The 115,343-nt window shown below is 72.8% G+C and carries 93 protein-coding genes, 4 pseudogenes and 1 riboswitch (1 of these 98 cut by a window edge); of the genes and pseudogenes, 34 read left to right on the top strand and 63 right to left on the bottom strand.

Annotated elements, in window-relative coordinates; translation table 11 throughout:
- Positions 1-633, bottom strand: partial view of a nitrate- and nitrite sensing domain-containing protein gene (locus AB6L24_RS13445; RefSeq protein WP_405655298.1) — the start only. The gene continues 2,499 nt to the left of window position 1, outside the view; only the first 633 of its 3,132 coding nucleotides appear in the window; it begins with the start codon at positions 631-633; the stop codon falls past the left edge of the window.
- A gap of 834 nt (positions 634-1,467) precedes the next feature.
- On the opposite strand from AB6L24_RS13445, the gene AB6L24_RS13440 reads away from it, so the two are divergent.
- Positions 1,468-2,025: a hypothetical protein gene (locus AB6L24_RS13440; RefSeq protein WP_405657150.1), complete on the top strand. Its 558-nt coding sequence runs from the start codon at positions 1,468-1,470 to the stop codon at positions 2,023-2,025.
- Positions 2,026-2,103: 78 nt separating this feature from the next.
- On the opposite strand, the gene AB6L24_RS13435 is transcribed toward AB6L24_RS13440, so the two are convergent.
- Positions 2,104-3,504, bottom strand: a complete 1,401-nt coding sequence (locus AB6L24_RS13435; protein ID WP_405655296.1) for an NAD(P)/FAD-dependent oxidoreductase — start codon at positions 3,502-3,504, stop codon at positions 2,104-2,106.
- Between the two features lie 149 nt (positions 3,505-3,653).
- Positions 3,654-3,950: pseudogene (locus tag AB6L24_RS13430) on the bottom strand (bifunctional 3-phenylpropionate/cinnamic acid dioxygenase ferredoxin subunit); the annotation flags it as partial.
- Positions 3,951-4,298: 348 nt separating this feature from the next.
- Here AB6L24_RS13430 and AB6L24_RS13425 point away from each other — a divergent pair.
- The 5 genes from AB6L24_RS13425 to AB6L24_RS13405 all read left to right on the top strand — a co-directional run bounded on the left by AB6L24_RS13425 (position 4,299) and on the right by AB6L24_RS13405 (position 11,554).
- A complete protein-coding gene (locus tag AB6L24_RS13425) occupies positions 4,299-5,042 on the top strand; it encodes an IclR family transcriptional regulator (RefSeq protein WP_030360381.1) in 744 nt (247 codons plus the stop codon).
- Positions 5,043-5,530: 488 nt separating this feature from the next.
- Positions 5,531-6,616 (top strand): S-(hydroxymethyl)mycothiol dehydrogenase, encoded by a 1,086-nt coding sequence (locus AB6L24_RS13420; protein ID WP_405655294.1) that lies wholly within the window; start codon positions 5,531-5,533, stop codon positions 6,614-6,616.
- A 122-nt stretch (positions 6,617-6,738) separates the two neighbouring features.
- Positions 6,739-9,168: an FAD-dependent oxidoreductase gene (locus tag AB6L24_RS13415; protein WP_405657148.1), complete on the top strand. Its 2,430-nt coding sequence runs from the start codon at positions 6,739-6,741 to the stop codon at positions 9,166-9,168.
- Positions 9,169-9,173: 5 nt separating this feature from the next.
- Positions 9,174-10,361 carry an N-methyl-L-tryptophan oxidase gene (gene solA / locus AB6L24_RS13410; protein WP_405655292.1) on the top strand — a complete coding sequence of 396 codons (1,188 nt, stop codon included), beginning with the start codon at positions 9,174-9,176 and terminating at the stop codon, positions 10,359-10,361.
- Between the two features lie 74 nt (positions 10,362-10,435).
- Positions 10,436-11,554: an aromatic ring-hydroxylating dioxygenase subunit alpha gene (locus AB6L24_RS13405; protein ID WP_405655291.1), complete on the top strand. Its 1,119-nt coding sequence runs from the start codon at positions 10,436-10,438 to the stop codon at positions 11,552-11,554.
- On the opposite strand, the gene AB6L24_RS13400 is transcribed toward AB6L24_RS13405, so the two are convergent.
- The 4 genes from AB6L24_RS13400 to AB6L24_RS13385 form a co-directional block, all read right to left on the bottom strand.
- Positions 11,532-16,328: a hypothetical protein gene (locus AB6L24_RS13400; RefSeq protein ID WP_405655290.1), complete on the bottom strand. Its 4,797-nt coding sequence runs from the start codon at positions 16,326-16,328 to the stop codon at positions 11,532-11,534. The genes AB6L24_RS13405 and AB6L24_RS13400 overlap by 23 nt on opposite strands.
- A gap of 100 nt (positions 16,329-16,428) precedes the next feature.
- The gene (locus AB6L24_RS13395) at positions 16,429-17,325 is read right to left on the bottom strand and encodes a hypothetical protein (protein WP_405655288.1); all 897 of its coding nucleotides are present in this window, start codon (positions 17,323-17,325) and stop codon (positions 16,429-16,431) included.
- Between the two features lie 139 nt (positions 17,326-17,464).
- Positions 17,465-18,991 (bottom strand): hypothetical protein, encoded by a 1,527-nt coding sequence (locus AB6L24_RS13390; RefSeq protein WP_030360388.1) that lies wholly within the window; start codon positions 18,989-18,991, stop codon positions 17,465-17,467.
- Positions 18,992-19,082: 91 nt separating this feature from the next.
- Positions 19,083-19,787: a GntR family transcriptional regulator gene (locus AB6L24_RS13385; RefSeq protein ID WP_030360389.1), complete on the bottom strand. Its 705-nt coding sequence runs from the start codon at positions 19,785-19,787 to the stop codon at positions 19,083-19,085.
- Positions 19,788-19,998: 211 nt separating this feature from the next.
- Here AB6L24_RS13385 and AB6L24_RS13380 point away from each other — a divergent pair, with 211 nt between their 5' ends.
- The 5 genes and pseudogenes from AB6L24_RS13380 to AB6L24_RS13360 form a co-directional block, all read left to right on the top strand.
- Positions 19,999-21,300 (top strand): MFS transporter, encoded by a 1,302-nt coding sequence (locus AB6L24_RS13380; RefSeq protein WP_405655286.1) that lies wholly within the window; start codon positions 19,999-20,001, stop codon positions 21,298-21,300.
- Positions 21,297-22,079 (top strand): putative hydro-lyase, encoded by a 783-nt coding sequence (locus AB6L24_RS13375; protein WP_405655284.1) that lies wholly within the window; start codon positions 21,297-21,299, stop codon positions 22,077-22,079. Before AB6L24_RS13380 ends, AB6L24_RS13375 begins: the two co-directional genes overlap by 4 nt.
- Positions 22,080-22,192: 113 nt before the next feature.
- A complete protein-coding gene (locus AB6L24_RS13370) occupies positions 22,193-22,957 on the top strand; it encodes a LamB/YcsF family protein (RefSeq protein WP_405655283.1) in 765 nt (254 codons plus the stop codon).
- Positions 22,958-23,088: 131 nt separating this feature from the next.
- Positions 23,089-23,721, top strand: a complete 633-nt coding sequence (locus tag AB6L24_RS13365; protein WP_405655282.1) for an allophanate hydrolase subunit 1 — start codon at positions 23,089-23,091, stop codon at positions 23,719-23,721.
- A pseudogene (locus AB6L24_RS13360) lies at positions 23,718-24,575 on the top strand (biotin-dependent carboxyltransferase family protein); the annotation flags it as partial. The gene AB6L24_RS13365 and the pseudogene AB6L24_RS13360, both read left to right, overlap by 4 nt.
- Positions 24,576-24,867: 292 nt before the next feature.
- Here AB6L24_RS13360 and AB6L24_RS13355 read toward each other — a convergent pair.
- From AB6L24_RS13355 to AB6L24_RS13335, 5 genes and pseudogenes are all read right to left on the bottom strand, one after another.
- Positions 24,868-25,725 carry an SGNH/GDSL hydrolase family protein gene (locus tag AB6L24_RS13355; RefSeq protein WP_405655280.1) on the bottom strand — a complete coding sequence of 286 codons (858 nt, stop codon included), beginning with the start codon at positions 25,723-25,725 and terminating at the stop codon, positions 24,868-24,870.
- 578 nt (positions 25,726-26,303) lie between these two features.
- Positions 26,304-27,452 (bottom strand): annotated as a pseudogene (locus AB6L24_RS13350) (glycosyltransferase); the annotation flags it as partial.
- A gap of 14 nt (positions 27,453-27,466) precedes the next feature.
- On the bottom strand, positions 27,467-28,597 hold the full coding sequence (locus tag AB6L24_RS13345) for a glycosyltransferase family 4 protein (protein WP_405655279.1): 1,131 nt from the start codon (positions 28,595-28,597) through the stop codon (positions 27,467-27,469).
- Between the two features lie 548 nt (positions 28,598-29,145).
- A complete protein-coding gene (locus tag AB6L24_RS13340) occupies positions 29,146-30,564 on the bottom strand; it encodes a hypothetical protein (RefSeq protein WP_030360397.1) in 1,419 nt (472 codons plus the stop codon).
- A 299-nt stretch (positions 30,565-30,863) separates the two neighbouring features.
- Complete coding sequence (locus AB6L24_RS13335) at positions 30,864-31,283, bottom strand: ankyrin repeat domain-containing protein (RefSeq protein ID WP_405655276.1); 420 nt, start codon at positions 31,281-31,283, stop codon at positions 30,864-30,866.
- A gap of 372 nt (positions 31,284-31,655) precedes the next feature.
- On the opposite strand from AB6L24_RS13335, the gene AB6L24_RS13330 reads away from it, so the two are divergent.
- Both AB6L24_RS13330 and AB6L24_RS13325 read left to right on the top strand, forming a co-directional pair.
- Entirely contained in the window at positions 31,656-31,850 is a 195-nt protein-coding gene (locus tag AB6L24_RS13330; protein ID WP_030360399.1) for a hypothetical protein, read from the top strand.
- 46 nt (positions 31,851-31,896) lie between these two features.
- Complete coding sequence (locus AB6L24_RS13325; RefSeq protein ID WP_405655275.1) at positions 31,897-33,468, top strand: hypothetical protein; 1,572 nt, start codon at positions 31,897-31,899, stop codon at positions 33,466-33,468.
- Between the two features lie 31 nt (positions 33,469-33,499).
- Here AB6L24_RS13325 and AB6L24_RS13320 read toward each other — a convergent pair whose 3' ends face one another.
- Positions 33,500-35,005, bottom strand: a complete 1,506-nt coding sequence (locus AB6L24_RS13320) for a PLP-dependent aminotransferase family protein (RefSeq protein ID WP_405655273.1) — start codon at positions 35,003-35,005, stop codon at positions 33,500-33,502.
- 98 nt (positions 35,006-35,103) lie between these two features.
- Between AB6L24_RS13320 and AB6L24_RS13315 the strand changes: the two genes are divergently transcribed.
- The 3 genes from AB6L24_RS13315 (at position 35,104) to AB6L24_RS13305 (ending at position 37,430) form a co-directional block, all read left to right on the top strand.
- Complete coding sequence (locus tag AB6L24_RS13315) at positions 35,104-35,793, top strand: YitT family protein (protein WP_405655272.1); 690 nt, start codon at positions 35,104-35,106, stop codon at positions 35,791-35,793.
- Positions 35,790-36,557: a glycerophosphodiester phosphodiesterase gene (locus AB6L24_RS13310; RefSeq protein ID WP_405655271.1), complete on the top strand. Its 768-nt coding sequence runs from the start codon at positions 35,790-35,792 to the stop codon at positions 36,555-36,557. The genes AB6L24_RS13315 and AB6L24_RS13310 overlap by 4 nt, the downstream gene beginning before the upstream one ends.
- 498 nt (positions 36,558-37,055) lie before the next feature.
- Positions 37,056-37,430 carry an RNA polymerase-binding protein RbpA gene (locus AB6L24_RS13305; RefSeq protein ID WP_030360404.1) on the top strand — a complete coding sequence of 125 codons (375 nt, stop codon included), beginning with the start codon at positions 37,056-37,058 and terminating at the stop codon, positions 37,428-37,430.
- Between the two features lie 310 nt (positions 37,431-37,740).
- On the opposite strand, the gene fxsA is transcribed toward AB6L24_RS13305, so the two are convergent.
- From fxsA to AB6L24_RS13285, 4 genes are all read right to left on the bottom strand, one after another.
- Positions 37,741-38,340, bottom strand: a complete 600-nt coding sequence (gene fxsA / locus AB6L24_RS13300; protein WP_405655270.1) for an FxsA family membrane protein — start codon at positions 38,338-38,340, stop codon at positions 37,741-37,743.
- 100 nt (positions 38,341-38,440) lie between these two features.
- Complete coding sequence (locus tag AB6L24_RS13295; protein ID WP_385722501.1) at positions 38,441-39,235, bottom strand: polyprenol monophosphomannose synthase; 795 nt, start codon at positions 39,233-39,235, stop codon at positions 38,441-38,443.
- 590 nt (positions 39,236-39,825) lie between these two features.
- Positions 39,826-41,460, bottom strand: a complete 1,635-nt coding sequence (locus AB6L24_RS13290; RefSeq protein WP_405655268.1) for an amidohydrolase — start codon at positions 41,458-41,460, stop codon at positions 39,826-39,828.
- 124 nt (positions 41,461-41,584) lie between these two features.
- Positions 41,585-42,025 carry an Lrp/AsnC family transcriptional regulator gene (locus tag AB6L24_RS13285; protein WP_030360408.1) on the bottom strand — a complete coding sequence of 147 codons (441 nt, stop codon included), beginning with the start codon at positions 42,023-42,025 and terminating at the stop codon, positions 41,585-41,587.
- 321 nt (positions 42,026-42,346) lie between these two features.
- On the opposite strand from AB6L24_RS13285, the gene AB6L24_RS13280 reads away from it, so the two are divergent.
- Positions 42,347-42,802, top strand: coding sequence for a hypothetical protein (locus tag AB6L24_RS13280; protein ID WP_030360409.1), 456 nt, complete (start codon positions 42,347-42,349; stop codon positions 42,800-42,802).
- Positions 42,803-42,869: 67 nt separating this feature from the next.
- Here the strand turns inward: AB6L24_RS13280 and AB6L24_RS13275 are convergent, their stop codons facing one another.
- The gene (locus tag AB6L24_RS13275) at positions 42,870-43,970 is read right to left on the bottom strand and encodes a phosphotransferase family protein (RefSeq protein WP_405655267.1); all 1,101 of its coding nucleotides are present in this window, start codon (positions 43,968-43,970) and stop codon (positions 42,870-42,872) included.
- Between the two features lie 25 nt (positions 43,971-43,995).
- Positions 43,996-45,123 (bottom strand): hypothetical protein, encoded by a 1,128-nt coding sequence (locus AB6L24_RS13270; protein ID WP_405655265.1) that lies wholly within the window; start codon positions 45,121-45,123, stop codon positions 43,996-43,998.
- A gap of 261 nt (positions 45,124-45,384) precedes the next feature.
- On the opposite strand from AB6L24_RS13270, the gene AB6L24_RS13265 reads away from it, so the two are divergent.
- Positions 45,385-46,017 carry a hypothetical protein gene (locus tag AB6L24_RS13265; RefSeq protein WP_405655264.1) on the top strand — a complete coding sequence of 211 codons (633 nt, stop codon included), beginning with the start codon at positions 45,385-45,387 and terminating at the stop codon, positions 46,015-46,017.
- Here the strand turns inward: AB6L24_RS13265 and AB6L24_RS13260 are convergent.
- A complete protein-coding gene (locus AB6L24_RS13260; RefSeq protein WP_405655262.1) occupies positions 45,980-47,152 on the bottom strand; it encodes an acyl-CoA dehydrogenase family protein in 1,173 nt (390 codons plus the stop codon). The genes AB6L24_RS13265 and AB6L24_RS13260 overlap by 38 nt on opposite strands.
- A 456-nt stretch (positions 47,153-47,608) precedes the next feature.
- Between AB6L24_RS13260 and AB6L24_RS13255 the strand changes: the two genes are divergently transcribed.
- The gene (locus tag AB6L24_RS13255; RefSeq protein WP_405655261.1) at positions 47,609-48,859 is read left to right on the top strand and encodes a glycoside hydrolase family 18 protein; all 1,251 of its coding nucleotides are present in this window, start codon (positions 47,609-47,611) and stop codon (positions 48,857-48,859) included.
- 54 nt (positions 48,860-48,913) lie between these two features.
- Here the strand turns inward: AB6L24_RS13255 and AB6L24_RS13250 are convergent, their stop codons facing one another.
- The gene (locus tag AB6L24_RS13250) at positions 48,914-49,582 is read right to left on the bottom strand and encodes a TetR/AcrR family transcriptional regulator (protein WP_405655260.1); all 669 of its coding nucleotides are present in this window, start codon (positions 49,580-49,582) and stop codon (positions 48,914-48,916) included.
- Between the two features lie 138 nt (positions 49,583-49,720).
- Between AB6L24_RS13250 and AB6L24_RS13245 the strand changes: the two genes are divergently transcribed.
- The 3 genes from AB6L24_RS13245 to AB6L24_RS13235 are packed head-to-tail and all read left to right on the top strand — an operon-like array spanning position 49,721 to position 52,311.
- Positions 49,721-50,335 carry a DUF6230 family protein gene (locus AB6L24_RS13245; RefSeq protein WP_380860775.1) on the top strand — a complete coding sequence of 205 codons (615 nt, stop codon included), beginning with the start codon at positions 49,721-49,723 and terminating at the stop codon, positions 50,333-50,335.
- A complete protein-coding gene (locus AB6L24_RS13240) occupies positions 50,326-51,288 on the top strand; it encodes a DUF6114 domain-containing protein (RefSeq protein WP_405655259.1) in 963 nt (320 codons plus the stop codon). Before AB6L24_RS13245 ends, AB6L24_RS13240 begins: the two co-directional genes overlap by 10 nt.
- Before the next feature lie 42 nt (positions 51,289-51,330).
- Positions 51,331-52,311: a hypothetical protein gene (locus tag AB6L24_RS13235; protein ID WP_405655257.1), complete on the top strand. Its 981-nt coding sequence runs from the start codon at positions 51,331-51,333 to the stop codon at positions 52,309-52,311.
- Here AB6L24_RS13235 and AB6L24_RS13230 read toward each other — a convergent pair.
- Positions 52,289-52,432 (bottom strand): SCO1431 family membrane protein, encoded by a 144-nt coding sequence (locus tag AB6L24_RS13230; protein ID WP_380860784.1) that lies wholly within the window; start codon positions 52,430-52,432, stop codon positions 52,289-52,291. The genes AB6L24_RS13235 and AB6L24_RS13230 overlap by 23 nt on opposite strands.
- Before the next feature lie 206 nt (positions 52,433-52,638).
- Between AB6L24_RS13230 and AB6L24_RS13225 the strand changes: the two genes are divergently transcribed.
- Positions 52,639-54,126, top strand: a complete 1,488-nt coding sequence (locus AB6L24_RS13225) for a M1 family metallopeptidase (RefSeq protein WP_405655254.1) — start codon at positions 52,639-52,641, stop codon at positions 54,124-54,126.
- Between the two features lie 64 nt (positions 54,127-54,190).
- Here the strand turns inward: AB6L24_RS13225 and AB6L24_RS13220 are convergent, their stop codons facing one another.
- A complete protein-coding gene (locus AB6L24_RS13220; protein WP_405655253.1) occupies positions 54,191-55,588 on the bottom strand; it encodes a peptidase C39 family protein in 1,398 nt (465 codons plus the stop codon).
- Between the two features lie 231 nt (positions 55,589-55,819).
- Here AB6L24_RS13220 and AB6L24_RS13215 point away from each other — a divergent pair, with 231 nt between their 5' ends.
- Positions 55,820-56,506 (top strand): uridine kinase, encoded by a 687-nt coding sequence (locus AB6L24_RS13215; protein ID WP_405655251.1) that lies wholly within the window; start codon positions 55,820-55,822, stop codon positions 56,504-56,506.
- Positions 56,507-56,957: 451 nt separating this feature from the next.
- Positions 56,958-58,829, top strand: coding sequence for an AAA family ATPase (locus AB6L24_RS13210; protein ID WP_405655250.1), 1,872 nt, complete (start codon positions 56,958-56,960; stop codon positions 58,827-58,829).
- A gap of 93 nt (positions 58,830-58,922) precedes the next feature.
- Here the strand turns inward: AB6L24_RS13210 and AB6L24_RS13205 are convergent, their stop codons facing one another.
- The 10 genes from AB6L24_RS13205 to ribD form a co-directional block, all read right to left on the bottom strand.
- Positions 58,923-60,017: a hemolysin family protein gene (locus AB6L24_RS13205; RefSeq protein WP_405655248.1), complete on the bottom strand. Its 1,095-nt coding sequence runs from the start codon at positions 60,015-60,017 to the stop codon at positions 58,923-58,925.
- Positions 60,014-61,408: a hemolysin family protein gene (locus tag AB6L24_RS13200; protein WP_405655246.1), complete on the bottom strand. Its 1,395-nt coding sequence runs from the start codon at positions 61,406-61,408 to the stop codon at positions 60,014-60,016. Before AB6L24_RS13200 ends, AB6L24_RS13205 begins: the two co-directional genes overlap by 4 nt.
- A gap of 266 nt (positions 61,409-61,674) precedes the next feature.
- Complete coding sequence (locus tag AB6L24_RS13195) at positions 61,675-62,145, bottom strand: PH domain-containing protein (RefSeq protein WP_405655244.1); 471 nt, start codon at positions 62,143-62,145, stop codon at positions 61,675-61,677.
- Between the two features lie 23 nt (positions 62,146-62,168).
- Positions 62,169-63,017 (bottom strand): ATP phosphoribosyltransferase, encoded by an 849-nt coding sequence (hisG, locus tag AB6L24_RS13190; protein ID WP_030360426.1) that lies wholly within the window; start codon positions 63,015-63,017, stop codon positions 62,169-62,171.
- A gap of 114 nt (positions 63,018-63,131) precedes the next feature.
- Entirely contained in the window at positions 63,132-63,404 is a 273-nt protein-coding gene (locus AB6L24_RS13185; protein WP_030360427.1) for a phosphoribosyl-ATP diphosphatase, read from the bottom strand.
- Between the two features lie 13 nt (positions 63,405-63,417).
- The gene (gene ribH, locus AB6L24_RS13180; protein ID WP_405655243.1) at positions 63,418-63,924 is read right to left on the bottom strand and encodes a 6,7-dimethyl-8-ribityllumazine synthase; all 507 of its coding nucleotides are present in this window, start codon (positions 63,922-63,924) and stop codon (positions 63,418-63,420) included.
- A gap of 46 nt (positions 63,925-63,970) precedes the next feature.
- The gene (locus AB6L24_RS13175; RefSeq protein WP_405655242.1) at positions 63,971-65,302 is read right to left on the bottom strand and encodes a bifunctional 3,4-dihydroxy-2-butanone-4-phosphate synthase/GTP cyclohydrolase II; all 1,332 of its coding nucleotides are present in this window, start codon (positions 65,300-65,302) and stop codon (positions 63,971-63,973) included.
- Positions 65,299-65,961, bottom strand: coding sequence for a nicotinamide riboside transporter PnuC (locus AB6L24_RS13170; protein ID WP_405655241.1), 663 nt, complete (start codon positions 65,959-65,961; stop codon positions 65,299-65,301). The genes AB6L24_RS13175 and AB6L24_RS13170 overlap by 4 nt, the downstream gene beginning before the upstream one ends.
- Positions 65,958-66,605: a riboflavin synthase gene (locus AB6L24_RS13165; RefSeq protein ID WP_405655239.1), complete on the bottom strand. Its 648-nt coding sequence runs from the start codon at positions 66,603-66,605 to the stop codon at positions 65,958-65,960. Before AB6L24_RS13165 ends, AB6L24_RS13170 begins: the two co-directional genes overlap by 4 nt.
- Entirely contained in the window at positions 66,606-67,913 is a 1,308-nt protein-coding gene (gene ribD / locus AB6L24_RS13160) for a bifunctional diaminohydroxyphosphoribosylaminopyrimidine deaminase/5-amino-6-(5-phosphoribosylamino)uracil reductase RibD (protein WP_405655238.1), read from the bottom strand.
- Positions 67,914-68,090: 177 nt separating this feature from the next.
- A riboswitch (FMN riboswitch) is annotated at positions 68,091-68,221 on the bottom strand.
- A 291-nt stretch (positions 68,222-68,512) separates the two neighbouring features.
- On the opposite strand from ribD, the gene AB6L24_RS13155 reads away from it, so the two are divergent.
- Positions 68,513-70,834 (top strand): chitinase C-terminal domain-containing protein, encoded by a 2,322-nt coding sequence (locus AB6L24_RS13155; protein ID WP_405655237.1) that lies wholly within the window; start codon positions 68,513-68,515, stop codon positions 70,832-70,834.
- 191 nt (positions 70,835-71,025) lie between these two features.
- Here the strand turns inward: AB6L24_RS13155 and AB6L24_RS13150 are convergent, their stop codons facing one another.
- Positions 71,026-72,192 (bottom strand): ROK family transcriptional regulator, encoded by a 1,167-nt coding sequence (locus tag AB6L24_RS13150; RefSeq protein WP_405655235.1) that lies wholly within the window; start codon positions 72,190-72,192, stop codon positions 71,026-71,028.
- A gap of 161 nt (positions 72,193-72,353) precedes the next feature.
- Here AB6L24_RS13150 and AB6L24_RS13145 point away from each other — a divergent pair, with 161 nt between their 5' ends.
- The gene (locus tag AB6L24_RS13145; protein WP_405655234.1) at positions 72,354-73,586 is read left to right on the top strand and encodes an MFS transporter; all 1,233 of its coding nucleotides are present in this window, start codon (positions 72,354-72,356) and stop codon (positions 73,584-73,586) included.
- Positions 73,587-73,710: 124 nt separating this feature from the next.
- Here AB6L24_RS13145 and AB6L24_RS13140 read toward each other — a convergent pair whose 3' ends face one another.
- Positions 73,711-75,027, bottom strand: a complete 1,317-nt coding sequence (locus AB6L24_RS13140) for an alginate lyase family protein (protein WP_405655232.1) — start codon at positions 75,025-75,027, stop codon at positions 73,711-73,713.
- Between the two features lie 204 nt (positions 75,028-75,231).
- On the opposite strand from AB6L24_RS13140, the gene AB6L24_RS13135 reads away from it, so the two are divergent.
- The 3 genes from AB6L24_RS13135 to AB6L24_RS13125 all read left to right on the top strand — a co-directional run bounded on the left by AB6L24_RS13135 (position 75,232) and on the right by AB6L24_RS13125 (position 78,468).
- Positions 75,232-76,647: a uracil-xanthine permease family protein gene (locus tag AB6L24_RS13135; RefSeq protein WP_380860853.1), complete on the top strand. Its 1,416-nt coding sequence runs from the start codon at positions 75,232-75,234 to the stop codon at positions 76,645-76,647.
- 51 nt (positions 76,648-76,698) lie between these two features.
- The gene (locus AB6L24_RS13130; RefSeq protein WP_405655230.1) at positions 76,699-77,436 is read left to right on the top strand and encodes a DUF5995 family protein; all 738 of its coding nucleotides are present in this window, start codon (positions 76,699-76,701) and stop codon (positions 77,434-77,436) included.
- Positions 77,437-77,562: 126 nt separating this feature from the next.
- Entirely contained in the window at positions 77,563-78,468 is a 906-nt protein-coding gene (locus tag AB6L24_RS13125; RefSeq protein WP_405657146.1) for an LLM class F420-dependent oxidoreductase, read from the top strand.
- Positions 78,469-78,475: 7 nt separating this feature from the next.
- Here AB6L24_RS13125 and AB6L24_RS13120 read toward each other — a convergent pair whose 3' ends face one another.
- Positions 78,476-80,170 carry a flavin monoamine oxidase family protein gene (locus AB6L24_RS13120; RefSeq protein WP_405655228.1) on the bottom strand — a complete coding sequence of 565 codons (1,695 nt, stop codon included), beginning with the start codon at positions 80,168-80,170 and terminating at the stop codon, positions 78,476-78,478.
- Between the two features lie 78 nt (positions 80,171-80,248).
- Positions 80,249-81,043 (bottom strand): carbon-nitrogen hydrolase family protein, encoded by a 795-nt coding sequence (locus tag AB6L24_RS13115; RefSeq protein ID WP_380860859.1) that lies wholly within the window; start codon positions 81,041-81,043, stop codon positions 80,249-80,251.
- Between the two features lie 337 nt (positions 81,044-81,380).
- Here AB6L24_RS13115 and AB6L24_RS13110 point away from each other — a divergent pair, with 337 nt between their 5' ends.
- Positions 81,381-81,995 (top strand): Repetin, encoded by a 615-nt coding sequence (locus AB6L24_RS13110; protein ID WP_405655226.1) that lies wholly within the window; start codon positions 81,381-81,383, stop codon positions 81,993-81,995.
- Between the two features lie 145 nt (positions 81,996-82,140).
- Here AB6L24_RS13110 and AB6L24_RS13105 read toward each other — a convergent pair whose 3' ends face one another.
- The 7 genes from AB6L24_RS13105 to rpe form a co-directional block, all read right to left on the bottom strand.
- Positions 82,141-82,596 (bottom strand): Lrp/AsnC family transcriptional regulator, encoded by a 456-nt coding sequence (locus AB6L24_RS13105; protein WP_030360443.1) that lies wholly within the window; start codon positions 82,594-82,596, stop codon positions 82,141-82,143.
- A 39-nt stretch (positions 82,597-82,635) separates the two neighbouring features.
- Complete coding sequence (locus tag AB6L24_RS13100) at positions 82,636-84,129, bottom strand: amino acid permease (RefSeq protein ID WP_405655224.1); 1,494 nt, start codon at positions 84,127-84,129, stop codon at positions 82,636-82,638.
- Between the two features lie 345 nt (positions 84,130-84,474).
- Positions 84,475-85,917 (bottom strand): GuaB1 family IMP dehydrogenase-related protein, encoded by a 1,443-nt coding sequence (locus tag AB6L24_RS13095; RefSeq protein WP_405655222.1) that lies wholly within the window; start codon positions 85,915-85,917, stop codon positions 84,475-84,477.
- 203 nt (positions 85,918-86,120) lie between these two features.
- On the bottom strand, positions 86,121-86,543 hold the full coding sequence (locus tag AB6L24_RS13090) for a barstar family protein (protein ID WP_405655220.1): 423 nt from the start codon (positions 86,541-86,543) through the stop codon (positions 86,121-86,123).
- A 120-nt stretch (positions 86,544-86,663) separates the two neighbouring features.
- Positions 86,664-87,116, bottom strand: coding sequence for a ribonuclease domain-containing protein (locus AB6L24_RS13085; protein ID WP_405655218.1), 453 nt, complete (start codon positions 87,114-87,116; stop codon positions 86,664-86,666).
- Between the two features lie 176 nt (positions 87,117-87,292).
- On the bottom strand, positions 87,293-88,345 hold the full coding sequence (locus tag AB6L24_RS13080) for a sugar-binding transcriptional regulator (RefSeq protein WP_030360453.1): 1,053 nt from the start codon (positions 88,343-88,345) through the stop codon (positions 87,293-87,295).
- Between the two features lie 133 nt (positions 88,346-88,478).
- Complete coding sequence (gene rpe, locus AB6L24_RS13075) at positions 88,479-89,165, bottom strand: ribulose-phosphate 3-epimerase (RefSeq protein ID WP_405655217.1); 687 nt, start codon at positions 89,163-89,165, stop codon at positions 88,479-88,481.
- Between the two features lie 163 nt (positions 89,166-89,328).
- On the opposite strand from rpe, the gene AB6L24_RS13070 reads away from it, so the two are divergent.
- On the top strand, positions 89,329-91,470 hold the full coding sequence (locus AB6L24_RS13070) for an MMPL family transporter (RefSeq protein WP_405655215.1): 2,142 nt from the start codon (positions 89,329-89,331) through the stop codon (positions 91,468-91,470).
- Positions 91,471-91,510: 40 nt separating this feature from the next.
- On the opposite strand, the pseudogene AB6L24_RS13065 reads toward AB6L24_RS13070, so the two are convergent.
- The 3 genes and pseudogenes from AB6L24_RS13065 to AB6L24_RS13055 all read right to left on the bottom strand — a co-directional run bounded on the left by AB6L24_RS13065 (position 91,511) and on the right by AB6L24_RS13055 (position 93,715).
- Positions 91,511-92,685 (bottom strand): annotated as a pseudogene (locus AB6L24_RS13065) (RNA polymerase sigma factor).
- Positions 92,686-92,693: 8 nt separating this feature from the next.
- A complete protein-coding gene (locus AB6L24_RS13060; RefSeq protein WP_030360457.1) occupies positions 92,694-93,101 on the bottom strand; it encodes a YciI family protein in 408 nt (135 codons plus the stop codon).
- Between the two features lie 119 nt (positions 93,102-93,220).
- The gene (locus AB6L24_RS13055; RefSeq protein WP_405655214.1) at positions 93,221-93,715 is read right to left on the bottom strand and encodes a hypothetical protein; all 495 of its coding nucleotides are present in this window, start codon (positions 93,713-93,715) and stop codon (positions 93,221-93,223) included.
- A 152-nt stretch (positions 93,716-93,867) separates the two neighbouring features.
- Here AB6L24_RS13055 and AB6L24_RS13050 point away from each other — a divergent pair, with 152 nt between their 5' ends.
- On the top strand, positions 93,868-94,473 hold the full coding sequence (locus tag AB6L24_RS13050; protein WP_405655211.1) for a TetR/AcrR family transcriptional regulator: 606 nt from the start codon (positions 93,868-93,870) through the stop codon (positions 94,471-94,473).
- An 18-nt stretch (positions 94,474-94,491) separates the two neighbouring features.
- On the opposite strand, the gene AB6L24_RS13045 is transcribed toward AB6L24_RS13050, so the two are convergent.
- Both AB6L24_RS13045 and fmt read right to left on the bottom strand, forming a co-directional pair.
- Complete coding sequence (locus tag AB6L24_RS13045) at positions 94,492-95,994, bottom strand: RsmB/NOP family class I SAM-dependent RNA methyltransferase (RefSeq protein WP_405655208.1); 1,503 nt, start codon at positions 95,992-95,994, stop codon at positions 94,492-94,494.
- 113 nt (positions 95,995-96,107) lie between these two features.
- Positions 96,108-97,040: a methionyl-tRNA formyltransferase gene (fmt, locus tag AB6L24_RS13040; RefSeq protein WP_030360461.1), complete on the bottom strand. Its 933-nt coding sequence runs from the start codon at positions 97,038-97,040 to the stop codon at positions 96,108-96,110.
- A 463-nt stretch (positions 97,041-97,503) separates the two neighbouring features.
- On the opposite strand from fmt, the gene AB6L24_RS13035 reads away from it, so the two are divergent.
- The gene (locus AB6L24_RS13035; protein WP_380853056.1) at positions 97,504-98,067 is read left to right on the top strand and encodes a hypothetical protein; all 564 of its coding nucleotides are present in this window, start codon (positions 97,504-97,506) and stop codon (positions 98,065-98,067) included.
- 126 nt (positions 98,068-98,193) lie between these two features.
- On the opposite strand, the gene AB6L24_RS13030 is transcribed toward AB6L24_RS13035, so the two are convergent.
- The 14 genes from AB6L24_RS13030 to pyrR all read right to left on the bottom strand — a co-directional run bounded on the left by AB6L24_RS13030 (position 98,194) and on the right by pyrR (position 115,161).
- Positions 98,194-100,344 carry a primosomal protein N' gene (locus AB6L24_RS13030; RefSeq protein WP_405655207.1) on the bottom strand — a complete coding sequence of 717 codons (2,151 nt, stop codon included), beginning with the start codon at positions 100,342-100,344 and terminating at the stop codon, positions 98,194-98,196.
- Positions 100,345-100,486: 142 nt separating this feature from the next.
- Entirely contained in the window at positions 100,487-101,695 is a 1,209-nt protein-coding gene (gene metK, locus AB6L24_RS13025; protein ID WP_030360464.1) for a methionine adenosyltransferase, read from the bottom strand.
- 272 nt (positions 101,696-101,967) lie between these two features.
- Positions 101,968-103,173 (bottom strand): bifunctional phosphopantothenoylcysteine decarboxylase/phosphopantothenate--cysteine ligase CoaBC, encoded by a 1,206-nt coding sequence (gene coaBC / locus AB6L24_RS13020; RefSeq protein WP_405657145.1) that lies wholly within the window; start codon positions 103,171-103,173, stop codon positions 101,968-101,970.
- A gap of 109 nt (positions 103,174-103,282) precedes the next feature.
- Entirely contained in the window at positions 103,283-103,555 is a 273-nt protein-coding gene (rpoZ, locus tag AB6L24_RS13015; RefSeq protein ID WP_030360466.1) for a DNA-directed RNA polymerase subunit omega, read from the bottom strand.
- A 42-nt stretch (positions 103,556-103,597) separates the two neighbouring features.
- Entirely contained in the window at positions 103,598-104,191 is a 594-nt protein-coding gene (gene gmk, locus AB6L24_RS13010) for a guanylate kinase (RefSeq protein ID WP_051810981.1), read from the bottom strand.
- Positions 104,192-104,253: 62 nt separating this feature from the next.
- A complete protein-coding gene (locus tag AB6L24_RS13005) occupies positions 104,254-104,577 on the bottom strand; it encodes an integration host factor (protein WP_016638838.1) in 324 nt (107 codons plus the stop codon).
- A gap of 417 nt (positions 104,578-104,994) precedes the next feature.
- Positions 104,995-105,840, bottom strand: a complete 846-nt coding sequence (gene pyrF, locus AB6L24_RS13000; protein ID WP_405655205.1) for an orotidine-5'-phosphate decarboxylase — start codon at positions 105,838-105,840, stop codon at positions 104,995-104,997.
- Complete coding sequence (locus tag AB6L24_RS12995; RefSeq protein WP_405655203.1) at positions 105,837-106,949, bottom strand: quinone-dependent dihydroorotate dehydrogenase; 1,113 nt, start codon at positions 106,947-106,949, stop codon at positions 105,837-105,839. Before AB6L24_RS12995 ends, pyrF begins: the two co-directional genes overlap by 4 nt.
- Before the next feature lie 122 nt (positions 106,950-107,071).
- Positions 107,072-110,389: a carbamoyl-phosphate synthase large subunit gene (gene carB / locus AB6L24_RS12990; protein ID WP_405655202.1), complete on the bottom strand. Its 3,318-nt coding sequence runs from the start codon at positions 110,387-110,389 to the stop codon at positions 107,072-107,074.
- A complete protein-coding gene (gene carA, locus AB6L24_RS12985; protein ID WP_405655201.1) occupies positions 110,382-111,524 on the bottom strand; it encodes a glutamine-hydrolyzing carbamoyl-phosphate synthase small subunit in 1,143 nt (380 codons plus the stop codon). Before carA ends, carB begins: the two co-directional genes overlap by 8 nt.
- Positions 111,521-112,147: a hypothetical protein gene (locus AB6L24_RS12980; RefSeq protein ID WP_405655200.1), complete on the bottom strand. Its 627-nt coding sequence runs from the start codon at positions 112,145-112,147 to the stop codon at positions 111,521-111,523. The genes carA and AB6L24_RS12980 overlap by 4 nt, the downstream gene beginning before the upstream one ends.
- Complete coding sequence (locus AB6L24_RS12975; RefSeq protein WP_380853038.1) at positions 112,144-113,430, bottom strand: dihydroorotase; 1,287 nt, start codon at positions 113,428-113,430, stop codon at positions 112,144-112,146. The genes AB6L24_RS12980 and AB6L24_RS12975 overlap by 4 nt, the downstream gene beginning before the upstream one ends.
- Positions 113,431-113,434: 4 nt before the next feature.
- The gene (locus AB6L24_RS12970) at positions 113,435-114,448 is read right to left on the bottom strand and encodes an aspartate carbamoyltransferase catalytic subunit (protein ID WP_380853036.1); all 1,014 of its coding nucleotides are present in this window, start codon (positions 114,446-114,448) and stop codon (positions 113,435-113,437) included.
- Between the two features lie 137 nt (positions 114,449-114,585).
- A complete protein-coding gene (pyrR, locus tag AB6L24_RS12965) occupies positions 114,586-115,161 on the bottom strand; it encodes a bifunctional pyr operon transcriptional regulator/uracil phosphoribosyltransferase PyrR (RefSeq protein WP_405655199.1) in 576 nt (191 codons plus the stop codon).
- Between the last annotated feature and the right edge of the window lie 182 nt (positions 115,162-115,343).

Here is a 115,343-nt window from a genome sequence, read left to right as displayed (position 1 = left end):
GACCTCGCCCTTGGTGACAGTGCCCGCGACCAGGGCGGATCCGATCAACGCGTCCTCACGGGACAGCAGTTCACGGACCTGGCCGACGCCGACGAGCGCCCGGCCCTCCGCGGTGACGCCCACGTCGTCGAGGGCGTTCAGCGTCATCAGGAAGCCGAAGCAGGGGTCGGTCAGGCGCGTGTACATCTTCAGCGCCTTGTCCCGGCTGATCGTGCCTTCCTCGACCGTGCGGCGCAGCGCGTCGAGTCCCTTGAAGGAGTCGAGGGCGACGCTCAGGCGCTCCTCCGACTGACCGTCGAGGACCTCACGGGCGTCGGAGTTTCGGGCCTTGGACTCGATCTTGGCGACGAGCTTGTCGGTGGCCCCTCGGCTGCGGCGCAGCGCGGCGAGCGCGTCCGACGCACGGGGGTCGGCCAGATAGACGAGGGTCTGGCGCCGCTCCTCCTGCACCACCTCGACGGTGTCCTGGAGCGGTCTTGCCAGGTCGTCGAGGATGTACGCCGTGTCGATGAGCTTGTTCGCCTCGCGCCCCGTGAGGAAGGTGGCAAAGCCCCAGATCGCCGTGAGGGACACGAGCGGCACGAGCAGCAATGCCACGATCTTCCGGCGGATTGACTTCCCGCGAAAGCGCATGGCCTCCCCCAGATCGGGCCCCTCACAGCCGCGCTTCGGCCGGGGGCACGCATGTGCGTCAACAAACGGCGCGAGCCTACTACTGAGACACGTGCAACTCGAAGGGACGTCCGGACGCTTTTCAGCCGTGACGCGAAAGGGGCATCCATAGTTGTCCGCCCATTGGGGGAGATTGTCTCCCGCATGTGCCACATGCCGGTCGAGCCCATCACCCGTACCACCAGGCCCAGTTGGCCTGAACTGTTCGCTGTGCGGAACCGATCGCGCCGAATGGGGATCTCTACATCCGGGGGGATCTGTCGTCGAAGGTGGGAATCTTCCGTGGCGCTCATTCGTCGATCAGTACGAGAGCGGGTGCACACGGGGGCTGGGTGGTGCGGGCGCCGGAAGGTGCGAGGGCGCGAGGGCCGGACAGAGGCGACGAGTACGGCGACACGTACGGGGACGGCGGACGGCTGCGCGGCCAGGCCCTGGCGGCATGGCGTAAAGCAGCGTAAAACGGGCAGCAAGCGGAGAGTCGGACATGAGAGCTCTCGATCGGCCGGCCGCGAGGCACGGGCAGGGCAGCGGCTGGGGCAGGACAGCGGGGGGAGTGACAAGTTGATGGGTACGACAGAGCGCCGGCGGGAGTCGGCGAGCGGGACGTCCGAGAAGTCCACGAGCACCGAAGCGGCGGACAAGGACAAGGAGTCGGCGGGGCGGCGGTCAGCCGGGACGGCTTCCGCCACACGGCTCGCGGAGAGAACGAGCGACGGCTCCCGGGACGGCCGGGCCGGAGCGGCCGAGGGGCGCGGGCAGTCGAAGGGTTCGGGGCGGCGCGCCGAGGCCAAGGCCCTGGAGCGGCGCGCCGAGCCGAGGAGCGCGGACCGGACTGCGGGGTCCGGGAGTTCGGACGGCCGCGAGTCCGGGGAGGGTCGTGACCCTGCGGACGGCCGTGACTCGGCGGAGGTGTGGGAGCGGCGGGGCCACTTCGAGGCGCTGGACGACGGTGAGTACGCAGAGCGGCGGCCGCTGTGGGTGGACGAGCCCGCGCGGCGGCCGCGACTGCCCGACCCCGTCCGCAAGGCGGCCGTGCGGGCCGTGCTCATCGTGTCGTTGACGCTCATCCAGGCGATGACGGCGTTCTTCTGCGCGATGGCCGAGTCCTGGCTGGCCTTCCCCATGGTCCTGAGCAGCGTGGCCAGCACGGTCGTGGCGACGTGGGGCGTGTGCGACGTCTGGGTGACCCGCCAGGTGTGGAACCAGCGCAACGGCGTGGTCTCCACGCCCAGCAGCACGGCACGCAGGCTCCGGCGCGAGCGGCGACGCGCCCGCCGCCAGGCACGCGTGGCCGGCCGCGCCAAGGAGGGCATACGGAGCCCGGGCGGACAGGGGCAGTTGTCGCACTCCTGAGCGCGGCGGGTCGGCGGGTCGGCGGGTCGGCGGGTCGGCGACAACGGTCGGGGCTGTTGGCGGTGGGTGGGGCCGGGGTCAGGCAGCTGTTGCCTGTCGGGCGCGCAGCTCTCGTCGCGTCCTCATGAACGGGCGGGCGCAGTCGACCGCGAGCGCGGCCGTCACCCGGCCCGCGTGTTCGTACAGCGCGAGGAAACCGCCGTCGTCCGGACCGCCCTCCGCGATCCGTACGGTGGCGTCGGCGGGGCGATGTCCGGCGAACTGGATGCGGGAGCCGTACTGGTCGGACCAGAAGTACGGCAGCGCGCTGACGGACTCCACGGTGCGGGCGGCGAGCAGGTTGCGGACGGCGACGCGGGGTTGTTCCGTCGCACTCGTCCAGTGTTCGGCGCGGACGCCGCCGACGCGGGCGACGTCTCCCACGGCGACCACCTGCGGGAGCGAGGTGACGCAGCCGTCGTCGCACAGGACGCCGTCGCCCACGGCGAGCGAAGTGCCGGAGAGCCAGCCGGTATTGGGGGTGGCACCGATGCCGACGACGACCACGTCGGCGGGGAGGACGCGGCCGTCGGACAGCTCGACCGCGGTGACGTGGCCGGAGGTGTCGGGCCGGGGGTTCCCCGGGACGGTGGCGCCGGGCGGGGCGGCGGGGGCCATGCGGTGCAGGCCCGCCACGCCCGTGCCGGTGAGCAGGCGGGCGCCGCCCTTTCGGTGCAGGTCGGCGCAGAACAGGGCCATTTCGGGGCCGAGTTGGGGAATCAGGGGCAGAGGGGCGGCCTCGACGACGGTGACGTCATGGCCGAGGGCGACGCACGACGACGCGGTCTCGGCGCCGATGAAGCCGCCGCCGATCACCACGACGCGGCGTGGGCCACGGGTCAGGTCGGCGCGCAGGGCGTGGGCGTCGGCGAGCGTACGCAGGGTGTGGACGCCCGCGGGCCGGGGGCCCGGCAGGCGGCGGGCCGACGCTCCGGTCGCGACGACCACGCCGTCGGTGACGACCGTGCGGCCGTCGTCGAGGAGGACGGCGCGGCCGTGCTGATCGAGGCCGGTCGCGTGCACGCCGAGCAGCCATTCGGCGGCCAGGTCCGCGATCTCCTCGGGGTCGGTGAGGGCGAGTTGGTCGGTTGGGGCGGATTCGTATGCTGCGGAGGGTGCGGGGGCGGGGCCGGTCATGAGGCCGGGCTTCGCGCCCGGGCCCGGGACGGGGCCGGTGGCGCCGTCCGTGGCGCTGGTCTCGGACGCGCCCGTGGCCGTGCCCGCGTCCGCGCCTGCGCCTGCGCCCGGGGCGCTGTACGTGGCCCTGGCTGCGGCTGTGCCCGCAGCCGTGAGGAATGACTTCGAGAGGGGTGGGCGGTCGTACGGCAGGTGGGGTTCGGCGCCGACGATCACGAGGCGACCGTCGAAGCCTTGGGCTCGCAGCTCGCGGGCCGCGTAGAGACCGGCGAGGGAGGCGCCCACGACGGTGATGGTGTTCATGCGGCGGACCCCTCACCGGTCGACGAGCCTCGCCCGGGGCCGGAGGCGGCGAGGGAGGCGGGGGCGGAGGCCGCGAGGGAGGAGGGCGCGGACAAGGAGGCGGCGGCCGTGAGGGGAGCGGAGGCCGGGACGGGGGTCTCGGTCGGGTCGGTCAGGTGGACATGGATGGTTCCGTCGACCACGCTCACGCGGTGGGTGCGCACCGCGCGGCGGGCCGGCAGACACGTCGGCTCTCCGGTCCGGAGATCGAATGAGGCGGCGTGCAGCGGGCATTCGACCAGACAGCCCTCCAGCCAGCCCTCGGAGAGGGAGGCGTCCTGGTGACTGCAGGTGTCGTCGACGGCGTACAGCGCGCCGTCGGCGTTGAACACCGCGACGGGGGGTGTGGTGTCGAGACGGACGGACTCGCCCGCAGGGAGGTCTTCAAGGCGGCAGACGGGAATCACGGGCCCTCCTCTGGATCTGTCGGCCCGGTGGGATCTGTCGGCACGGTCCGGGACCGTTCGGGCCAAGGACTCTTCGGTAGCATGAAGTTTCATATGGCGCACCAGAGAGCGCTATGCGCAACAGAATCCGGTGGGATGCCCATCGCGTCAAGGGGCTCCCTGGGACGCGGCTCCGAGAGGCCGCCGAGTGGTGAGAGTTGAGATATGACCCGCACGCGGAAACAGCCTGGCCAGAACGAGGAGCCGCACCAGGGAGCAGCCCAGGAGGAGCGCCGGGAAGGGCGCGAGGAAGAACCCGGGAAGCCCCGGGAGGCGCGTGAGCCACAGGCCAAGGCTCCCGCCGGTTCCGTGCAGTCCGTCGACCGCGCGGTGAGCGTCCTCGAGATCCTCGCCCGGCACGGCGAGGCCGGGGTCACGGAGATCGCCGACGAGCTGGGCGTGCACAAGTCGACGGCGTTCCGGCTGCTCGGCGTGCTGGAGAACCGCGGTCTCGTCGGGCAGGCGAAGGACCGCGGCAAGTACTTCCTCGGCGCGGGCGTCCTGCGCCTCGCCGGGGCGGCGGCCGTGCGGATGGACATCTCCCAGGAGGGCGGCCCGGTCTGCCGCGAGCTGGCCGACGAACTGGGCGAGACGGTCAACATCGCCGTCCTCGACGACGACGCCGCGGTCAACATCATGCAGGCCCGCGGGCCCGCGTCCGTGACCGCCCAGAACTGGCTCGGCCGACGCACCCCGCTGCACGCCACCTCCAGCGGAAAGGTCCTGCTCGCGCACCTGCCGACGACCCTGCGCGAGGGCCAGATCGCCCGCACGCTGCCCCGCATCACCGAGCACACGGTGACCGGGACGGTGGCGCTGCGCCGCGACCTGGAGGCCGTCGTCCAGCAGGGCTTCGCCATCGCCGTGGAGGAGCTCGAGGTCGGACTCGCCGCCGTGGCCGCGCCGGTGCGGGCGCACGACGGCAAGGTCATCGGGGCGCTGAGCGCGTCCGGGCCGGTGTACCGGCTGACGGAGGACCGGCTCACCGAGCTGGCCAAGCGCACGGTCGCGGCGGCGGTGGAGCTGTCGCGGCGGATGGGCTACGGGTTCTGACGGCCGCGGGGCAGGGGGCCGCGGAGGGGCGCGGCCCACCCCCGTCCGCCCCACGGTCCGCCACGCGCCCCGCCCGTCCTCCTTGTCGCCACGTCGCGGCGCGCGCCCGCCGGAGTCCGGACGCCACGCCCCCCCGCCCACACACCGCACCACCGCGCCGCACATCGCATCGCCGCACCACACACCGCACCGCTTGCCGCGCGCCACCCCGCCGCGCCGCACATCGCGCCGCAGCCCGCCACCCCGCCGCCCGGGCCCGCGCCACACCGCGCCCAGCCGGGCCGAGCCGGGCCGGGCCAGGCCAGCGCCCCCATCCCCGCAGGCCCGCCCACACCTCCGCCGGACCCGTTTCGCGACACGCATAGCGTTTTGCCGAGGGTTCACTCCGGCCCCTTGACGGCTCCTTGATGTCGCTCTCACGATGTCTCTCATAGCGCAACCGATCGTGGAGTACGCAACAAGACGACCCAAAGTCGAGGAGCCTGGCCGTGCCACACGAGGTCCGTGGCGTCGTCGCCGCGAAGAAGGGCGCACCCGTCGAGGTGCAGACGATCGTCGTGCCGGATCCCGGACCGGGAGAGGTACTTGTCTCCGTGCAGGCCTGCGGGGTCTGCCACACCGATCTGCACTACCGGGAAGGCGCGATCTCCGACGACTTCCCGTTCCTCCTCGGCCACGAGGCCGCCGGCACCGTCGAGGCGGTCGGCGCCGACGCCGGGGGCCTGGTGCCCGGCGACTACGTGGTCATCGCCTGGCGCGCCCCCTGCGGAACATGCCGCTCCTGCCTGCGCGGGCGTCCCTGGTACTGCTTCGACTCCCGCAACGCGGCACAGCCCATGACCCTGCTCGACGGCACTCCCCTCAGCGCCGCGCTGGGCATCGGCGCCTTCGCCGAGAAGACCCTCGTCGCCGCGGGTCAGGCCGTGAAGGTGGACCCTGCGGCTCGGCCGGAGGCGGCCGGACTGATCGGCTGCGGCGTGATGGCCGGGTACGGGGCCGCCGTGAACACGGGGAATGTGGGCCGCGGCGACACGGTCGCCGTCATCGGCTGCGGCGGCGTCGGCTGCGCCGCGATCGCCGGGGCCTCGCTCGCCGGAGCCCGGCGCGTGATCGCCGTCGACATCGACGACGCCAAGCTCGACGGGGCCACCCGCTTCGGCGCCACGCACACCGTCAACTCCCGGGGCACCGATCCCGTGGAGGCGGTGCGCGGGCTCACCGGCGGCTTCGGCGTCGACGTCGCCATCGACGCGGTCGGGATCCCCGAGACGTACAAACAGGCGTTCTCCATGCGCGACCATGCGGGCGTGCTCGTCCAGGTCGGCGTGCCCGACCCGGCGATGGCCGTCGAGCTGCCGCTGATCGACCTGTTCTCGCGGGGCGGCGCGCTCAAGTCCTCCTGGTACGGCGACTGTCTGCCCACGCGGGACTTCCCCCTGCTCGTCGACCAGTACCTCAGCCGCAGGCTCGACCTCGGCGCCTTCGTGACGGAGAAGATCGCCCTCGACGAGGTCGAGGAGGCGTTCGCCAGGATGCAGCGCGGCGAGGTGCTGCGATCGGTGGTGGTCCTGTGACCGGCGTACGACCCGCCCCGCACTCCCCCGGCGTGCACGACGCCCCGGACCCCAGCCGCACGCCAGGAACCGGCGGCGCCCAGGGACTCACCGGCACGCGCGCCCCCACCCCCAAAGTCGTCATCATCGGAGCCGGAATCGTCGGCTGCTCCCTCGCCGACGAGTTGACGGCCCGCGGCTGGACCGACGTCACCGTCCTCGAACAGGGGCCGCTGCCCGCCCCGGGCGGCTCCACCTCGCACGCGCCCGGGCTCGTCTTCCAGACCAGCCCGTCCAAGACGCTCAGCGAGTTCGCCGCCTACACCGTGCGGAAGTTCGGCGAGCTCACCGTGGACGGGCTCTCGTGCTTCAACCCGGTCGGCGGTCTGGAGCTGGCCACCACGCCGGAACGCTGGGCTGACCTGCACCGCAAGGCGGGCCTCGCCGCGTCCTGGGGCGTGCGCGCCGAGCTGGTCGACCCCGCGCGCTGCAAGGAGCTGTGGCCGCTGCTCGACACCGGCCAGGTCCTCGGTGGCCTGCACACACCCGACGACGGCCTGGCCCGCGCCGTGCTCGCCTGCCGGGCGCAACTCGACCGGTCGACCCGCCGAGGCGCCCGCTTCCTGGAGCGGCACACGGTCACCGGTGTCGAGCACGCGGAGGGCCGCGTCACCGCCGTCGTCACCGACCGCGGCACCTTCCCCGCCGACCACATCGTGTCGGCCGCGGGCTTCTGGGGGCCTGTGATCGGCCGGATGGCGGGCGTCGACGTACCGCTGCAGCCGCTCGCCCACCAGTACGCACGGACCCGCCCCCTGCCGGAGCTTGCGGGCCGCAACGACCCGCGGACGGAGGCGTCCCGGCCCATCCTCCGCTTCCAGGACCGCGACCTGTACTTCCGTGAGCACACGGACCGCGTCGGCATCGGCTCGTACGCCCATCGCCCGCTGCCCGTGGACCCGTTCGCCGTGCCCGCGTACGACGACGCGGTGGCCCGCGGCCTGGCGATGCCGTCCTCGTACCCCTTCACCGAGGAGGACTTCGCGCCCAGTTGGCAGGACTGCTGCGGGCTGCTGCCCGCGCTCAAGGAGTCGGCCGTCGAGGAGGGCTTCAACGGTGTCTTCTCCTTCACGCCGGACGGCATGCCGCTGCTCGGTGAGGCCCCGGCGCTGCGCGGCTTCTGGCTCGCCGAGGCCGTGTGGGTCACGCACTCCGCGGGCGTGGCGAAGGCCGTCGCCGAGTGGATGGTCGACGGCAGGCCCGCCGTCGACGTGCACGACTGCGACCTGACCCGCTTCGAGGACGCCCAGCGCTCCCCCGCCTACGTGGCCGAGCGCGGCGCGCGGCAGTTCGTCGAGGTGTACGACGTCATCCACCCGCACCAGCCGATGGACGAGCCTCGTCCCCTGCGCGTCAGCCCCTTCTACGCGCGCCAGCAGGAGCTGGGCGCCGTCTTCCTGGAGGACGGCGGCTGGGAGCGGCCGCACTGGTACGAGGCCAACGCCGCGCTCGCCGCCGACGTGGACGTGCCCGAGCGGGACGGCTGGTCCGGCCGGTACTGGTCGCCGCTCGCCGCCGCCGAGGCGCGCGCCACCCGCGAACGGGTCGCGCTGTACGACATGACGCCGCTGCGGCGCCTGGAGGTCACCGGTCCCGGGGCCCTCGGCTTCCTTCAGCGCATGACCACCAACAACCTTCGCAAAAAGCCTGGTTCGGTCACTTACACCCTCCTTCTCGACGAGGCGGGCGGCATCCGCTCCGACCTGACCGTGGCACGGCTCGCCCCCGGCCGCTTCCAGGTCGGCGCCAACTCCCCCGCCGATCTCACCTGGCTACAGTCGCACGCGCCCGCCGACGTGCACATCAGGGAGATCACCCAGGGGACGTGCTGCGTCGGTGTCTGGGGACCGCTGGCCCGCGCCCTCGTCCAGCCCCTGACCCGCGACGACTTCTCGCACGAGGCCTTCGGCTACTTCAAGGCCCGCGAGACCCACGTCGGCCATGTCCCGGTGACGGCCATGCGCCTGAGCTACGTGGGTGAGTTGGGCTGGGAGCTGTACACCAGCGCCGACCTCGGCCTGCGTCTGTGGGACACGCTGTGGGAGGCGGGGCGGGACCTGGGTGTCGTCGCCGCCGGGCGCAGCGCCTTCAACAGCCTGCGCCTGGAGAAGGGCTACCGCGCCTGGGGCCAGGACATGACCGCCGAGCACGACCCCTACGAAGCGGGCGTCGGCTTCGCCGTCCGCATGGACAAGGGCGACTTCGTGGGCCGCACGGCGCTGGAGCGGCGCGGCCCCCTCACCCGCAGGCTCACCCCGCTCCTCCTCGACGATCCGGCCGCCGTGGTCCTCGGCAAGGAGCCGGTGTACACGGCCCCGGGCGACGCGGCGCCCGCCGGCTACGTCACCAGCGCCGCCTACGGCTACACGCTGGGCCGCTGCGTCGCGTACGCCTGGCTGCCGCCCCTGGCGGCCGGGACGAGCACGCACATCGAGTACTTCGGCGAGAAGGTCTCCGCGACCGTCACCGACGAACCGCTCTTCGACCCCGAGATGACCCGGATCCGGAGGTGACCGTCGTGTCTCCCACCACCCCCACCTACGACGTGATCGTGATCGGCCTGGGCGGCATGGGCAGCGCCGCCGCCCACCATCTGTCCGCGCGCGGAGCCCGCGTCCTCGGCCTGGAGAAGTTCGGCCCCGTGCACCAGCGGGGCTCCAGCCACGGCGGCTCCCGGGTCACGCGCCAGTCGTACTTCGAGGACCCCGCGTACGTACCGCTGCTGCTGCGCGCGTACGAGCTCTACGACAAGCTCGAACAGGACACCGGCCGTGACATCGCCACCCTGTGCGGCGGCGTGATGGTCGGCAGCCCGGACGGGCGGGTGGTCTCCGGGGCGCGGCTCTCCGCCGAGACCTGGGGGCTTCCACACGAGATGCTGGACGCCCGCGAGATCCGCCGCCGCTTCCCGACGCTGACGCCGCGCGACGACGAAGTGGCGCTCTACGAAGAGCGCGCGGGCCTCGTCCGACCGGAGAACACGGTCGCCGCGCATCTGCAGCTCGCCACCCGCCAGGGCGCGGACCTGCACTTCGAGGAACCGGTGACCCGCTGGGAGCCGTACCGGGACGGCGTGCGCGTGCACACGGCCGACGACACGTACACCGCCGGGCAGTTGGTGATCTGTCCGGGCGCGTGGGCGCCGGGGCTGCTCGCGGACCTGGGGGTGCCGTTCACCATCGAGCGGCAGATCATGTACTGGTTCCAGCCGACGGGCGGTGTCGGCCCGTTCCTGCCGGAGCACCATCCGATCTACGTGTGGGAGGACCGGGCGGGCGACCAGGTCTACGGCTTCCCTTCGATCGACGGCCCCGACCTCGGGGTGAAGGTCGCGTTCTTCCGCAACGGCAGTGTGTGCACTCCGGAGACCATCGACCGCACGGTCCATCCGCACGAGGTCGCGGCGATGGCCGAGCACATCGCGCGGCACATACCGCTGCTCCCGGGGCGCCTGTTGAAGGCCTCCACCTGTATGTACACGACGACGCCCGACGAGCACTTCGTCATCACGCGCCATCCGGCGCACCCGGAGTCGGTGACGGTGGCGTGCGGCTTCTCCGGGCACGGCTTCAAGTTCGTGCCGGTGGTCGGCGAGATCGTCGCCGACCTGGCGCTCGACGGCACCACGGAACACCCCATCGAGCTGTTCGACCCCCGCCGGATCACCGGCCCGCTGGATCCGGCGCCCGCCACGGCACCGGTCTGACCGAAACCGCGCCCTCCGGGGCGCACGTCAGAGCGACCCGCGCCCGCCGCGGCGCCCGTCTGAGGAGTACGGACGTGACGACAGAGGTCTCCGCGAGCCTCATCGCGACGCTGCCCGGCCACTACTACACCGACCCCGATGTCTTCCGCCAGGAGCAGGAGCGCCTGTTCGAGGCCCTGTGGTGCTGCGCCGTGCGCTCCGCCGACCTCGACCGTCCCGGCGCGTACCGCACCGTCCAGGTCGGCCGGGAGAGCGTCCTGGTCACCCGCGCCCGCGACGGCGGCCTGCGCGCCTTCCTGAACGTGTGCCGCCACCGCGGCGCCCGCCTGTGCGCGGACGAGGCGGGCCAGGTCCGGCGCAGCCTCCAGTGCCCGTACCACGCCTGGACGTACGACCTGGAAGGACGGCTGATCGCGGCGCCGAACCTGACGCGGATGCCGGACGTCGACCGGTCCGCGTACGGCCTGGTCGAGGTCGCGCTGCGGGAGTGGCTCGGCTACGCCTGGGTGTGCCTGGCCGAGGTGCCGCCTTCCTTCGAGGACACGGTGATCGGCGAGGCCAGGGAACGCCTCGGCGACCCCGCGTCGATCGAGCGCTACCGCACGCAGGACCTGGCGCTCGGCCATCGCGTCCGCTACGAGGTGCGCGCCAACTGGAAGTTGATCGTCGAGAACTTCATGGAGTGCTACCACTGCGCGACCATCCACCCCGAGCTGACGGACGTCCTGCCGGAGTTCGCCGACGGCTTCGCGGCGCAGTACTACGTAGGCCACGGCGCCGCCTTCGGGGATGACGTCAGCGGCTTCACTGTGGACGGTTCGCCGGGCTTCGGGCGGCTGCCCGACGTCGCCGACGAGCAGGACCGCCGCTACTACGCCATCACCGTCAAGCCGGCCGTGTTCGTCAACCTCGTCCCGGACCACGTGATCCTGCACCGCATGTTCCCGCTGGCCGTGGACCGCACGGTCGTCGAGTGCGACTGGCTGTACGCGCCCGACGTCGTCGCCTCCGGAGCGGATCTGTCGAAGTCGGTCGAGCTGTTCCACCGGGTCAACGAGCAGGACTTCGCGGCGTGCGAGCGCACCCAGCCCGCGATGGGCTCACGCGCGTACCGCCACGGCGGTGTGCTGGTGCCGACCGAGCATCACATCGGGGTGTTCCACCACTGGCTCATCCAGCGGCTGGCTTCTTGAACATCCGTGTCGCCGTGATCTCCCCGTGCACCGTCTCCCCGGCCGGGGCCTGCTGCTCCTGCGGCAGCCCCGGCCGCAGGTGCTCCTCGACGCTGATGTACTTCAGGCCCGCGCGCAGGTCCGCGTCGTTGCGCAACCGGATGACGAGCGGGAACTCCGCGAGCGCCGTCGTGTCGAACAGACCGGTGGTGTAGAGCAGCTGGACGCCGAGGGCGTCCGACACGGCCCGCTGGAGCTCCAGGAGGTACGTGGCGTTGGCGCGGCCGATGGGGTTGTCGAGGAACAGCGTGCCCGCGTGCCGGTGCTTGTCGCGGCCCCGGTCGTTCGAGCGCAGGGCGGCCATCGTGCAGTAGAGGGCGATGGCGGCGGTCAGGAGCTGGCCTCCGGAGAACACGTCGCCCATCTGCCCCACCGGGACGCGCTCGGCGCGCAGGACGGCGTCCGGCTTGAGGATCTCCACCGCGATGCCGCGCGGTTCGAGGGCGGCCTGAACTCCCCTGAGCAGCAGGGACATGCCGTCCCTGCGCAGGTCGGAGTTCTTCTTCACGGCCGCGCGGGTGGCCTCGTCGATGACCTCGCCCAGGCGCTCGGTGAGCGTCGCCTGATCGGGCTCCTCGAAGCGGACCCGCAGGAACTCCTGGCCCGACCACTCCCCCAGGCCCTCGGGCAGCCGGGACAGGCGCTGGGCGGAGCGGAGCGTGGCGAGGGCCGACTCGACGAGGCCGCGCAGCCGGTCGACGATGCTGTCGCGGTTGCGCTCCAGCTGCTCCAGCTCGTCGGTGAGCACGCGCAGGCGGGGCGCGAAGGCGTCGGCCCACTTCTTGGCGTGCTCGGGCAGGGCGGAGGCGGGCAGTTCGCGGATCTGCTGCCGGGCGGGGGTGCGGACCTGCTCGTAGCGGGTGGAGTTGGCGTGCCGGACGAGGACGTCGCCGGCCTCGCGGACGGCCGACTCGGCGGCGGACAGGTCGGCGGCGCAGCCGCGCAGGGAGCGACGGGTCTCGGCGGCGGCCTGGCGGGCCTCCTCCAGGGTGCCGGGATGCGGCGCGGGCTGCTCGTCGTCCTCGGTGTCGTGGTGCTCGCGCAGCAGGTCGCGCAGGAGCGCCGCCGTCTCGTCGAACCCGCCGGCCGCGTCCTCGGTGGCGCGGTGCGTGTGCAGGAGCGCGGCGTGCGCCTCCTTGGCCTGGCTCAGGGCCTCCGTGTGGGTGGCCAGTTCGGTCGTGGCGGTGCGCAGCAGGGTCTGGGCCTGCTCGACGTCGGCCGGGACGAGCTCTTCGGGGAGGTCGGTGTGCGCCTCGCCGTCCTCGGGGGCGTGCCGCTCGGCCTCGCCGCGCAGGCGGCCGAGCTGTTCGCTGGCGGTGGCGGCGCGGGACTCGATGAGCTGGACCTGAGCCTCCGCGCGGGCGGCGGCGGCCTGCCGGGAGGGTCCGTCGGCGCCGTCGGTGCCTTCGAGGAGCTGGGCCGCGCGGGTGCGCACCTTGTTGCTGAGCCGGTCGAGCTCGGCGAGCGCGGCGCTCTCGTCGCTCTCCGCTCGGGCCTGTTCGGCGCGCAGGTCGGCGCCGACGCCGACCTTCTCGTACAGCTGCGAGGCCGCGCGGTAGGCCTCCCGGAGGGCGGGCAGGGAGGTCTTGGGTCCTTCCTGGTCCAGCGGTACGTCCTCGGGGGCGCCGGCGATCTCGGCGCGCTCGGCACGCAGGGCGCGCGCGGTGCGGCGGGCGTCGTCGGCCGTGCGCTGGGCGGCGCGGCGGTCCTCGTCGGCGGCGCGGGCGCGGTCCAGGCAGGACTGGGCTCGGGCCTCCGACTCGACGGCGTCGTCGGCCAGTTCGCGCAGCTTGGTCTGCCAGCCCGCGCGCTCGCGCAGGCGGAACGCGAGCCCGGCGAGCGCGTCGGCGGCGCGGCGGGCGCGCTGGGCGCCTTCCTGGCGCTCGTCGCGCACGCGGGCGGCGTCGGCCGCGATCTCGTCGGCCTCGGCGCGCGCGGTGCGGGCCTCGGCCAGCTCGGCCTCCGCCTCCTCGGCGAAGGCGCGCGCGTCCCGGGCGGCGGTGGCCAGCTCGGCGAGGCGGCCCGCGGGGCAGCCGGAGCGCCAGGAGGCGAGCCGCGCGGCCAGCTCCCGGTCCTTGGCGAGGCGCAGAGCGAGCGCCCGGATCTCCTCGTCGCGCCGGGTGGTGCGCGCCCGCAGGGCCTGCCGCTCCTCGTCGGCGGCGTGCTCGTCGTGCATGGCCGGGTTCGGCGGTACGAGGAAGACGGCGCCGGAGTCGTCGGCGGCGCTGTCGGCGTGCGGCACCGGGGCGAGCAGCGCGGCGGCGGTGCCGACGGCGACCGTGGAGCGCGGGAGCAGCGCGGCGCCGGTGAGCGCTTCGCGCGCGCGGGCGTGGGTGTCCGGGTCGGTGATGACGACGCCGTCGACCAGCTCGGGGCGTGCGGCGAGCACGCGCGCGTGGTCCGCCGGGTCGACGGCCTGGGCCAGATAACGCCATCCCGGGAGGGCCGGGATGCCGTGCTCCCCGAGGAACTCGACAGTGGCGAGGACGTCGGGCCCGGGCGGAAGGAGACCGCCGTCGCCGAGCGCGCCGAGGATGCGGGAGTCGTCGGCGGCGGCGGTCCGCAGCTCGAACAACTGCCGTTCGGCGGCGGCCACTCCGTCGTCGAGCAGGGTCTTCAGGTCGTCGGCGCCGCGGTCCAGCTCCGTGGCGGTGAGACCGGGGGCGACCGGGGCGAGGGCCTGTCCGGCTGCGGCCGGGGTGGCGGCGCCGGGCGCGGGGCCGTCGTGGGCGTCGCCCAGGGTGCGCGCGCCACCGCCCGGAGCGCCGTGCGCCCCCTCGGCACCGCGCAACCCCGGAGCGGCGGCCTCCACCCCGTCGTCGGCGCCCTCGCCCGCCCCGGCTCCGGCGTGCCGGGGCTGCGGCACCCCGTGCCCGATCCCGCCGGATGCGCTCGGCAGGCCCAGGAGTTCGGCGATGCGCTCGTCCTGCGCGAGGGAGTCGGCGGTGCGGCTCTCCGCGTCGTGCGCCTGCTCGGCGGCCGTCGCGGCGTCCTCCGCGCGGGCCGCCGTCAGCTCGGCTCGGGCCTCGGCGGCGGCGGCCTCCTTGGCCTGGTCGGCGGCCCGGCGTGCGGACTCGCGGGCCTCGTCCCAGGCGGCGACCGCCGTCTTCTCGGCGTCGCTCGCGGCGAGCGCCGCGCGGGCCGGGTCGGCGTCGGGGGTGCTGTCGTCGAGCCAGCCCGCGCGGACGGCCTCGGCGGTCTCCTGCTCGACCTCGGTGAGGCGCTGGCGCAGGTGCCCGGCCTCGCTGCGGGCGCGCTGCGCCTCGGTCGCGGCGGTGGTGGCGTCGCGGTGCGAGGCCTCGCCGGTCTCCTGGAGGGCGGCGGAGCGCTCCTCCTCCTCGTTGGCGTGCCACTCGGCGCCCTCGGCTGCGGTGTGCAGGGCGCGGACGAGGTCGGCGGCGGCCTTCGCGCGGGCGGCGAGCGCGGGGGCGGCGTCCCGCTCGGCCTCGCGGATGGCGACGGCCACGCGCGCGGAGCGGTCGGCGGCGGCACGGTGGCGCAGGACGGCCTCGGCGGCCTGCCAGGCGGAGTGCAGCGTGCGTGCGTCGGCCAGCTCGCGGCGCTGGGCGGCGGCGGCCTTCTCGGCGACGGTGAGGGCCAGGGAGGCGTGCCGGTAGGCGAGTTCGGCGGCGATGAGGGCGGAGCGGCCGCGGGCCTGCTCGGCGGCCGTGACGGTGTGGGCGGCGGCGGTGACCTGCTCGGCCAGTTCGGCGGCGCGGCCCCGCTCCTCGACGGCGCGGGCCGACAGGCGGCGGGCGAGGGTGCGGGTGCGGCGTTCGGCGCCCGCGTGCACGTCACGCGCGCGTGCCCGGGTGTCCGCGGCGTCGACGATGCGGCCGAGGAGGTCCACGGAGCCCGCGGTGAAGTCTCGCTCGGCGATCAGCTCGGCGCGCCGGCCCAGCTTGTTGCCGAAGCCGTGCACCAGGTCGGCGAGGCCGTCCGTGTCCCGGGTGTCGGTGACGGCGCGCAGCAGCAGGTCGGTGAAGTCGGAGTCCTTCTTGACGGCGAAGAGGCCGGCGGCCTCGCCCTCGTCGGCGTTCATCTCGCGCTGGTAGCGGAACAGTTCGGGGTCGAGGCCGAGGTCCCCGAGGTGTTCGTTCCAGCGGTCGTGGATCTCCTCCCAGTGCACTTCGAGGTGCGGGTAGGCCTTCGTGGCCTCCATGAGGGCGTCCCGGAAGCCCTTCATGGTGCGCCGCCGCCCCTGTGCGCCGGACGCGCCCTCGACGGACGGGCGCACGGCGGTGGCCTCGGCGACCGGCAGCGAGTCCAGGCTGAGCCCGGGACCGGGGCGGAAGGAGTACCAGGCCTCCGCGAACTTCCGCGGGTCGTTGGAGACCTGCCGTCCGCGCCACTCGCTGACCTTGCCGACGACGACGCACTCGCCGGTGAGCGTGTGCTGCCACTCCAGGGCGACGTGTCCGCAGTCGTCGGCCAGGAGGAACTTGCGCAGCACTCCGGAGCTGGCGCCGCCCAGCGTGTTCCGGTGGCCCGGCAGCATCACCGAGAAGATCAGCTTGAGCAGGACGGACTTGCCGCCGCCGTTCTCCAGGAAGAGCACTCCGGCGGGCGCCGGGCGGCGCGGCGGGCCGACGGGCTCCTCCTCGAAGAACTCCGCCTGCGCGGGCGCGGGGTCGGGCACCACGTCGCCGACGCCGCGCAGGTCCAGCACGGTGTCGGCGTAGCGCGCACCGGCGGGGCCGATGGAGTAGAGGCGGACCCGGGACAGCTCGTACATGGCGGCGGACTCTCGTCGTAAGTCGTGCGGGACGAAGAAACGGAACGTGGCGGAACGTCGGTGGACGCGGGCGGGGCGGCCGGCTGCCGTCCCGCGCGGGTCAGGAGTGGAACGGCAGGCCTGCGTCGGCCGCAAGATCCAGGTCGTCGGTGTCGTCGGGGGGCAGCAGCGTCGCGGAGCCGTCGGTGACGGGCACGACGCCGAGCTCGAGGAGTTCGGCCATGGCGGCGGTGCCCGCCATGTCGCGGACCTGGAGCTGATAGCGCGCGGTGGTGCGGTAGGTGCCGCCGGAGTCGTCGCCCGTGCGCTGGAGGAAGCCGGAGTCGGTGAGGAACGCGGCGGCCTTGCCCACGATGCCGGTGGTCGAACCGGCGAGCCTGCGCGCGTCCTTGGTGGCGCCCGTGGAACTGCGGCGCGCCCAGATCCGCCAGGCGGACTCGAGCCCCGGCGCGTCCGACGCCGGGTCGGTGTTCTCGCCCTGCTCCTCGGCGCGCTCCTCAAGGCGTCGGCAGGCCTGTCGTACGAAGGCGTCGACGCCGTTGACCGTGACGCGGCCGATGTACCCGTCGTCGGCCAGGTCCTCGGGGCGCGGAAAGGCCATGGCGGCGACGGCGAGGTGCGCGAGACCGTGCAGGAAGCGGTCGGTGGAGTCGGCGGCGGCACGGCGCGCGTAGTCGCCCATGCGGACGGCGAACACGGAGTCCTCGGCGGCGGTCACCGCCATCCCCGCGCGCGGGGACACCTCGAGGACGACGAGTCCGAGCCCGGCCGCGACGGCGTCGGCGAGGCGGGCGAAGGGCGGGTCCTCGCGGTACCTGCGGAGCAGTTCGCCGTACTCCTGGTCGCGGGCGGGCTGGAGCTTGGGCTGGAGTCCGAACGCGACGAGGCGGGCCGCGTCGGCGGCGTCGGCCGGGGTGACGGCGGCGCCCGCGGGCGCCGGGGCCGCGGCGGCGTCCGGCTCGCCCCACGCGGCGTGCTCTGCGGGGTGATCGGTCACGGCTGGGGCTCCTTGGTGCGGTCGGTCGGTCGTACGGGGTGCGGGGGCGTACTGGTGGCCACCTGAGCGTGCCGCGGGAGCGCGCCGATGGTCCCCGGAGAGTGCGGCCTGCGTCGTGCGGGCCGCGTGGTCGCCGTCATCAGGCCGCCTCCGTCCGGTCGGCCGCCATCCCCACCGCGTCCAGGAGCGCCGTGCCGACGATGAGGTCGGCGCCGCCGAACTCCGGGTCGTCGAGGTCGGTGCCGTCGTCCACGGCGAAGAGCAGCTGCTGCTCGCCCTGGCGGTAGGCCGTGCCGACGGGCGGGCTCGCGGCGTGGACGGCTAGGAGGGCGACCAGGTAGGGCAGTTCGGGGTCCTGGCGGCGGGCGTCGGCGAGCAGCCCGGAGAGCCTGCGGGGCGCGTCGTGCGGCAGCGCGAGCAGTTCCATGGCGCTCGCCAGCTGCTCCTCGCTGAAGCGGCTGTCGTCGGGCGTGGCGATGAGGTCGGGCTCGGGCATCTCCGCGCCCAGGTGCTCGCGCTCCTGCGGCGGCGTGAGCAGTATGTCGACGAGGTCGCCGACCCGCACCGACACCGGCGTGCGCAGGCCCGTCCCGCGCGCGAAGAAGGCGTCCGTCACGCGGATCGCCTGCTCGGCGGGGAGCGGCAGGATCGGGGCGACCAACTGGCCGTACAGGTCGAGTCCCGTGCGCGCGGTGGGGGTGGCGAAGGCCTGCCGGTCCTGCTCGGCGCGGAACAGGGGGCCCGCTTCGAGGAGGCGGGACTGGAGCTGGGTGTGGCGGCGGATGCAGTCCTTGACGATGTCGACGAGTTCGGCGGCGCGGCGCTTCTGCTCGGGGTCCTCGGACTCGTCACGTGCCTTGCGGATGTTCGTCAGGATCGCGTTCTCGTGGCGGTACCGGTCGGCCACGTGGTCCAGGGCCTCGGCGATCATGTCCGGCACGGACTGGAGCCAGTCCACCGCGCGGACGTTGCGCCGGGTCGCGTCGAGGGCCCTGCGGAGCGTTTCCGAGTACTGCACGGTGCGGTACCGCGCCTGTTCGGCGGCGAGCTGGGCGTCGGCGAGGCGGCCGCGGCTGATCAGGACCTCCAGCTTCACCTCGGCGGCGATCTGGGCGCTGGTGACGTCGGTGTCGAGGGCACCCACGAGGACGTTCACGGCCTCGTCGGTGGTGCGCAGACAGACACCGCCGCCGTAGCCGGGGACCTCCTCGATCAGCTTGAAGTCGTAGTCCCTGCGGACGTAGGTGCCGTCCGGGTCGAAGGTGCCGTACACCGCGCGGAAGCCGCGGTCGACGCTGCCCACGTTGATCAGGTTCTCCAGGACCCAGCGGGCGACGCGCTCGTGCTCGGCGGTGGGGCGGCGCGGGGCCTGGGCGGCGACGCGGGGCAGCAGCCGGGAGACGACCTGGTCGTGGTCGGCGCCCGTGTCGAAGTCCATGTTCAGCGTGACGAGGTCGATGGCGGACAGGGCCACCTCCGCCATCGCGTACACCGAATACTCCCCCGCGAGGTTCGCCTTGCGGGCGTCCAGGTCGTGCAGCGGGGCCGTGCACGCGAGCGCGCGCAGGCGCCGTGCCAGGCCCTCGTCGGCGGCCGGGCCCGGCGCGGGCCGCGGCCCCGCGCTGAGCTGGGACGGAACGGAGTCCGGTACGGCAGGCGAAGTCACGGTGCACAGACTAGGTCCTCGGTCTGACAACGGTCGAAACGACGCAGATGCCCCGCCGCCCCGGCCTGCCCCGCCTTGCCCCGAGGGAGGCTCAGCCCGCCCCGGCCCCGCCCGCCGCGACCCGCCGCGCGTACGTGTCGACGAGCCCCTGCAGCGAGTCGTCCAGGTAGATCCCGAGCAGCCGCTCGGCCTTCGGGCCGAGGCCGGACTGAAGTGCGTCCAGAATCTCCTGGTTGCGCACCAGATAGGGCTCGTGGAGGCGGCGCGGGTCGTCCACCACGTGGAAGGCGAGCCGCAGTTCGGCGAAGACGCTGCGCATCAGCTCGTCGGTGCGGGCGCTCCCGGCGAGCGCGACGAGCTCGCGGTGGAAGTGGATGTTGGCCGTGGAGACGCCCTTCCAGTCCCGGCGGCTCGCCGCCGCCCTGCCCTCGGCGACGGCTGCGGCGAGCGCGTCGACGGCGTACGGCGGGCGGCCGAGGCCGTGCACGACGGCGCACTCCACCAGGCGCCGGGTGCGGTAGATGTCCTCGACGTCCTCGACGGTCAGGACCCGCACGAAGACGCCGCGATTGAGTTCGTGGACGAGCAGCCGCTCGTGGGTGAGGAGCCGGAAGGCCTCGCGGAGGGTGTTGCGGGAGACGCCGAGCGCGCCGCCGATGCTGTCCTCCGACAGCCGGGTGCCGGGTGGGAAGTACCCCTCGGCGATGCGGCTCCGGAGGATGTCCGCGACCCGCTCCGCGGTGCTCGTGCGTCCCAGCAGCGCGCGGTCGTCGGCGAGACCGGTCAGTTCAGCCATGATCAGCCATCCCCTCAGCCATGCCCGGATTCAACCGCAGATACAAGAACGAGACAACATGGGTATTGAGGGATCGTTGAACAATCCTCTACGTTGTCCGGCAGGCGTCACCCCGCCCCCGTCCCCAGAGGGCACCGGCCACGCGCCGGTCAGCACACCCCCGCTCCTCAGAAGCACCCTCCAGCTCCGCCGACTCCTCTGTGAGGTGCCCATGAGCACGACTCCCCCGCCCTCCGCGACAGCGCTGGACGACCAGCCACGCGGGGCTCAACCACCCGACGACGACGGCGCGTTCGGCTGGCTGCGCGCGCTCGGCCCGCGCGGTCGCCGCGCCTTCGCCGGCGCCTTCGGCGGGTACGCGCTCGACTCCTACGACTACTTCACGCTGCCGCTCAGCATGGTCGCGCTCTCGGCCTACTTCGGCCTGAACAGCGGCCAGACCGGTCTGTTCACGACCGTCACGCTGGTCGTCTCCGCGGTGGGCGGCGCCGTCGCGGGCGTCGTCGCGGACCGCATCGGCCGGGTGAAGGCCCTGATGATCACCGTGATCACGTACGCGGTGTTCACCGTGGCCTGCGGCTTCGCGCCCAACTACGAGACCCTGCTGGTCTTCCGCGCCCTCCAGGGCCTCGGTTTCGGCGGCGAGTGGGCGGTCGGCGCGATCCTGGTCGCCGAGTACGCGACCGCCAAGAACCGCGGCCGTACGCTCGGCGCGATCCAGAGCTCCTGGGCCGTCGGCTGGGGGCTCGCCGCGATCGTCTACACGCTGGTCTTCCAGTTCATGGACGACGACATCGCCTGGCGTGTCATGTTCTTCACCGGGGCACTGCCCGCGCTGCTGGTGATCTACGTACGCCGGAACGTGCACGACGCCCCCGAGGCGGCGGCCCAGCGCGAACAGAGCACGGAGAAGGGCTCGTTCAAGGCGATCTTCAAGCCGGGCCTGCTGCGCATCACCCTGTTCGCGGTGCTGCTGTCCACGGGTGTCCAGGGCGGCTACTACACGCTCGCCACCTGGGTGCCCACGTATCTCAAGGAGGACCGCGGGCTCACGGTCGTCGGCACGGGCGGATACCTGACGTTCCTGATCTCCGGTGCCTTCATCGGCTATCTGACGGGCGGATACCTCACCGACAAGCTGGGCCGCAAGCGCAACATCACGCTGTTCGCGTTCCTGTCCGCGGCCAGCATCGCCGCCTACACGAACATCCCGGACGACGCCAACGGCCTTCTCCTGGTGCTCGGTTTCCCGCTGGGCTTCTGCATGTCGGCGATCTTCAGCGGCTTCGGCTCCTTCCTGAGCGAGCTGTACCCGGCCGCCGTGCGCGGCACGGGGCAGGGATTCACGTACAACACCGGCCGCGCGGTGGGCGCCGTGTTCCCCACGACCGTCGGCTTCCTCGCGGACAGCTGGGGCGTCGGCGGAGCGCTCATCTTCGGAGCGTTCGGTTACGCGCTCGCCGTGATCGCCCTGTTCGGGCTGCCCGAGACGCGCGGGAGGGAGCTGCTGTGAGCCCCGAGACCGTGAGCCCCGAAGAGGCACGCGCGGCGTTCCGCTCGGGCCACAGCGTGCCGACGACCGGCTGGGCGCCCGGACGCACCCAGGCGAACCTGGTGTCCGTCCCCGCCGACTGGGCGTACGACATGCTCCTGTTCTGCCAGCGGAACCCGAAGCCCTGCCCGGTGCTCGACGTGACGGACACGGGCTCCTGGACCACGCCACTGGCCCCAGGGGCCGATCTGCGCACGGATCTGCCGCGCTACCGCGTGTGGCAGGACGGCGAGCTGGTCGACGAGCCCACCGACGTGGTCGGGCACTGGCGCGGCGACCTGGTGTCGTTCCTCATCGGCTGCAGCTTCACCTTCGAGTGGTCGCTCGCGGCGGCCGGCGTGCCGCTGCGCCATGTCGCGCAGGGCCGCAACGTCGCCATGTACGTCACCGACCGCCAGTGCCGTGCCGCGGGGCGGCTGCGCGGCCCCCTGGTGGTGTCGATGCGCCCGGTGCCGCCCGGCGACCTGGCCACCGCGATCCAGGAGACCTCCGTGCTGCCCGCGGTGCACGGCGCGCCGGTCCACTGCGGCGACCCGGCGGGCCTCGGCATCGCGGACCTCGCCGAGCCCGACTTCGGCGACCCGGTGGACGCCGAGCCCGACGACATCCCGGTGTTCTGGGCGTGCGGGGTGACGCCCCAGGCAGCCGTGATGGCGTCGCGGCCGCCGTTCGCGATCACGCACGCGCCGGGCCGGATGTTCATCACCGACGCGCGCGACGAGCAGTACCGCGTCGCCTGACCGACGCACCCGCGCCCCGGGCACAGCCCCCGCGCGCGGGACACGGAACCCCACCGCGCGGGGGCCCGACCACCCCCGCGCGGAGCACACGAACTCACGGGAGCGATACGCACATGACCTGGGCCTCGATCGACCTCAACGCCGACCTGGGCGAGGGCTTCGGGCGGTGGCGGCTCACCGATGACGAGGAGCTGCTGTCCGTCGTCACCAGCGCCAATGTGGCCTGCGGCTTCCACGCGGGCGACGCGGCCACCATGCGGCGCGTGTGCGAGCGCGCGGCGGAGCGGGGGGTGCGGATCGGCGCCCAGGTGTCGTACCGCGACCTGGCGGGGTTCGGGCGGCGCGCGATGGACGTGCCGGCCGCCGAGCTCGCGGCCGAAGTGGCGTACCAGATCGGCGCCCTGGAGGTGTTCGCGCGCGCGGCGGGCGCCGGTGTGGCGTACGTGAAGCCGCACGGCGCGCTGTACAACCGCGCGGTGCACGACGTCGAGCAGGCGTCCGCCGTCGTGGACGGCGTGCTGCTCGCCGACGCCGCTCTGCCCGTCCTCGGCCTTCCCGGATCGCGTCTCCTGGAGGCGGCGGAGAAGGCCGGGCTCCCGGTCGTCACGGAGGCGTTCGCGGACCGGGCGTACACCGACGAGGGCACTCTGGTGCCGCGCGGCACCGACGGCGCCGTCGTCACGGAGGCGGACGCCGTCGTCGAACGGTCCCTCGGCATCGCCCGGTTCGGCACCGTCGTCTCGCACGGCGGGCGGCGCATCGACGTCCGGGCGCGCTCCCTGTGCCTGCACGGCGACACCCCCGGAGCGGTGGAGCTCGCGCGGCAGGTCAGGGCACGCCTCGAAACGGCGGGCGTGCGGGTGGAGGCGTTCGCATGAGCACCCGCCCGACGCCACCGCCACCGCCACCGACACCGACACCGACACCGACACCGACACCGACACCGACAGCATCACCGCCGCTGCCTGCGCCGACTCCGTGCTCGGCGCAGGCCGCGAACGTCCTGCCCATGAAGGTCCTGCCCATGGGCGAGCGCGCGCTGCTCGTCGAACTCGCCGACGGATCGGCCGCCGCGGCCCTGCACGCCGAGCTGCTGCGCCGCCGGGCGGCCGGAGACCTCGTCGTACGCGAGATCGTGCCCGCGGCCCGCACGGTGCTCCTGGACGGCCTCGACGGCCCTGACGGACCCGACACCCCGCTCCGGCTCGCCGTGCGCCTGCCCACCTGGGAGATCCCGCCGCCGGCCGCGCGCGCGGACGACGTCCTGGAGATCCCGGTGCGGTACGAAGGGCCGGACCTGGCGGACGTGGCGGCGCTGTGGGGCGTGCCGGTCGGGGACGTGGCGCGGATCCACTCGGCCGCCGAGTTCCGCGTCGCCTTCTGCGGGTTCGCGCCCGGTTTCGGCTATCTGACGGGCCTCGGCGGAGTGCCGGACGTGCCGCGCAGGGCGACGCCGCGGACGGCGGTGCCCGCGGGCTCCGTCGGCCTCGCCGGGCCGTACACGGGCGTCTACCCGCGCTCCTCGCCCGGCGGCTGGCAGCTGATCGGGGCGACGGACGCCGTGCTGTGGGACCACACGCGCGTACCGGCGGCGCTCCTGTCGCCGGGCGCGCGGGTCCGCTTCGTGCCGGAGGGCCGATGACCGACCGGGCCTTCGCGGTCGTACGGGCCGGGGCGCTCACCACGGTGCAGGACGAGGGCCGCCCCGGACACGCCCACCTCGGGGTGCCGCGCTCCGGCGCCCTCGACCGGCCCGCCGCCGCCCTGGTGAACCGTCTCGTCGGCAATCCGGCCAGCGCGGCCGTCCTGGAGACCACCCTCAATGGCTGTGCGCTGCGGCCCCGTTGCGACGTCACAGTCGCCGTGGGCGGTGCGCCCTGCCGGGTGACGGTCGACGGGCGCGCGGTGGCATGGGGCACGCCGGTGCGGGTGCCTGCCGGTGCTCTCCTTGAGGTGGGTCCCGCTGTCTCCGGAGTACGCGGTTACGTCGCCCTCGGTGGCGGCGTGGCCGTCGAGCCGGTCCTCGGCAGCCGCTCCACCGACCTGCTGTCCGGGCTCGGCCCGCCCCCGCTCACAGACGGCGCGGTGCTTCCGCTGGGTGCCGCACCCGTCGCCCCCGCGCGCGTGGACACCGTTCCGCAGCCCGGCCCGCCGTGCGAGCTGATCCTGCGGGTGACGCCGGGGCCTCGCACCGACTGGTTCACGGCCACGGCCCTACGGACGCTCACCACGCGCGCGTACCGCGTGTCCTCGGCGAGCAACCGCATCGGCCTGCGCACGGACGGGCCACCCCTGGAGCGCGCGGTGAGCGGCGAACTGCCCAGCGAGGGCATGGTCCTGGGCGCGATCCAGGTACCGCCCGACGGCAGACCCGTGGTGTTCCTCGCCGACCACCCGACGACGGGCGGCTACCCGGTCGTGGGCGTCGTCAGGGAGCGCGACCTCGCGGCAGCGGCACAGGCGGTGCCGGGGACGGTGGTGCGGTTCGTGGGGGTGGGGGCTGGTCTGGGGCGGGGGGTGGGTGAGGGGCGAGTGCGGCGCGGCGCCGGAGGCGGCGCGGCTCGGGCGCGGCGCGGCTCGGGCGCGGCACGGCTCGGGCGCGGCACGGCTCGGGCGCGGCGCGGGCCTGTGCGGCGCGGGCCCGTGCGGCGCGGGCGCAGTGCGGTCCGGATACGGCACGGAGGCACGTGCGGCACGGAGGCGCGTGCGGCACGGAGGCGCGTGCGGCACGGAGGCGCGTGCGGCACGGCCCGGATGCGGCGTGGGCGCAGTGCGGGTGCGGCGCGGGCTACGCCGCCTCCACCTGCCGCCCTGCGGTTCCGAGCCCCGCGAGTGCCGCCGCCGCGGCGTGCGCGTCCCGCACGTCGAGCCCGCCGCTCGTGCCCTGCACCTGGTGCCGTACCTCCTCCACGGCGAGGCCGAGCAGCTGCGGCAGCAGGTCGGTGCAGCGCCGGGCGACCCAGCCGGTGCCGGCCGTGGCCAGCCACAGCAGGCTCGCCGACGCGGCGGGCGGCGGCAGTTCGGGCTCGACGGCGGGGGCGGGGCCGGGTGCCAGGCCCGCCGCGGCGAGCAGTGCGTGGAAGCGGGCGGCGAACACCCGGTGCCCGCGCTCTGAGGGGTGCAGCCGGTCCGCGCTCCACAGGGTGCGGTCGGCGACCCACTCCTCGTCGGCGGCGTGCAGGTGGACGGCGCCGTGGCGTTCCGACAGGGCGTGCACGACGGCGTTGACCGCGCGCTGCCGCCGGGCCAGCGGGCGGCCGAGCGCGCCGGGCAGGCCCAGCATGGCGCCGGGGTCGGGCATGCAGGCGGTGAGCAGCACCGCGCCGTCCGCCGTGACGGCGCCGTAGACCTCGTCGAGGCGCGCGGCGACGGCACGGATGTCGAAGGTGCAGCGCAGGGTGTCGTTGACGCCGACGACGACGGACACGACGTCGGGCCGCAGGGCGACCGCCCGGGGCGTCTGGCGGGCGTGCACGTCGCAGGTCTGCGCGCCGCTGACGGCCAGGTTGTGGAATTCCACGGGCCGTTGGGGTGTCCCGAGGCCCTCGGCGAGCAGCGCCGCCCAGCCCCGCCACGCACCGTCCACGGGGTCCCCCACGCCCTGCGTGAGCGAGTCCCCGAGCGCCACGAACGTCACCGGCCTCATCCGGCACCGCTCCCGTCCGACGCGGCGCCGGGCCCCACGACGAGGCGCAGCGCGCGGACGCTTTCCCTGGCGGCTGCCGCGTCGCGGGCCGGTACCGCGTCCGGGACCGGTACAGCGTCCGGAACCGGTACCGCATCCCCGGCAGGCGCCGCGCCCCTGGCCAGTGCCCCATCGCTGGCAGGTGCTTCATCTCTGGCCAGTACCACGTCCCCGGCCAGTGCCCCGTCGCCGGCCGATGCCACGACCCCATCCGTGGCGGCCGCCACCCCCGCACCGCTCCGCCCGGAGTCGGAGCAAAGCCCCTGGCTGACCGCCGCACCCGGGCCATCCCCCACAGTGCCCCCGTCCACCACGGCCATCTCATTCCTCACAGTCGCCCCATCCCTGACGATCACCCCGTGTGTGGCAGCCACCCCACCCCCAACAGCCATCCCGTTCGTATCGGCCATCCCAACCCCAACAGCCGCCCGACTCCTCACAACTGCCCCACCCCCAACAGTCACCCCAAATCCCGCATCGACCGGGTCCACCGCACCCACCGCACCCACTCCGTGCACCCCATGCACCCCACCCACCCCATGCGCCGCCAAGAACGCCCCCACCGCCGCATCCCACCCGAAGCACTCCGCACGCGCGCGTGCCATCGCCCGGCGGATGTGCTCCGGGCGTTCGAGGACCGCCCGCACGGCGTGGGCGAACGTATGGGGCGTGTCGGCGGCGGCAGCCCCCGCGCCGCCCACGATCTCCGGCAGCGCGGACGAGGCGCTGGCCACGACCGGGGTGCCGCAGGCGAGGGCTTCGAGCGCGGCCAGGCCGAAGGTCTCGCAGGGGCCCGGGGCCAGGCACACGTCGGCCGCGGCCTGGAGGGCCCCGAGCACGGCGCGGTCCGCGACATGGCCGAGGAACGTCACCGGAAGCCGCCGCTCCCGTGCCCGCTGTTCGAGCCGGGAGCGCAGCGGACCGTCACCCGCGACGACGAGCACGGCCGGTACGCCACGCCCGCGCAGGGTCTCCAGGGTGTCGAGCGCCATGCCGGGGCGCTTCTCCACGGAGAGGCGGGAGCAGAGCACCAGGAGCACGTCGTCGTCCCCGCGCGCGTAGCGCTGCCGTGTCCGCCGGTCCCACAGCCCCGGGTGGCGGTCGGCCAGATCGACGCCCAGGGGGGCGCGTACGACGTTGCCCGCCCCGACGCGTACGAACTCGCGCTCCGCCCAGGCCGTGGTGCACACCACGCGCGCGTAGGCGTGCGCGGTACGGGTGTTGAGGGCGTCGGCCGCGCGGCGTGCCAGGCCCGGCGGCAGCCCCCAGGTGCGCATCACGGCGTCCGCCGCCTCGTGGGAGACCATCACGGCCGGGACGCGGGCGCGGCGCGCCCACTCGCCGGTCCAGCGCAGGGAGGTGCGGTCGGAGACCTCGAGGCGGTCGGGGGCGAGGCGCTCCAGGAGGCGGGTGAGGCGCCGCCGGTCGGCGATGACGCGGTAGCCGCCGGTGCCGGGCAGTTCGGGTCCGGGCACGGTGATGACGAGCCCCTGTTCCGTGCGGGCGGTGTCGGCGCGCTCCCCGGGGACGATCAGTACGGGGTCGTGGCCCGCGGCGAGGTAGCCGCGGCCCAGTTCGCGCAGGGCGGTGCGCAGTCCGCCCGACGAGGGCGTGACGAAGTTGGCGAGGCGCACGATGCGCAGTGGCCCGGCGGTGCGCGCGGCACGTGCCGTGGCGAGGGGGTCCATGCCCAGGGCCGCGCTCATGCCGCCACCGCCGTGCGCTCGGCGAGCACTTCTTCGTAGTGCGCGATGAGCTGGTCCCCGATGGCGTCCCAGGTCCGTCCCTGGACGGCGGCGCGCCCGGCGGCCCCGTACGCGGCCCGCAGCGCCGGGTCGGCGGCCATGACCCACACCGCGTCCCGCACGGCGGCGGCGTCACCGGGCGGGACGAGGATCCCGGTGCTCCCGGGGACCACCAGGTCGAGCGGTCCACCGACGGCGGGAGCGACGACGGGAACGCCGCTGGCCATGGCCTCCTGCACGGTCTGGCAGAAGGTCTCCAAGGGCCCGGTGTGCACGAAGACGTCCAAGGAGGCGAAGATCCGGGCGAGTTCGTCGCCGGTGCGGCGGCCGAGGAGCGCGGCCCCGGGCAGCGCCGTGCGCAGGGCGCCCGCACTCGGCCCGTCGCCCACGACGACGACCCGGACGCCGTCCAGGCCGCACACCTGCGCCAGGAGTTCGACGTGCTTCTCGGGGGCGAGCCGCCCTACGTAGCCGATGATCAGTTCGCCGTCGGGGGCGAGTGCGCGGCGCAGGGCGGGGTCGCGCAGCGTCGGCCTGAAGCGTTCGGTGTCCACGCCGCGCGGCCACATCCGCACCCGGGGCACGCCGTGCGCGACCAGGTCGGTGAGGGCCGCCGTGGAGGGCGCGAGGGTGCGGTCGGCGGCGGCGTGCACCGTGCGGATGCGTCGCCACGCGGTGGCCTCGCCCCGGCCCATGTACGTCCGCGCGTAGCCGCCGATGTCGGTCTGGTAGACGGCGACGGTGGGCAGGTGCTTGCGGGTCGCCGCGGCCATGCCGCGCGCGCCGAGCACGAACGGGCTGGCCAGGTGGACCAGGTCGGCTTGGTGCGCGCTCAGCGCCGCCGCCAGCCGTCGACTCGGCAACGCGACCCTGACCTGCGGATATCCGGGGAGTGGCAGGGAGGGTACGCGGACGACGGGGCACGGGGAGAGAGGGTCGGCGTCGGCGTCGGTCCCCGCCGCGGTTGCGGGGGCGACGACGAGGGGCTCGTGACCGCGCGCGACGAGTTGCCGGGCGGTCTGCAGGGCGCAGTGCGACACGCCGTTGATGTCGGGCGGGAAGGATTCGGTGACGATGACGACACGCATACCCGTGTTGTCGTCAGGCGGGGCGTGCCCACGTCAACGTGGATCTTTCCTGATGAGGAACGTCCCATGAGCGTTGCGCTCCACGGGATCCGGCCATTTCGCCGCAGGCGGGGCGTTACGCACCGGGCGGGGGCGGTCAGCTGGGCCTTCGGGGGCGGGGCGTGCCCGCGCGGGGAGGGTGCGGCACCGGCCGCGCCCCCGGGTCGTGCGGGGTCTCGGTCCCGGCTGCGCGGTGTAGCGGACGGCAAGCGTCCCGGGACTCTGCGCCGGGCAGAGGCCCGGCTCACGCCTCTGCGGGCGGCGGGGAAGGCTCACCCCGCGAGCGCCCGGCCTGCCGAGAGGCACATCCGGAGCCCGTCCGGAGCCCGTCCGGAGCCCGTCCGGGGCACATCCGGAGCCCGTCCGGAGCCCGTCCGGAGCACATCCGGAGCCCGTCCGGAGCCCGTCCGAGGCCTGCCCAGGGCCCACCCGGGGCCACCAGGAGCCCGTCGGAGACCCACCCCTCGCATCCAGCACCGCCGACAGACCTCCCAACCGCGCCCCAAGGCTCACACGGCAGGCGCGTCCGGCCCGATCCGGCTGCGTACCGCCGACTGCACGTCGTCCTCCTCGGCGGGATCCGCGGCGAGCCGGCGGAGGCGGTTGACCACGCGGGCGTCACCGGTCTCGGCGTGCCGTGCGGCGACTTCGCGGGTGGACTCCTCGCAGTCCCACAGGCACTCGACGGCGAAGCCCGCGGCGAAGGAGGGGTCGGTGGCGGCGAGCGCGCGGGCGGCGCGGCCCCTGAGGTGGGAGGAGGCTGTCTCGCGGTAGACGTGGCGCAGGACGGGCGCCGCGCAGCCGATGCCGAGGCGGCCCGCGCCGTCGACGAGCGGCCACAGGGTCGGCGCGTCCGGGCCTTCGCCGCGCACCGCCTCGCGCAGCGCGGCGAGCACCAGCTGGCTGTCCTGGGCGCCGCCTCTGCAGGCGAGCACGCGTCCGGCGGCCGCGCCGAGCGCGTCGGGGCGCCCGGCCCACTGCCGGGCCCGCTCGACGGCGGCGACGGAGCGCATCCGCTCGAACGTCTCGGCCGCGATGTCGGCGACGGCGCGCGACGGGCTCTGCGCTGCCTCCTCCAGGAGGTCGAGCACGCCGGGATCGTTGGCGTCGGCCAGGTAGCACAGGGCCGTGCCGCGTTCGGCGTCCGCGCCGTGGCGGGCGGCCTCGAGGATCTCGGCGCGGTCCTCGGGCCCGGCGACGGCGGTCAGACAGCGGGCGGCGGGCACATGCAGGGCGGCGCCGCGCTCAAGGCCTTCCTGGGCCCAGGCGAGCACGGCCCGCACGCTCCAGCCGGGGCGCGGCCCCGCGGGTGCGAGCTGGCGCTGCCAGCGGTCGAAGGAGCCGCGCTCGGCGGCGGCGCGCACGCGGCCGCCGATCTCGGGCCGCGGATCCTCCGCCCACAGCCGCCAGGGCCGGGGCTCGAAGGCGTCGCGCACGGCCTCGGTGAGGGCGGCCTCGCCCTCGGCGTCGGCGGGGAAGCGGGCCAGGACGGGAACGGCGAGGGCGCGCAGGCCCGCGTCGTCGTCGCGTAGGGCGAGCTCGTCCAGGGCCCAGGCCCAGTTCGCCCCGTACTCGGCGTAGCTGCGCAGCAGGCGCAGGGCGTCCAGCCTGTCGTACGAGGCGAGGTGGCCGAGGACGGACAGCGCGAGCCCGGTGCGTGAGTCGTCCGGGTCGAGCGTGTCGTCGGGGTCGAAGAGATGGCGCTGGATCGCGCCGAGCCCGCCGTTCAGATCGAGGTAGAGCCGCGCGTAGTACAGCGAGCGGTTCTCCACCTGCCAGTCGTGCCGCGGGTCGTGCAGCACACAGTGGTCGAGGGCGGAGAGCGCCTCGGACCGAGGGGCGGTGAGTGCGTGCAGGGTGCCGTCGCCGCGGCCCCGCTGCAGCAGGCCGAGCAGCGTACCGCTGGGCGCTATGACCGGTTCGAACATGGGAAACAGCCTCACATCAAGCGTCGACGCAACCGGGAATCCGCACTACCTGGCCGCGCGCCAACACGTCGGGCCGCCCCACGTCTCTTGCTTGCTGAAGACCATCTTCCTCTGCCTCTCGTCGGTGACCCGGAGGGTCCCGGACGCCATGTCCGGGGTCGGGCCGCTCACGGTCCGCGCGCTGCGGCAACACCTGCCCCGACGTCGCGTCCGTGAATCACGTCGTCATGATGACCCAGCGGTTCTGCCCGCCGCGACCACATTTCCGGCGCCCCCGTGCTGCCGGACCGCCTACCCGCTCAGGCGGCGCCGAACAGTGCGAGCAGTTCGGTCTTCTCGAACATGCGCGCGGTGTCGATCGCCGAGGGCGTGCCCGCGGCCGGATCGGCACCCCCGTCGAGCAGCGCCCGGATCACGTCGTCGGAGCCCTTGAAGACGGCGCCCGCGAGCGGCGTCTGCCCCTTGTCGTTGACGCGCCCCGGGTCCGCGCCGCGCTCGATCAGGGCACGCACGGTCGCCGCGTGGCCGTGGTAGGCGGCGAGCATGACGAGCGAGTCGCCGCTGTCGTTGGTGAGGTCCGCGGACACGCCCGCGTCGACGTACGCGGCGAGCGCGTCGGTGTCACCGGCCCGGGCGAGGTCGAAGATCCTGCCCGCGAGGGCAACGACTTCCGGGTCGGGAACGGCCGCGCTCCCCGTCTCGGGGACTTCATCGCTCACAGTGACGATCGCCTTTCGTGTTCCGCGCACACAGGGTCGAGACTTCCGCGCGCACAGGGCCGAAACGAATGCGCGGCCGGTCCGGATCGTTCCCGGTGTCCCAGCCGTGCAGCCGTACGAGTGAATCGACAGGGTACTGCCCGTCACGGCACATGACCGACCGCGCACACGGCAAAGATCACGTCGGGTGACGACCCCCACCCCGGCCCCCGCTTCGAAACCGCCTCCGACGTGCACAGTCGGCCCATCAGGCCGCCGCCGTTCGAGGTAAATATCGGAAATTTACCCCATTTGCACCCTTTATCGTATGGATACATGCTGTGAGCCTGGAAGAACTCATGGTGACTGTCCCCATCGACCAGGAGAAACCTCATGATCCTGTCCATCTCAGGCGTCGTGCTGCTCGGAGTCATCGTCTTCCTCTTCTTCCGCAAAGACGGGCTGAAGGCCTCGCACGCGCTGGTGTGCGCGCTCTTCGGCTTCTACCTCGCGGGCACCGCCATCGCCCCGAGCATCAAGGCCGGCGGCGCGAGCCTCGCGAGCCTGCTCGGCGGCATCAAGTTCTGACGGTTTCCGACGGTTCACCGCTCACCACCACCCCCAGGAGAACGACGTGGCTCGGCGCCCTCTCCCCCGCATCCTGAGCAACGGCACCGCCCAGATCGCCCGGGGCCGGGAGCACATCGCGCGCAGTCGCGAACTCGCCCGGTCGGCCGCCGACAGTGCCACCGACGTCCTCCACCCGCTGATCACGATCACACGCGGGCTGCGCCGCCTCGCCGGAGCCGGGCGGCGCAAGTGGTCCGAGACCCCCAAGGACCGCAGGGGCCCCCTGCTGTTCCTGGTGGCCTCCGTGGTCCTCGTCGTGGCGCTCATCCCCTACGGTCCGCTGCTCGCCGCCATCAGCCTGATGGCGGCCGCCGCCTGGACCGGCCGTGAGCGCACCGCGCCGGCCCCCTCCGGCCCGGACGACGCCCAGGTCCAGCGGTTGCAGTCGCTCTACGAAGCACTCGTGCCGTACTTCTCCGTCCCCGACGACCCGAGCCCGCTGTTCGCGCACGGCGGCGAGTGGGACAAGGCCTTCAGCGACTACGCGTTCGACGACGACGGCCGGGTCTCCCACCTGGTGCTGCGCTATCCCGCGTACTTCACCGACGGCGAGGCCGAATCCCGCGCGCGCATCGAGCAGTTGCTGCACGCCAAGTCGGGGCGCGGCCGGGAGTACCACTTCACGTGGGACGAGGAGGGCAACACCCTCACCGTGACCGTGCTGCCGCCGCTGCCCACCGACATCGCGGCCCAGCGCTTCGTCACCGCACCCGGCGAGACCGTGCTCGGCTTCACCGACCCCTCCGCCGTGCAGCGCACCCTGCCCGTGGCGGACGGCGACGAGCAGCGCGACGTACCGCCCGTCGTGTGGCGCACCGGCGGCCGGTCCACCGAACCCCATCTGCTGGTCCTCGGCCACCCCGGCAGCGGCACCACCACGCTCCTGCGCTCGGTGGCCCTGCAGGCGCTCCGGTACGGCGACGTCGTCATCATCGAGGGCAGCGGCACCGGCGACTTCGCGTGCCTGACGGGGCGCGACGGCGTCCTCGCCGTCGAGTGCGGGCTCGCCGGGGCGCTCGCCAGTCTGGAGTGGGCCGCGCACGAGACGGAGCGCCGGCTCATCGCCGCGAACCGCGCCCGGCAGGCGGGCCACCCCCCGCCGGACGACATCAAGCGGCCCCTGTGGATCCTCCTCGACCGCCCCAGCACCCTCGGTCACCTCGCCGCCGCCGACGGCCACCGCGATCCGCAGACGCTGCTCCAGGTGCCGCTGCGGCACGGGCGCGCCGCGGGCGTCACCGTCGTCGTGGCCGACCAGCTCGACAGCGCGGACGCCCTCACCGACGCCGTGTGCCAGCACACCCGCGCGCGCGTGGTGCTCGGTCCAGCCACCCCGGGACAGGTCGAGGAGGTCCTGGGCGCGCGGCCGCACACGACCCCCACGGCGGACATGCCCCCCGGGCGCGGCTACGCCCGCCTCGGCACCGGCCCCGTGCTCCGCCTCCAGGTCCCGGCGACCCCCGACCCGTACGACGACGCCACGAGCGACGCGCACCGGCGGGCCGTCCTCGACCTGCTCCCGGCCCGCACGACACCGGCGGACACGGCCCTCGCCCCGGCGGTCGCCGAGGGCTGAGCACGCCGGACGGAGGTGCCCTCACGGACCCTCACGCCACGAACGTGTGCGGCCCCTCCGCCCCGGAGCCCGCGCCCGACCCGGACTCCACCAGGCGGGCGGCCGCCGCGAGCCGCACCGCCGCCTCCTCGGCGACGGCACCGCCCACGGTGAACGGCAGGCGTACGTAGCCCTCGAAGGCGCCGTCCACACCGAAGCGGGGGCCCGACGGCACGCGCACGCCCACGCGTTCGCCGACCTCGGCGATGCGCGAGCCGGAGAGCCCGCCGGTGCGCACCCACAACGTGAGCCCGCCGCGCGGCACTTCGAACTCCCAGCCGGGCAACTCGCGGCGCACGGCGGCGACCAGGGCGTCGCGGTTGTCGCGCGCCTGCTCCCTGCGCACGTCCACGGCCTGCTGCCAGCCCCCGGTGCTGAGCAGCCAGTTGAGGGCCAACTGCTCCAGGACGGGGGTGCCGAGGTCGGCGTACGCGCGCGCGGCGACCAGGCTGCGGATCACGTCGGGCGCGGCGCGCACCCAGCCGATGCGCATGCCCGCCCAGAAGGCCTTGCTCGCCGAGCCGACGGTGATGACGGTGGAGCCCGCGGGGTCGAACCCGCAGACCGGGCGCGGCATGTCAAGACCCTCGTCAAGGCGCAGCTCACTCATGGTCTCGTCGACGACGAGGACGGTCCCGGCGTGCCGGGCGGCGTCGACCAGGCGGCGGCGCTGGTCCTCGTCGGCGAGCGCTCCGGTGGGGTTGTGGAAGTCGGCGACGACGTACGCGAGCCGGGGCGCCGCGTCGCGCAGGACCTGGCGCCAGCGGTCCATGTCCCAGCCGCCGAGTCCCTCGGCCATCGCCACGGGCACCAGGCGCGCGCCCGCCTCACGCATCAGCTGGAGGATGTTGGCGTAGCTGGGCGACTCCACGGCGATCCGCTCGCCGCGGCCCGCGAAGAGGTGACAGATCGCGTCGATGGCGCCCATGGCGCCGGTGGTGACCATGATCTGTTCCGGCATGGTCGGTATGCCGCGCGCGGTGTAGCGCTCGGCGAGCATGGCGCGCAGTGCGGGCAGTCCGGCCGGGTAGTCGCCGTGGGTGTGGGCGTAGGGCGGGAGCTCTTCCAGGGCGCCCTGGACGGAGCGGGTGAGCCAGGGCTCGGGCGCGGGCAGGGCCGCGCAGCCCAGGTCGATCATGGAGCCGAGCGCCTCGGGGGGCAGCGGTTCGAGGCCGCGCGCGGGCAGCGGGTTGCCGGCCGGGACGGCGGTCCAGCTGCCCGCTCCCCTGCGGGACTCCAGGAAGCCTTCGGTGCGCAGCGCTTCGTAGGCGGCGGCGACGGTGGTCCGGCTGACGGCGAGCGCGACGGCCAGCTCGCGCTCGGCGGGCAGACGGGCCGCCACGGGAACGCGTCCTTCGAGGACGAGGAGGCGGATACCGTCGGCGAGGGCGCGATAGGCGGGCGGGCGACGGGTGCCCGCGCTCGCGGGGCGCGCCTGCTGGGAGGTGAGGAGCCGGGCGAGCTGGGTCGAGCCCACCGCTGATGTCCACTGAGGCATGATCCCAGTCCACCTTCGTCGAATTGGCCATGGTTGGCGTCCGCCACCAAGCCACAGAGTGTCATGCGTCAGGCCACTACCACCATGGGGGGCTTCTCTTGTCCAGGGCGAAATCAGGTCGGCCCACTACGGGAACGCGCGCCGAGCGCCATCTCACGCGACGGCTGTTCCAGCTGTACGTCGGTCTGGCGCTGTACGGCGCCAGCTCCGCGCTCCTGGTGCGCTCGGGGCTCGGCCTGGAGCCGTGGAACGTGCTGCACCAGGGCATCGCCGAGCGCACGGGGATGTCGATCGGCGTCGTGTCGATCTTCGTGGGCGCCGCCGTGCTGCTCCTGTGGATCCCGCTGCGCCAGCGCCCGGGCCTCGGCACGGTGTCGAACGTCTTCGTCGTCGGCCTGGCGATGGACGGCACCCTGGCCCTGGTACCGGACGCGCACGCCCTGGGCATCCGCGTGCCGCTCCTGGTGGCGGGGATCGTGCTCAACGGCGTGGCGACGGGCCTCTACATAGCGGCCAGGTTCGGCCCCGGACCGCGCGACGGGCTGATGACGGGTCTCAACGAGCGCACCGGCCGCTCGATCCGCCAGATGCGCACCCTCGTGGAGGTGGCGGTCGTCGTCACCGGCTTCGTGCTCGGCGGCACCGTGGGCGTCGGCACGGTCCTCTACGCCCTGTGCATCGGCCCGCTCGCCCAGTTCTTCCTGCGTTTCTTCGCCGTCCCCGCGTCCACCACGGGCCGCGTCGTGGCCTCCGGAGAGCCATCGGAGCAGGCGATACTGCAGCGGTGACCCCGCGCGTACGCCACCCCTACCTCGACCACCCAGGACCGCTCGCGTTCGCCCACCGCGGCGGCGCGGCGGACGGACTGGAGAACACCGCGGCCGCCTTCCGCCGCGCCGTGGACGCCGGCTACCGCTATATCGAGACCGATGTGCACGCCACGTCGGACGGCAGGCTGGCCGCGTTCCACGACGCGACGCTCGACCGGGTCACGGACGCCTCGGGCCGGATCGCGGACCTCCCCTGGAGCGAGGTGAGCCACGCGCGCGTGGCGGGCAGCGAGCCGGTCCCCCTCTTCGAAGAGATGCTGGAGGCCTTCCCCGACGTCCGCTGGAACGTGGACGTCAAGGCGGAGCCCGCCCTCCTGCCGCTCCTGGAGCTGATCGAGCGCACCCGCACCTGGGACCGGGTGTGCGTCGGCTCGTTCTCGGAGGGCCGGGTCGCACGCGCCCAGCGCCTGGCGGGGCCGCGCCTCGCCACGTCGTTCGGCACGCGCGGCGTCCTCGGGCTTCGGCTGCGCTCCCTGGGGGTGCCGACGACACCGCGGGTGTCCGCGGTGTGCGCCCAGGTGCCGGAGGCGCAGTCGGGGGTCCGGGTGGTCGACCACCGCTTCGTCCGCACCGCCCACGCGCGCGGGCTCCAGGTCCATGTGTGGACGATCAACGACGCCGACCGCATGCACGCCCTGCTCGACCTGGGCGTCGACGGCATCATGACGGACCACATCGAGACGCTGCGCGACGTCCTCAAGGACCGGGGCACCTGGGTCTGACGGGCACCCCGAGGAAAAAGAAGGAAAAGCAGCCGAACGCTTCCGCGTACGACCACGACGACCGGCGCAGGCCACAGCCCAGGCCACCCCTCCGCGGGCCGACGTACCAGCTCACAGGGCCGCAGCCGGGCGCGATCCGGCCCCTGGCGGCGTTCCCCGCACGAGGCCGCGGGCCGCTCGCGCAGGTTCCGGTACGGCGCGCGAAGCACGACCCGACCCGTTTCGGACCCGGCCGGATTTAGCAACCAGCGGCGAAGGCCGGTAGTGTACGCGTTTGGCCTGCCAGGCGGACCGTTACTGCGCGCTGAGGATTCAGAAACGCTGGGTGACATCTGCTGCCAGATGTGACAAACCGGGCGCTGGTGGGTACAACAAGGGGCGGCATACGACGGCGACGCATGACCCTGAACGGGAATCTTTACCGCCGACCGGACGTTGACCGGATGACGACGACAGCGACACCTGTCCTGTGGGCGACAAGCCCGGGAGGCACGATTCATGAGTGAGCGAGCTCTTCGCGGCACGCGCCTCGTGGTGACCAGCTACGAGACCGACCGCGGCATCGACCTGGCCCCGCGCCAGGCCGTGGAGTACGCATGCCAGAACGGACATCGCTTTGAGATGCCGTTCTCGGTGGAGGCAGAGATCCCGCCCGAGTGGGAGTGCAAGGTCTGCGGGGCCCAGGCACTTCTCGTGGACGGCGACGGACCTGAGGAGAAGAAGGGCAAGCCCGCGCGTACGCACTGGGACATGCTCATGGAGCGCCGCACTCGAGAAGAGCTCGAGGAGGTACTTGAGGAGCGCCTGGCGGTTCTCAGGTCCGGTGCGATGAATATTGCGGTGCATCCGCGTGACAGCCGCAAGTCCGCGTAAGCGCGCGGACCGCGGAGCGGATTGACAACGAGGGCGGGCCCGCTGCTTCGGCAGCGGGCCCGCCCTCGTTTCTACGTGCGGGTGGGTCCTCGCGGTGCGCCCCAGTCCCGCCCCTTTCCCGAAACTGGGGCTCCGCCCCAGACCCCGCTCCTCAAACGCCGGAGGGGCTGAAATACAACAGCAGCACACTCTCTAGCCCGTCCGGCGATTGAGGACGAGGCGCGAAGCGCCGATCAGCGGGGTCCAGGGGGCGCAGCCCCCGGTTTCGGAGAAGGGGCGGGACTGGGGCGCCCCCGCGAGGCCGCAACCCTCACCTCGGCAGCTGCGGATCCTCCGGCCCCCGCGCCGACCCGGGCGGCGGCGACGCCGAGGGCCCGTCCTCGCGGATCACCTCACCCTGGACCACCTTCCCGCCAGGGTGCTGCATCCGAGCCTGCTGGAAGGCGTCCCCCAACCCCCCGGGCGCCGCGGCGGCGGCCGCACGGACCTTGCGCTCGAAGGCCCGCTCGGCACTCCGGCTGAGAACCTTCTGCAGCGGCGGCACGAGCAGCAGCAGCCCGACGGCGTCGGAGATCAGTCCGGGCAGGATGAGGAAGAGCCCACCGAGCATCGTGAGGGCACTGCCGCCCCCGGAGTCGGGCGCAGCCGCAACGCCCCGCTGCTGCTGTTGCACCGCCTCGCTGAGGTTCTTGAAGGCGCGCCGCCCGGCCCGCTTGATGACGAAGGAGCCGAGCACGAGCCCGCCCACGAGGAGCAGGAAGACGGTCAGGCCACTGGTGGCCCCGGCGACGACGGTCAGCAGCCAGATCTCCAGGACGAGCCAGGCGGCGAGTCCGAGCGGCAGGAACCTGAGGACGCGCGAGCGCCGGGGCCGGGCGGGCTGGGTGGGAGGCGGTGCGCCAGTCGTCATGCTCCCAGTGTGCCTGGGCGCGGCTCAGACCGGCATAAGGGGGTGATCAACAACGCGCGGATCAAGGAGTGCGGGATCAAGCGGAGCACGGAGTGCGGGATCAGGGAGAGGGTTTGCGGCCCAGGACCTTGCCGACCCGCTCCCCCACGCCCCACGCCGTGACCCGCCACAGCGCCTCGGCGACGATGTCACGGCTCATCTTGCTGTCGCCCAGCTCCCGCTCGACGAAGGTGATGGGCACCTCCACGACGTGGTAGCCGGCCTTGATGGCACGGCGGGCCAGGTCGACCTGGAAGCAGTAGCCCTGGGAGGCCACGTCGCCGAGGCCGAGGCCCTGGAGGGTCTCGCTGCGGAAGGCGCGGAAGCCGCCGGTGACGTCGCGGATCGGCACGTCGAGGAGCAGCCGCGAGTACGTGCTGCCGCCGCGGGAGAGGAACTCACGGGACCGGGGCCAGTTCACGACCCGCCCGCCGGGCACCCAGCGCGAGCCGAGCACGAGGTCGGCGCCCTTGAGGGCGGTGAGCAGGCGCGGCAGCTCCTCGGGCTGGTGGGAGCCGTCGGCGTCCATCTCGACGAGGACTCCGTAGCCGTGCTCCAGGCCCCAGGAGAAGCCCGCGAGGTAGGCGGCGCCGAGGCCTTCCTTGCCCTTGCGGTGCAGGACGTGGACCTGGTCGTCGTCGGCCGCGAGCTCGTCGGCGATCTTCCCGGTGCCGTCGGGGCTGTTGTCGTCGGCGACGAGGACGTGCGCCTGCGGCACGGCGGTGCGCACCCGGCCAACGATCGCCTGGATGTTCTCCGCCTCGTTGTAGGTCGGGATGATCACCAAGGCCTCGCCGAGCGGGCCGAACTGCCGCTCCGCGTCCGCTGCTTCGCTGATCCCGCCGCCGTTGCTCACTACTGCCCCTTCGTTCGTACGCAGGGAACCACCATAGTGGCCCGGGCCTGGGGTGTTGCGACGCCACGGACCCTGGGCCCGGCAGGGACACGGCGGGCGGGGCGCCATGTCCGGAGCGCGACTTTCGTCCCCCCGAGGATCACGCAGGAGCGATCCTGCGGATCGGGCCCGGCGCCCTTCGGGCCGGCCTGGGACCCGCTGGCTGCGGATCGACCGAGAGCCGTTGTCTACTGAGCGGCCGGGCCCTACCCGGGTCGCACCTCCCCCGAGCTCCTGGGAGCAGGAGGGACGACCCCCTTCCGGCGGATGCGTTCCCGCGCCTGAGCGTCGTGGGCGCTGGACCTGGCTCCCGGTGGCGGTGCGCCGGGGTGGCGCACCGCCATGATCCAGCGGCGGTCGACGGCTGTGTGCGGGTTCGCCGGTCGGACGTCCTGTGGTGGACGCGGCCGAAACTACCCGCCGACGGCCGCCGTCTGTCAATAGCCCTCTGACCTGCGTCTTCTACGCAGATCAGCAGGTCAGTGGCGAGGCGCCGCAGGTCGCGCGACGCGCCGTGTGGCCCCGTTCGGAGCCGCGCCGCACCGCTGACGTCACTCGTTGGGCCGTACGAACACCGACTGTCCGCCCACCACGGTCCGCAGACAGCGGGGCAGTTCGGCACCGGGGCCGAGGTCCGGAAGGCCGGGGGTGCCGGAGCGCGGGTCGGTGGACCAGCGGGCGACCCGGTCGTCGGGGGCCTGGACGACGAGTTCGCCGGTCTGCCACACGGCGTAGTCGGCGGGGGCGCCGGGCACCAGGACGCCCGCGTCGTCGCGGCCGATGGCCCGCCAGCCGCCGCGCGTGTGCGCCGTGAAGGCGGCGCGCACGGACACCCGGTGCTCGGGCGTGCGGTGGAAGGCGGCGGCCCGGACGGTGCCCCAGGGGTCCAGGGGGGTCACGGGGCTGTCGGAGCCGAAGGCGAGCGGGACACCGGCGCGCAGGAGGGCCGCGTACGGGTTGAGGGTCCGGGCGCGTTCGGCGCCGAGGCGCTGGACGTACATGCCGTCCTCGCCGCCCCACAGGGCGTCGAAGGCGGGCTGCACGGACGCGGTGAGGCCGAACTCGGCGAACGCGGCGACCGTCTCGGGGGTGAGCATCTCGACGTGCTCGACGCGGTGTCGCGCGGCCCGCACCCGGGCCAGGCCGACCTTCTCGGCGGCGGCGCGCATCCCGTCCACGACGGCGCCGACGGCGGCGTCCCCGATGGCGTGGAACCCGGCCTGGATCCCCGCCTCCGCGCAGGCCACCACGTGCGCGGCGACGTCGGTCGCGGTCAGGTAGGCGTTGCCGACGGCGGCCTCGTCGGCGTAGGGCTCGCACAGCCAAGCCGTGTGCGAGCCGAGCGCGCCGTCCACGAAGTGGTCACCCGCGGCACCGGCCGCGCCCAGCTCGCGCGCGCGGGCGACGCCTTCGGCGCCCTGCTCGGCCCAGTAGCCGACGACGCGGGGCCCGGCCTCCTGCTCGGCGAGGCGCAGCAGCGAGGTGAAGTCGTCCTCGCCGGAGATCACGGGGCCCGCGCACTCGTGCACCGAGCCGATGCCGAGCGAGGCCGCGCGGTGGAGCGCGGCGCGCTGGGCGTCGGCCCGCTGCCGGGGCGTCACGGCGGCGTGGGCGGCGGTGCGCACGGCGTGGTGGGCGTCGGCGGTCAGCGGCGCGTCGGAGTGGAACCCGGCGGCGTCGGCGACCCCGGGGACGAGGTCGAGGAGCGCGGTGCTTGCGACGGCGGAGTGCACGTCGATGCGGGACAGGTAGAGCGGGCGGCCGCCGGTGGCCTCGTCGAGTTCCGCGCGGGTGGGCGCACGGCCGCCGGGCCAGCGGGCGGCGTCCCAGCCGTGGCCGAGCAGCACACGGTCGTGCGGGTGCGCGGCGGCGTGTTCGCGTACGAGAACGAGCGCGTCGTCGAGGCTCCGGGTGCGGGACAGATCGAGTCCCGTGAGCGTGAGCCCGGTGGACGTCGTGTGCACATGGGCGTCGGTGAACGCCGGTGTGACCAGGTTGCCTTCGAGGTCGACGATCTCGTCGACACCGTCGGCGAAGCCGTCGGCGGCGCCCTCGGAGCCGACCCAGGCGATATGCCCGCGCTCGACGACCATCGCGGTCGCGAAGGGGTCGGCGGGGCTGTGGACTTCGCCGCCGCGCAGCAGAACGGTGCGATGCCCGGTTTCGGGGGTGATGGGCTCACTCATGCGGAACAGTCTCGCGCCTGCGCGCGGGGCTCCGGTTCGCGGGGTCGCCCAGGCGCTCCCGGCCCGCCCCGGGGCCGGGCCGCACAGGGGTGCGCCGGGGCGCCGACCAGGCCCGGGGCGCGGGTCAGACCTGGGGCGGCCGTGACTCGTAGGGCGTCGAGAGGACCACCGTCGTATGCGTGGAGACCCCGGCGAGCGTGCGCAGCCTCGCCAGCAGGTTCTCCAATTCGTGCGGGGTCGCCACGCGCACCTTGAGCAGGTAGTTCTCGGCGCCCGCGACGCTGTGGCAGGCCTCGATCTCGGGCACTCCGGCGAGCCGCTCGGCGATGTCGTCGGGGGCGCTGGGGTCGAACGGCTTCACCGCGATGAAGGCCGTGAGCGGCAGTCCGACCGCTTCGGGGTCCACTACGGCGGCGTACCCGCGGATCACTCCTCGCTGCTCCAGCCTGCGCACCCGCTGGTGCACCGCTGACGTGGACAGGCCCGTGGCCTTGCCCAGGTCGGTGTAGCTCATCCGCCCGTCCTTGACGAGCAGCTGCACGATTTGTCGGTCCAGCTCCTCCATGCGCCGAACCTACAGGCCTCTTGATCCTCACCGATACCTGAGGGACGCAAGGGATGAGGCAAAACGCGCGCCCCGGCCCCGGGAGGCCCCCGCCCGCCGGCTCGCAGGCGCCCCTCCCCGCCCCCGGAGGGCACGCGCCCCGCGCCGACGCCCCGGCGGCCACCCCGCGCGAAACGGCATCTCCATCTGGCATGTGACGAACACCACAGACATATGGCCGTGTCCGTCGGGCAGGAGCGATTACCCCCGGGACCGGACGGGAAGTGCTTGCTGTGGTCGAGGCCGCAGCGCCTTGTCGGCCCACCCGAGGGGGAGATTCCCATGCAGAACCTGAAGCGCCCCGGTCGTTCCACGCGCCGCAAGCAGCAGCCCGTCGAGCTCGAGCCCGCACCGGAGGGTGTCGAACAGACCGTCACCGACGACGGCACGGCGGACGAGCCGGACGCGTACGACACCTTCGAGATGTACCGGGTCATCTGCCCGGACTGCCGACAGCCCATCGCGCTCCTCGCGGACGAGGACGCCCTGCCCGAGCACGCGCTGTGTGCCACTCCGTGGAACCCGTTCGGGCTCACCGTGTGCGCGGGCACGGGCCGCGCCGCCTCCGAGGCCAGTGCCGCCGACGAGTCCCTGGAGGCCCAGGAGCAGGACACCGCCCTGCTCCTGACGCTGCCTCAGGGCCTGGACTGGCGCACCCAGCCGTTCTCGCACGTCGGCGGGCCCGGCTCGCGTCCGATCCGGGTGCCCCGCCAGGCCACCCGCCGCGCGGCCGCCTGAGCCCCCGGCCCGCGACGACCCCGTGCCGCCGGGCCGAGCCCCGGCGCACCGGCACGCACCACCGCCGTCACCAGTAGCTGCCCTGCACCATCGCCGCGAGGCTGGCGTGGTGCAGGATCAGCGTGTCCGGGTCGGCCGGCACCGTCGCCTCCCCGAAGTGCACCTGCCGGTAGGCGACGCGCAGCATGACGACGGCGTGCCGCAGCGCCGCGTACAGCGTGTAGAAGTCCATGTCGCGGGGCCGGTGCCCGGTGAGTTCGGCGTACCGCTCCTCGATCCGTTCGCGGCGCAGGAAGTCGGGCAGTCCGTGCTGCCCGAAGCTCACCGTGAGGTCCTGGAAGAACCGGTGCAGATAGACGGTCCAGCCGAGGTCGACCTCGCGGGGGGCCAGGCACGCCATCTCCCAGTCGAGCACGGCGGCGGGCTCGAAGCCGTCGTAGATGATGTTGCCGATGCGCGCGTCGCCCCAGTTGAGGACCGGCGCGCCCTCCTCGGTCGGCCAGAGTTCCGCCAGTTTCGCGAAAGCGCTTTCAATGAGTGCGGAGCGCGAGAGTCCGGTCACCACCCAGTCGTAGTAGGCGCGTTGTGAGGCGACATGGCGGCGCAGCGCGCTGCCCTGGCCGGGGAGCGCGAGGAACGCGGCGTCGGCGGCCGGGACTTGGTCGTGCAGCCGCGCGACGACGGAGACCGTGGCCTCCTCAAGCCGCGCGCGCTCCGCGTCGCTCGCCTCGTACAGCCAGTTCCCCTCGTACGTATAGGGCATGACGTCGGGCGGCACCCGCCCCGCGACCCGCTCCATGACGAAGAACGGGGCGCCGAGCGGCCCGGGGTCCTGCTCCAGCCACAGCACGCGCGGCACGGGCACGTCGGTGCGGTCGGCGACCAGACGCAGGGTGCGGTGCTGGCGCTCCATGTCGTACACGGGAAAGATCGTGTACGCGGCCGGGTCCGCCGCGAGGCGCAACGCGCACCGGGCGAGCGGCGGTCGGGGGTGCTCGATGTCGAAGAGGAGCGTCTCGCTGGACATGCCGTTCGACTCGGGCACCGCCACGTTGACGGCTTTCGCGCCCGGCAGATGGCCGCCGAGCCAGGCCGTGAGGCGCCGGGCCAGGTCGTCCGGGTCCCGGGTCGTGGTGCGAAGTCGGGGCCGGTCGGGTTCCGTTGCCATGTCCGTACTCCTCCCTCGGTGACGCTCAGGGCGCCATGGAGCCGAAGTCCGCGAAGCCGCTCGGGTCGTGGCGGCCGAACGTGCCGTGCTCGAAGATGCCGTGGCCGACGCGGCCGTCCAGGGTGAAGCGGGCCGCGTGGTCGATGACGCCGTACGCGGCCAGCGGGTGCGCGGCCGGGTCGGAGAGGTCGTAGGTGCGCCGGTCGACCCAGTCGCGGCCGCGCCAGGTGCCGTGCTGCCAGTCGTCGGCGGGCGGATACCCGGCGCCGACGGCGAGCGGCAGCGACATGAGCGTCTCGACGCCCAGCTCAAGGGGCTTGCGGGTCTCGGGGTCCATGAGGTGGACGACGGCGCGCTCGGGGTGGCGGGTGCCGGAGCGGTAGGTGATGTCGGCCTGGGGCCAGCCGAGTTGGCGGTCGGGGTGGCCGGGGCGGACGAGGGTGGCGTCGTTGAGGGTGCGGTAGCCGTCCGCGTCCTCCTGGGTGATGACCATCAGGAAGCGGTCGTCGAACCGCACCGGGCACCAGATCCAGTGGAAGCCCTCGGTCGGGAAGTCCTCGTCGAGACGGCCCGCTCCCTCGCCCGGGATGGGCCGCACCCCCCAGCTCCGGTCCCGGGTCGCCGTCCACTCCCCCGCCGTCACCGCGATCTCGTCCCCGCCCGCGCGGATCACCCCGGCAGCCCCGCCCGCCTGCACGAACCGACGGCCTTCGAGGGTGAGCCTGCCGCCCCGGCGCTGGATGTGGTGCGGCTCCCACAGCGCCGGGAAGTCGGCGCTCCACTCGATGTCGTACGCGAGCGAGTCCGCGTCGTCCGGGTCCGCCGCGCAGGTCAGGCGCAGCCTGCGCAGGGGCTCCTCGACGGTGATGCGCAGCGGCCCCACGGACAGGTTCGACCGGTCGTCGCCGAGCGCGTCGGAGGCGCGGACGGCGTGCAGGGTGTCGCCGGTGCGCAGGGTCGCGTAGGCGTCGATGACACCGGTGTTCGGGTAGACGCCGAGGCCGAGGATGAGCAGGGCGCGGCCGCTGTGGTCGAAGAGGTGGAAGATACAGCGGTCGTAGGCGTTCCGGTCACCGGTCGCCACGTGTTTCATCGACAGTGGCACCTGGTGGACGGGGTACTCGTCGAGCGGTACGGGGCGGTCGTCCGGCACGGTACATCTCCCTGGACGCCGGGGAGTTGACGTCGCCCGGTGTGCGGTGGACCCCGGCGTGGAGGTGACGGTACGTCAGTTGCCGTGCCGGGGCCAGACGCGTGCCGAGGTGAACGGAGTCGGGTCCCGGCGCCCGTCGGACCGCGTCCGCCCGGAGGCGCGGGCGCCGAGCGCCGTGCGCGCCGCGGCCGGACGGGGCATGAACGCACGCACGATTCGACCCGACGGTGACCTGCCCTCCGCGCCGACCGTTGGCCCGGCATGACCACCCCCACCCACGCTCCGGCCGGCCACCGCAGGCGCCCGCTCGCGACCGCGCCCGCCCCCGCCGCAGAATCGGTTCCTCACAGGCCCCAGTACACCCACTACCCCCAGCCGAATCCCTACGCGCAGCCGTCGCAGTACCCCCAGCAGCAGCCGTATCCCCAGCAGCCCCAGTACCCGCAGGCGACCCCGACGGCCCCGCCCCCGCCGCAGCCCGTCCCGCCGCAGGACCCGCCGATCTACCGCGCCCTGCTGCGGCACTGGGCCGAGCGCGGCCGGACGCTGCCGGGGCGGCACGACCCGGAGTGGGTGCGGCTCGCGGCGCCGACCGTGCGCAGCGGCCAGTTCGGCGGGCAGTACGGGGCGGAGCGGCCCTTCGGGGCGGACGGGGGGTTCGGCTCGGAGGGGGCGTTCGGCGCGGTCAGGGACACGCGGTTCGGCACGGACCGGGAGACGCGCTTCGGCACGGACCGGGACACGTCCTTCGGCCTGGACCGTGACACCCGGTTCGGCAGCGACCGGGACGCGCGGTTCGGCACGGACCCGGACACCCGGTTCGGCCCCGTCCCCGGCGCTCCCCCCGACCCGCGGCTCAGCGCGAGTCGGGACCCGCGAGATGGCGGGCGATGACCATGCGCTGGATCTGATTCGTGCCCTCGACGATCTGGAGCACCTTGGCCTCGCGCATGAAGCGCTCGACCGGGAAGTCGAGGGTGTATCCGTAGCCGCCGAGCACCTGGACGGCGTCCGTCGTGACCTTCATCGCGGTGTCCGTGCACAGCAGCTTGGCCATCGCCGCCTGCTTGGAGAACGGGCGGCCCGCGTCCCGCAGCCGGGCCGCCGCCAGGTACAGCGCCCGGCCCGCCTCGATCTGCGTCGCCATGTCCGCGAGCATGAAGCGCAGGCCCTGGAAGTCGGCGATGGGGCGGCCGAACTGCTTGCGCTCGGTCGCGTACGCCACCGCCTCGTCGAGCGCCGCCTGGGCCACGCCGATCGCGCACGCCGCGATGCCGAGCCGCCCCGAGTCGAGCGCAGAGAGCGCGATCGCGAAGCCCTGCCCCACGTCCCCGATGCGCCGGGCGTCGGACACCCGGACGCCGTCGAAGTGGAGCTGCGCCGTCGGCGAGCCCTTCATCCCCATCTTCTTCTCCGGCACCGCGGCCGTGAGGCCCTCGGCGTCGCCCGGCACCAGGAAGGCGGTCACGCCGTGCGCGCCCTCGCCGCCCGTGCGGGCCAGGACGGTGTAGAAGTCGGCGATGCCGCCGTGCGTGATCCACGCCTTGGTGCCGGTGATGACCCATGCGTCGCCGTCCCGCACGGCCTTGGTACGCAGGGAAGCGGCGTCGGAGCCCGAGGACGGCTCGGACAGGCAGTAGGCGCCGAGCAGGCCGCCGCCGAGCATGTCGGGCAGGTGCTCGGCCTGCTGCTCCTTGGTGCCGTACCCGGCGAGCCCGTGGCAGGCGAGGGAGTGGACGCTGACGCCGAGGCCGACGGTCAGGCGCGCGGCGGCGAGCTCTTCGAGGACCTGGAGATAGACCTCGTACGGCTGGTCGCCGCCGCCGAACTCGGAGTCGTAGGCGAGGCCGAGCAGGCCCGATTCGGAGAGCAGGGTGAAGAGTTCGCGCGGGAAGTGGCCGGCCTCCTCCTCGGCGGCCGCGTGCGGCGCGATCTCGCGCTGGACCAGTTCACGCACGAGCGCGAACAGATCCCGGGCCTCTTCGGTGGGCAGCTGACGCTCGACCGACTGTGCGGCTCCCTCGGGCATGGCGCTCTCCTCTCCCTGTCGGGCGCTGCGACGGACTCGCGCACGGGGTGTGGCGCCGCCGTCGGGGACACTGCCGAGTCGATGCTGCCCTTCCGGGTCTCGGAAGCGGCTGACCAGCGACTGTGGCGGGTTGAGTATGCCCGATCGGCGGCATGGCGTCACGGGTTCACGGGCCGTCCGGCCGATCTTCATCGGCCTGTGTCCGACACGGCCCTGCCGGGTGCCGCGGAGCGGGAATTGGTCCGAACCATTGACGCAATGGTCTAGTCCTCCTAGAGTCCAGCGGCACAAGACGTCTTCGCGTTCATGCCAATTCAACGCGCGACTACGGAGGGGGCGTTGCCGCGTCCCACACCCGGTCGTGCGCCTCCTGCCCGCAGGGGCGCGAAGGGTCCGCAGGTCAGTAGGTCAGCACCACCCCCACATGCTCCCCTCTCCCCCCACGAGGAGACAGCGATGCCACGACCGAACCGTCCCCGCGCCCGCTTCAAGGCGCTCCTGGCCACCGCTTGTTGCGCCGTGCTCGGCGCGGGTCTGCTCGCCGGCGCGGGCACCGCGGCCGCCGACCAGAACACGGGCGCCCCCGCCAAGACAGAGGCCAAGGCGGGCTCCCGCGTGGTCGGCTACTTCACCGAATGGGGCGTCTACGACCGGAACTACCACGTCAAGAACATCGACACCTCGGGCTCGGGCAGCAAGCTCACCCACATCAACTACGCCTTCGGCAACGTCCAGGGCGGCAAGTGCACGATGGGCGACAACTTCGCCGCCACCGAGAAGACGTACACCGCCGACCAGAGCGTCGACGGCGTCGCCGACACCTGGGACCAGCCCCTGCGCGGCAACTTCAACCAGCTGCGCGAGCTGAAGAAGAAGCACCCGAACATCAAGGTGCTCTGGTCCTTCGGCGGCTGGACCTGGTCGGGCGGCTTCACGCAGGCCGCGCAGAACCCGGCGGCGTTCGCCCAGTCCTGCTACGACCTGGTCGAGAACTCCAAGTGGGCGGATGTCTTCGACGGCATCGACATCGACTGGGAGTACCCCAACGCCTGCGGTCTGACCTGTGACACCAGCGGCCGCGCCGCCTACAAGAACCTGATGTCCGCGGTGCGGGCGAAGTTCGGCTCCAAGAACCTGGTGACGGCCGCCATCCCGGCCGACGCCTCCTCCGGCGGCAAGATCGACGCCGCGGACTACGCGGGCGCCGCCCAGTACGTCGACTGGTACAACCCGATGACGTACGACTTCTTCGGCGCCTGGGACGCCAAGGGACCGACGGCACCCCACTCGCCGCTCAGCTCCTACTCCGGCATCCCGAAGGCCGAGTACCACTCTCAGGCGACCATCGCCAAGCTCAAGGGCCTCGGCATCCCCTCGGACAAGCTGCTCCTCGGCATCGGCTTCTACGGCCGCGGCTGGACGGGCGTCACCCAGAAGGCGCCGGGCGGCACCGCGACCGGGCCCGCCCAGGGCAAGTACGAACAGGGCATCGACGACTACAAGATCCTCAAGACCAAGTGCCCGGCCAACGGCACGGTCGGCGGGACCGCGTACGCGCACTGCGGCAACAACTGGTGGAGCTACGACACCCCGGCCACCATCGCGGGGAAGATGAACTACAAGAACCAGCAGGGCCTGGGAGGCACGTTCTTCTGGGAGCTGAGCGGTGACACCACCAACGGTGAGCTGATCAAGGCCATCAACTAGCGGTCACCGCACGACAGTTTGAGGGTCGGGAGCCGGCGGGCTCCCGACCCTTCGTCATGCCGCGGGCGGGGCGGGGAACGCGGGCTCGAACTCCTCGATGACACTCAGCGTCTCGCGCAGCATGCGCACCAGGTAGTCGCGCACGGTGTCGCGCTCCAGCGCCTCGGGCGCCCCGATCCAGTCGAGCGTGACGCCCTCCACGCTGCACAGCCAGCCGAGCAGCGCCGTGCGCACCAGGGCCGGGATGTCGCGCCGTCCGTACGCCCCGTCGGCGATGGTGCCGATCATGGCCTCACGCACGCCGTCGCGTATGGCGTGCACCTCGGTGTCGAAGCCGACGCCGCCGCTGACGATGGTGCGGTAGGCCTCCTGGTGGTGCTCGGCGTAGCGCAGATAGCCGTCGATCGTGCGGTGCACCCGCTCCGTGGGCGGCAGTTCGGTGCCGCTGGCCGCGCGTTCGACCAGGTCGGCGACCGAGTCCTCGATGATCGCGAGGTAGTAGCCGCGCTTGGACTTGAAGTAGTAGTAGATCAGCCCCTTGGCGACGCCCGCCTGTCTCGCGATGTCGTCCATCGACAGCGCGTCGTAGGACGTGTCGGCGAACAACTTGCGGCCGATGACGATGAGTTCGGCGCGGCGCGCCACGGATCGGTCGGTGCCGCGCGCCTGCGGGCGGTCCGCGCCGCGGGAACGATCGGTACCGCGCTGTTGACTATTATTCAATTTCGGCCCTAGTCTCCAACTGCCTCGGGATCAGCCGCAGTATGGCAGACCCACGTCGCCTGCCCGGACGGGCGCGACCCGCGACGGCGCTCTGCCACGCACTCCCCTTACGCACCGGACGACGTACGGGAGGAACCAGTGAGCACGGCGAAGAGAGCATTACGCGAGGGCAGAACCAACTGGAAGAAGACGGCTGTCGTCGCACTGCCCGCGGTCCTCGCGGTCGGCGCGATGGCGTCCGTGATGGCCGAGGGCGCGCTCGCCGCGTCCTTCGCGGTCAGCGGCACCAGCTTCCAGGTCTCCTCGGGCAAGCTGACCAGCCAGGGCCTGGCGAGCTACGTCCAGGTCGACCGGGACATCGACGGCAAGGGCCACCCGGTGGCCCTGCTCGGCATCGGCGACGCCACGCTGTCCGACATCTGCCAGGCGGCCGAGGTCAAGACGCCCGTCGGCACGGTGGTGTTCAAGCTGACGGCGGGCGGCGACGCGGGCAACGTGACCGCGAGCAACCTGATCATCGACGGCGAGGACCTGGTGGGCGACGCCCGCTTCGGCACCGCGCAGATCGGCCGGGACGCCTCGACCCTCGACGAAGTCCCCGGCGTCAAGGGCGAGAAGGGCAAGTTCGGCCTCCAGGCCGGCGACATCGAGGTGGCCAAGGTGCGCTCCAACGCCTGGTCGGCCACCGGCGGGAACTTCCGCCTCAAGGGCATGAGGGTCGACGTCAGCCTCGGCGGCAAGAAGTGCTTCTGAGCGGGCCGGGAGCCCCGCGCGCCGGGGGCTGGCTCGATGCGCGCCTGCCGCTGCCGGAGCTGCGGCGCGGCCTGCGCAGATGGCGGCGCACCCGGCCCTTCTGGGGCGGGCTCCTGCTGATCCTGGGCGGGGCGGAGCTCCTCGTCGTGCCGCTGTCGCCGCTGACGGTCCTGGTGAGCCTCGGGCTCGGCGGGATCGCCGCGATCGGCATCGGGATCGCACTGATGGCCGCCGGGTTGTTCCTGTGGCTCCTGCCGCACGCCCATCACTACGTGTCCGTCAACGCCCTCATCCTGTCGGTGCTCTCGTTCGCGGCGACGAACCTCGGCGGGTTCCTGATCGGCATGCTGCTCGGCATCGCGGGCAGCGCGATGGGCTTCGGCTGGACGCCGGTCCCTGACGACGACCAGGAGCGGCCCCGCCGGCCGAAGGTGCGGGACGGGCAGGGCACGCGGACGCTGGCCGTCCTGCTTCCGGTGGTGCTCGCCGGGACGGTGCTGTGGGGCGCCGTCCCGGCGCGGGCGGCGCCCGGGGACGACGGGATCGTGGCGGCACGGACGCCGCCGACGATCACGACGACGCTGTTCGCCCCGCAGGGCTTCATCGTCGCGGGCGTCACCGACATCCCCACCGCCGACGGGCCCCTGAAGGTGATGGTGCTGCGCATGAAGGCGGCCTCGCTCACCGACTACCGCCTGACGACCCGGGACGGCAGCCGTGAACTCTCCCTCGGCGCCGACACCTTGGACCTCAGCGGGGCGGTCACGCTCTATCTGACCAAGTTCAAGGGCTGCATCGAGGGCATCCTCTGTCTGACCTTCACGCCCGACAAGCTCCCGGTGCCGCCGCTGGTCCCGCCGTTCGTCTTCATGACGGAGGTCAGCGCCGAGCAGGCCCTCGTCACCTCCGACTCGATCGTCGCGGGCGGCCTGAAGCTGGGGGCCCGGGCATGATCCGGGCAGCCCGGACCCCGTGATCCGGAAGGGAGCGCCGCCGTGATCCAGATCCAGGCCGCGCTGTTCTGGGCGTACGCGGTGGGCGCGACCTTCGCGCTCGCCGCGGGCCGCCAGCTCCAGGTGTGGGAGCGGATCAACGCGGGTGAGGGTCCGCGCACCCGCAGCCGCGCCGCCAACCCCTACCTCGCCCTGACGGTCCTGTTCGCGGCCGTCCTGATGGTCCCGACCGGCCTGTTCCTGCTCTGGCAGAACCCGTCCTGGGCCACCATGCACGTCGCCGGCGGCCACGAGGGCGTGTGGGCGGGCTTCGTCCTCTTCTACGCGGGCGGCGTCCCGGTCGCCGCCGTCCTCGGGTTCCTCGCCGCGCAGATGCTGGTCCTCGTGGGTGCGGGCTACTGGGCGTACCTGCAATGCGTGGGCGGCTATTTCCTGCTCTTCGGCACGCTCGTGCACGGCTGGGACGGCAGCGGCTACGAGCGCTTCCTCTCCCCCGGGGCGCGCGACTGGGCGGACTGGCCGCAGGACAGCGTCGTCAACAACGCCCTGGACTTCCTCACGTCCGGCACGTTCCTCGCGCTGCTCGTGTTCGGCGCGGCCGTCATCGGCACGATGCTGATGACGGAGATCGGCTGGCTCCTGGAGGGCTGGTCGCTGCCCGGCGCGGACGAGGACCGCAAGGTGCACCCCGTCCTCGCCGTCGCCATCGCGGGCGCCGGGGTCTACGGCCTGCCGTTCCTCGGCGCGGTGACCGCGAGCGTGCTGGTGCGGCTGCTCGGCGGCTGGCTGGGGCTGCCGCTGTTCGCGGTGCTCGCGGGGGTCGTGCTGCTGCCGGGGCGGTCGCCGGTGCGGCGGTTGTACGACCTGGTGGGGGTGCCGCACCGACACTGGCGGGCGGACCTGGACCTGGCCGCTCGGCCCGGCGAGGACGGCGGCACGGCCGATTCCGGCGCGAGGCCCGGCCCCGGCGGCCCGCCCGACCCCAGCGGTGAGACTCAGCTCACAGAAGGCCGACCTGGCTGACGAGCATCGCGAGCACGACGACGAGGGTCCAGCCCGCGAGGTGCTCCAGGACGTTCGGGCCGTCCTTGGGGCCACCCGTGCGGGCCTTGGTGCGGACTGCGGTGGCAGAGGTCGCGGTCATATGGCTTCTCGCTGACGTTTTCCGGCCGACGGCGGCCTCCCCCGGCCGCACTGGCAGTGGACATTCCCCCCACTGGCGTCTTCCACCTTGCCAGCCGTGCCCGGAATTGTGGGAGAGACGTTGGTCACCCGTCACCACAACTGCCGCGGATCGCCGTGCGTCTAAGTCGGCGTACGTCCGCGCAGCATCCGACCGAAAGGTTTCCGATGAGCTCGACCAGGACGCCCCGCCGCAGAAACACCGGAGCGCGACTCGCCCTCGCGGCAGCCGTGACGGCGGCGGCCGCCCTCACCGGACCGGTCTCGTACGCGACTCCCGCCGCGGCGGAGAAGCCCTCCCCCGGGGCCCCGGGGCTCGGCGACCCGATGTTCCCCCTCGACGGCAACGGCGGATACACCGTCGACCGCTACCTCCTGGACTTCGACTGGCAGGCCCCGAAGACCCCGTTCGCGGCGTCGGCCACCATCAAGGCCACCGCCACCCAGGCCCTGTCCCGCTTCAACCTCGACTTCGGCGGCAACACCCTGCGCGCGGTCACCGTCGACGGCAAGGCGGCCACCACCTCCCGCGACGGCGACGAGCTGACCGTGACGCCGAAGTCGCCCATCGCCGAGGGCCGCGCCTTCACGGTCGAGGTCACCTACACCGCCGACCCCACCCAGACCCGGCACCGCGACGACGCCATCGAGGACTACGGCTGGATCCCCACGCCCGACGGCACGGTGGTCTACCCCCAGCCCAACGGCGCCCGCCTGATCTTCCCGGCCAACGACCACCCGAGCCAGCGCGCCCCGATCACCTTCCGGATCACCACGCCGAAGGACCGCACGGCCGTCGCCAACGGCAAGCTGACCAGCAAGAAGAAGGTGTCCGGCGACCGGGTGCGGTGGACGTACGACTCCGAGCAGCCGCTGTCCACGCAGCTCGTGCAGCTCGCCGTCGGCAAGTTCACGATGGTCGACAGCACCGGACCCGGCGGTCTTCCGCTGCGCGACATCGTCCCGGACGCGCTGGTGGAGCCGACCGCGAAGTACCGCAAGCTCACGCCCGACCACCTCACCTGGCTGGAGCAGAGGCTCGGCAAGTACCCCTTCAACCGGTACGGCCTCCTCGTGGGCGACACCGACCTCGCCGTCGCCCTGGAGACCCAGACGCTCTCCCTCGTCCCCAAGGCCGACCTGCTCGGCACGCAGGTCGACGCCGAGCGGAACCTGGTGCACGAGCTGGCCCACCAGTGGTTCGGCGACAGCGTCGCCCTCGCGAGCTGGTCCGATCTGTGGGTCAGCGAGGGCCACGCCCGCTTCTACGAGCGCATGTACTCCGAGGAGCACGGCGGCGACAGCTTCGAGGCCGCGATGAAGGCCGCGTACAAGGCGCACGACCAGTGGCGCCGCGACTTCGGCGCGCCCGCGGAGCCCACCGAGCCGAACCTCTTCAAGCGCATGCGCTACGACGGCTCGGCGCTCGTGCTCTACGCGCTGCGCGAGAAGGTCGGGGACGCCACGTTCCAGAAGATCGAGCGGGCCTGGGTGAGCGAGTACCGCGGGCGGACCGCGAGCACCCAGGACTACATCGACCTCGCGTCGAAGGTCTCGGGCCAGGATCTGGAGGGCTTCCTGAAGCCGTGGCTGTACGGCGCGAAGACCCCGCCGATGCCGGGCCACCCGGACTGGGTGGTGGACCCGGCGACCTGAGCCGGGGGCTTCCCCGGTCGTTCTGCGTACGGGCCCCGTCCCACCGGGACGGGGCCCTCCCCCTTCAGCTCACGCCGACGGCGAGCAACGCGCGCACCTGCTCCTTGGTGCGGTGCACGGGGAAGTACAGATAGCAGACCCCGCCGGTCCCGGACACCACCGTCCCCTGGGCGTTCCTGCGCTTGGTGCGGAGCCAGATGTTCTCGAACTCCCGCCTCTTGTAGACGCGGCGGACCGCCGGGTTGCTCGGCGACGCCGGATCGTTGGCGATCACGTCGCCGCTGCGGGTGAAGCCGATGACGGTCATGAGGTGGCCCGCGGTGCCGTAGCCCGCCCCGGTCAGCTCCTCCTTGAGGAAGGACTGCGAAGTGATGGCCGGAATGCCCGCCCTGATCAGCGTCTCCAGGTCGGTCAGCGAGCCGAGCCGGGTGACGACGCCCTGCATGTCCTCGTACGTCGCCGCGTAGGCCGCGTTGAACGGCCAGTTCCCGCAGCCGCCGTACTGGTAGTCGTAGGTGAACCGGGCCGCGTGGCACACCTGCGGGTCGGCGAAGGCGGGGTCGACCCAGGCCAGGTCCCCGGCCGTCGGCTTCCGCCCCCAGTACTCCAGGATCATCTGCGACGAGGTGGGGCTGCACCAGGCCTCGCCGCCGTTGTCGTACTCCGGGTACTGGCCCTTGTGGATCTCCTGCGAGTAGCGCGGCACCTTCAGCTCCTTGGCGAGCCCGGGTGCGGCGGCGGGCACCGTGAAGCGGTCGGGCACCGCGGAGGCCATCGCGCCGAGCCGCCACACCGTGGGCGTGAGCGCGCTGCCCGGCGTGCGGTACAGCGTCAGCCGCAGGCGGTACGCGACCACGCGCGGGCCGGTCGCGGTGTCGTCGACGGACAGCGTGTCCGTCCAGACGGACGTCTTGCCGTCGGACTGGTCGTCCACCGAGGTGCGCCGGATGACCGCGGCCCCGGCGTCCTCCCGGTCGTCGCCCGAGTTCCAGCGGCCGAGGACGTACCAGGGGGACGTGGTGCCGTCCGAGTAGGTCGCCTCGATCTCCACCTGGATCCAGGTGCCGGTGGGGGTGCGGGCGTTCCAGGAGGCGACGGCCTCCGTGGCGGGGGTCGCGGGGCGGTGCGCGGGCCCGGTCCACTGGGCGTACTCCCAGGTGGTGGCCCTGCCGGTGTGCGGGTCTGTGTAGTCGGTCGTTCCCGCCGACTCGGCTATCTCGACCCCGGCGCGGCCCCTGGCGACGACGCGGGTGCCGTGCGACGTTCCGGAGCCCCAGTCCTTGCGGGAGACCCAGAAACGGTTGTCCACCAGGCGCTCCGCGCGGGGCGGACGGCGCCGGGACGCGGGGGCGGCGCCCGCGGGCGTCACGGTGGCGGCCGTGGCCGCGACGGCCGCCAGGGCCGCGGCTCCGGCCGCCGTGGTGAGAATTCTTCTGCGGGACATGCCTTCAGCTTGGTCCATGGACGGGGACCCCCAGTCGATGGGTTCCGGCCGCGGCCGGAGGGTGATGGTCAGGTACACGACAGTGCGCCAACTATGGCCGTACGCCGAGGGGTTCTGCCAGAGATCAGCACCCGGCAGCGCCGACCAATATTGGCCTCTACCACTGGTATGACCTGCGACAGCGCACTGAACCGCGCCCGCGCCCCACGATCCGCGCCCCGTGCGCCCCGGCCCGTAGGCTGGCCCGCGATGACCGACACCCGCCGCCCCGCACCCCTCCCCGACCGCCCCGGCCGCCCCGATCACCCCGGCCTCGCCCACCTCGCCCGCGCCGTGCGCCGCCTGCCGCCGTCCTGCGGCCCGGTCCGGCTGGTCGCGGTCGACGGCCACGCGGGCTCCGGCAAGTCGACCTTCACCGCGCGGCTCGCCGAGGCACTCGACGGCGCCCCGGTGCTCCGCCTCGACGACATCGCGAGCCACGCCGACCTGTTCGACTGGACGGACCGGCTGCTGCGCCAGGTCGTGGAGCCGCTCTCCCGGGGCGAAACGGCGCACTACGCGGCGTACGACTGGCACGCGCGCCGCTTCGGCCCTGCCGACCGCCCACTGCCCGCCGCCCCCGTCGTCCTGATGGAGGGTGTCGGCGCGGGCCGCCGGGTGCTACGGCCGTTCCTGGCGGGCCTGCTGTGGATGGACCTGCCCCGCGACACCTCCTGGGCCCGCGGGCGCCGGCGGGACGGGCCGGCCCTGAGCGGCTTCTGGGACGGCTGGGAAGCGGCCGAACGACGTCATTTCGCCGAGGACCCGTCCCGGCGCTTCGCTCAGTTGCTCGTACGCGAGTTGCCCGTGGGGTACGAGTTGCTCGCGGGGTCCGACGAGACGGCAGCACTGACCCAAATCGTCACTCAGGGTGAAGGTCCGTCGGCAGCGCGCTGAACCTGTCGACGACAGCTTCAGGACCGCGTGGCCAGTTTCCGAGAGTGCCCCAACTCGGCTTGACCCAGGGGCCTTACAGGACTTACGTTCTCAATGTGCGGCCTTTCGGGTCGCCCACAGACGCGAAGCCCCCGGTTGTTCCCCCGTGATCGGGGGCTTCGTTCTGCCCGCAGCCCCTCATTTCCCGGCGCCATGAGCCGCCGATCGCTCACCCTGGGTCACCATCGGGCCTCGCCTTGTCGGCCACCCCCAGAAGCCCCCGCCGGAGATCCAACGCTGCGGCACCCTACGGCCGACCCCTGCCACGCAGGTACGATGCATCGTGGTGCGACTTCGGACGGCTGCTAGCGCACTGCGTCAACTCCCGTCCGCAGCACGGCGGTTCAGCTCAGTTGCCGGCGGGCACCGGCCCGGCGGTACACAAACGGGGGCACGGTTTGTGGGGGACGTGATGGACTTCGGCACCCAGGGCTCTACGGCCCCGGCCGACCTCGCCTGGCTGCGGGGCGTCGACGCCTACACCATGGGCGCCTATCCGCAGGCCGAGGAGGAGTTCCGGGCCGCGGTGCGCATGGACCCGGGCATGGCGGACGGCTGGCTCGGGCTGCACGCGCTGCGCATCGACACGACGACCGCGCTGCTCAGGATGTTCCAGCACCGGGACCGCTTCGGCGAACAGCGCGCCCGGCATGTGCGCACCCTCAACTCCTGGTACTGGCTGGGCTGGTGGGTGCAGCCCGTCCTTGAGTCCACCCGCGACCTGCTGCTCGCGCACGCCTCGCACTGGCTGGACGGCCGCCATGTGCCGGAGCTCGACCGGGCCCTCGCCGGGCTGCCGCCGGTCGACGCCGACGCTCAGGTGCGCTTTCTGCACGCCTGCCGCGCCTACCTGGTCAAGGACTGGGAGCAGTTGGTGCGGCACACCGACCCGCTGATCGACGACGCGATGCTCGGCATCGAGGCGGGCCTCTTCGGCGGCATGGCGCGGGTGCGCCTGGAGATGTACGGCCAGGCCGAGCCGCTGCTCTCGGCCGCGCTGATGCGCTGCCGCAGTGAACAGCCGCAGCGCAAGGAGCTGCGCTACTGGCTGGCCCGCGCGCACGAGGGCACCGGCAGGTCCGCCGCCGCGCTGCCGCTGTACCGCGCGGTGCACCGCGTCGACCCCGCCTTCATGGACACCTCCGCGCGGCTCGCCGCCATCTCCGAGGGCGACGGCTACGACGACGCCGCCGACCTGGCCGCGATCTCCCTCACCGGCGTCGGCCAGGACGCCCTCGACGGACCCGACGGCGTGGACGCGCTGTTCGGCGCCGAGGGCCGCGACCTGAAGGTGACCGAGCCCGAACTGCCGCCCGGCGGCGGCCCGCCCGACGCCGACACGGTGCGCGAGAAGGCCGTCATCCCGATCAAGCCCGCGCCCCGGCAGCCCCCGACGGGGCCCACCGACCCGGCCCTCCTGGAGCAGGCGCTCGCCGAGCTGGAGCGGATGGTCGGCCTCGAACCCGTCAAACGCCAGGTCAAGGCGCTCTCCGCGCAGCTGAACATGGCCCGCTTCCGGGCCGCGCAGGGCCTTCCGGTGCAGCCGCCGAAACGACACTTCGTCTTCTCGGGCCCCTCCGGCACCGGCAAGACCACCGTGGCCCGCATCCTCGGCCGGGTCTTCTACGCCCTCGGCCTGCTCGGCGGCGACCACCTCGTGGAGGCCCAGCGCGCCGACCTGGTCGGCGAGTACCTGGGCCAGACCGCCGTGAAGGCCAACGAGCTGATCGACTCGGCGATCGGCGGCGTCCTCTTCGTCGACGAGGCGTACTCCCTGTCCAACTCCGGCTACGGCAAGGGCGACGCGTACGGCGACGAGGCCCTCCAGGTGCTCCTGAAGCGGGCCGAGGACAACCGCGACCACCTCGTCGTGATCCTCGCGGGCTACCCCGAGGGCATGGACCGGCTGCTCGCCGCCAACCCCGGACTCTCCTCCCGCTTCACGACGCGCGTCGACTTCCCCTCGTACCGGCCCCTGGAACTCACCGCGATCGGTCAGGTCCTCGCCGCCGACAACGGCGACGTGTGGGACGAGGAGGCCCTGGACGAGCTGCGCTCCATCAGCGGCCACGTGGTCGACCAGACGTGGATCGACGAGCTGGGCAACGGACGCTTCCTGCGCACGCTGTACGAGAAGAGCTGCGCCTACCGCGACCTGCGGCTCTCCGGCTACCCCGGGGCACCGACCCGCGCGGACCTGTCGACCCTGCGACTGCCTGACCTCATGCAGGCGTACGGGGAGGTCCTGTCGGGGCGGGGGCCGACCGACCCGGCAGGCGCCTGAGCCGAGCGCGGGGCCCAGCACCTGAGCGCGCCCGGGACGGCGGCGAGGCCGAGACGCTCTCCCCGACCGCCCCGGCCCGCCCGTCCACCGGCCTCAGCCGACCAGTTCCTTCCCGCGGACGTCCCCCGCGCCCCGGCTCCGCACCGCGTGCGCCGCCGGGGGCACCGCCACCCGGTGCGCCGGGTCGCGGACCTCGCCGACCAGGAGTTCCAGGACGTCCTCCAGGGCGACGAGGCCGAGCACCTTGCCGGACGCGTCGGCGACCTGCGCCAGGTGCGTCGCGGCGTGCCGCATGACGGTCAGGGCGTCGTCCAGGGGGAGTTCGGCGCGCAGGACCGTCATCTGGTGCCAGACGTGCTGGGGCACCGCGCGGTCGGTGTCCTCCAGGTCCAGGACGTCCTTCACGTGCAGATAGCCCATGAAGGCGCCGGTCTCCGCACGCACCGGGAACCGGGAGTAGCCCGTGCGCCCGGTGAGTTCGACGACCTGTGCCGGGGTGACCGAAGGGCCGACCGTGACCAGGGAGGCGCGGTCGAGCAGGACGTCCGTCACCGGCCGCGAGCCCAGTTCGAGGGCGTCCTCGAGGCGCTCCTGCGCATGCGGGTCGAGGAGACCCGCCTGCCCCGCGTCCTCCACCAGACGGCCCAGCTGCACGCTGGTGAAGACCGCCTCCACCTCGTCCTTGGGCTCGACCTTGAACAGCCGCAGGATCAGCCGGGCGCAGGCGCCGAGCGTCACCGTGACCGGCCGGCACAGGCGCGCGAACGCGACCAGGCCGGGGCTGAGCCACAGCGCGGTCCGCTCGGGCGCCGCCATCGCGAGATTCTTCGGGAGCATCTCGCCGATGACGAGGTGCAGGAAGACGACGACGGCGAGCGCGATCACATAGCCGAGGGGGTGGATCATGCCCTCGGGCAGGTGCACCGCGTGGAAGAGCGGTTCGAGCAGCCGCGCCACGGTCGGCTCCGCGACGGCGCCGAGCGTCAGCGAGCAGACGGTGATGCCGAACTGGGCGGCGGCCATCATCTGCGGCAGGTGCTCCAGGCCGTACAGGACCTGGCGGGCCCGCTTGGAGCCCAGCGGCTCGATCTGGCTGCGGCGCACGGACACGAGCGCGAACTCGGCCCCCACGAAGAAGCCGTTGGCGAGCACGAGCAGGAGGGCGAACAGGAGTTGGAGGGCGCTCATCGGACGGCCTCCGCGACCATGGCGCCCACCCGGTCCGCGGCCCCGTCGGCCGCGTCGGCCCCATCGCCCGGAGCCCCTGCCGGGTCCCCGGTCCGCACCAGGCGCACCCGCTCCGCGCGGTAGTGCCCGACCTGGCGGACCGCGAGCCGCCAGCCCGGGAGTTCGGCGCGGTCGCCGGGCGCCGGGATGCGGCCGAGCAGATCGGCGACGAGTCCGGCCACGGTCTCGTAGGGACCCTCGGGCACGTCGAGTCCTATGCGCCGCAGGGTGTCGACGCGGCAGCCGCCGTCGGCGTCCCAGGCGGGTCTGCCGTCCTCGGGCGGGGCGGCGGCGAGGTCGGGCAGGCCGTCCTGGTGGTCGTGCTCGTCGCGGACCTCGCCGACGAGTTCCTCGACGATGTCCTCCAGGGTGACCACCCCGGCCGTGCCGCCGTACTCGTCGACGACCACCGCTATCGGCTGTTCGCTGCGCAGCCGCTCCAGGAGGGGCTGCACGGGCAGCGTCTCCGGGACGAGCAGCGGGGACTTGGCGATCCTCCCCACGGGGGCGCGCAGCCGCTCGTGCGCGGGGACCGCGAGGGCGTCCTTGAGGTGGACCATGCCGACGACCTCGTCGATCCGCTCGCGGTAGACCGGGAAGCGGGACAGGCCGGTGGCCCGGGTCAGGTTCACCACGTCCTCGGCGGTGGCGGAGGACTGCAGGGCGCTGACCTTCACGCGGGGCGTCATCACGTGCTGCGCGGTGAGCTCGCCGAGCGAGAGCGTGCGCACGAACAGGTCGGCGGTGTCCTGCTCCAGGGCTCCGGCGCGGGCCGAGTGCCGGGCGAGGGAGACCAGTTCACCGGGGGTGCGGGCGGAGGCCAGCTCCTCGGCGGGCTCCACCCCGAGCGAGCGCACCAGGCGGTTCGCGACGGAGTTGAGCCCGGCGATCACCGGCCGGAACAGGCGGGAGAAGGCGGCTTGCGGGCCCGCGACGAATCGCGCGACCTGCAACGGCCGGGACACGGCCCAGTTCTTGGGCACCAGCTCGCCGATCACCATCTGCACCGCGGAGGCCAGGAGCATGCCGATGGCGACCGCGACCCCGGAGACCGCCCCTTCCGGTATGCCCGTCGAGGTGAGCGGGCGGGCGAGGAGGTGCGCGAGGGCGGGCTCGGCGAGCATGCCGATGACGAGTGAGGTGATGGTGATGCCGAGCTGGGTGCCCGACAGCTGGAAGGACAGCTCCTTCAGGGCGCCGACGACCGTGCGCGCCCGGCGGTCGCCGTCGGCTGCGGCCTTCTCGGCGTCGGGCCGCTCGACGGTGACGAGGCCGAACTCGGCGGCCACGAAGAAGCCGTTGGCGAGGATCAGCAGGAAAGCCGCTCCGAGGAGCAGCAAGGGGATGGTCATGATGCCGCCGCCTCGCCCGGTGCTCGGGTCCCCGTATGTCGGGAGGGGGCGGCGCAGGTACTACAGGACGATCCGTCCATCGCCGGAGAGGGTCACTCCTCGGTTAGCAGGAGCCCCGTACCGGCCGCGCCGGCCGTCCGGGGCGGGGCGGCACGTGGTGTCCGCCCCGCATCCAGATTAATCAAGACAGGCGCCGACGCGTCAGTTCGGGATCCCCCGAGTCCTCCCGGATTCCGGCCCTTGGGGGATTCCCCGGTCGGGGCCCCTCAGCCGGTCTCGCTGCCGGAGCGCGCCTCGACCAGGGCCCGCAGCGCGCGGGCGTCGCTGATGGCGCGCTGCTTGGCGATGCCCGGCTGGATGCCGAGGGCGGGCAGGCTGGTGCCGTCGGTGAGGTCGAGGAACACCCAGGGGTCGCCGGGGCGCAGATTGACCCGGACGATCTCGGCCCACTCCAGGCGGCGGCTCGTGGCGATGTTGACGACGGTCACGCCCGTCTCGTCGGCGACCACCTTGGGCCTGCTCAGCAGGACGAGCGCGCCGAGCAGCAGCGCGCCGGTGAAGACGAAGCTGGTCCGCTCCCCCGGGCTGAGGTTGGGCAGCAGCACGGAGATCACGACGAGGGCGACGAAGACCGCGGCCCCGGCGGTGAGCAGCACCGCCCGGGTGCGGGCGGGCCGGAACGTGACGGGCAGGGCCTGCGCCGGGGATGCGGCGGGCCGGTCGGACTTGGCAGTCATGGCAGTCATGTCGGTGGGCGCGGTCAGAGGCGACAGGCGTGGATGGCCGTGGTCAGGATGGCGCGCGCCCCGATGGCGTACAGGTCGTCCATGACCCGCTGGGCGTCCTTGGTGGGGACCATGGAGCGGACCGCGACCCAGCCTTCGTTGTGCAGCGGGGAGATGGTCGGCGACTCCAGGCCCGGGGTGAGCGCCACGGCCTGCTCCAGGTGCTCGGCGCGGCAGTCGTAGTCCATCATCACGTACGTCCGGGCGACCAGGACGCCCTGGAGACGGCGCAGGAACTGCTGCACCTTGGGGTCGTCGGCCTCGGCGCCGGTGCGCCGGATGACGACGGCCTCGGACTTCATGATCGGGTCGCCGAAGACTTCCAGGCCCGCGTTGCGCAGGCTGGTGCCGGTCTCGACGACGTCCGCGATGACCTGGGCGACACCCAGCTCGATGGCGGTCTCGACGGCGCCGTCGAGGTGGATGACGGAGGCGTCGATGCCGCTGTCGGCGAGGTGCTTGGCGACGATGCCCTCGTAGGAGGTGGCGACGGTGCGTCCGGCCAGGTCGTCGATGCCCTGCGCGGTGCCGGGCTTGGCGGCGAAGCGGAAGGTGGAGCGGGCGAAGCCGAGCGGCAGGATCTCCTCGGCGTTGGCGCCGGAGTCGATCAGGAGGTCGCGTCCGGTGATGCCGATGTCGAGCTTGCCGGAGGAGACGTAGATGGCGATGTCGCGCGGGCGCAGGTAGAAGAACTCGACCTCGTTCTCGGGGTCGACGAGGACGAGTTCCTTGGACTCCTTGCGCTGCTGGTAGCCGGCCTCATGGAGCATCGCCGACGCAGGTCCGGACAGTGAACCCTTGTTGGGGACGGCGATGCGCAGCATGAGGTCGGATTCCTTTGCGTGAGGAAGTGCGTGCGGACGTGCGGAGAGGGAGATCGGTGAAGGGGACGTGCGCTCCGGAGCGGCACACCCGGCGCGCGCTCCGGAGAACGCGCTCTAGAGATGGGCGTACACGTCGCTGAGGGAGATGCCGCGGGCGACCATCATCACCTGTACGTGGTACAGGAGCTGGGAGATCTCCTCGGCGGCGGCTTCCTTGCCCTCGTACTCGGCGGCCATCCAGACCTCGGCGGCCTCCTCGACGACCTTCTTGCCGATGGCATGGACGCCCTTGTCCACCAGCTCCGCGGTGCGGGACGTGGCGGGGTCACCGTTGGCGGCCTTGTGTTGGAGCTCGGTGAAGAGTTCCTCGAAAGTCTTCTTGGACATGATGTCGTTCACTCTACGCGCCCACGCCCCGGCCCTGCCGCCAGGGTTCGGCGATCGTGCGGAGCGTGGCCGCCGTGGCCACCGCGGCGGTGACCGCTTCGTGACCCTTGTCCTCGGTCGAGCCCTCGATGCCCGCGCGGTCCAGGGCCTGCTCCTCGGTGTCGCACGTCAGCACGCCGAAGCCGATGGGCACACCGGTGTCGACGGACACCTGGGTGAGGCCCTGGGCGACGCCCTGGCAGACGTACTCGAAGTGCGGGGTGCCGCCGCGGATGACGACGCCGAGGGCGACGATCGCGTCGTAGCCGCGGCCCGCGAGGACCTTGGCGACGACGGGCAGCTCGAAGCTGCCGGGCACGCGAAGGAGCGTCGGCTCGTCGATGCCGAGCTCGTGCAGGGCGCGCAGGGCGCCGTCGACGAGGCCGTCCATGACCTGCTCGTGCCACAGGGCGGCGACGACGGCGACGCGCAGGTCACCACAGTTCTTCACGCTCAGTTCGGGGGCACCCTTGCCGCTCACGCGCTTCTCCTCGGGGTGTGTCGGGGCTCTGTTCGGATGACTTGTGCTACTGGTTGCCGCAGGCGGACATCTCCGGGGTGTCCAGCCAGGGCAGGTCGTGGCCCATGCGGTCCCGCTTGGTCCGCAGGTAGCGCAGATTGTGCTCGCCGACGGTGACCGGCATGGGCTCGCGCGCGGTGACCTTCAGGCCGTGCCGGGCGAGGGCCTCGACCTTGTCCGGATTGTTGGTGAGGAGCCGCAGGCTGCGGACTCCGAGGTCGTCCAGGATCTGGGCGCCGGCGCCGTAGTCGCGGGCGTCGGCGGGCAGGCCCAGTTCCAGGTTGGCGTCCAGGGTGTCGCTGCCGCGCTCCTGGAGCTCGTAGGCGCGCAGCTTGGAGAGCAGTCCGATGCCGCGCCCCTCGTGGCCGCGCAGATAGACCACGACGCCGCGCCCGGTGTCGGTGACGCGCCGCATGGACTCCTCCAGCTGCGGCCCGCAGTCGCAGCGCAGGGAGTGGAAGACATCGCCGGTCAGGCACTCGGAGTGGACGCGGACGAGGACGTCCTCGCCGGTGCCGATGTCGCCGTGGACGAGGGCGACGTGCTCGACGCCGTCGACGGTGGAGCGGTAGCCGTACGCGGTGAACTCGCCGTATGACGTGGGCAGTCGGACCTCGGCCTCGCGGCGGACGGTGGGCTCGGCGGTGCGGCGGTAGGCGATCAGGTCCTCGATGGAGATGATCGTCAGGCCGTGCCTGCGGGCGAACGGCACCAGTTCGGGCAGCCGCAGCATCCGGCCGTCCTCCCCCGCGATCTCGACGATGGCCCCGGCGGGCCGCAGCCCCGCGAGCCGGGCGAGGTCGACGGCGGCCTCGGTGTGCCCGTCGCGCACGAGGACGCCGCCCGCCTTGGCGCGCAGCGGGAAGATGTGGCCGGGGCGGACGAAGTCGCTCGCGTCGGCCTTGCCGCCGGCGAGGAGCTGGAGGGTGGTGGCGCGGTCGGCGGCGGAGATGCCGGTGGTGACGCCGTGCGCGCCGCTCGCGTCGACGGAGACGGTGAAGGCCGTGCTCATCGACTCGGTGTTGTTCTCGACCATCTGGGGCAGGTGCAGGCGTTCGAGCTCGTCGCTCTCCATGGGCGCGCAGATCAGGCCGCGGCACTCGCTCATCATGAAGGCGACGATCTCGGGGGTGGCCTTCTCGGCGGCGATGACGAGGTCGCCCTCGTTCTCGCGGTCCTCGTCGTCGACGACCACGACGGGGCGGCCTGCCGCGATGTCGCGGATGGCCATCTCGACCGGGTCGAGGGAGAGGTCCAGGACGAGGTCCTCGGTGCGGGCGGCCGGGCGCGCGGGCGTCGGCTCCTGGTCCTCGGGCGTGGGCGTGGGCTGAGCGGTCATGCCGGGGCTCCTTCCAGAGCGGGCCGCTGCTGGGTGGCGGGCTGCCGGGAGCGCAGCCACCAGTCGCGCAGGCCCCACAGGACGAGGGCGAGGTAGACGACGTACACGAACCCGGAGAAGGCGAGTCCGCTGGAGAAGGCGAGGGGCACGCCGACGATGTCGACGAGCAGCCAGGCGAACCAGAACTCGACCAGGCCGCGGGCCTGGGCCACCATCGCGGCGAGGGTGCCGACGAAGATGTAGGCGTCCGGCCAGGGGTTCCAGGAAAGGTCGGGCAGGGCGGTGAAGAGCGCGCCGACGGCGAGGGTGCCGGCGGCGGTGCCGGCGAGCAGGACGCCGCGCTCCTTCCAGGTGGCGAAGCGCACGGCGATGGAGCCGTCCTGCGCGGCGCGGGCGCCCCGCGTCCACTGCCGCCAGCCCCACAGGGCGACGCCGATGACGAGGAGCTGCTTGCCGACGCCGCCGGAGAGCTGCGCGGAGGCGTACGCGGCGACGAGGACGACGCCGGAGAGGAACTGGGCGGGCCAGGTCCAGATGGAGCGGCGCCAGCCGAGCGCGAGGGCGATCAGGCCGATGCTGTTGCCGACCATGTCGGACCACATGATGTGCTGGCCGAAGGCGGTGAAGGCCTCGGAGTTCAGCCAGTCGAACGTGCTCACTGCGCCGCCTCCCCTTCCGTCGCCCCGGCGTCGGCGGCCTGCGCGGACGGCACGACGCCCGCGCCGAGCAGCCGCTCCACGTACTTGGCGATGACGTCGACCTCGAGGTTGACCGGGTCGCCGGGCTGCTTGACGCCGAGCGTGGTCAGGGCGAGGGTCGTCGGGATCAGGCTGATGGTGAAGTGGTCGGCCCCGGCGTCGACGACGGTCAGGCTGACGCCGTCGACGGTGATGGAGCCCTTCTCGACGACGTAGCGGGCGAGTCCTTCGGGCAGGGAGACCTTGACGATCTCCCAGTTGTCGGACGGCTTGCGGTCGACGATGGTGCCCGTTCCGTCGACGTGCCCCTGCACGATGTGCCCGCCGAGGCGGTCGCCGACGGCGGTGGGGCGCTCCAGGTTGACCTTGGAGCCGGGGACGAGGGCGCCGAGGCTGGAGCGGTCGAGCGTCTCGGCCATCACGTCGGCGGTGAACTCGTCGTCCTCGTGCTCGACGACCGTCAGACACACGCCGTTGACGGCGATGGAGTCGCCGTGCTTCGCGCCGTCGGTGACGACGGGGCCGCGCAGCCGGAAGCGGGACGCGTCGCCCAGGTTCTCCACGGCGGTGACTTCGCCCAGCTCTTCGACGATTCCGGTGAACACTCAGTGCTCCTTCGTTCCGGGTCCCGCGACGGTCGCGGTGATACGCAGATCGGGTCCGAGCGCGACGCACTCGCGCACGTCGAGGCGCAACGCCTCGGTGAGGGTGGTGATTCCGCCGCCGGTGAGGGCGGTGGGGCCCGCGCCGAGCAGCGTGGGCGCGAGATAGCCGATGACGCGGTCGACGGCGCCGGCGGCCACGAAGGCTCCGGCGAGCGTCGGACCGCCTTCGAGCAGCACGGACCGCACGCCGCGGGCGTGCAGTTCGGCGAGCAGCGCGTCGATGTCGAGGCCGCCCGGGGTGCCCGCCGGGGGGCGGTGCGGGGCGGGGGCCGCCGGGCGCTGTGCGCGGTAGGCGCCGCCGCTCGCGGTGAAGCGGTGTTCGAGGCGGTCCTCTTCGTCGTCGGTGTCCGGCCGCCCGGACGGCGCCGAGGCGCCGCCGCCGTTCCCGGCCGCGTACGACGGGCGCGGGGTGCGCTCGACGTACGGCAGGTGGTCGGCGTCCGCGTGCTGGTCCGCGTACGGGAGGTGCACCGTGTCCACTCCGGGCAGCGGCTCCACGCCCTCCGCGACGGCCACCAGGGTGGGCGCCGCGTCGTCGAGGACCCGGGCGCCGGGCCGCACGGCGGTGCCGTGGGTGTCGACGACGACCCGCAGCGGCTGGGCGGCGCCGTCGACGCCGCGCACCGCGAGGTGCGGGTCGTCGGCGCGCTGGGTGCCGGAGCCGACGACGACGGCGTCGCACTCGGCGCGCAGCCGGTGCACGTCGGCGCGGGACGCGGCGGAGCTGATCCAGCGGCTGGTGCCGTCGGCTGCGGCGACGCGGCCGTCGAGCGTGGCCGCGTACTTCCAGGTCACGTGGGGGCGGCCGGTGCGGACCGAGGTGAGCCAGGCGGCGTTGACCGTCTCGGCCTCCTCGGTGAGCAGGCCGGGCTCGACGTCGACTCCGGCCGCGCGGAGGGTGGCGGCGCCGCCGGTCGCGTCGGGGGTGGGGTCGTCGACGGCGTACACGACGCGGGCGATCCCGGCGTCGAGGAGGGCCTGGGCGCAGGGGCCGGTGCGGCCGGTGTGGTTGCAGGGTTCGAGGGTGACGACGGCGGTGCCGCCGCGGGCCTTCTCGCCGGCCGCGCGCAGGGCGTGCACTTCGGCGTGCGGTCCGCCCGCCCGCTGGTGGTAGCCCTCGCCGACGACGGCGCCGGTGGCGTCGAGGACGACGCAGCCGACGACGGGGTTGGGGCTCGTGAACCCGAGTCCGCGCGCGGCGAGCGCGACGGCGCGTCGCATGGCGACTGCTTCGGCTGCGGTGGCCACCGGGTCCTCCTGCCTCTTCGGGCACGGACTCCGGGGCTGTCGATGACGACGACTACGTACGAGCGGAACACCGGCATGGATCGTCGCCGGGGTCGCCGGACGTCGAAAGAGACCGGTCCCCTTGGCGGAACCGAGCAAAGACGACGAGGCGACACACATGACACATGTGTCCGCTCGCCGCGCACTGCCTCCCATCCGGACTTTCACCGTCGGTCCAGGAGTTTCACCTGGTCAACCGACCGCTGGAGGCGGCCGGGTCGCGGACTTTAACCGCCGGTTCGGAATTGCACCGACCCCGGAGTGCGCTGCTTCTGGTACCCGACCAGTGTGCCACGCCTGGTCACAGCCGTGCAGGGGAGATCCTGTGGGCTGGCTCACAGGCGCCTGCCACCTCCTCCGGCCCTCCGGCGGCCCCCTCTTTACCCCATCCACGGCGGCACCGGGCCCGCGCAAAGGGATTGGTCCATACCTATTGACGCACTGGTCTAGTCCTCTTAACGTCTGCGTCACTCCGAGGAGAGGCCCGCCCGGTGTGCGCACGCCGTGGGCCGCCGTCCCCGTTCGTTGTGCGACACCGAGCCTCCCCAGGAGGAACCGACGTGCCCACCCCCACCCGAGCGAGAGCCACGCTCCTGGCAGCCGGCGCAGCGGTCGCCGGACTGCTGATGAGCACCCTCGCCGCGACGACCTCGCACGCCGCCGACAACGAGTCCTGCCGTCCCGACGGCCTCTACAAGACCCCCGGCGTCGACGTCCCCTACTGTTCCGTCTACGACGCCGACGGCCGCGAGAAGATGGGCGCCGACCACCAGCGCCGCGTGATCGGCTACTTCACCGGCTGGCGCACCGGCAAGAACGGCGAGCCCGCCTACCTCGCGTCCGACATCCCCTGGGACAAGGTCACCCACCTCAACTACGCCTTCGCGCACATCGGGAGCGACAACAAGATCTCCGTGGGCGGTGACGGCGAGAAGAACGCCGCCACCGGAATGACCTGGCCGGGCGTCGCGGGTGCGGAAATGGACCCCGCGTACTCCTACAAGGGTCACTTCAATCTGCTGAATAAGTTCAAGAAGAAGCACCCGAACGTCAAGACCATGGTCTCCGTGGGCGGTTGGGCCGAGACCGGCGGTTACTTCGGCGACGACGGCAAGCGCGTGAACTCCGGCGGCTTCTACTCGATGGCCACCAACGCGGACGGCTCGGTGAACCAGGCGGGCATCGAGACCTTCGCCGACTCCACCGTCGCGTTCATCAAGAAGTACGGCTTCAACGGCGTCGACATCGACTACGAATACCCGACGACGATGAAGGACGCGGGCAATCCGCTGGACTGGCAGCTCGCCAACGGCCGCCGCGCGGGCCTGGTCAAGGGCTATGCCGTCCTGATGAAGACGCTGCGCGAGAAGCTGGACAAGGCCGGCGCCGCCGACGGCAGGCACTACCTGCTGACCGTGGCCGCGCCGTCGTCCGGATATCTGCTGCGCGGCATGGAGACCTTCCAGGTCCAGAAGTACCTGGACTACGTCAACATCATGTCGTACGACCTCCATGGCGCCTGGAACGAGTACGTCGGCCCGAACGCCTCCCTCTACGACGACGGGAAGGACGCCGAACTCGCGGCGGCGGGGGTGTACGGCAGCCAGCAGTACGGCGGGATCGGGTATCTCAACACCGACTGGGCCTATCACTACTTCCGCGGTTCGATGCCCGCGGGCCGCATCAACATCGGCCTGCCGTACTACACCCGCGGTTTCAAGAACGTGCAGGGCGGCACGGACGGGCTGTGGGGCAAGGCGGCGTCGACCGACTGTCCTGCCGGTTCCGGGCTCACCAAGTGCGGTGACGGGGCCGTCGGCATCGACAACCTGTGGCACGACAAGGACGACAAGGGCAAGGAGTCGCCCGCCGGGTCGAACCCGATGTGGCACGCCAAGAACCTGGAGAAGGGCGTCGTCGGCGACTACGTCACCAAGTACGGCTTCCCCGCCGACACCAAGCTCACCGGCACCTACGCGCGCAAGTACGACTCCAGGCTCGTCGCGCCCTGGCTGTGGAACGCCGACAAGAAGGTCTTCCTGTCCACCGAGGACGAGCAGTCGGTGAAGGCCAAGGCCGACTACGTGGTCGACAAGGGCATCGGCGGCACGATGGTGTGGGAGCTCGCCGGTGACTACACGTACAACTCCGCCAAGGGGCAGTACGAGATCGGTGACACGCTGACCACGGCGATGTACGACAAGTTCAAGTCGGCGTCCCCGTACGGCGCGAAGGTCGCGGGCAAGGACCTGCCCGCCAAGGCCGTCGACATCGGCGTGGAGTTCGGCGACTTCAAGCTCGGTGACTCCAACTATCCGATCACGCCCAAGCTGAAGATCACCAACAAGACGAAGACCACGCTGCCCGGCGGCACGGAGTTCCAGTTCGACTACGGCACCTCCGCCCCCGCCAACGCCTCCGACCAGTCCGGCTTCGGCACGAAGGTGATCGGCACCGGGCACACCGGCGACAACATCGGCGGCCTCAAGGGCGACTTCAACCGGGTCTCGCTGAAGCTGCCGGCCTGGCAGACGCTGGCGCCCGGGGCGTCCGTGGACCTGTCGTTCAACTACTACCTGCCGGTGTCGACCCCGTCGAACTGGACCGTGAACATCAGCGGTACGACCTACGGGCTCGCCGGTGACCTGGCGCGCGGCACGACCGTCGTCGAACCCGGCACGGGCACCGGACCCACCGACCCGCCGGACCCGACCGACCCGCCCGGCAAGTGCACCGCGCCCGCGTGGAGCACGTCGTCCGAGTACGGCTCCGGGACGACCGTGTCCCACAAGTCGCACAACTGGAAGTCCAAGTGGTGGACGAAGGGCGAGGAGCCCGGTGCCACCCAGTGGGGCCCGTGGCAGGACCTGGGAGCCTGCTGACCCCTCCCCCAGGCACCCGGCGGCGGGAAGAACTGCCCTTGCCCCGCCGCCGGGCTCACACCGGCACGGCTGGGGCCGCGGGTCCGTACCGATGTGCGGCGCGGCGGAGGAGCGCCCCACAGGGGCGCGGGGAACTGCGCGACAGGACCCAGCCACCCCGCAGAGCCCAGAACAGCCCAGCCAAAGCGGCGCTACGTCGAAAAAAGCTCCTCCTGCGCCGCGTCCCGGGCGGTCAGCAACGCCCCCCGCAGAACGGCCGCGCCCCCCAGCGCACTGGCGCGAACCTCCGTGCGCAACGGAGACATCACAGCAACCCTCTCGGCGACGCGCTGAGCGAGCGCGTCGCCGCCCGCCCGGCCCACCTCACCGCCGAGGACCACACAGCCCGGATCAAGTACCGCCGCGACGGACGCCGCGCCGATGGCCACCCGGTCGGCAAGCTCGGCAAGGAACGGCTCATGGCCCGTCTCCACGGCGTGCCGCACGAGCGCGGCAGCGACCAACTCCCCCGCTCCGGGGTCCACCTTGAGCCCGTGCTCCGCGGCGAGGTCGGCCACCGCCCCCGACCCGGCGAGCGAGTGGAAGCCGCCGTCGCAGGCGGTGGCCGACGGCAGCTCCCCGGTGCCGGGCACCGGCAGGAAGCCGATCTCCCCGGTACCGCCGGACGCGCCGCGCCGCAGAGCGCCGTCCAGGACAACGGCCGCACCGGTACCCGCACCCAGCCACAGGAGAACGAACGTGCCGCGGTCGTGCGCGGCCCCGTCGCGCTGCTCGGCGCGGGCGGCGAGGTTGGTCTCGTTCTCCACCAGGACGCGGGCGGGCAGCCGTTCGGTGAGGGCGGCCACCAAGCTCCGGTGCCAGGAGGGCAGGCCGGCCGAGTCGCGCAGGTCGCCGGTGGCCGGGTCGATGAGGCCGGGCGCGCCGACGCCCACCGTGTGCAGCCTGCTCGCGCCGCCCGCGCGCGCCGTGCGCTCGACGAGGGCCACGGCCCGCTCGACGGCGCGGCCGGTGCCGGTGCCGCCGCCGATCGGCACGGTCGCCTCGGCGAGCTGCGTCCCGAGCAGGTCGGCCACGACCACGGAGACGCTCTCGGTGCGCACGTCGAGCGCGGCCAGGTGGGCCCGGTCGGCGACTATCCCGTAGACCCGGGCGTTCGGGCCGCGGCGGCGCTCCCCGGTCTCACCCACGACCGTGATCAGACCGGAGCCCTGGAGGCGTTCGACGAGGTCGGCGACGGAGGGCCGGGACAGGCCGGTGAGCTGCTTCAACTGTCCCGCCGTCAAGGGCCCTTCGCGCTGCAGCAGGCGCAGCGCGAGCCGGTCGTTGATGGCCCGAGCGGTGCTCGGAGATGCGGGCATGGCCGGATCCTTCCACAGCGCTCCCGTCGGTCCGCCCTCCGCCGGGGAGAGGCCGCTTTCGGACGCGCGCGATATTCGGTTCCCCGGCCCTCTTTTATCAGGCAGGGTTCCTGATAGTTTACTGCGGCGGTTCCGAACGGGAGCGTGGAGGGGTGGAGCGGATGAGTGAGCAGCACCAAGTGGGGCAGGACAAGCGGCGGTTGAGCCGGGCCCGGATCGCCGTCGCGGTGATCTTCTGCGTGCACGGGTCGGTCGCGGGCTCGTTCGCGACCCGGGTGCCGTGGATCCAGGACCACGCGGACATCAGCGCGGGCCTGCTCGGCCTCGCGCTCGCCTTCCCCGCGATCGGCGCCTCCGTGGCGATGCCGCTCGCGGGCTGGGTGAGCCACCGCTTCGGCGCCCGGACCGCGCTGCGCGGGCTGCTCGCCCTGTGGACGCTCGCGCTCACGCTGCCGTCGCTCGCGCCGAACCTGGTCACGCTGTGCGCGGCGCTGTTCGTGTACGGCGCGACGTCGGGCATGGCGGACGTCGCCATGAACGCGCTCGGCGTCGAGATCGAGCACCGCATGGACAAGTCCATCATGTCCGGCCTGCACGGCATGTGGAGCGCGGGCGCCCTGCTCGGCTCCGCGGGCGGCACCATCGCGGCCCATCTGCACGTCGACGCCCGTGTGCACCACGTCGTCGCCGCCGCGGTGCTCACCGTGCTCGGCCTGATCGCCTGTCAGGGCGTGCTCGACCTGCGCAGCGCGCCCGAGGAGGAGGCGCCGCCGCGGTTCGCGCTGCCGCCGAAGTCGGCGCTGCTCATCGGCGCGGTCGGCTTCTGCGCGGTGTTCGCGGAGGGCGCGAGCCTGGACTGGTCGGCGGTGTACCTGAAGGACGTGCTCGACTCCTCCGCGGGCCTCGCCGCCGCGTGCACCACGGGCTTCACGCTCACCATGGCGATCGCGCGGTTCGCGGGCGACAAGGTGGTCGACCGGTTCGGCGCGGTCCGTACGGTGCGCGCGGGCGGGGCGTGCGCCGCGCTCGGCGGGCTGCTCGTGGTGACGGCGCAGCACGCGGCGATGGCCATGACCGGGTTCGCGCTCATGGGTCTCGGCATCGCGGTCGTCGTCCCGCTGGCGTTCGCCGCGGCCGGGCGCAGCGGCCCGAACCCGAGCCAGGCCATCGCGGGCGTCGCCACCATCACGTACACCTCCAGTCTGGTCGCCCCTTCGGCGATCGGCGCGCTCGCGGACGCGACCAGCCTGGTGGCGTCGTTCTGCCTGGTCACGGCGCTGGCCTGCGGGCTCATGGCGTTCGCGGGGGTGCTGCGCACGGCGGGCCGTCCGGCGCCGTCGGCGGGGGCCGGCGCGGCGGAGGCCCAGGCGGCACCGGCGGACCGCAAGTCCTGAGGGGCCCACGCGCCCCGCGCGCCCTGCGAGCCCCACCGCCTCCGCGGGCCCCCGGGCACTCCACCGACCACCCCCGGGCGGGAGCCGCCGCTTCCGCCCGGAAGCACGCTCCGGCCCGCGCACCTCACCCCGCGATCGAGTCCAACTGCTCGGCCGCAGGGCGCAGCTCCCACAGGTCCCCGCCGGGCGGCCGCTCCAGCTTCGGCACCGCGGCCTTCGCGGCGGCCGACCCCGCGTCGGCGGCGGCGCGCACGACGTCGCTGGCCGCGTACCGCAGGAACTGAAGCTCCGGATGCGGCCACTTCGCCGCGCCGGTCGCGGCGGGCAGCAGATAGTCGACCGCCTTGAACAGGCTCTGCCCGTCCGGGCCCCGGTACTTCCAGAGGTCCACGCCCACGTGCCTGCCGATGTCGGCGAGGCGGGTGTAGGCCACCAGGTCGAACGTCGAGTAGTGCCAGCTGCGGGTGCGGGTCAGCTCCTGCGGCTGGCTGCCGTCGGCGGCGATCTGCGGGTCGATGCGCTGGGCGCGGGCGTTCAGGACGGTCCTGCGGGCGAGCGCCTTGTCTCCGTTCGCGTACGCGAGGGCGGCGAGCTGCATGTCGTAGAAGGTGCCGTGGTTGTTCTTCGCGGCGGCCTCGTCCTTGCCGAACTGGCTCTCCACCAGCCATTTCTGGAAGCTCTTGGTCCAGGACGACATCTTCGCGCGGTCGGACGTCGTCCAGCCCGGCGCGCCCGTGCCGAGGATCGCGAGGGCGTCGACGACGGAGGTGTACGACTGCGAGAAGTCGATGATGCCGATGGCGCGGCCGTCGTACTTGCAGGGGATGAACTGCCCGTGGTTCAGGTTCGGGTTCATCCGCGTCGCCGGGTCGAGGAACCAGGTGCGCAGGACCTTCGCGGCGTGCTCGGCGTACTTCCTGTCGCCCGTGTAGTACCAGGCGAGGGACAGCTCGTAGGTCGAGTCGAAGACGTTCTCGACGTCGCGGCGGTCGGTGCCGGTGTCGACCTCCGGGTTGCGCTCGCCGTCGCGCTGCTCGTACGGGCAGCCCCAGGGGTTGTCGGGGGTCTTGGGCCCGGTCGGCCACCAGTAGGGGGCCTGGCTCAGGTAGTCGTGCGGGTCGCCGCTCGGTGCGGGCCTCGGCTTGTCGACGACCGTCCAGGGGCCCTTGCCGAGCCACTTGTCCGCGCGTGCCGTCAAGTGGCCGAGGGCCTCGCGCAGTCGGGGGTCGCCCCGGTCGAGCCGCCGCTTGGCGTCGGCCAGACGCCTGCCGTCGAGGACGGCGGTGTCGGGGGCCTTCACCTTCGCGGCCTGCGCGTCCTGCGCGGCCGCGGCCACCGGCGGCGGACCCTGGGCCGGAGTCGCCGGTACGGCCGTCACCAGGACGGCGGCGACGGCGGCCGCCGCGGTGAACAGGGCGCCTATGCGGGTACGGGCACTCATCACGCTCCCATCAGATATGTGAACTCCGTTCAGTGACTTGGCCATGTCAACGTACCGGAAGCGCGTCGGAAAGGAGCCACCCTTACGTCGCACTAACATGTCGACGCTGATCGTCGACATGACGACACGGCTCGTCCCCGCGACGGCACAGCTCGCCCCTGCGACGACACCGCTCGTCCCCGCGCACAGAAAGCGAACTTCACCATGGATCTCGGCGTGCGCTGGAGACTGCACGGCGACGGGCGCACCCCCGCGCCCGGAGCCGTCGTCCGCCCCGATGAACGGCTCTCCTGGCCCCGCACCTTCGGACTCGGCGCCCAGCACGTGGTCGCGATGTTCGGGGCGTCGTTCGTCGCGCCGGTCCTGATGGGCCTCGACCCGAACCTCGCGATCATGATGTCGGGCGTCGCGACGGTCATCTTCCTGCTCGCCACGCGCGGCCGGGTGCCCAGCTACCTCGGCTGCTCGCTGTCCTTCGTGGGCGTGGCCGCGGTGATCCGGGCGCAGGGCGGCTCCAGCGCGACGGTCACGGGCGCGGTGCTCGTCGTCGGCGCGGCGCTGTTCGTCGTGGGGCTCGCGGTGCAGCGGTTCGGCGCGCGGATCATCCACGCCGCGATGCCGCCGATCGTCACGGGCGCGGTGGTGATGCTGATCGGCTTCAACCTGGCGCCGGTCACGGCCGCGACCTACTGGCCGCAGGACCAGTGGACCGCGCTGTGCGTGATGCTGTTCACCGGGCTCGCCGTGGTGTGCCTGCGCGGATTCTGGTCCCGGGTGGCGATCTTCCTCGGCCTGATCTTCGGGTACGCGCTGTCCTGGGTGCTCGACTCGGTCTTCGGCAAGATCCACTCGCAGGACGGCTCCGGCCAGGTCACCGACCACTGGCGCCTGGACCTGTCGGCGGTCGGGAACGCGGACTGGATCGGCCTGCCGTCCTTCCACGGGCCGAGCTTCGAGTGGTCGGCGATCCTGGTGGCGCTGCCCGTCGTGATCGCCCTGGTCGCGGAGAACGCCGGACACGTCAAGGCCGTCGGCGAGATGACCGGCGACTCCCTGGACGACAAGCTCGGCACCGCGATCTCCGCGGACGGCGCCGCGTCCGTGCTCTCCACCGCGGTCGGCGGCCCGCCCAACACGACGTACTCCGAGAACATCGGCGTGATGGCCGCGACCCGCGTCTACTCCACCGCCGCGTACTGGGCGGCCGCCGCCTTCGCCCTGCTCTTCGGCCTGTGCCCGAAGTTCGGCGCGGTCGTGGCCGCGATCCCCGGCGGCGTCCTCGGCGGCATCACCGTCATCCTGTACGGCATGATCGGGCTGCTCGGCGCGCAGATCTGGATCAACGCCGACGTGGACCTGCGCAATCCGCTGAACCTGGTCCCGGCCGCCGCGGGCATCATCATCGGCGTCGGCAACGTCTCGCTGAAGTTCACCGACAACTTCTCGCTCAGCGGCATCGCGCTCGGCACGATCGTCGTCATCACCGGCTACCACGTGCTGCGGGCGTTCGCCCCCGCCCACCTCAAGTCCCAGGAACCGCTGCTGGATTCGGGCACGTCCACGTACGACGACGGCGACGACACGCACAAGGACTCGGACGGGTTCCCTCGTTCTGGGTAAGCCCGAGCCCGGCGCGCCCGGCTGCCGCACCACGGCTGGGACGCTGCCCCCATGGCCCAGTCCGAGCGGATCGCCGAGCGCGCCCACCCCGCGCGCGAGGACAGCGGAACCGGCCGCCTCACCGAGGGCGGCGTCGACGGCGTCCTCGCGCGGATGCGCGCCCTCGACGCCACGTGGCCGCGCCGCGACGGCGTCGCCGTCTTCAACCGCGTGTACCTGGCGGTCACCCAGGAGGTCGCCCGGAGCGTCGCGGCGGGCGCCTTCCCCGACGTCAGGGCGGCGGTCACGCTCGACGTCCGGTTCGCGGAGCGCTATCTGCGGGCCGTGGACACCGCCGCGGCCGACGGGTACCCGCCCGCGTGCTGGCGCCCCCTGTTCCAGCTGCGCCGCCACCCCGGCGTGCGCGGCCTGCAGTTCGCGCTCGCCGGCATCAACGCCCACATCGGCCACGACCTGGCCCTCGCCGTCGTGGACACCTGCCACGGCCTCGGCTGCGCGCCGACCGACCTGGAGGACGAGTTCGACCGCGTGGGCGACATCCTCGTCTCGCTGGAGGAACGCATCCGCGAGGACCTGATGCCGGGCCCCGACCTCTTCCAGGTCGCCGACCCCCTCACCCACCTGCTCGGCTCCTGGTCCCTGGACCGCGCCCGCGACGGCGCCTGGTCGGCGGCGCGGGCTCTCTGGGCGCTGCGCGACTTCCCTGGCGTGGCGGAGGAGATGCGGGCGCGTCTGGACGACACGGTCGGGCTCGTGGGCCGGATGCTGCTCACGCCTCTGCCGGACTGATCCCGCGCCGACCCATCGGACAGGCCCTAGCGTGGTCGGGTCCCGCCCCGGACCCGCTGCGGGACCCGTCCCGGACCCACAGGAGCTGTCGTGCCCTCTTGCCGACTCGGCCTCGGCCTGCCGCAGATGAAGCACTTCGCCATCGGACGCGATGTCCCGCAGGTGGCGCGGGCCGCCGAGGAGACCGGGTTCGACAGCCTCTGGGTCTTCGAGCGCGTCCTGTTCCCCGATCCCCCGACCCAGGGCCTGTGGGGCATCCCGGGCAGGCCCTGGCCGGACACCTACCGCTCGGTCGCCGACCCCCTGGTCACGCTCACGCTCGCCGCCGCCGTCACCGAGCGGGTGCGCCTCGGCACCAGCGTCCTGGTGGCGCCGCTGCACGTGCCCTTCCAACTGGCCTGCTCCCTGGCCTCGTTGGACGCGGCGAGCGGCGGCCGGGTGGTCGCGGGCCTCGGCACGGGCTGGTCCCTCGACGAGTACGCGGCGGCGTCGGTGGCGCCGTACGAGCGGCGCGGAAAGGTCCTCGACGAGACGCTCGACGTGTGCCGGGCGGTGTGGGGCCCGGACCCGGTCGCGTACGAGGGGCCCGAGGGGGCGCTGACGACGATCCCCCCGTCCGAGGTGGGCCCGAAGCCGGCCCGCCCGATCCCGGTGCTGCTGCCCGCCAACTCCCCGCGCGCCGCCCGCAGGCTCGTGGACCGCGCCGACGGCTGGATGCCCGGCGCGGCGGGCCCCGCGCGCCTCGCCGAGGAGTGGCGGCGGCTGACGGACCTGGCCGCCGAGCGCGGCCGCACGGCCCCGATCCAGAGCGTCCTGCGCGCGAACGCCCGCTTCACGCCGAAGCCGTACGACGGCCCCGACCGGGCCCCCTTCCGGGGCGACGCCGAGCAGATCGCCGAGGACCTGCTGGCGCACGCCGCAGTCGGGGTGGAGGAGATCCTCGTCGACCTCCAGGCGAGCGCCCGGGACGCCGGGGAGCTCGTCGACGTGGCCGCCGCGGTGCACGCGGCGGCCAGGGAGGCCGGGCTCTGAGAAGCCCTCAGTCCTCCGGCAGTTCCACCGGCGCGATCTCGTCGTACAGGTCGCCGGGGCCGGGGTTCGTCGCGTCCGTCGCGCCGCCCAGGTGGTGCATGACGCCCCACACGGCGTTCAGCGCGGTCGTCACGGCGCCCTCGGCCCAGCCGGCCGTCCAGGAGATGTCGTCGCCCGCGAGGAAGATGCCGCGCTTGTCCGTGGGCAGGTCGTCCTGCATGAAGTGCGTGAACAGGCGCCGCTGGTAGCGGTAGTGGCCCGGCAGGTTCGCCTTGAACGCGCCCATGAAGTAGGGCTCGTTCTCCCAGGACACGGTCACCGGGTTGCCGATGATGTGCTTGCGGATGTCGACCTTCGGATAGATCTCGCCGAGCGACTTGAGCATGACCTCCATGCGCTCGTTCGCCGACAGCGGCAGCCACTTCAGGCTGTCGTCGCACCAGGTGTAGGAGAGGCAGATGGTGGCGGGCTTGTCCGGGCCGTCGTCGAGCAGGTAGGTGCCACGCGTCATGCGGTCGGTGAGCGTCATCGACATGACGTCCCGGCCGGTCTCCTCGTCCTTGTCCAGCCAGAACGGCCGGTCCACGGGCACGAAGAGCTTGCTGGACTCCATGTAGTGGGTCCGCTCCATCGCCGTCCAGTGGTCGATGGGGAACAGCGAGTCATCGCACTCGATCTTGGAGAGCAGCATCCAGGACTGGGCGGTGAAGATCGCCGTCTGGTAGGTGCGGATGTCGCCCGAGGCGTCCGTGACGGTGACGCGGTTCCCGGCGGTGCGGTGCAGCCGCGTCACGGCGGGCTTCGGCGCGCCGCCCTCGTGCAGCGAGCTGAGCGACGTGCCGAGCGCCCAGTGCACGATCTTCTGCGGCTCGCGGTCCCACAGGCGCAGCGGGAGCTGCTGGCTGCCGCCGACGATGCCGCGGTGGTGGTCGTCGGCCTCGGTGTAGACGACGCGCAGGATCTCCAGGATGGAGTTCGGGAAGTCGGTGTCCCAGCCGCCGGTGCCGAAGCCGACCTGGCCGAAGATCTCGCGGTGCCGGAAGGACTTGAAGGCCTCGGACTCGCACAGGAAGCCGTAGAAGGTCTGGTTGTCAAGCTTCTCGACGAGCTTCGCCCAGATCTCCCGGATCTTCGGCACGTCGCGCTCGCGCAGGGCGCGGTTCATGTCGGAGAAGTCGGCGCCCTCCTCCAGACAGGCGTTCCAGGCGTTCATCACGTCGCGGTAGACCTGCGGCAGGTCGTCGACGGACGTCGCGTAGTGGGACTCGCCCTTGAGGTCGACGACCGTCGAGGGGGTCGACTCCGCGAGCGGGTTGGGGAAGGGCTGGGTCTTGAGGCCCACCAGGTCGATGTAGTGCTGCAGCGCCGTCGAGGACGGCGGGAAGCGCATCGCGCCCATCTCGGCGGTCAGGGACGGGTCGCAGCCCTCGAAGCCGACGGTGCGCAGGCGGCCGCCGATCTGGTCGGCCTCGTAGACGACGGGCTTGAGGCCCATCTTCATCAGCTCGTACGCGGCCACGATGCCCGAGAGCCCGCCGCCGATGACGGCGACCTCGGTGCCGTGCTCGGTCGCGGGTATCTGTCCGAGGCCCGCGGGGTGCGCGAGGAAGTCGTCGTACGCGTAGGGGAAGTCCGGCCCGAACATGGTGATGGGCGGCTGCGCGTCGGTGTGCTGGACGGCGGTGGGCACCGTGGACGTCATGGGGTACGGACTCCTTGCACAGTACGGAACGTTGGTGCGGGCGGGCTTCGCCCTCGGCGGCCTTGCGGCCCGGTGCGGTCAGGCCTGGACGAGGGGTCCGTACAGGCCGGGGCGGCGGTCGCTCAGATAGGGGTTGGCCTCGCGGGACGCGGCGAGGAAGGCGGGGTCGGCGTCGGCGAGCACCAGGTCCTCGCCGCGTCCGGCGCGGGTGCGGGCGATCCCGTCGGGGCCGGCGAGCGTGGACAGGCCGACGAACTCGAACTCTCCCTCGGGGCCGACGCGGTTGACGTACGCGACGTACATCTGGTTCTCGAAGGCGCGCACCGGCACGACGGACTCGGCGACGAACTGGAACGGGTGCATCTGCGCGGTCGGGACGAGCAGCAGGTCGGTGCCCGCGAGGGCGTGGGCCCGCACGTTCTCCGGGAACTCCACGTCGTAGCAGATCATCAGGCCGATCCGGAGGCCGTCGAGGTCGGCCTGGACGACGGCCTGCTCGCCGGGGGTGAAGTGGTCGCGCTCGAAGCAGCCGAAGAGGTGGGTCTTGCGGTAGTTCGCGAGGCGGGCGCCGTCCGCACCGATGAGCTGGACGGAGTTGAAGACGTCGGCGTCCGCGCGCTCCGGGTAGCCGTAGGCGACGGCGAGGCCGTGGCGTACGGCGATGTCGGCCACCGCGTCCGCCGCGTCGCCGTCGGCGGGCTCGGCGAGGCGGGGCACGTCGTCGCCGATGGCGTACCCGGTCAGGAACATCTCCGGCGTCACGAGCAGCCGCGCCCCGGCCGCCGCGGCCCGCTCCGCCGCCTCGTCAAGGACCTTGAGGTTGGCGGCTACGGAACCGGGACGTCCCGAGCTCTGGAGCAGGGCGGTGCGCAGCGGCGACATGGCTGTCCTCGGGGCGTGCGTAGGGAGACGGACGGGCGTCAGGGGTTCGCAAAGACGGTACGTTCCGCGGCCGTGGCCGGGCAAGGCGCGACCGTTGCACCCCTCTGGGCGATTTGTTGCGCGTGGGGAGGGGGTGGCGGCGATTCGTTGCGTGGCGCCCGGGGCGGCGCGTACGCCTGCGGGCGCATCCGCCGCGCCGGCCCCTCCCCCGCGCGGCGGAAACACAGTGCAGACCTGGGCCGGACGCCCCGACGGGCCCTTCCGCGGGATCGTTTTCTCACCCGGGAACGCCGGGTGACCAGCCTGAACGAAAGACGGAGGGCTTCCCGTGAGCCGTAACGCCTTCACCCGCAACCGTGCCGTCGCCGTGGGCGCCGCGCTCCTGATCACCGCGGGCGCGGCCGGAGTGGCCGTGGCGTCCGGGGAGGACGTCACGCACCCCGGCAAGAAGGTCGGCGGGCACGCGGCCACCGAACGGGCCGAGCCCCGTGAGGCGGCCGCGCTGACCGGCAAGGCCAAGCTGTTCCGCAAGACCACGGAGGACATCACCTTCACGTTCGACGCGCATCTGGCCAAGAAGAACGTCAAGCGTCCCGACAAGGCGACCGGCACGTTCAAGTTCGTGCACCTGGAGAAGCCGGGCGGCAAGGGCGGCTGGGCGACGGGCCGCATCGACTGCCTGCTGACCGGCGGGAAGGTGGCGTCGGCGACCGGCATCATCACCAAGACCAACATCAAGGAGATGAACGGCAGCCGCGTCGGCTTCAGCGTCCACGACCAGGGCAAGAACGACCGGCTCGGCTACAACTGGGCCGCGACGGGCGGCCCCGACGGCACGAAGAAGCTGACGAAGTGCAACAGCGCGGCCCCGTTCGAGAAGGTCAAGAAGGGCACGGGCGACTTCCACGTGGTGCCGTGGAAGGTCCCGTACCCCACGTCCTAGTCACGGCGCGGGCCGCCCTCACGGGGGTGGGGCGGCCCGCGCCCCCGAAGGGGCGCGGGGAACCGCGCGACCAGCCGCAAAGCACCCGCAGCCGCAAAGGACGGGCCGTGCAACGGCGAGATCGAAGCAATGCCGCAGCCGCGGGCTAGGCGGGCGACCCGGAAGAAAACCTTCGCATCAGCGGCGAAAGCACCAGCACGGACTTCGTCCGCTCAACGAACGGCTCCCCGGCGATCCGCTCGAGGACCCGCTCGAAATGCCGCATGTCCGCGGCGAAAACCTGGACGATCGCGTCCGCCTCACCGGTGACGGTGGAGGCGGACGCGATCTCCGGGTACCGCTCAAGACCTCGCTGGATCGCCTCGGGCGAGGTGTTCCGGCGACAGTAGATCTCGATGAACCCCTCGGTCTCCCAGCCGAGCGCGGCCGGGTCGACGCGGACCGTGAATCCGGTGATGGCTCCGGTGGCCCGCAGCCGGTCCACGCGCCGTTTGACGGCGGGCGCGGACAGGCCGACCAGCTGGCCGATGTCGGCGTAGGAGCGGCGGGCGTCCTCGGCGAGGGCGTGCACGATGCGTTCGTCGAGATCGTTCAGTCGCACAGGGGGTCGTTCACTTTTCTGCGTGTCACTTCACGCGTGTCACTTCACTGCGGAGACCTCCGCGGCGGGCGGTTCGGTCTCCAGGCGGGAGCGGCGCATCCCGTACAGGAAGTAGAACACGAGCCCGACGACCATCCAGACACCGAAGACCTTCCAGGTCGCCGCGTCGAGGTTGTACATGTTGTAGGCGCAGAAGCCGAAGCCGAGGACCGGGAAGAGCCAGCCGAGCGGCACCCGGAAGGTGCGCGGCATGTCGGGACGGGTCCGGCGCAGGATGATCACGGCGACGTTGACCAGGCCGAAGGCGAACAGCGTGCCGATGCTGGTGGCGTCGACGAGCTTGCCGAGCGGGATCACGGAGGCGAGCGCGCCGCAGAACAGGGACACCAGGACGGTGTTCACGCGGGGCGTGCCGGTCTTGCCGCTGACCTTCGCGAACGTCTTGGGCACGAGGCCGTCGCGGGACATCGCGAACAGCACGCGGGTCTGGCCGTAGAGGACGGTCAGGACGACGCTGGCGATGGAGATGACGGCACCGGCGGCGAGCAGCGTGCCCCAGACGTTCTGACCGGTGACGTCGTTCATGATCGCGGTCAGCGACGCCTCGGAGCCCTCGAAGTCCTTCCAGTTCCAGGCGCCGACGGCGACGGCGGCGACCAGGACGTAGAGCGCGGTGACGATGATCAGCGAGAGCATGATCGCGCGGGGCAGGTCGCGCTGCGGGTTCTTGGCCTCCTCACCGGCGGTGGAGGCGGCGTCGAAGCCGATGTAGGAGAAGAACAGGCTCGCTCCGGCCGCGCTGACCCCGGCGACGCCGAGCGGCATGAAGTCGGAGTAGTTGCCGGACTTGAAGCCGGTGAAGCCGACGGCGCAGAAGAGCACGAGGGCGGCGATCTTCACGATGACCATGATCGTGTTGGCGCGCGCGGACTCCTTGGCGCCGCCGAGCAGGAACACCATGGCGAGCAGCACGACGATCAGGCCGGGCAGGTTGATGATCGCGCCGTCGACCTCACCGGGGGCCGCGGACAGCGCGTCCGGGATGGTGACGCCGATGGTGCCGTCGAGCAGCTCGTTCAGGTACTCGCCCCAGCCGACGGCGACGGCCGCGACCGACACGCCGTACTCCAGGACCAGGCACCAGCCGCACACCCAGGCGACGAGTTCGCCCATGGTTGCGTACGCGTACGAGTACGAGGATCCGGCGACCGGGATGGTGCCGGCCAGCTCGGCATAGGAGAGGGCCGAGAAGAGGGCGGTGAGGCCGGCGATCACGAAGGAGATCGTGACGGCGGGGCCCGCCTTCGGGACGCTCTCGCCGAGCACCACGAAGATGCCGGTGCCGAGGGTGGCGCCGATGCTGATCATGGTCAGCTGCCACATGCCGAGGGTCCGGCGGAGCGTGCCGCCCTCGCCCTGGCCGCCCTCGGCGACCAGGCGGTCCACCGGCTTGCGCCGTGTTATTCGGCTGCCGAAACCGCCGTCGCCCTGGGGGCGTGGGCGGGTCTTCGGGGGTGCGCCCTGGTCGAGCACGCGCTGGCTCCTTCATCGCTGCCGGTAGAGGTGGCAGGAAGCCGCGGCAGCCCACAAGGAAGAACGGGAGCCACCGAGCAGGCAGTCCCCGCCACGCCACGTACAGCGCCCGACTCTACGAGGCGCTGGTTCCCAACCGTAATGCAGCAACGTTGCGCATCGGCACAAGATCGTTGCGTGCGACGCGATGATGCGTGCGTTCGTTGCGCCGTCCGTTTCGTCCGTTGCGTCATGCCCGTTTTGCCCCTGCTTGGCCGGAGGGCCGCGGAGGCGCCTCCGGAGGCCGGAAAACGCGGACGGCCCCCGCGATGAACTCGCGGGGGCCGTCCGGGCGTTGGGGTCGGACTAACTCCAACTGGCGTGCAGCGGCTTGCCCTCGGCGTACCCGGCGGCGCTCTGGATGCCGACGGTCGCCTTCTCGGCGAACTCCGCGAGGGACGCGGCGCCCGCGTAGGTGCAGGAGGAGCGGACGCCCGCGATGACCGAGTCGATCAGGTCCTCGACGCCCGGCCGTGCCGGGTCGAGGAACATGCGGGAGGTGGAGATGCCCTCCTCGAACAGCGCCTTGCGGGCGCGGTCGTAGGCCGACTCCTCGCTGGTGCGGTTGCGCACGGCGCGGGCCGACGCCATGCCGAAGGACTCCTTGTACGCACGTCCCTGCGCGTCGTGCTGGAGGTCGCCCGGGGACTCGTAGGTGCCCGCGAACCAGGAGCCGATCATGACGTTCGACGCGCCGGCGGCCAGCGCCATGGCGACGTCGCGCGGGTGCCGGACACCGCCGTCGGCCCACACGTGCTTGCCGAACTTCGCGGCCTCGGCGGCGCATTCGAGCACCGCGGAGAACTGCGGGCGGCCCACGCCGGTCATCATCCGCGTGGTGCACATGGCGCCGGGGCCGACGCCGACCTTGATGATGTCGGCGCCCGCCTCGATCAGGTCGCGCACGCCCTCGGCGGCGACGATGTTGCCCGCGACGATCGGCACCCGCGGGTCGAGCGCGCGCACGGCCTTGACCGCGGCGATCATCGACTCCTGGTGGCCGTGCGCGGTGTCCACGACGAGCGTGTCGACGCCCGCGTCGAGGAGCTGCTTGGCCTTGCCCGCCACGTCGCCGTTGATGCCGACGGCGGCGGCGACGCGGAGCTTGCCGTTCGCGTCCACGGCCGGGGTGTACAGCGTCGCGCGCAGGGCGCCGGTGCGGGTGAGGATGCCCGCGAGGCGGCCGTCCTTGTCCACGGCCGGGGCGTAGCGCCGGTTGGCGCCGTCCAGCTTGTTGAAGGCGTCGCGCGGGTCGATGTCCGCGTCCAGCAGGAGCAGGTCCTTGGACATGACCTCGGACAGCTGCGTGAAGCGGTCGACGCCGCTGAGGTCGGCGTCGGTGACCACGCCGACCGGCTTGTGGTCCGCGTCCACCACGACGCCCGCGTCGTGCGCCCGCTTGGGCAGCAGCGCGAGGGCGTCGGCGACGGTCTGCGTGGGGGCGAGGACGATCGGGGTGTCGAGCACGTGGTGACGCGTCTTCACCCAGGAGATGACCTCGGTGACGACGTCGATCGGGATGTCCTGCGGAATGACGACGAGGCCGCCGCGGCGGGCGACGGTCTCGGCCATGCGGCGGCCCGCGATCGCGGTCATGTTGGCGACGACCAGCGGGATCGTGGTGCCCGTGCCGTCCGGCGACGAGAGGTCGACGCCCTGGCGCGAGCCCACGGCGGAACGCCTCGGCACCATGAAGACGTCGTCGTACGTCAGGTCGTACGCGGGCTGGATGTCATTGAGGAAACGCACGTGCTGCTCATCCCAGTCGATCAGAGGTGGCCCCCGAACAGGACAGCCGGGGGAAAAGCACGTACTTCATTGTCCCATGCCGCGGGGATTGCGCTGCCTGGGACGATCACCCAGGCGCCCCCGAACGCCCTGGTCGGATCGTCCAAGCCGGACGGGTTCCGCTCGGGCCGGGTGCGCCCCGCCCAGGCCGGGCACGCTCCCCTTCAGCCCGACAGCGGCCCGACGACGAGCACGACCTCAAGGCCCCGCTCCCGCCCCTGCCAGTACGTGACCGCGTCGGCGAACACCTCCTGCGCGACCGCCCAGTCGCCCGGCGCCGCCTCGGCGTACTCCCGCCACCCGGAGACGACGAGCAGCCGCCCCGGCGCGTCGGTCGTCCAGGACAGGTCGGTGAGGCAGTCCGCGAGCGCATCCCAGTTGCGGCCGAACCAGTCCGGCAGCTCCAGTGCCCCCGCGCACCGGTCCATGAAGGCGTCCTTGTCGAGCACGCCGGTCAGATCGAGCGCGAGCGTGGCCCAGCCGCTGCCGCGCACGGCGTCGAGCACGGGCCCGAGCGCCTCGCCCCCGCCGTCCGCGTGGACCCGCTCCCCGTCCTCGTGGAGCCGCTCCCCGTCCGCGTCCGCCATCACGCCTTCGCCTCCCGCGTCACGCCCGCCGTACCCACCACGTCCACCACTCCCGCCGCCGTCGTCACCGTGGACCTCCGCCTTCCCTCGCCGCGCCGCCCCATCCCCGTACCGCCGCCGTCATCTCAGCACCGCCCTGAAGGAGGCGTAGTGGTCGTCCGTGTAGTACGTCTCGTGCTCGCGGCCGGTCACGATGCGGCGGGCGCCGCGGTTGCGGGCGCCGGGGGTGGGGACGGTGTACTCGCGGTAGTAGCCGCGTGCGTGCCGGGGCAGCTCGCCCTCGAAGTTGCCGAAGACGGTGCCGTCCTTCTCGTAGGGGAAGGGGCCGCCGCTGTCGATGAGGCGCAGCGTCCGCCGGGCCTCGGCGGGGAGCCGGGCGGCCTCGACGGTCTCCATGCCGCGTGCCCACGCGGGGGTCCGCGCGGCGCTCGGGCTGCTGCGCCGGTCGGCGGCGCTCTGCCGGTCGGGGGTGTCGTTCCCCTCCGTGCCGCAGCCCGCGAGCAGCACCGCGAGGCAGATCAGGAGCGCGCCGAGAAGCGCTCTCCGCAGCTGGCCGGAGGCCCGGAAGATCATGGGGCCGATGCTGCCACAGCTTCCGCGCACCGGCGCGCGCCGACGTCCACGCGCCGGTCGGTCACCACCCCCGCGTCGGCCCCCGGCTGTCGCACCGGTCCCCGACCGTTCCCCGTCCCCCCGGCCCCCCGGCCGCCTTGCCCCGCGCGCCCCACGTGCGCCGCGCGGGCCCCGTGCTACTCCCCGTCCGGATCCGCCCGGTCGAGGGCCGGCCGCGGGGCCGAACCGGCGACCAGGAGCTGGTCCGCCGCCGCCGTGTCCGTGACGAGGCTCGTGACGAGCCCGGAGCGGAGCACCGCGTCGATCGCGGCGGCCTTGCGCTGGCCCCCGGCGATCGCGACGACCTCGGGGATGCGGCGCAGCCGGTCCGCCTCGACGGTGATGCAGCGCTCACCCAGGTCGCGGCCGACCCTGCGGCCCTCGGCGTCGAAGAGGTGCGCCGACATCTCCGCGGCGACGCCGAGCGAGGCGTAGTGCGCGCGCTCCTCGTCGGTGAGCATGTCGTGGACCGTGGAGATGCCGGGCTCCCAGGAGCCGATGGACACCGCCGCGACGGTGACCTTGTCGAAGTACTCGAAGGCCCGCGCGATCCCGGTCTGGTGGCGCAGCGCGGCGGCGGTCGCCGCGTCCGGAAGCAGCATCGGGGCGTAGATCGGGTGGGCGTCGCCCCCCGAGACCTGTGCGGCCCTGCGGACCGCCTCCACCGAGCCGCGCTCGGCGGTCCCGGCGTCGTACACACCCGTCAGCTGCACGACCGTGCAGGGCGGCAGCGCGTCGAGCGCCGCCGCCATGTTGATGGTCGAGCGGCCCCAGGCGAGGCCGAGCACATCGCCCTCGTTGACCAGCTCGCCCAGGAGTCCGGCCGCGACCTCGCCGAGGTTCTCCGGGTCCGGGGAGTCGTCGATGTCCTCGGTCGCCGCCGGGGACTCGACGACGACGGCGTGCCGCAGGCCGTAGCGGGCGCGGAGCGCGTCGGAGCGCTCGGCGTCCAGCTCCGCGGGCACGCGGATCTCGATCCGTACAAGATCACGTTCGAGAGCGGTCTCCAGGACCCGGGCCACCTTGAAGCGGCTGACGCCGAACTCCTCGGCGATCTGGATCTTGGACTTGCCCTCGAGATAGAAACGGCGGGCCATGGCCGCCGCCTGCACCAGCTCCGCGGGTCCCATCCGCATGGCTGACCGACCCGCCGACATGGCCGACACGGCGCTCTCCTCACTGCTGTTCACCACATACGTACACCTGGATTCGCTGTTCATCCTTGCAGATCCGGCGTACTTGATCAGCCCTGATGGGCCGCGTTCACGTTCCCGTGGCCAAGCCGTTGGCCAAGCGGCGCCCCCGTCGTGCCCGGTCCGCGCCTCAGTGGGCGCACGCCCACCCCGCGGTCCCGGTGGCCTCCTCCGCCTGGGTGCGCAGTGCACGTACCGCTGCTTCGGGGTCGTCCGCCCCGTACACGGCCGACCCGGCGACGAAGACGTCGGCGCCGGCCTCGGCGCAGCGCTCGATGGTGGCGGCCGACACACCGCCGTCGACCTGGAGCCACAGGTCGAGTCCGTGCTTGCCGATCAGCTCACGGGTGCGGCGGATCTTGGGCAGCATGATGTCGAGGAAGGCCTGGCCGCCGAAGCCCGGCTCGACGGTCATGATCAGGAGCATGTCCAGCTCCGGCAGCAGGTCCTCGTACGGCTCGATGGGCGTCGCGGGCTTCAGCGCCATGGACGCGCGGGCGCCCTTCGCGCGGATCTCACGGGCGAGCCGCACCGGCGCCGCGGCCGCCTCGGCGTGGAAGGTGACCGATCCCGCGCCCGCTTCGACGTACTGCGGGGCCCAGCGATCGGGGTCCGTCATCATCAGATGGCAGTCCAGGGGCGTGTCCGTCGCCCGCGCCAAAGACTCTACGACCGGCACCCCGAGGGTCAGGTTCGGTACGAAGTGGTTGTCCATGACGTCGACATGGAGCCAATCTGCGCCGTGGACGGCACGCGCCTCCTCGGCGAGGCGGGCGAAGTCGGCGGAGAGGATGCTGGGGTTGATCTGCACGGCCATGCCCCAAGACTGCCATGCCGGACGGCGGTTGCCCGCGCCGGTCCCGCCAAGGTCACCGAGGGGCGCGTGCCGGGAGTGAAAGCGACCTCCCCGGCCCGCGCACCGCGTGCCATGCTGTCCGTCCACCGCCAGCGCGTGGGACAGCAGGGGGACAACCATGCCCATGTCTCGGTCTGGGACGCGGTCCGACAACGAGCGCCGGGAACGCCGGGGAGTGGCCTGGCTGGTCTGCGGGCCACGCGCCAAGTGGCTGGTCCTGGTGTTCTGGCTGATCGTCCTGGTGCTGGCCGCGCCGCTGGCCTCGAAACTCGCCGACAAGCAGGACAACACGGCGTCGTCCTGGGTGCCGCGGTCCGCGGAGTCCACCCGGGTCCTGGACACCTCCGAGGGCTTCCGGCCCGAGACCATGCCGATGGTGATCCTCTTCGCCCGCGAGGACGGCCCGCTGACCGAGCGGGACCGGACGCGGATCGCGGACGGCGTGGCCGAGGTCAAGCAGTTGCGCTCGCACTTCATCCGCGGCGACGAGACCCGTGGCCCCGCCTTCGACAAGCCGGGTGCCAAGGCGCAGGCGGCGCAGGTGTACGTACCGCTGACGATGGCCAACGACCTCTGGAACGACCTGCCGGAGGCCGTCGACGACGTCAAGGACAAGGTGGGCGACGGCGAGGACGGCCTGGAGGTCTACGTCACCGGGCCCGCCGGCGTCTCCGCCGACCTGTCCGAGGCCTTCGCGGAGATCGACTCGACGCTGCTGCTCACGGCGGGCGCGGTCGTCGTGGTGGCCCTGCTGATCACCTACCGCAGCCCGATCCTGCTGTTCGTCCCGCTGCTCTCGGCGTTCGTGTCGCTGTACGCGGCGCAGGCGCTGATCTATCTGCTCGCCGAGCACGCGGACCTGACCGTCAACGGCCAGAGCGCGGGCATCCTGACCGTCCTCGTCTTCGGCGCGGGCACGGACTACGCCCTGCTGCTCGTCGCCAGATACAGAGAGGAACTGCGCCGCCACGCGGACCGGCACGAGGCGATGGCGCTCGCCCTGCACCGGGCGGGCCCTGCCGTGCTCGCGTCCGGCGCGACCGTCGTCCTGAGCATGCTGGTGCTGCTCGCCGCCGAGATGAACTCCACCCGCGGGCTGGGGCCCGTCGCGGCGATCGGTGTCGCGGTCGCGGTGCTCGCCATGCTGTCGCTGTTCCCCGCGGTGCTCGTGATCTGCGGCCGCTGGCTGTTCTGGCCGCTGGTCCCGCACGAGGGCAGCGCCGACCCGGCCGAGCAGGGCGTGTGGGCGCGGATGGGGCGCCGAATCGCCGACCGTCCCCGCAAGACCTGGATCGTCACCTCGCTGGCCCTCGCGGCGCTCGCCCTCGGCCTGCTCCAGCTCCGCGCGGCCGGGGTCAGCAACGAGGACTCCTTCATCGACAAGCCGGACTCGGTCACCGGCCAGGAGGTGAAGGCCGACTACTTCCCCGCGGGCTCCGGCGATCCCATGGTCGTCATCTCGGACAAGGCGCAGGCCGACGAGGTCAGCCGCGCCGTCCAGGGCACCCGCGGGGTGCAGCAGGGCAGCGTCTCGGTGCCCCCGGGCACGAAGGCCGAGCACGACGGCAAGGTCCTCGTCGAGGCGACCCTCACCGATCCGGCCGACGGGAAGGCGGCCAAGGACACCGTGGAGCGGGTCAGGGACGCGGTGCACGCCGTGCCGGACGCGGACGCGCACGTGGGCGGCGGCACGGCGACGCTGCTCGACATGGACAAGGCGACCATCCGCGACGACAAGCTGGTCATCCCGCTCGTCCTGCTGGTGGTGCTGCTCATCCTCGGCGCCCTGCTGCGTGCCGTCGTCGCCCCGCTGCTCCTGATCGCGACGGTGATCCTGTCGTTCTCGGCGGCCCTCGGCATCAGCGCGCTCGTCTTCCGCCACGTCTTCGACTTCCCCGGCGAGTCCACGGACTTCCCGCTGTTCGTGTTCGTCTTCCTCGTGGCGCTCGGCATCGACTACAACATCTTCCTGTCGACCCGCATCCGCGAGGAGGCGGCCCGCCAGGGCACCCGTCCCGGCGTGCTGACCGGCCTCTCCGCGACCGGGGCTGTCATCACCTCGGCGGGTCTGGTCCTCGCGGGCACCTTCGCCGCCCTCGCCACGATCCCGATGGTGGCGTTCGTCGAGATCGGCTTCGCGGTCGCGCTGGGCGTCCTCCTGGACACCTTCATCGTCCGCTCGGTCCTGGTCACGTCCCTGTTCCTGGACGTGGGCCCGAAGGTGTGGTGGCCGCACGCGCTGGCGCGCGAGGACGCCCGGCGCTGAGAGGCCCCACGCCGGGGTGCGGCCACACGGTCCGGCGGCGTCACCCGCGGGCGGTGTTGAGCCGGGCGGCCTGCCGCGTCAGGTGGTCCCGCTCGGCGAGGTTGGACGCCTGGTGGGCCGCCTCGGCGTACAGCCGTGCCGCCGTCGTCAGGTCGCCGTCGCGCTCGTGGAGGTACGCGGCCACCGCGGCGTGGCGCGGGACGGTCTCGTCGACCTCCTTCAGCGCGGTGAGCCCGGCGCGCGGCCCGTCGGCCTCGCCGACGGCCACCGCGCGGTTGAGCCGGACGACGGGGCTGTCGGTCAGGCGGGCGAGTTCGTCGTACCACTCGACGATCTGCACCCAGTCGGTCTCCGCCGCGGTGGGCGCGTCGGCGTGGAGGGCGGCGACGGCGGCCTGGGCCTGGAACTCGCCGAGGCGGTCGCGGGCGAGGGCCGCCTGGAGGATCCCGATGCCCTCGGCGACGGCCGTGGTGTCCCACCGGGAGCGGTCCTGCTCGGCGAGCGGCACCAGGCCCCCGTCGGGGGTGGTCCGGGAGGCGCGCCGGGCGTGGTGGAGCAGCATGAGGGCGAGCAGCCCCGCGACCTCGGGGTGGTCGATGGCGGCGGCGAGCTGTCGGGTGAGCCGGATGGCCTCGGCGGCGAGGTCGATGTCGCCGGAGTAGCCCTCGTTGAAGACCAGGTAGAGGACGCGCAGCACGGTGGCGACATCGCCGCTCCGGTCGAGGCACACGCCGGAGACCGTGCGCTTGGCGCGGCTGATGCTCCCCCACTGCCTTGAAGACGTGGGGGGACCCCCAGCGCCATGGTCGCCTCGGGCACCAGGTAGGCCCGGGCGATCTGGCGGGTGGTGAGGCCGCCGACGGCGCGCAGGGTGAGCGCGACGGCGGAGGACGGCGTCAGCGACGGATGGGCGCACAGGAAGTAGAGCTGGAGCGTGTCGTCCACCGCGGTCGCGGGTCCGGGCGGGGGCTCCTCGTCGAGGCGGTCCTCACGGCGGCGGCGGGCGGTGTCGGACCGGGTCGCGTCCAGGAACTTGCGCCAGGCCACGGTGACCAGCCAGCCCTTCGGGTCCCGGGGCTCGTCGTCCTGCCAGGCGCGGACCGCCTCGACCAGGGCGTCCTGCACGGCGTCCTCGGCCGCCGCGAAATCTGCTCCGCGGCGGACGAGGATGCCGATGACGCTCGGCGTGAGGCTTCTGAGCAGGGCCTCGTCCATGGGCAGGGTCACTCCGTGACGGTGGGCGACTCGCCCAGGAACGGCCGCAGCTCCAGCCACTCGTGGATCGGCCGCCCGCCCGCGCCGGGGGCCGCCGACAGCTCTCCGGCGAGGGCGAGGGCGCGCTCGTAGCTGTCGACGTCGATCACCATCCAGCCGGCGATGAGGTCCTTGGTCTCGGCGAACGGGCCGTCGGTGACGGGCGGGCGGCCCTCGCCGTCGTACCGGACGAACGTGCCGCCGGGGGCGAGCGCCTGGCTGTCGACGTACTCGCCGGTCTCCTCCAGGCGGGCGGCGAAGTCGTTCATGTACTGGATGTGGGCGGTGATCTCCTCCTGCGTCCACTTCTCCATCGGCACGTGGTTCACGGACTCCGGGGCGCCGCGGTAGTGCTTGAGCAACAGGTACTTCGCCATGGTGTTCTCCTCGGTGCTGTGCGACCCGTTCTGGTCGCGTTCACCCCGGGGACGGAGCCGGTCACGGATTCTCGACAGCACCGGCGAAGTTTTTTCGCCCACGTCGGCGAACCGGTCGGCTACAGGCCGTCGAGCTCGGCGTTCGCCCTGGTCGTGACGTGGGCGAGGGCCCGGGCCGCGATCTCGCGGTCGGCCTCCGGCAGGTCCCCGTAGAGCCGCTCGGCCGTCTCGGCCACCGCGTCCGCGAAGGCGCGCTCGGCGCTCTCGCCCCGGTCGGTGAGGGACGGCCGGGCACCCTCGACCAGCCCGGCGTCGGCGAGTTCGTCGAGAAGGACAAGCCCCGCCGACTCGCCGATCTTGAGCTTCGCGGTCAGGTGGCCGACGGCACCGTCACGGTCGAGCCCGTCGGCGACGGCCTTGAGCGCCACGGACTGGTGGAAGGTCAGCCCCGAACCGGCGAGGAGCCGATCCCGCACGGCGGCGATCGCGTGGTACGCGATGCCGATGACCTGGCCGTTGAGGAGGGGCGCGGACGGGGTGGAGCCGGCGGGGGCCGGGGCGGGAGGGGCGGGAAGGGTGGCACGGGCGGCGGGAGCGGCGGAGACGGCAGTCATGGCGTGGATCTCCTTATGGGCGAGGCCCGTTGAGGTTCCGACCACCAACCGGAGACTTCTCCGCTTGGCGTGACGCAACTCTAAGCGGAGCCTTCTCCGGTTTTCAAGAGACAACCGGAGAAGTCTCCGCTGCGACCGCTACGCTGCTCCGCATGACCACCCCCGCAGGACGCGCCCCCACCGAGCGCGCCGACGCCGCCCGCAACCGCCTCCGCATCCTCGACGCCGCCCGGCGCCTGCTCGCGGCGGACGGCTTCGCCGAGCTGTCCCTGGACGCGGTGGCCAAGGAGGCGGGGGTCGGGGTGGGCACGGTCTACCGGCGCTTCCACAACCGCGCGGGGCTCGTCTACGCGCTGATCGAGGACAACGAGACCCGCTTCCAGGAGGCGTTCGCGCGCCACTGCGAGGACGGGGCCCCGTCGGCGCACGAACGACTGCGCGCCTTCCTGCACGGCATGGCCGAACTCGTCGACGACAACCGGGAGTTGCTGCTCCTCGCCGAGGCGAGCGCACCGGCGGGGCGCTATCGCAGCACACCGTTCCGGCGGCACCACGAGCAGATCGTCGCCATGGTCGCCGAACTCGCCCCCGGCGTGGACGCCGCGTACCTGGCGGACCTGCTCCTGATGGCGTACACACCGGGCCTGTTCGACTTCCAGCGCACCGAACGCGGCTGGGACGTGGACCGCGTCAAGGGCGGCCTGGACGCGCTGGTCGCGGGCATCGGGGCGGCGGCGCGAACCGACCGGCCGGCCTGACCCGCGACGCGCCGCCGCTCACCCCGTGCGCCGGATGACCGCCAGATACATCGCGTCCGTCCCGTGCAGATGCGGCCACAGCTGGACGTCGGGCCCGTCCCCGAGCGCCGGCACGCCGGGCATCAGGTCCCGCGCGTCCACCAGTTCCGCGTCCCCCCACTGCTTGAGCACGTCGTCGACGACAGCGCGGGTCTCGGCGAGGTGCGGCGAGCACGTGGCGTACCCGACGACACCGCCGACCCGCACCGACTCCAACGCCGTGCGCAACAGAGCGCGTTGCAACGGAGCAAAGCCTTCGAGGTCCTCGGGGCGGCGCCGCCAGCGCGCCTCGGGCCGCCGCCGCAGCGCGCCAAGTCCCGTGCAGGGAACGTCCATCAGGACCCGGTCGAAGCTCCCGGGCCGCCACGGCGGCCGGGTGCCGTCGGCGGCGACGACCTGGTAGGGGCCGGGGTTCCCGGCGAGGGCCTGGCCCACGAGGCGGGCCCGGTGCGGCTGCTTCTCGGCGGCGAGGAGCACGGCCCCGCGCTCGGCGGCGAGGCCCGCGAGCATGGCGGCCTTGCCGCCCGGGCCCGCGCAGCCGTCGAGCCACTTCGTGTCCGACCCCTCGACGGGGGCGTTCGCGAGTGCGAGCGCGACCAGCTGGCTTCCCTCGTCCTGGACCCCGGCGCGCCCCTCGCGCACCAGCTCCAGCGAGCCGGGCTCGCCACCCTCGCTGAGCCGCACGGCGTACGGCGACCAGCGGCCAGGAAGCGCCGAGTCCGGGTCGAGCGAGTCGAGGAGTTCGGCGGCCGTGGACCGTCCCGGCCGGGCCACGAGGGTCACCTCGGGCCGCTCGTTGTCGGCCTCCAGGAGGTCCTCGATCCCGGCCCGGCCGCCCCCGAGGGAGTCCCAGAGCGAGGAGACGACCCACCGCGGATGCGAGTGCACGACCGCGAGATGGTCCTCGGGGTCCTCGTCGTAGGGCGGCGCGACCTTCTCCAGCCAGCCGTCGAGGTCGTCCCGCGCCACCTTCCGCAGCACCGCGTTCACGAACTTGGCCCGCCCGTCGCCGAGCACCACCCGCGCCAGCTCCACGGACGCGGACACGGCGGCGTGCGAGGGGATGCGGGTGCCGAGCAGCTGGTGGACGCCCAGGTTCAGGACGTCGAGGACGGGCGGGTCGACCTCGCGCAGCGGCCGGTCGATGCAGGCCGCGACGATCGCGTCGTACGTCCCCTGACGGCGCAGCGTCCCGTACACCAGCTCCGTGGCGAGCGCCGCGTCCCGCGCGTCGAACTTCTCCGGCCCCTCCTGCTCACGGGCCTTGCGCAGCAGCGGCGGCAGCACGAGGTTCGCGTACGCGTCCCGCTCGTCGACGGCCCGCAGCGCCTCGAAGGCGAGGAAGCGGACCGGGTCCTTCTGCGGGCGGCGGTACGGCTTGTGGGGCTTGCCGGAGTTCCCGGGCCGACCCTGGGAGGCGGGCTTGCCCTGACCTGAGGACTTGCCCTGGGTGCGGGGACGCCGGTTCGGCTGGTCGTTCAAAGGTGCTCCGCTGCTGGTGATGGGGCGAACCATGTCAGCGTACGTCGCCCGCGCCCGACCCCCCACCCGCACCCTCCCGGACGGCGTCCCGCACGCACCCCGCACGGGCGGCGTCAGGCGCCGAGCCGCTCCCCGGAGGCGATCCGCACCCCGCGCGCCCAGTCCGCCGCGGCCATCGGCTTCTTGCCCTGCGCCTGCACCCACAGCAGCTCCACGGCGTACGAGCCCGTGCCGACGTGCAGCGTCTTCTTGCCCGCGGCGATCTCACCGGGCGCGAGGTCGGTGCGGTCGGGGACGGGCGTGGCCTGGATCAGCTTCAGGCGCTCACCGCGGAACACGGTCCACGCGCCGGGCGCGGGCGTGCAGCCGCGCACCACGCGGTCGACCCGCAGCGCGGGCGCCGACCAGTCGATGTGCGCGTCCTCGACGGTGATCTTCGGGGCGAGGCTGACGCCGTCGGCGGGCTGCGGCACGGCCGTCAGGGCGCCGTCCTCGATGCCGTCCATCGTCGCGGCGAGCAGCCCGGAGCCCGCGAAGGCGAGCCGGGTCAGGAGGTCGCCGCTGGTGTCGGTGGACCGGATCTCCTCGGTGACCGTGCCGTACACCGGCCCGGAGTCCAGGCCCTCCTCGATCAGGAACGTGGAGGCTCCGGTGATCTCGTCCCCGGCCATGATCGCGTGCTGCACCGGCGCGGCCCCCCGCCAGGCGGGCAGCAGCGAGAAGTGCAGATTGACCCAGCCGTGCGCCGGGATGTCCAGGGCGGACTTCGGCAGCAGCGCGCCGTAGGCGACGACCGGGCAGCAGTCGGGCGCGATCTCCCGCAGCCGCGCCTGGAACGCCTCGTCACGCGGCTTCGCGGGCTTCAGGACCTCGATCCCGGCCTCCTCCGCACGCTCGGCAACGGGGCTCGCGACCAGCCTGCGGCCGCGGCCCGCGGGCGCGTCGGGGCGGGTGACGACGGCGGCCACCTCGTGCCTGCCGGATGCGATCAGCGCGTCCAGGGCGGGGACGGCGACCTCGGGGGTGCCTGCGAAGACCAGCTTCACTGGGTGGTACCTCGGTTCTCTGGGGGTCGGCGACGGATTCGGGTGGTCGGCGACGCACCAGTCTATGGGCCCTGCCCAGAGGTTTCCCGGGGGCGTACGCATGGCTGTGCGCCCTGCGCATATGCGCATACGCCCCTGGACCGTGACCCCTCACGACGTAGCGCGTTGGGTCAAGAGAAAGTTGACCACAACGGGCCGCACGCGCGGCCCGCTCCTCATTGCACCGCACCACCAACCCCCCACCGCCGCAGCGGAACCGAGACACGGACCGCACCGCACGCCCCACTTCCCGTACGCAGCCCGTCCCCACCCGACGCGATCCCCGCGCCCGTCCCCGCCCTTCCCCTCCTCGTCCTTCTCCACCCCGCTCCTTCCGCCCTTCCCCTTCCGCTCCTCCCCCACTTCCTTCTTCCTTCAACTCCTTTCATCCCGATCCCTCAACGCCGGTTCGAGAGGCTTGTTCATGGCCGACCACGCAACCCACGACGCCCAGGCACGGGCCAGCCTGCACCTGCTGGTGCGGGACATCGAGCGGGTCCGCCGGCAGGTGGACGCACTGCGCACCCTCACCGCCCAGCTCGGCAACGTCTACCGCCCGCGCCGCTCCAGCCCCTCCGCGGGCTTCGTCGTGTACGGACGCGCTCCCGCTCCGACCGTCCGCCTGGCCCAGGAACTGCGGGACAGCGTCGAGACACTGGTGACCGCGGCCGTCGACTTCGACCGCTCACTCGGCTTCTCGTGGGACGCGGTGGGCTCCGCGCTCGGCGTCACCAAGCAGGCCGTGCACCGCCGCTACGGCGCACGCCGCACCACGGCCCAGGCCACCGCCGAAACCGAGCGGACGCCCGAGCCGACCACCGCCGCGACCACCACGACGGCCCCCGCCCCGCCCCGCACGGTCCCGGTGGGCGCTCCCCTGCCCTCCGTCCCCGCGGCCCGCACCATGCCGACCCAGCCCTCAGCGGGCAGCCCCGGCCTCCGCGACGACATGCGCCCCGGCGCCTTCCCCGGCCCGCGCAACGGCTGACCCGGACGGCAGCCGCCCGCCTGCCCCCTGCCCACACCGGGCAGGGGGCAGCCGTGCTTCCGGACCACCCACCACCCGGCCCACCACCCGGCCCGGCGCCCGTCGGCGCAGCCGACTCCCGCCGAATCAGCCGATGTCCGCAGGATCAATCCGCACCCGAACCGCCTCCTGCTGCCCCGCCCCCCGCGCCATCCGCGCCGCCTGCGCCGTCTTCAGGGCCCGGGCGAGCGCCGCGCCGCTGCCGGGCGGAACCCGGACGAGCGCGCGCTCCCAGTGCTCGCCGGGCGGCGCGTCGCCGGGCCTCCGGGGCCGACCGGCCGCCGGGTTGGCGACCGGCACCGGGCCCAACACCTCGGCGTCCGGTGGCAGTTCAGCACCGCGCAGGAACTCGGACAGCGCGTCCGGGGCCCCGGTCACCGCCGCCATCCGCGACACCGGCGGAAAGCCCAACTCGGCGCGCTCCGACAACTCCCGGACCGCGTGCCCCACCGGGTCCCACCGCACCAGCGCCTGCACGGGCCGGAGCGTCGGCTCGGCGACGATCACCACCGTGCCGCCCGCGCCCTGGTCGCGTACCAGCGCGGCCGCGCCGATCCAGCGCCGCAGGGCCTCCTCGCCCGCACGCAGGTCGGGGCGGCCGAGCATGGCCCAGCCGTCGAGCAGCAGGGCGGCCGCGTAGCCGCCCTCGGCCACGGGCTCCGCGCCCGGGGTGCTCACCACCAGGGCGGGCGCGCCGCCCACCGTGTCGAGGACCTGCTCCCGCCCCGACGTCCGCACCGGCACCGCGGGGAACGCCCGCCCCAACTCCTCGGCGGTCCGCCGCGCCCCCACGACCTGCGCCCGCAACCGGAACCCGCCGCACTCGGAGCAGTGCCAGGCACCCTCGTCCCGCCCGCACCAGGCGCAGCACAGAGCACCGCTGTCGCGGGCCTCCAGCGGCCCGGCGCAGTGACGGCAGCGCGCGGGCTCCCGGCACCGCTCGCAGGCGAGGCGCGGAACATATCCGCGCCGGGGCACCTGCACAAGCACGGGCCCGTGCTTCAGGCCTTCGCGGGCGACCTGCCAGGCCAGTGTGGGCAGCCGCGCGGCCCGCGCGGCCTCGTCGCGGGCGAGGTCGCCGTCCCCGACGGTCCGCACCAGCGGGGCGGCGCCCCGCACCTGCTCGCGCCCGGCGACCAGCGGCAGCGCCCACCCGCTCTCGACCAACTGCGCGGCCTCGACCGTGCAGCCCCAACTTCCCAACAGGAACCCGCACTTGTCCCGAGCGGCACGCAGCTCGAGCACCTCCCGCACATGCGGGAAGGGGGCGTTGTCGTCGCTGTGGCTGGCGTCGCCGTCGTCCCATATGACAACGAGCCCGAGGTCGCGCACCGGGGCGAACATCGCCGCCCGCGTCCCGACGACGGCCCGCACCGAGCCGCGCCGCACGGCCAGCCACTCCCGATACCGCCGCTCCTGCCCCGCGTCGGCGGTGAGCACGGCGTGCCGCCCCTCCCCCAACCGCTCCCGCAGGGCCGCGTCGACGCGTGCGGCGGGCCGCCCGGCCGGTACGACGACGAGGGCGCCGCGCCCCGAGGCGAGCGTCGCCTGCACGGCCCGGGCGATCTCGTCGGCCCACTGCGGCCCGGGCAGCGCCGTCCACACGGCCCGGGGCGCGCCCCCGGAGGCGAGCGCCGCCACGAACTCCGCGCCGCGTCCGTACCGCGCCCACGACCCCGGTTCGGGCGCGGGCGGCGGCGGAGCGGCGGGCGGCGAGGGCCGGGACTCAGCGCGGGCGTGCCGCGGCGGGACGGCCAACTGCAACACGTCGGCCAGGCTGCCCGCGTACCGGTCGGCGACGGCGCGGGCGAGGCCGAGCAGCTCCTGGTCGAGGACGGGCTCCGGCGACACGACCTGCGCGAGCGCCGCCAGCGGCCCGCTGTAGTCCGACTCGGCGCACCGCTCGACGACGAACCCGTCGATGAGCCCGCCGCCCTCGCGCCGCCCGTGCCGCACGTTCCGCGCCCCGGCGCCGAACCGCACCCGCACCCGCACCCCGGGCTGCGCGGCCTCGTCCAACTCCTGTGGCACCGCGTAGTCGAAGTACCGGTCGAGATGCAGCACCCCCTTGTCGACCACCACCCGCGCCACCGGCAACTCCCCGGCCAACGCGGCCCCCCGCCACGTACGCGGCTTCGCCTTGGGCACCTTGGCCTTGCGCACACTCTCCCGAATGAGCGCGAGCTGCTCGGGCGCGGCGCCCTCGCCGCCGTCCGACTGTCCGTTCTCGCTGCTCACAGCCAAATTCCTACCAGACGGCAGTGACAGCGCCGACCGGGGCGGGGGCCACGGGCAGTCCGCGACGCCCCGGCACGCACCGAGGCCCGGCCTCCCCGAAGGGAGCGCCGGGCCTCAGTGACCGGAAGAGCGTCAGCCGTGCCTACAGCCCCACAGCCTTCCGCAGCGCCTCCACCCGGTCCGTCCGCTCCCACGTGAAGTCGGGGACGGCGCGGCCGAAGTGGCCGTACGCGGCGGTCTGGGAGTAGATGGGGCGCAGCAGGTCCAGGTCGCGGATGATCGCGGCCGGGCGGAGGTCGAAGACGTCGCCGATGGCGGCCTCGATCTTGTCCGTGTCGACCTTGGCGGTGCCGAAGGTCTCGACGAACAGGCCCACCGGCTCGGCCTTGCCGATCGCGTAGGCCACCTGGACCTCGCAGCGGGCGGCGAGGCCGGCCGCGACGACGTTCTTGGCGACCCAGCGCATGGCGTACGCGGCGGAGCGGTCGACCTTGGACGGGTCCTTGCCGGAGAAGGCGCCGCCGCCGTGGCGGGCCATGCCGCCGTACGTGTCGATGATGATCTTGCGGCCGGTCAGGCCGGCGTCGCCCATCGGGCCGCCGATCTCGAAGCGGCCGGTCGGGTTGACCAGGAGGCGGTAGCCCTCGGTCTCCAGCTTGATGCCGTCGTCCAGGAGCGCCTTCAGCTCGGGCTCGACCACGAATTCGCGGATGTCGGGCGCGAGGAGGGAGTCCAGGTCGATGTCGCTCGCGTGCTGGGAGGAGACCACGACGGTGTCGAGGCGGACGGCCTTGTCGCCGTCGTACTCGATGGTGACCTGGGTCTTTCCGTCGGGACGCAGGTAGGGGATGGTGCCGTTCTTGCGGACCTCGGACAGGCGCCGCGAGAGGCGGTGCGCGAGGTGGATCGGCAGCGGCATGAGCTCGGGGGTCTCGTCGCAGGCGTAGCCGAACATCAGGCCCTGGTCGCCCGCGCCCTGCTTGTCGAGCTCGTCCTCGTCGCCCTCGACGCGCTTCTCGTACGCCGTGTCGACGCCCTGCGCGATGTCGGGCGACTGGGCTCCGATGGACACCGAGACGCCGCAGGAGGCGCCGTCGAAGCCCTTCTTCGAGGAGTCGTAGCCGATCTCGAGGATCTTGTCGCGCACCAGCTGCGCGATCGGCGCGTACGCCTTAGTCGTGACCTCACCGGCGACGTGCACGAGGCCCGTGGTGATGAGCGTTTCGACGGCGACCCTGGAGGTCGGGTCCTCGCGCAGAAGCGCGTCGAGGATGGTGTCGCTGATCTGGTCGGCGATCTTGTCGGGGTGACCCTCGGTCACGGACTCCGAGGTGAAGAGACGGCGGGACACATCGCTCCCTGTGGTTGCAGCGGCTGCTGGCTGATCATTGGCGGACGTGCCGAGAGCTGCGCTCGGCGTCGTCCTCGACCAGTTTATCGGTCGCACTCCCCCGCGCGGTCACCTGTCTCGCCACATGGAGCCCTGTGACCTGCGGCACTGCATTGTGCGATACGACGATCGGTCTCCACCAGAGGGCCTGCCGCCCGAATTCGCGGGGTTTGAGCCCTCCACTGGGGCGAAAGTGATGTTCGCCCCAGTTTTCGGCGTGGACGTGCACCGATTCACGCCAGTCGCTGAACCACCAGGTCCCAGATCGTGTCCGCCAGGTCTTCCTTGGGCCCGTACGGCACAGGAGTCTCACTGCCGTCGGCCCCGAGCACGATCGCCTCATTCTGCTCAGAGCCGAATGTCTTGCGCTCGCCGACTTCATTCACTACGAGAAGGTCGCAGCCCTTGCGGGCGAGCTTGGCGCGTCCGTTGGCGAGGACGTCGTCCGTCTCGGCGGCGAACCCGACGACGACCTGACCGGGGCGGGGCCGCTCCCCCGCGATCTCGGCCAGGATGTCCGGATTGCGGACAAGGGTGATCGAGGGCGGGGCCTCGCCGTCCTTCTTCTTGATCTTTCCGGCGGCGTACGTCTCGGGGCGGAAGTCGGCCACGGCGGCGGCCATCACCACCGCGTCCGCGTCGGCTGCGGCCTTCAGGACGGCCTCGCGCAGCTGTACGGCGGTGCCGACGGGCACGATGTCGACGCCCGCCGGGTCCGGCAGCGCGGTGTTCGCCGCGAGGAGGGTGACGCGGGCGCCGCGGGCCGCGGCGCTGCGGGCGAGCGCGTAGCCCTGCTTGCCGGAGGAGCGGTTGCCGAGGAAGCGCACCGGGTCCAGGGGCTCGCGGGTGCCGCCGGCGCTGACGACGACGTGCCGTCCGGCGAGGTCCTGCTCGGGCTTGCCGCCGCGGGCGAGGACGCGGCGTACCACCTCGAAGAGCTCGGCGGGCTCCGGGAAGCGGCCCTTGCCGGTGTCGACGCCGGTGAGGCGGCCGACGGCGGGCTCGACGACGAGGGCGCCGCGGCGGCGCAGGGTGGCCACGTTCTCCTGGGTGGCGGGGTGCTCCCACATCTCCGTGTGCATGGCCGGGGCGAAGACGACCGGACAGCGGGCGGTGAGGAGCGTGTTCGTGAGCAGGTCGTCGGCCAGGCCGTGGGCGGCCTTGGCGAGCATGTCGGCCGTGGCGGGCGCGACGATCACGAGGTCGGCGTGCTGCCCGATCCGCACGTGCGGCACCTCGTGGACGTCCGACCAGACCTCCGTGGAGACCGGGTGGCCCGAGAGCGCCGACCAGGTCGCGGCGCCGACGAAGTGCAGCGCGGACTCGGTGGGGACGACGCGCACGTCGTGTCCGGACTCGGTGAGCCGACGCAGCAGCTCGCACGCCTTGTAGGCGGCGATGCCCCCACTGACCCCCAGAACGACCTTCGGCTTGTCCACCTTGTCCACCTTGTCCACCGTGCCTCCCCACACTCGGAAACGTACGACTCCATGACACACCACGGGCCCGGCAGGTGCTCTGCCGGGCCCGTGGTGAAGGACTGGGTGCTTACTGCGCGGGGGCCTCGACGGCCTCGGACGTCAGCAGACCCGCGTTGATCTCGCGGAGCGCGATCGAGAGCGGCTTCTCGTGGACGTGGGTGTCCACCAGCGGGCCGACGTACTCCAGGAGGCCCTCGCCGAGCTGCGAGTAGTACGCGTTGATCTGACGGGCGCGCTTGGCGGCGTAGATCACGAGGCTGTACTTCGAGTCGGTGGCCTCGAGCAGCTCATCAATCGGCGGGTTGATGATGCCCTCGGGCGCGGTGATGGAAGAGGACACTCTCTGCCTTCCGAAGGGGGTCAAGATCAAAGGTGGTGAAGATCAAACAACTTTCATCAAGGCTAGCAGCTCGCGAGCCACATCCTCGACCGAGGTGTTGACCAGGGTGGTGTCGAACTCGGCCTCGGCGGCCAGCTCGACGCGTGCGGCCTCCAGCCTGCGCTCGATGACCTCGGGCGGCTCTGTGCCCCGGCCGGTGAGTCGGCGCACCAGCTCCTCCCAGCTCGGCGGGGCCAGGAAGACCAGCTGGCCGTCGGGCATCGACTCGCGCACCAGGCGGGCACCCTGCAGATCGATCTCGAGCAGGACGGGAACGCCCGCCTCCAGGTGCTCCAGAACCGCGTTGCGGGGCGTGCCGTAGCGGTTTCCCGCGAATTCCGCCCACTCCAGGAGCTCGCCGTTGGCGATCAGCTTGTCCATCTCGTCGTCGGAGACGAAGAAGTACTGCACGCCGTGACGCTCTCCGGGGCGCGGCTTGCGGGTCGTCGCCGACACCGAGAGCCAGACCTCGGGGTGTTCCTTGCGCATATGGGCGACGACCGTGCTCTTGCCGACCCCGGAGGGGCCGGAGAGCACGGTCAGCCGCGGACGTACGTCCGGGGGTACGGGGGTCGTCCCCCGGGGTGAAGCAGCCATGCAGCGATTATCCAGCCTCTTGGGACTGCCTGAGACCAGGAGCCCCGGGAAGGCCGGGACCGTCAGGCCCCGCTGCCGCCGAACTCGCGCTCGAGAGACGCGATCTGGTTGGAGCCGAGTCCGCGCACGCGGCGGCTCTCGGAAATGCCGAGGCGCTCCATGATCTGCTTGGCGCGGACCTTGCCCACGCCCGGCAGGGACTCCAGGAGGGCGGAGACCTTCATCTTGCCGATGACGTCGTTCTCCTGGCCCTGCTTGATGACCTCGTGAAGGGAGGCGCCGGAGTGCTTGAGTCGATTCTTGACCTCGGCCCGCTCCCGGCGAGCCGCGGCGGCCTTTTCGAGCGCGGCTGCGCGCTGTTCAGGGGTAAGGGGCGGAAGAGCCACGCCTACGTCACCTCGGATGTCGAACTGTCGGATACGGACCGGTGAGGAACCTAGTCGCCCCACACCAGGGGAGCAACGTGCAACGCGCTTGCCCGTCGTCCCCCCACTACCTCAAGGGTGTGGGGGGTGGCCCCCACTCGTCGGAGACTAGCGGCCATGGCCGCCGGAGTCAGCGAGAACAGACGAAAAGTCCTGGTCAGCCTCTGCTGAGCCCGACATTTCAGGCATTTCACCCCTGTTTTGGCCGGGTGTCGCGTAAGCAACGCGTCAGTTCTGCGCGCGCACGCCCTCCTCGGCGTCTCGCGGAAACGCGAATCCGCACCCGGAAAAGCCTTTCTGTCCCCCCGACGTGCGCGCTCTCGGCGAAAGAAGTGGCGGACGAACCGGCGGCAGAAGTGGCGGCTGCAGAAGCGCGTCCTAGGCGGCGTCCACCGCGGCCCGCACCTCGTCCGCGAACCGCGCCGCCGCGAACCGCAGCGCGCCCGCGTCGGGCCCCGCCTTCAGGACGCCCCGGCTGACGTTCGGCACGACGTTGCGCACGGCCGCGCCGAAGACCCGGGGAAGGTCGGCCGGGGTCGCGCCCTGCGCCCCGATGCCCGGCGCGAGGAGCGGCCCGTTGATGTCGAGCTCGAACGTCGACAGATCCCCGAGGGTGGCGCCGACGACGGCCCCGTACGACCCCATGGGCGCCGCGCCGGCGTTCTCGGCCGTGAGGTGCCCCAGCATCGTGGCCCCGATGCTCCGGCCGTCCTCGCGCACCGCGCGCTGCACCTCGGCGCCCTCCGGGTTGGAGGTGAGGGCGAGCACGAAGAGGCCGGCGCCGCTCTCCCGCGCCAGGTCCACGGCGGGCTTCAGGGAGCCGTAGCCCAGGTAGGGCGAGACGGTCAGGGCGTCCGAGAAGAGCGGGGCGCCCTTGTGGAGATAGGTCTCGGCGTACGCGGCCATGGTCGAGCCGATGTCGCCGCGCTTGGCGTCCATGACGACCAGGCCGCCCGCGGCGCGCAGGTCGGCGACCGCCCGCTCCAGGACGGCGACGCCCCGCGAGCCGAAGCGCTCGAAGAAGGCCGACTGCGGCTTGAAGACGGCGACCTGGTCGGCCAGGGCCTCGACGACGGTGCGGGTGAAGGACTCCAGGCCCTGGATGTCGTCGTTCAGGCCCCAGGCGGCGAGCAGCGAGGCGTGCGGGTCGATGCCGACGCAGAGGGGGCCGCGGGTGTCCATGGCGTGGCGCAGCCGCGCGCCGAAGGGTTCCTGGGGGCTCATGCTGCGGAGGCCTTTCGGGTGTCGGCGCCGACCGCTTCGGCGAGCGTGGCGTACGGCGATGTGGCGAGGCGGGCGGCGAGGCCCTTGTGGATCCCGCGCGCCCAGAACGGGCCCTCGTAGATGAACGCGCTGTAGCCCTGCACCAGCGTGGCGCCCGCGAGGATGCGCTGCCAGGCGTCCTCGGCGTTCTCGACGCCGCCGACGCCCACGAGGGTGATCCGGTCGCCCACGCGCGCGTAGAGGCGGCGCAGGACCTCCAGGGAGCGCTCCTTGAGGGGCGCGCCGGACAGGCCGCCGGTCTCGGCGTACAGCTCCGGGTCGGAGGCGAGGCCGAGGCTCTCGCGCGCGATGGTGGTGTTCGTGGCGATGATGCCGTCCAGGCCGAGCTCGACGGCGAGGTCGGCGACGGCGTCGATGTCCTCGTCGGCGAGGTCGGGCGCGATCTTCACGAGGAGCGGGACGCGGCGGCCCTCGACGCTGCGGTCGGCGGCCTCGCGGACGGCGGCGAGCAGCGGGCGCAGGGACTCGGTGGCCTGGAGGTTGCGCAGGCCGGGCGTGTTCGGCGAGGAGACGTTCACGACCAGGTAGTCGGCGTGGCGGGCCAGGCGCTCGGTGGACTTCACGTAGTCGGCGGCGGCCTCGGCCTCGGGCACGACCTTGGTCTTGCCGATGTTGACGCCGACGACGGTCCTGAAGACGGGCGTGCGGGCCGCGAGACGGGCCGCCACGGCTGCGGAGCCCTCGTTGTTGAAGCCCATGCGGTTGATCAGCGCGCGGTCCGGCACGAGGCGGAAGAGGCGCTTCTTGGGGTTGCCGGGCTGCGGCTCGCCCGTGACCGTGCCGATCTCGATGTGGTCGAAGCCGAGCATGGCCATGCCGTCGATGGCGACGGCGTTCTTGTCGAACCCGGCGGCGAGCCCGAAGGGGCCGTGCATGCGCAGGCCGAAGGCCTCGGTGCGCAGCTCCTTGTGGCGCGGGGCGAGCGCGGCGGCGGCGAACGTCCGCAGGACGGGGACGCGGGCGGCGAGCCGGATCCAGCGGAAGGCCATGTGGTGGGCCCGCTCGGGGTCCATGCGCGTCAAGACCAGGCGGAAGAAGAGGTTGTACATGGGTGGAGTCCTCGGAGTCCTCGGTGTCCTCGGTGTCCTCGTTGCCCTCCTGCGGCATCAGGTGTGCGGCACGAGGCGCATGAGGAGGGGGACACCGGATCCGGTGTCCCCCTCGTGGGCTGCTAGTCGCGGTCCGCAGACAGGCCCGTCAGGTGCTCCGCGTGTTCCTGGAGCGAGCGCACGCCCACGTCGCCGTGGTTGAGCGCGTCGATGCCCTGGACGGCGGCGGCGAGGCCCTGCACGGTCGTCAGGCACGGCACGGAGCGCGCGACGGCGGCCGTGCGGATGTCGTAGCCGTCGAGGCGGCCACCGGTGCCGTACGGGGTGTTGACGATGAGGTCGACCTGGCCGTCGTGGATGAGCTGGACGATGGTCTTCTCACCGTTGGGGCCCTCGCCCTCGGACTGCTTGCGCACGACCGTGGCGTTGATGCCGTTGCGCTTGAGGACCTCGGCCGTGCCGGAGGTGGCGAGCAGCTCGAAGCCGTGGGCGACCAGCTCGCGCGCCGGGAAGATCATCGAGCGCTTGTCGCGGTTGGCGACCGAGATGAAGGCGCGGCCCTTGGTCGGCAGCGGGCCGTACGCGCCCGCCTGCGACTTGGCGTACGCCGTGCCGAACACGGAGTCGATGCCCATGACCTCACCGGTGGAGCGCATCTCCGGGCCGAGCACCGTGTCGACGCCGCGGCCCTGGATGTCGCGGAAGCGCGACCAGGGCATCACGGCCTCCTTGACGGAGATCGGCGCGTCGAGCGGCAGCTCGCCGCCGTCGCCGGTCGCCGGAAGCAGGCCCTCCGCGCGCAGCTCGGCGATGGTCGCGCCGAGCGAGATGCGGGCGGCGGCCTTCGCGAGCGGCACCGCGGTCGCCTTCGAGGTGAAGGGGACGGTGCGCGAGGCGCGCGGGTTGGCTTCGAGGACGTACAGGATGTCCCCGGCCATCGCGAACTGGATGTTGATCAGTCCGCGCACGCCGACGCCCTTGGCGATGCCCTCCGTGGAGGCACGCAGGCGCTTGATGTCGTGGCCGCCGAGGGTGATCGGGGGCAGGGCGCACGCCGAGTCGCCGGAGTGGATGCCGGCCTCCTCGATGTGTTCCATGACGCCGCCGAGGTACAGCTCGTGGCCGTCGTAGAGCGCGTCCACGTCGATCTCGATCGCGTCGTCCAGGAAGCGGTCGACGAGGACCGGACGGGACGGGCTGATCTCGGTCGACTCCTCGATGTACGCGGAGAGCCGGGTCTCGTCGTACACGATCTCCATGCCGCGCCCGCCGAGCACGTAGGAGGGGCGGACGAGGACGGGGTAGCCGATCTCGTCGGCGATGGCCTTGGCCTCGGCGAAGGTCGTCGCGGTGCCGTGCTTGGGCGCGGGCAGGCCCGCCTCGGCGAGCACGCGGCCGAAGGCGCCGCGGTCCTCGGCGGCGTGGATGGCCTCGGGCGAGGTGCCGACGACGGGGACGCCGTTGTCCTTCAGGGCCTGGGAGAGGCCGAGCGGGGTCTGGCCGCCGAGCTGGACGATGACGCCCGCGACGGGGCCCGCCTGCTGTTCGGCGTGGACGATCTCCAGGACGTCCTCCAGGGTGAGCGGCTCGAAGTAGAGCCGGTCGGAGGTGTCGTAGTCGGTGGAGACGGTCTCCGGGTTGCAGTTGACCATGACGGTCTCGTAGCCCGCGTCGCTGAGCGCGAAGGAGGCGTGCACGCAGGAGTAGTCGAACTCGATGCCCTGGCCGATGCGGTTCGGTCCCGAGCCCAGGATGATCACGGCGGGCTTCTCGCGCCGGGCGACCTCGGACTCCTCGTCGTAGGAGGAGTAGAAGTACGGCGTCTTGGCGGCGAACTCCGCCGCGCAGGTGTCGACCGTCTTGTAGACAGGACGGACGCCGAGGGCGTGCCGGACCTCGCGGACGACGTCCTCGCGCAGGCCGCGGATCTCGGCGATCTGGGCGTCGGAGAAGCCGTGCCGCTTGGCCTCGGCGAGCAGCTCCGGCTCCAGCTTCTCGGCGGCCGCCAGCTCGTCCGCGATCTCCTTGATGAGGAAGAGCTGGTCGACGAACCAGGGGTCGATCTTCGTGGCGTCGAAGACCTCCTGGGGCGTGGCGCCCGCGCGGATGGCCTGCATGACGGTGTTGATGCGTCCGTCGGTGGGCCGCACGGCCGCGCGCAGGAGCGTGTACTTGTCGCCGGGCTTGCCGGTGAAGGAGAACTGGCTGCCCTTCTTCTCCAGGGAGCGCAGCGCCTTCTGCAGGGCCTCGGTGAAGTTGCGGCCGATGGCCATGGCCTCGCCGACCGACTTCATGGTCGTGGTCAGCGTGGAGTCGGCCTGCGGGAACTTCTCGAACGCGAAGCGCGGGGCCTTGACGACGACATAGTCGAGGGTCGGCTCGAAGGAGGCCGGGGTCTTCTCGGTGATGTCGTTGGGGATCTCGTCGAGCGTGTAGCCGACGGCCAGCTTCGCGGCGATCTTGGCGATCGGGAAGCCGGTGGCCTTCGACGCGAGCGCGGAGGAGCGCGAGACACGCGGGTTCATCTCGATGACGATGACCCGGCCGTCGTCGGGGTTGATGGCGAACTGGATGTTGCAGCCGCCGGTGTCGACGCCGACCTCACGGATGATCGCGATGCCGACGTCCCGCAGGATCTGGTACTCGCGGTCGGTGAGCGTCATCGCGGGCGCGACCGTGATCGAGTCGCCGGTGTGCACGCCCATCGGGTCGAAGTTCTCGATGGAGCAGACGACCACCACGTTGTCGTTCTTGTCGCGCATCAGCTCCAGCTCGTACTCCTTCCAGCCGAGGATGGACTCCTCCAGGAGCACCTCGGTGGTCGGCGAGAGCGTGAGGCCCTGGCCCGCGATGCGGCGCAGCTCGTCCTCGTTGTGCGCGAAGCCGGATCCGGCGCCGCCCATGGTGAAGGACGGGCGCACGACGACGGGGTAGCCGCCGAGCTCGTCGACGCCCTTGAGGACGTCGTCCATGGAGTGGCAGATGTAGGAGCGGGCGGACTCGCCGTGGCCGATCTTCTTGCGGACCTCTTCGACGACGTCCTTGAAGAGGTCGCGGTCCTCGCCCTTGTTGATGGCCTCGACGTTGGCGCCGATCAGCTCGACGCCGTACTTCTCCAGGACACCCTGCTCGTGCATGGAGATGGCCGTGTTGAGGGCCGTCTGACCGCCGAGGGTGGGCAGGAGCGCGTCGGGGCGCTCCTTGGCGATGATCTTCTCGACGAACTCCGGGGTGATCGGCTCGACGTACGTGGCGTCGGCGATCTCCGGGTCGGTCATGATCGTCGCGGGGTTCGAGTTGACGAGGATGACGCGCAGGCCCTCGGACTTGAGGACGCGGCACGCCTGGGTGCCGGAGTAGTCGAACTCCGCGGCCTGGCCGATGACGATCGGGCCGGAGCCGATGACCAGGACGGACTGGATATCGGTGCGCTTAGGCACGCTGGCCCTCCATCAGGGTGGTGAAGCGGTCGAAGAGGTACGCGGCGTCGTGCGGGCCGGCGGCCGCCTCGGGGTGGTACTGGACGCTGAACGCGGGCTGGTCGAGGAGCTGGAGGCCCTCGACGACCTGGTCGTTGAGGCACACGTGGGAGACCTCGGCGCGGCCGTAGGGGGTGTCGGAGACCCGGTCGAGGGGCGCGTCGACGGCGAAGCCGTGGTTGTGCGCGGTGACCTCGACCTTGCCCGTGGTGCGGTCCTGCACGGGCTGGTTGATGCCGCGGTGGCCGTACTTCAGCTTGTACGTGCCGAAGCCGAGGGCGCGGCCGAGGATCTGGTTGCCGAAGCAGATGCCGAACAGCGGCGTCCTGCGCTTCAGGACCTCCTGCATGACGGCGACGGGACCGTCGGCGGTGGCGGGGTCGCCGGGGCCGTTGGAGAAGAACACGCCGTCCGGATTCACCGCGTACACGTCCTCGGCGGTGGCGGTGGCGGGCAGCACGTGCACCTCGATGCCGCGCTCGGCCATGCGCTGCGGGGTCATGCCCTTGATGCCGAGGTCGACGGCGGCGACCGTGAACTTCTTGGTGCCGATCGCGGGGACGACGTACGTCTCCTTGGTGGCGACCTCCGCGGACAGGTTCGCGCCCTTCATCTGCGGGGCGGCCTGCACCTTGGCGAGCAGCTCGGCGTCCGCGGCGACGGCGTCCCCGGAGAAGATGCCGACGCGCATGGCGCCGCGCTCGCGCAGGTGGCGGGTGAGGGCTCGGGTGTCGATGCCGCTGATGCCGACGACGCCCTGGCGCTCCAGCTCCTCGTCCAGGGAGCGCTGTGCGCGCCAGTTGGAGGGCACGCGGGCGGGGTCACGCACCACGTAGCCGGAGACCCAGATCCGGGCGGACTCGGGGTCCTCGTCGTTGACACCGGTGTTGCCGACGTGCGGGGCGGTCATCACGACGACCTGGCGGTGGTACGACGGGTCGGTGAGGGTCTCCTGGTAGCCGGTCATGCCGGTGGAGAAGACGGCCTCGCCGAAGGTCTCCCCCACGGCCCCGTAGGCGCGCCCGCGGAAGGTGCGGCCGTCCTCCAGGACGAGTACGGCGGGAGTCTTCGCGGCTCCCCGAGTGGAGGTCGTCATCGTGCGCCTTCCGTTTGCGTCGTGCTGTCGACCTCGGCGTCGGCGCCGTCGGTCTGCGTGCTGTCGATCATGTTGTTGACGGTGGTGACCCACTCGGCCTGCTCGGCGGCGTGGTCCGAGCGGAAGCCGGAGTCGAGGAGCTTGTCGCCGTGCGCCCAGGTGACGATCAGCAGACCGCCCTCGGCGAGGACCTTGCCCGCGATGCCCTTGTCGAGCCGGGCCTCGCGCAGCGCCTCCTTCGGGATGAAGAAGTCCCGCGCCCCGGGGCGTACGACGTCCAGACCCGCGTCCGTGAGGGTCAGCTCCACCCGGCTGCGGGTGCCCAGGCCGTGCGCCACGATCCGGTCGAGCCACTGGCCCGCGGTGGTGGAGCCGTGGTACCGGCCGGTCAGCTCAAGTGTGGCCGGGCCCGGGTCGGACGGCGCGCTGGGGAGCTCGGGCAGGTCGGACTGGAGCGTGCCGCGCCACTTCCAGCCCTCGCGCATCAGCCAGTAGACGAGCGCGATGAAGAGCAGCAGACCGACGACCCAGCCGATGCGGGCGGCCCAGTCGGTGACCTCCGCCGACTTCTCCTCGGCGGCCAGGTGGGTCAGGTGGGTGGCGAGAACGTGTGTAGCGGTCACTGGAGCTTCCCGTCGACGAGCGTGGCCCGGCCCCGCAGCCACGTGTGCGTGACGCGTCCCGGCAGCTCACGGCCCTCGTAGGGGGTGTTGCGGCTGCGGGAGGCGAATCCCGCGGGGTCCACGGGTCCACGGTATGCCGGATCGACGAGCGTGAGGTTCGCGGGCTCGCCTGCCGAGACGGGGCGGCCGTGTCCTTCGGCCTGCCCGATGCGGGCCGGGGTGTGGGACATCCGGTCGGCGACGCCCGCCCAGGTGAGCAGGCCGGTGTCGACCATCGTGTGCTGGACGACGGACAGGGCGGTCTCCAGGCCGACCATGCCCATGGCGGCCGCGCCCCACTCGCAGTCCTTGTCCTCGTGCGGGTGCGGGGCGTGGTCGGTGGCGACGATGTCGATGGTGCCGTCGGCCAGGGCCTCACGCAGCGCCAGGACGTCGCGCTCGGTGCGCAGCGGCGGGTTGACCTTGTAGACCGGGTTGTAGCTGCGCACCAGCTCGTCGGTGAGCAGCAGGTGGTGCGGGGTGACCTCGGCGGTGACGTCGATGCCGCGGGACTTGGCCCAGCGCACGATCTCCACGGAGCCGGCGGTCGACAGGTGGCAGATGTGCACGCGCGAACCGACGTGCTCGGCGAGCAGGACGTCCCGGGCGATGATCGACTCCTCGGCCACCGCGGGCCAGCCGCCGAGCCCGAGCTCCGCGGAGACGACGCCCTCGTTCATCTGGGCGCCCTCGGTGAGCCGCGGCTCCTGCGCGTGCTGGGCGACGACGCCGCCGAAGGCCTTCACGTACTCCAGGGCGCGCCGCATGATCACGGCGTCGTCGACGCACTTGCCGTCGTCGGAGAAGACCGTGACCCCGGCCGCCGACTCGTGCATGGCGCCCAGCTCGGCGAGCTTCTTGCCCTCCAGGCCGACGGTGACGGCGCCGATGGGCTGCACGTCGCAGTAGCCGGACTCCTTGCCGAGGCGGTAGACCTGCTCGACGACGCCGGCGGTGTCGGCGACGGGGAAGGTGTTGGCCATCGCGAACACGGACGTGTAGCCGCCGCTGGCGGCCGCGCGGGTGCCGGTGAGGACGGTCTCGGAGTCCTCGCGGCCGGGCTCGCGCAGGTGGGTGTGCAGGTCGACCAGGCCCGGCAGGAGCACCTTGCCGTCGGCCTCGACGACGGTGGCGCCCTCGGCGCCGAGGCCCGTGCCCACCTCGGCGACGGTGTCGCCGTCGATCAGGACGTCCTGCGGCTCGCCGCCGAGCACCTGCGCGCCACGGATCAGGATCTTGCTCATGGTCTTACTTCTCCTCGTCCGAGAGAACGGTGTGCGCGGGGCGCTCGGTGGCGGGGCGGGTGTGGGTGACGGCGGGCTCGTTGCCGCCGAGAAGCAGGTACAGCACGGCCATGCGGATCGAGACGCCGTTGGCGACCTGCTCGACGACCGTGCAGCGGTCGGAGTCGGCGACCTCGGCGGTGATCTCCATGCCGCGGACCATCGGTCCGGGGTGCATCACGATGGCGTGCTCGGGCATCCGCGCCATCCGCTCGCCGTCGAGGCCGTAGCGGCGGGAGTACTCCCGCTCGGTGGGGAAGAACGCGGCGTTCATGCGCTCGCGCTGCACGCGCAGCATCATCACGGCGTCCGACTTGGGCAGCACCCGGTCGAGGTCGTACGACACCTCGCACGGCCAGTGCTCGACGCCCACCGGGACCAGGGTGGGCGGGGCGACGAGGGTGACGTCGGCGCCGAGGGTGTGCAGCAGGTCCACGTTGGAGCGGGCGACGCGGCTGTGCAGGATGTCGCCGACGACCGTGACGCGCTTGCCGGCCAGGTCCTGGCCGAGCCCGGCGTCCCGGCCGACCAGGCGGCGGCGCATGGTGAAGGCGTCGAGGAGGGCCTGGGTGGGGTGCTGGTGGGTGCCGTCGCCCGCGTTGATGACGGCCGCGTCGATCCAGCCGGAGTTCGCGAGCGTGTAGGGCGCGCCGGAGGCTCCGTGGCGGATGACGACCGCGTCGACGCCCATGGCCTCCAGGGTCTGGGCGGTGTCCTTCAGGGACTCGCCCTTGGAGACGCTCGACCCCTTGGCGGTGAAGTTGATGACGTCGGCGGAGAGGCGCTTCTCGGCGGCCTCGAAGGAGATCCGGGTCCGCGTCGAGTCCTCGAAGAAGAGGTTGACGACGGTGCGGCCGCGCAGGGTCGGCAGCTTCTTGATCGGCCGGTCGGCGACGCGGGCCATCTCCTCCGCGGTGTCGAGGATGAGAACGGCGTCGTCGCGGGTGAGGTCGGCGGCCGAGATGAGGTGTCGCATCATCTGGTGGGCTCCGTAAGGGAATTCAGGTGTGCGGGTGCCCGGGTCGGGGGTGTCCCCCGCGGGGCACGGCGGGCATGCGGGCGCGCGTCGGCTCGCGCACGGACCAGGGCCACGGGGGCCGGTCGTGCGGGAAGGAGCTAGCGCTCGCCGGCCGGAGCGGTCGGCTTGGCACCGAGCAGCACGGCGTCGCGGCCGTCCTCCTCGGCGAGCTGGACCTTGACCGTCTCCCGCAGCGACGTCGGGAGGTTCTTGCCTACGTAGTCGGCGCGGATGGGCAGTTCTCGGTGGCCGCGGTCGACGAGAACGGCGAGCTGCACCGCGCGCGGGCGGCCGATGTCGTTCAGGGCGTCGAGGGCGGCGCGGATGGTGCGGCCGGAGAAGAGCACGTCGTCGACGAGAACGACGAGGCGGCCGTCGATGCCGTCACCGGGGATCTCGGTGCGGGCGAGGGCGCGCGGCGGGTGCATCCGCAGGTCGTCGCGGTACATCGTGATGTCGAGGGAGCCGACCGGGACCTTGCGGCCGGTGATCTCCTCGAGCTTCGCGGCGAGCCGCTGGGCGAGGAAGACACCCCGCGTGGGAATGCCGAGCAGGACCACGTCCTCAGCGCCCTTGGCGCGCTCGACGATTTCGTGCGCGATACGGGTCAACACCCGCGCGATGTCCGGGCCTTCGAGAACGGGCCGCGCGACATCGGAGTCATGCGTGTCCATGTAAAACGGACCTCCTTCTCCGCCTCACGGGACGGACCTTAAAGGACGTCTAAATTGCGCCAACTGCGTCAGCAGCGTTTCTCACGGTACCAGCAACGGCAACGCGGGCCGTCACCACCCCCACGGAAGGGGCCCTCGGACCCATTCGGCTTGACGCAGCCAAGTAACGCTGCGTAACCTCA

Source organism: Streptomyces sp. RK9 (assembly GCF_045070545.1).
In the GTDB taxonomy this organism is placed as follows: domain Bacteria; phylum Actinomycetota; class Actinomycetes; order Streptomycetales; family Streptomycetaceae; genus Streptomyces; species Streptomyces alboflavus.
This window is presented reverse-complemented; position numbering and strand designations above follow the sequence as displayed.

What these genes read in the sequence shown, in the direction of transcription:
- AB6L24_RS13305 (WP_030360404.1), top strand. Translation starts at nt 37,056, where the DNA reads ATGAGTGAGCGAGCTCTTCGCGGCACGCGCCTCGTGGTGACCAGCTAC.
- AB6L24_RS13290 (WP_405655268.1), bottom strand. Translation starts at nt 41,460, where the DNA reads ATGAGTGAGCCCATCACCCCCGAAACCGGGCATCGCACCGTTCTGCTG.
- AB6L24_RS13400 (WP_405655290.1), bottom strand. Translation starts at nt 16,328, where the DNA reads ATGTACGAGCTGTCCCGGGTCCGCCTCTACTCCATCGGCCCCGCCGGT.
- AB6L24_RS13280 (WP_030360409.1), top strand. Translation starts at nt 42,347, where the DNA reads ATGCAGAACCTGAAGCGCCCCGGTCGTTCCACGCGCCGCAAGCAGCAG.
- AB6L24_RS13055 (WP_405655214.1), bottom strand. Translation starts at nt 93,715, where the DNA reads ATGACTGCCGTCTCCGCCGCTCCCGCCGCCCGTGCCACCCTTCCCGCC.
- AB6L24_RS12970 (WP_380853036.1), bottom strand. Translation starts at nt 114,448, where the DNA reads ATGATGCGACACCTCATCTCGGCCGCCGACCTCACCCGCGACGACGCC.
- AB6L24_RS13140 (WP_405655232.1), bottom strand. Translation starts at nt 75,027, where the DNA reads ATGAGTGCCCGTACCCGCATAGGCGCCCTGTTCACCGCGGCGGCCGCC.
- AB6L24_RS13050 (WP_405655211.1), top strand. Translation starts at nt 93,868, where the DNA reads ATGACCACCCCCGCAGGACGCGCCCCCACCGAGCGCGCCGACGCCGCC.
- AB6L24_RS13205 (WP_405655248.1), bottom strand. Translation starts at nt 60,017, where the DNA reads ATGAGCGCCCTCCAACTCCTGTTCGCCCTCCTGCTCGTGCTCGCCAAC.
- AB6L24_RS13125 (WP_405657146.1), top strand. Translation starts at nt 77,563, where the DNA reads ATGAAGCACTTCGCCATCGGACGCGATGTCCCGCAGGTGGCGCGGGCC.
- AB6L24_RS13260 (WP_405655262.1), bottom strand. Translation starts at nt 47,152, where the DNA reads ATGCCCGAGGGAGCCGCACAGTCGGTCGAGCGTCAGCTGCCCACCGAA.
- rpe (WP_405655217.1), bottom strand. Translation starts at nt 89,165, where the DNA reads ATGGCCGTGCAGATCAACCCCAGCATCCTCTCCGCCGACTTCGCCCGC.
- AB6L24_RS13345 (WP_405655279.1), bottom strand. Translation starts at nt 28,597, where the DNA reads ATGCGTGTCGTCATCGTCACCGAATCCTTCCCGCCCGACATCAACGGC.
- AB6L24_RS13265 (WP_405655264.1), top strand. Translation starts at nt 45,385, where the DNA reads ATGACCACCCCCACCCACGCTCCGGCCGGCCACCGCAGGCGCCCGCTC.
- AB6L24_RS13130 (WP_405655230.1), top strand. Translation starts at nt 76,699, where the DNA reads ATGGCCCAGTCCGAGCGGATCGCCGAGCGCGCCCACCCCGCGCGCGAG.
- fxsA (WP_405655270.1), bottom strand. Translation starts at nt 38,340, where the DNA reads ATGACGACTGGCGCACCGCCTCCCACCCAGCCCGCCCGGCCCCGGCGC.
- AB6L24_RS13215 (WP_405655251.1), top strand. Translation starts at nt 55,820, where the DNA reads ATGACCGACACCCGCCGCCCCGCACCCCTCCCCGACCGCCCCGGCCGC.
- AB6L24_RS13185 (WP_030360427.1), bottom strand. Translation starts at nt 63,404, where the DNA reads ATGTCCAAGAAGACTTTCGAGGAACTCTTCACCGAGCTCCAACACAAG.
- AB6L24_RS13320 (WP_405655273.1), bottom strand. Translation starts at nt 35,005, where the DNA reads ATGCCTCAGTGGACATCAGCGGTGGGCTCGACCCAGCTCGCCCGGCTC.
- AB6L24_RS13370 (WP_405655283.1), top strand. Translation starts at nt 22,193, where the DNA reads ATGACCTGGGCCTCGATCGACCTCAACGCCGACCTGGGCGAGGGCTTC.
- gmk (WP_051810981.1), bottom strand. Translation starts at nt 104,191, where the DNA reads ATGGCTGCTTCACCCCGGGGGACGACCCCCGTACCCCCGGACGTACGT.
- AB6L24_RS13035 (WP_380853056.1), top strand. Translation starts at nt 97,504, where the DNA reads ATGGCCGACCACGCAACCCACGACGCCCAGGCACGGGCCAGCCTGCAC.
- AB6L24_RS13120 (WP_405655228.1), bottom strand. Translation starts at nt 80,170, where the DNA reads ATGACGTCCACGGTGCCCACCGCCGTCCAGCACACCGACGCGCAGCCG.
- AB6L24_RS13060 (WP_030360457.1), bottom strand. Translation starts at nt 93,101, where the DNA reads ATGGCGAAGTACCTGTTGCTCAAGCACTACCGCGGCGCCCCGGAGTCC.
- AB6L24_RS13330 (WP_030360399.1), top strand. Translation starts at nt 31,656, where the DNA reads ATGATCCTGTCCATCTCAGGCGTCGTGCTGCTCGGAGTCATCGTCTTC.
- AB6L24_RS13175 (WP_405655242.1), bottom strand. Translation starts at nt 65,302, where the DNA reads ATGACCGCTCAGCCCACGCCCACGCCCGAGGACCAGGAGCCGACGCCC.
- AB6L24_RS13210 (WP_405655250.1), top strand. Translation starts at nt 56,958, where the DNA reads ATGGACTTCGGCACCCAGGGCTCTACGGCCCCGGCCGACCTCGCCTGG.
- AB6L24_RS13070 (WP_405655215.1), top strand. Translation starts at nt 89,329, where the DNA reads ATGTCTCGGTCTGGGACGCGGTCCGACAACGAGCGCCGGGAACGCCGG.
- AB6L24_RS13355 (WP_405655280.1), bottom strand. Translation starts at nt 25,725, where the DNA reads ATGAGGCCGGTGACGTTCGTGGCGCTCGGGGACTCGCTCACGCAGGGC.
- AB6L24_RS13135 (WP_380860853.1), top strand. Translation starts at nt 75,232, where the DNA reads ATGGATCTCGGCGTGCGCTGGAGACTGCACGGCGACGGGCGCACCCCC.
- AB6L24_RS13195 (WP_405655244.1), bottom strand. Translation starts at nt 62,145, where the DNA reads ATGACTGCCAAGTCCGACCGGCCCGCCGCATCCCCGGCGCAGGCCCTG.
- AB6L24_RS13285 (WP_030360408.1), bottom strand. Translation starts at nt 42,025, where the DNA reads ATGGAGGAGCTGGACCGACAAATCGTGCAGCTGCTCGTCAAGGACGGG.
- AB6L24_RS13145 (WP_405655234.1), top strand. Translation starts at nt 72,354, where the DNA reads ATGAGTGAGCAGCACCAAGTGGGGCAGGACAAGCGGCGGTTGAGCCGG.
- carA (WP_405655201.1), bottom strand. Translation starts at nt 111,524, where the DNA reads ATGACGACCTCCACTCGGGGAGCCGCGAAGACTCCCGCCGTACTCGTC.
- AB6L24_RS13230 (WP_380860784.1), bottom strand. Translation starts at nt 52,432, where the DNA reads ATGACCGCGACCTCTGCCACCGCAGTCCGCACCAAGGCCCGCACGGGT.
- AB6L24_RS12975 (WP_380853038.1), bottom strand. Translation starts at nt 113,430, where the DNA reads ATGAGCAAGATCCTGATCCGTGGCGCGCAGGTGCTCGGCGGCGAGCCG.
- AB6L24_RS13225 (WP_405655254.1), top strand. Translation starts at nt 52,639, where the DNA reads ATGAGCTCGACCAGGACGCCCCGCCGCAGAAACACCGGAGCGCGACTC.
- AB6L24_RS13435 (WP_405655296.1), bottom strand. Translation starts at nt 3,504, where the DNA reads ATGAACACCATCACCGTCGTGGGCGCCTCCCTCGCCGGTCTCTACGCG.
- AB6L24_RS13385 (WP_030360389.1), bottom strand. Translation starts at nt 19,787, where the DNA reads ATGGCTGAACTGACCGGTCTCGCCGACGACCGCGCGCTGCTGGGACGC.
- pyrF (WP_405655205.1), bottom strand. Translation starts at nt 105,840, where the DNA reads ATGAGCCCCCAGGAACCCTTCGGCGCGCGGCTGCGCCACGCCATGGAC.
- AB6L24_RS13085 (WP_405655218.1), bottom strand. Translation starts at nt 87,116, where the DNA reads ATGATCTTCCGGGCCTCCGGCCAGCTGCGGAGAGCGCTTCTCGGCGCG.
- AB6L24_RS13200 (WP_405655246.1), bottom strand. Translation starts at nt 61,408, where the DNA reads ATGACCATCCCCTTGCTGCTCCTCGGAGCGGCTTTCCTGCTGATCCTC.
- AB6L24_RS13220 (WP_405655253.1), bottom strand. Translation starts at nt 55,588, where the DNA reads ATGGACCAAGCTGAAGGCATGTCCCGCAGAAGAATTCTCACCACGGCG.
- hisG (WP_030360426.1), bottom strand. Translation starts at nt 63,017, where the DNA reads ATGCTGCGCATCGCCGTCCCCAACAAGGGTTCACTGTCCGGACCTGCG.
- pyrR (WP_405655199.1), bottom strand. Translation starts at nt 115,161, where the DNA reads ATGGACACGCATGACTCCGATGTCGCGCGGCCCGTTCTCGAAGGCCCG.
- AB6L24_RS13275 (WP_405655267.1), bottom strand. Translation starts at nt 43,970, where the DNA reads ATGGCAACGGAACCCGACCGGCCCCGACTTCGCACCACGACCCGGGAC.
- AB6L24_RS13255 (WP_405655261.1), top strand. Translation starts at nt 47,609, where the DNA reads ATGCCACGACCGAACCGTCCCCGCGCCCGCTTCAAGGCGCTCCTGGCC.
- AB6L24_RS13380 (WP_405655286.1), top strand. Translation starts at nt 19,999, where the DNA reads ATGAGCACGACTCCCCCGCCCTCCGCGACAGCGCTGGACGACCAGCCA.
- AB6L24_RS13340 (WP_030360397.1), bottom strand. Translation starts at nt 30,564, where the DNA reads ATGTTCGAACCGGTCATAGCGCCCAGCGGTACGCTGCTCGGCCTGCTG.
- AB6L24_RS13365 (WP_405655282.1), top strand. Translation starts at nt 23,089, where the DNA reads ATGAAGGTCCTGCCCATGGGCGAGCGCGCGCTGCTCGTCGAACTCGCC.
- AB6L24_RS13090 (WP_405655220.1), bottom strand. Translation starts at nt 86,543, where the DNA reads ATGGCGGACGCGGACGGGGAGCGGCTCCACGAGGACGGGGAGCGGGTC.
- AB6L24_RS12995 (WP_405655203.1), bottom strand. Translation starts at nt 106,949, where the DNA reads ATGTACAACCTCTTCTTCCGCCTGGTCTTGACGCGCATGGACCCCGAG.
- AB6L24_RS13150 (WP_405655235.1), bottom strand. Translation starts at nt 72,192, where the DNA reads ATGCCCGCATCTCCGAGCACCGCTCGGGCCATCAACGACCGGCTCGCG.